Annotated in this window: 112 protein-coding genes and 1 riboswitch (2 of these 113 cut by a window edge); of the genes, 93 read left to right on the forward strand and 19 right to left on the reverse strand. The window is 47.3% G+C overall.

The features are described from left to right. Both MHH57_RS05705 and MHH57_RS05710 read left to right on the forward strand, forming a co-directional pair. Window positions 1-560, forward strand: partial view of a hypothetical protein gene (locus tag MHH57_RS05705; protein ID WP_029516151.1) — the 3' portion only. The gene continues 208 nt to the left of window position 1, outside the view; the window shows 560 of its 768 coding nt (coding positions 209-768); the start codon falls outside the window, past its left edge; it ends in the stop codon at window positions 558-560. Between the two features lie 71 nt (window positions 561-631). Then, window positions 632-1,609, forward strand: coding sequence for a WYL domain-containing protein (locus tag MHH57_RS05710; RefSeq protein WP_029516152.1), 978 nt, complete (start codon window positions 632-634; stop codon window positions 1,607-1,609). 46 nt (window positions 1,610-1,655) lie between these two features. Here the strand turns inward: MHH57_RS05710 and MHH57_RS05715 are convergent, their stop codons facing one another. The 4 genes from MHH57_RS05715 to MHH57_RS05730 all read right to left on the reverse strand — a co-directional run bounded on the left by MHH57_RS05715 (window position 1,656) and on the right by MHH57_RS05730 (window position 5,569). Further along, entirely contained in the window at window positions 1,656-2,327 is a 672-nt protein-coding gene (locus MHH57_RS05715) for a 3'-5' exonuclease (protein WP_029516153.1), read from the reverse strand. Between the two features lie 235 nt (window positions 2,328-2,562). Further along, window positions 2,563-4,464, reverse strand: a complete 1,902-nt coding sequence (locus MHH57_RS05720; protein WP_342434933.1) for a 5'-nucleotidase C-terminal domain-containing protein — start codon at window positions 4,462-4,464, stop codon at window positions 2,563-2,565. 194 nt (window positions 4,465-4,658) lie between these two features. Next, the gene (locus MHH57_RS05725) at window positions 4,659-5,084 is read right to left on the reverse strand and encodes an ImmA/IrrE family metallo-endopeptidase (RefSeq protein ID WP_029516155.1); all 426 of its coding nucleotides are present in this window, start codon (window positions 5,082-5,084) and stop codon (window positions 4,659-4,661) included. An 11-nt stretch (window positions 5,085-5,095) separates the two neighbouring features. Continuing rightward, window positions 5,096-5,569 (reverse strand): helix-turn-helix domain-containing protein, encoded by a 474-nt coding sequence (locus tag MHH57_RS05730; protein ID WP_029516156.1) that lies wholly within the window; start codon window positions 5,567-5,569, stop codon window positions 5,096-5,098. A gap of 299 nt (window positions 5,570-5,868) precedes the next feature. On the opposite strand from MHH57_RS05730, the gene MHH57_RS05735 reads away from it, so the two are divergent. The 29 genes from MHH57_RS05735 to MHH57_RS05875 all read left to right on the forward strand — a co-directional run bounded on the left by MHH57_RS05735 (window position 5,869) and on the right by MHH57_RS05875 (window position 29,753). Beyond that, the gene (locus tag MHH57_RS05735; RefSeq protein ID WP_342434934.1) at window positions 5,869-6,345 is read left to right on the forward strand and encodes an ArpU family phage packaging/lysis transcriptional regulator; all 477 of its coding nucleotides are present in this window, start codon (window positions 5,869-5,871) and stop codon (window positions 6,343-6,345) included. 337 nt (window positions 6,346-6,682) lie between these two features. Beyond that, a complete protein-coding gene (locus tag MHH57_RS05740) occupies window positions 6,683-6,817 on the forward strand; it encodes a hypothetical protein (RefSeq protein WP_256026078.1) in 135 nt (44 codons plus the stop codon). Then, a complete protein-coding gene (locus tag MHH57_RS05745) occupies window positions 6,814-7,674 on the forward strand; it encodes a hypothetical protein (protein ID WP_342434935.1) in 861 nt (286 codons plus the stop codon). Before MHH57_RS05740 ends, MHH57_RS05745 begins: the two co-directional genes overlap by 4 nt. Window positions 7,675-7,684: 10 nt before the next feature. Next, entirely contained in the window at window positions 7,685-7,903 is a 219-nt protein-coding gene (locus tag MHH57_RS05750; RefSeq protein ID WP_340884611.1) for a hypothetical protein, read from the forward strand. A gap of 2 nt (window positions 7,904-7,905) precedes the next feature. Continuing rightward, window positions 7,906-9,372: a phage tail sheath family protein gene (locus tag MHH57_RS05755; protein WP_342434936.1), complete on the forward strand. Its 1,467-nt coding sequence runs from the start codon at window positions 7,906-7,908 to the stop codon at window positions 9,370-9,372. 122 nt (window positions 9,373-9,494) lie between these two features. Beyond that, a complete protein-coding gene (locus MHH57_RS05760) occupies window positions 9,495-9,902 on the forward strand; it encodes a phage tail tube protein (RefSeq protein ID WP_069011551.1) in 408 nt (135 codons plus the stop codon). Between the two features lie 76 nt (window positions 9,903-9,978). Next, window positions 9,979-10,413 (forward strand): hypothetical protein, encoded by a 435-nt coding sequence (locus tag MHH57_RS05765; protein ID WP_007429164.1) that lies wholly within the window; start codon window positions 9,979-9,981, stop codon window positions 10,411-10,413. A 176-nt stretch (window positions 10,414-10,589) separates the two neighbouring features. Further along, window positions 10,590-12,614, forward strand: a complete 2,025-nt coding sequence (locus MHH57_RS05770) for a hypothetical protein (RefSeq protein WP_342434937.1) — start codon at window positions 10,590-10,592, stop codon at window positions 12,612-12,614. Window positions 12,615-12,650: 36 nt separating this feature from the next. Further along, window positions 12,651-13,295 carry a LysM peptidoglycan-binding domain-containing protein gene (locus MHH57_RS05775; RefSeq protein WP_342434938.1) on the forward strand — a complete coding sequence of 215 codons (645 nt, stop codon included), beginning with the start codon at window positions 12,651-12,653 and terminating at the stop codon, window positions 13,293-13,295. Next, complete coding sequence (locus MHH57_RS05780; protein WP_342434939.1) at window positions 13,292-14,272, forward strand: phage portal protein; 981 nt, start codon at window positions 13,292-13,294, stop codon at window positions 14,270-14,272. Before MHH57_RS05775 ends, MHH57_RS05780 begins: the two co-directional genes overlap by 4 nt. Continuing rightward, the gene (locus MHH57_RS05785) at window positions 14,265-14,672 is read left to right on the forward strand and encodes a hypothetical protein (protein WP_318626992.1); all 408 of its coding nucleotides are present in this window, start codon (window positions 14,265-14,267) and stop codon (window positions 14,670-14,672) included. The genes MHH57_RS05780 and MHH57_RS05785 overlap by 8 nt, the downstream gene beginning before the upstream one ends. Beyond that, a complete protein-coding gene (locus MHH57_RS05790) occupies window positions 14,665-15,129 on the forward strand; it encodes a DUF2634 domain-containing protein (RefSeq protein WP_029516165.1) in 465 nt (154 codons plus the stop codon). Before MHH57_RS05785 ends, MHH57_RS05790 begins: the two co-directional genes overlap by 8 nt. Further along, complete coding sequence (locus MHH57_RS05795; RefSeq protein WP_342434940.1) at window positions 15,129-16,280, forward strand: baseplate J/gp47 family protein; 1,152 nt, start codon at window positions 15,129-15,131, stop codon at window positions 16,278-16,280. The genes MHH57_RS05790 and MHH57_RS05795 overlap by 1 nt, the downstream gene beginning before the upstream one ends. Continuing rightward, window positions 16,273-16,947 carry a YmfQ family protein gene (locus tag MHH57_RS05800; RefSeq protein ID WP_342434941.1) on the forward strand — a complete coding sequence of 225 codons (675 nt, stop codon included), beginning with the start codon at window positions 16,273-16,275 and terminating at the stop codon, window positions 16,945-16,947. The genes MHH57_RS05795 and MHH57_RS05800 overlap by 8 nt, the downstream gene beginning before the upstream one ends. Window position 16,948: 1 nt before the next feature. Continuing rightward, complete coding sequence (locus tag MHH57_RS05805; RefSeq protein ID WP_342434942.1) at window positions 16,949-19,540, forward strand: hypothetical protein; 2,592 nt, start codon at window positions 16,949-16,951, stop codon at window positions 19,538-19,540. Window positions 19,541-19,552: 12 nt separating this feature from the next. Then, window positions 19,553-20,164: a hypothetical protein gene (locus tag MHH57_RS05810; RefSeq protein ID WP_342434943.1), complete on the forward strand. Its 612-nt coding sequence runs from the start codon at window positions 19,553-19,555 to the stop codon at window positions 20,162-20,164. A gap of 61 nt (window positions 20,165-20,225) precedes the next feature. After that, a complete protein-coding gene (locus MHH57_RS05815; protein ID WP_342434944.1) occupies window positions 20,226-20,492 on the forward strand; it encodes a hypothetical protein in 267 nt (88 codons plus the stop codon). A gap of 41 nt (window positions 20,493-20,533) precedes the next feature. Next, the gene (locus MHH57_RS05820) at window positions 20,534-20,665 is read left to right on the forward strand and encodes a hypothetical protein (protein WP_342434945.1); all 132 of its coding nucleotides are present in this window, start codon (window positions 20,534-20,536) and stop codon (window positions 20,663-20,665) included. Next, entirely contained in the window at window positions 20,655-21,485 is an 831-nt protein-coding gene (locus MHH57_RS05825; protein WP_342434946.1) for a putative phage tail protein, read from the forward strand. Before MHH57_RS05820 ends, MHH57_RS05825 begins: the two co-directional genes overlap by 11 nt. Before the next feature lie 42 nt (window positions 21,486-21,527). After that, a complete protein-coding gene (locus MHH57_RS05830) occupies window positions 21,528-21,917 on the forward strand; it encodes a phage tail protein (protein ID WP_342434947.1) in 390 nt (129 codons plus the stop codon). A gap of 14 nt (window positions 21,918-21,931) precedes the next feature. Further along, window positions 21,932-22,633 carry a phage tail protein gene (locus MHH57_RS05835; protein ID WP_342434948.1) on the forward strand — a complete coding sequence of 234 codons (702 nt, stop codon included), beginning with the start codon at window positions 21,932-21,934 and terminating at the stop codon, window positions 22,631-22,633. Window positions 22,634-22,644: 11 nt separating this feature from the next. Beyond that, window positions 22,645-22,956, forward strand: a complete 312-nt coding sequence (locus MHH57_RS05840; RefSeq protein WP_342434949.1) for a hypothetical protein — start codon at window positions 22,645-22,647, stop codon at window positions 22,954-22,956. Window positions 22,957-23,257: 301 nt separating this feature from the next. Continuing rightward, window positions 23,258-23,704: a phage holin family protein gene (locus tag MHH57_RS05845; protein ID WP_039269501.1), complete on the forward strand. Its 447-nt coding sequence runs from the start codon at window positions 23,258-23,260 to the stop codon at window positions 23,702-23,704. Window positions 23,705-23,857: 153 nt separating this feature from the next. Next, window positions 23,858-24,823 (forward strand): glycoside hydrolase family 25 protein, encoded by a 966-nt coding sequence (locus tag MHH57_RS05850; protein ID WP_069011560.1) that lies wholly within the window; start codon window positions 23,858-23,860, stop codon window positions 24,821-24,823. Between the two features lie 754 nt (window positions 24,824-25,577). After that, the gene (locus MHH57_RS05855) at window positions 25,578-27,233 is read left to right on the forward strand and encodes an ABC transporter substrate-binding protein (protein WP_069011561.1); all 1,656 of its coding nucleotides are present in this window, start codon (window positions 25,578-25,580) and stop codon (window positions 27,231-27,233) included. Between the two features lie 29 nt (window positions 27,234-27,262). After that, window positions 27,263-28,267 (forward strand): ABC transporter permease, encoded by a 1,005-nt coding sequence (locus MHH57_RS05860; protein ID WP_029516174.1) that lies wholly within the window; start codon window positions 27,263-27,265, stop codon window positions 28,265-28,267. A gap of 35 nt (window positions 28,268-28,302) precedes the next feature. Next, window positions 28,303-29,214: a nickel transporter permease gene (nikC, locus tag MHH57_RS05865; protein ID WP_209949669.1), complete on the forward strand. Its 912-nt coding sequence runs from the start codon at window positions 28,303-28,305 to the stop codon at window positions 29,212-29,214. 172 nt (window positions 29,215-29,386) lie between these two features. Continuing rightward, entirely contained in the window at window positions 29,387-29,575 is a 189-nt protein-coding gene (locus tag MHH57_RS05870) for a hypothetical protein (RefSeq protein WP_342434950.1), read from the forward strand. Window positions 29,576-29,600: 25 nt separating this feature from the next. Beyond that, the gene (locus tag MHH57_RS05875; protein WP_245249064.1) at window positions 29,601-29,753 is read left to right on the forward strand and encodes a transposase; all 153 of its coding nucleotides are present in this window, start codon (window positions 29,601-29,603) and stop codon (window positions 29,751-29,753) included. A gap of 145 nt (window positions 29,754-29,898) precedes the next feature. Here the strand turns inward: MHH57_RS05875 and MHH57_RS05880 are convergent, their stop codons facing one another. The 3 genes from MHH57_RS05880 to MHH57_RS05890 all read right to left on the reverse strand — a co-directional run bounded on the left by MHH57_RS05880 (window position 29,899) and on the right by MHH57_RS05890 (window position 32,680). Continuing rightward, complete coding sequence (locus MHH57_RS05880; RefSeq protein WP_318626983.1) at window positions 29,899-31,584, reverse strand: ABC transporter ATP-binding protein; 1,686 nt, start codon at window positions 31,582-31,584, stop codon at window positions 29,899-29,901. A 32-nt stretch (window positions 31,585-31,616) separates the two neighbouring features. Beyond that, a complete protein-coding gene (locus MHH57_RS05885; protein WP_029516178.1) occupies window positions 31,617-32,180 on the reverse strand; it encodes a GNAT family N-acetyltransferase in 564 nt (187 codons plus the stop codon). 230 nt (window positions 32,181-32,410) lie between these two features. Continuing rightward, window positions 32,411-32,680 (reverse strand): hypothetical protein, encoded by a 270-nt coding sequence (locus MHH57_RS05890; protein ID WP_209949667.1) that lies wholly within the window; start codon window positions 32,678-32,680, stop codon window positions 32,411-32,413. 135 nt (window positions 32,681-32,815) lie between these two features. Between MHH57_RS05890 and MHH57_RS05895 the strand changes: the two genes are divergently transcribed. From MHH57_RS05895 to MHH57_RS05910, 4 genes are all read left to right on the forward strand, one after another. Continuing rightward, window positions 32,816-33,658 carry a MerR family transcriptional regulator gene (locus MHH57_RS05895; protein WP_209949666.1) on the forward strand — a complete coding sequence of 281 codons (843 nt, stop codon included), beginning with the start codon at window positions 32,816-32,818 and terminating at the stop codon, window positions 33,656-33,658. 434 nt (window positions 33,659-34,092) lie between these two features. Further along, window positions 34,093-35,508: a dGTP triphosphohydrolase gene (dgt, locus tag MHH57_RS05900; protein WP_069012216.1), complete on the forward strand. Its 1,416-nt coding sequence runs from the start codon at window positions 34,093-34,095 to the stop codon at window positions 35,506-35,508. Between the two features lie 69 nt (window positions 35,509-35,577). Then, entirely contained in the window at window positions 35,578-36,519 is a 942-nt protein-coding gene (locus tag MHH57_RS05905) for an MsnO8 family LLM class oxidoreductase (RefSeq protein ID WP_029516181.1), read from the forward strand. Window positions 36,520-36,543: 24 nt separating this feature from the next. Further along, complete coding sequence (locus MHH57_RS05910; RefSeq protein ID WP_069012214.1) at window positions 36,544-37,530, forward strand: methyltransferase domain-containing protein; 987 nt, start codon at window positions 36,544-36,546, stop codon at window positions 37,528-37,530. Window positions 37,531-37,534: 4 nt separating this feature from the next. On the opposite strand, the gene MHH57_RS05915 is transcribed toward MHH57_RS05910, so the two are convergent. Beyond that, window positions 37,535-38,491, reverse strand: a complete 957-nt coding sequence (locus tag MHH57_RS05915) for a D-2-hydroxyacid dehydrogenase (protein WP_209949665.1) — start codon at window positions 38,489-38,491, stop codon at window positions 37,535-37,537. Window positions 38,492-38,716: 225 nt separating this feature from the next. On the opposite strand from MHH57_RS05915, the gene thpR reads away from it, so the two are divergent. From thpR to MHH57_RS06040, 25 genes are all read left to right on the forward strand, one after another. Further along, a complete protein-coding gene (gene thpR, locus MHH57_RS05920) occupies window positions 38,717-39,292 on the forward strand; it encodes an RNA 2',3'-cyclic phosphodiesterase (protein WP_029516184.1) in 576 nt (191 codons plus the stop codon). Between the two features lie 101 nt (window positions 39,293-39,393). Beyond that, complete coding sequence (locus tag MHH57_RS05925; RefSeq protein ID WP_029516185.1) at window positions 39,394-40,206, forward strand: cell wall hydrolase; 813 nt, start codon at window positions 39,394-39,396, stop codon at window positions 40,204-40,206. 155 nt (window positions 40,207-40,361) lie between these two features. Next, on the forward strand, window positions 40,362-41,045 hold the full coding sequence (locus MHH57_RS05930; protein WP_029516186.1) for a metal-dependent hydrolase: 684 nt from the start codon (window positions 40,362-40,364) through the stop codon (window positions 41,043-41,045). A 463-nt stretch (window positions 41,046-41,508) separates the two neighbouring features. Beyond that, window positions 41,509-46,107, forward strand: coding sequence for a glutamate synthase large subunit (gene gltB / locus MHH57_RS05935; protein WP_029516187.1), 4,599 nt, complete (start codon window positions 41,509-41,511; stop codon window positions 46,105-46,107). A gap of 315 nt (window positions 46,108-46,422) precedes the next feature. After that, a complete protein-coding gene (locus tag MHH57_RS05940; RefSeq protein WP_029516188.1) occupies window positions 46,423-48,060 on the forward strand; it encodes an ATP-binding protein in 1,638 nt (545 codons plus the stop codon). A 116-nt stretch (window positions 48,061-48,176) separates the two neighbouring features. Beyond that, on the forward strand, window positions 48,177-48,815 hold the full coding sequence (locus tag MHH57_RS05945) for a response regulator transcription factor (protein ID WP_029516189.1): 639 nt from the start codon (window positions 48,177-48,179) through the stop codon (window positions 48,813-48,815). A 281-nt stretch (window positions 48,816-49,096) separates the two neighbouring features. Further along, entirely contained in the window at window positions 49,097-49,840 is a 744-nt protein-coding gene (locus tag MHH57_RS05950; RefSeq protein WP_029516190.1) for a Wzz/FepE/Etk N-terminal domain-containing protein, read from the forward strand. Then, window positions 49,824-50,462 (forward strand): CpsD/CapB family tyrosine-protein kinase, encoded by a 639-nt coding sequence (locus MHH57_RS05955; RefSeq protein ID WP_029516191.1) that lies wholly within the window; start codon window positions 49,824-49,826, stop codon window positions 50,460-50,462. The genes MHH57_RS05950 and MHH57_RS05955 overlap by 17 nt, the downstream gene beginning before the upstream one ends. Window positions 50,463-50,501: 39 nt before the next feature. After that, window positions 50,502-51,395, forward strand: coding sequence for a UTP--glucose-1-phosphate uridylyltransferase GalU (gene galU, locus MHH57_RS05960; protein WP_013309151.1), 894 nt, complete (start codon window positions 50,502-50,504; stop codon window positions 51,393-51,395). Between the two features lie 16 nt (window positions 51,396-51,411). After that, window positions 51,412-52,110 (forward strand): sugar transferase, encoded by a 699-nt coding sequence (locus tag MHH57_RS05965; protein ID WP_013309152.1) that lies wholly within the window; start codon window positions 51,412-51,414, stop codon window positions 52,108-52,110. Continuing rightward, complete coding sequence (locus MHH57_RS05970) at window positions 52,110-53,045, forward strand: glycosyltransferase (RefSeq protein ID WP_029516193.1); 936 nt, start codon at window positions 52,110-52,112, stop codon at window positions 53,043-53,045. The genes MHH57_RS05965 and MHH57_RS05970 overlap by 1 nt, the downstream gene beginning before the upstream one ends. 10 nt (window positions 53,046-53,055) lie before the next feature. After that, on the forward strand, window positions 53,056-54,393 hold the full coding sequence (locus MHH57_RS05975) for an O-antigen ligase family protein (RefSeq protein ID WP_039269528.1): 1,338 nt from the start codon (window positions 53,056-53,058) through the stop codon (window positions 54,391-54,393). Between the two features lie 4 nt (window positions 54,394-54,397). Further along, window positions 54,398-55,168 carry a WecB/TagA/CpsF family glycosyltransferase gene (locus tag MHH57_RS05980; protein ID WP_013309155.1) on the forward strand — a complete coding sequence of 257 codons (771 nt, stop codon included), beginning with the start codon at window positions 54,398-54,400 and terminating at the stop codon, window positions 55,166-55,168. Window positions 55,169-55,173: 5 nt separating this feature from the next. Continuing rightward, a complete protein-coding gene (locus MHH57_RS05985) occupies window positions 55,174-56,616 on the forward strand; it encodes an O-antigen ligase family protein (protein ID WP_209949664.1) in 1,443 nt (480 codons plus the stop codon). Between the two features lie 5 nt (window positions 56,617-56,621). Continuing rightward, window positions 56,622-58,001, forward strand: a complete 1,380-nt coding sequence (locus MHH57_RS05990) for an oligosaccharide flippase family protein (protein WP_029516196.1) — start codon at window positions 56,622-56,624, stop codon at window positions 57,999-58,001. Between the two features lie 22 nt (window positions 58,002-58,023). Beyond that, window positions 58,024-58,863 carry a glycosyltransferase family 2 protein gene (locus MHH57_RS05995; RefSeq protein ID WP_039269533.1) on the forward strand — a complete coding sequence of 280 codons (840 nt, stop codon included), beginning with the start codon at window positions 58,024-58,026 and terminating at the stop codon, window positions 58,861-58,863. After that, window positions 58,850-60,037 carry a glycosyltransferase family 4 protein gene (locus MHH57_RS06000; protein ID WP_029516197.1) on the forward strand — a complete coding sequence of 396 codons (1,188 nt, stop codon included), beginning with the start codon at window positions 58,850-58,852 and terminating at the stop codon, window positions 60,035-60,037. Before MHH57_RS05995 ends, MHH57_RS06000 begins: the two co-directional genes overlap by 14 nt. Next, entirely contained in the window at window positions 60,034-61,182 is a 1,149-nt protein-coding gene (locus MHH57_RS06005; protein ID WP_029516198.1) for a glycosyltransferase family 4 protein, read from the forward strand. The genes MHH57_RS06000 and MHH57_RS06005 overlap by 4 nt, the downstream gene beginning before the upstream one ends. A gap of 28 nt (window positions 61,183-61,210) precedes the next feature. Continuing rightward, window positions 61,211-62,311 carry a glycosyltransferase gene (locus tag MHH57_RS06010; protein WP_029516199.1) on the forward strand — a complete coding sequence of 367 codons (1,101 nt, stop codon included), beginning with the start codon at window positions 61,211-61,213 and terminating at the stop codon, window positions 62,309-62,311. Between the two features lie 5 nt (window positions 62,312-62,316). After that, a complete protein-coding gene (locus MHH57_RS06015; RefSeq protein ID WP_029516200.1) occupies window positions 62,317-63,645 on the forward strand; it encodes a UDP-glucose/GDP-mannose dehydrogenase family protein in 1,329 nt (442 codons plus the stop codon). Between the two features lie 243 nt (window positions 63,646-63,888). After that, window positions 63,889-64,035 (forward strand): hypothetical protein, encoded by a 147-nt coding sequence (locus MHH57_RS06020; protein WP_176715759.1) that lies wholly within the window; start codon window positions 63,889-63,891, stop codon window positions 64,033-64,035. A gap of 254 nt (window positions 64,036-64,289) precedes the next feature. Further along, a complete protein-coding gene (locus MHH57_RS06025; protein ID WP_029516201.1) occupies window positions 64,290-65,666 on the forward strand; it encodes a sugar phosphate nucleotidyltransferase in 1,377 nt (458 codons plus the stop codon). 155 nt (window positions 65,667-65,821) lie between these two features. Next, window positions 65,822-65,902: riboswitch (cyclic di-GMP riboswitch) on the forward strand. A gap of 13 nt (window positions 65,903-65,915) precedes the next feature. Continuing rightward, a complete protein-coding gene (locus tag MHH57_RS06030) occupies window positions 65,916-67,517 on the forward strand; it encodes a glycosyl hydrolase (RefSeq protein WP_029516202.1) in 1,602 nt (533 codons plus the stop codon). 48 nt (window positions 67,518-67,565) lie between these two features. Next, the gene (locus MHH57_RS06035) at window positions 67,566-69,863 is read left to right on the forward strand and encodes a hypothetical protein (protein WP_340931594.1); all 2,298 of its coding nucleotides are present in this window, start codon (window positions 67,566-67,568) and stop codon (window positions 69,861-69,863) included. Window positions 69,864-70,172: 309 nt separating this feature from the next. Next, window positions 70,173-70,355 carry a hypothetical protein gene (locus MHH57_RS06040; protein ID WP_029516204.1) on the forward strand — a complete coding sequence of 61 codons (183 nt, stop codon included), beginning with the start codon at window positions 70,173-70,175 and terminating at the stop codon, window positions 70,353-70,355. Window positions 70,356-70,408: 53 nt separating this feature from the next. Here MHH57_RS06040 and MHH57_RS06045 read toward each other — a convergent pair whose 3' ends face one another. Beyond that, window positions 70,409-70,777 carry a helix-turn-helix transcriptional regulator gene (locus tag MHH57_RS06045; protein WP_025720479.1) on the reverse strand — a complete coding sequence of 123 codons (369 nt, stop codon included), beginning with the start codon at window positions 70,775-70,777 and terminating at the stop codon, window positions 70,409-70,411. A gap of 326 nt (window positions 70,778-71,103) precedes the next feature. Between MHH57_RS06045 and MHH57_RS06050 the strand changes: the two genes are divergently transcribed. The 16 genes from MHH57_RS06050 to MHH57_RS06125 all read left to right on the forward strand — a co-directional run bounded on the left by MHH57_RS06050 (window position 71,104) and on the right by MHH57_RS06125 (window position 88,109). After that, window positions 71,104-71,853: a Wzz/FepE/Etk N-terminal domain-containing protein gene (locus MHH57_RS06050; RefSeq protein ID WP_029516205.1), complete on the forward strand. Its 750-nt coding sequence runs from the start codon at window positions 71,104-71,106 to the stop codon at window positions 71,851-71,853. Further along, complete coding sequence (locus MHH57_RS06055; protein WP_029516206.1) at window positions 71,834-72,520, forward strand: CpsD/CapB family tyrosine-protein kinase; 687 nt, start codon at window positions 71,834-71,836, stop codon at window positions 72,518-72,520. Before MHH57_RS06050 ends, MHH57_RS06055 begins: the two co-directional genes overlap by 20 nt. An 85-nt stretch (window positions 72,521-72,605) precedes the next feature. Next, window positions 72,606-73,304, forward strand: a complete 699-nt coding sequence (locus tag MHH57_RS06060) for a sugar transferase (protein WP_029516207.1) — start codon at window positions 72,606-72,608, stop codon at window positions 73,302-73,304. A gap of 36 nt (window positions 73,305-73,340) precedes the next feature. Beyond that, complete coding sequence (locus MHH57_RS06065) at window positions 73,341-74,279, forward strand: GDP-L-fucose synthase (RefSeq protein WP_029516208.1); 939 nt, start codon at window positions 73,341-73,343, stop codon at window positions 74,277-74,279. A 21-nt stretch (window positions 74,280-74,300) separates the two neighbouring features. Further along, window positions 74,301-75,290, forward strand: coding sequence for a GDP-mannose 4,6-dehydratase (gene gmd / locus MHH57_RS06070; protein WP_029516209.1), 990 nt, complete (start codon window positions 74,301-74,303; stop codon window positions 75,288-75,290). A gap of 78 nt (window positions 75,291-75,368) precedes the next feature. Then, window positions 75,369-76,712 carry a flippase gene (locus MHH57_RS06075; protein ID WP_029516210.1) on the forward strand — a complete coding sequence of 448 codons (1,344 nt, stop codon included), beginning with the start codon at window positions 75,369-75,371 and terminating at the stop codon, window positions 76,710-76,712. Next, window positions 76,699-77,961, forward strand: coding sequence for a hypothetical protein (locus MHH57_RS06080; protein WP_029516211.1), 1,263 nt, complete (start codon window positions 76,699-76,701; stop codon window positions 77,959-77,961). Before MHH57_RS06075 ends, MHH57_RS06080 begins: the two co-directional genes overlap by 14 nt. 752 nt (window positions 77,962-78,713) lie before the next feature. Next, a complete protein-coding gene (locus MHH57_RS06085; RefSeq protein WP_029516212.1) occupies window positions 78,714-79,946 on the forward strand; it encodes a glycosyltransferase family 4 protein in 1,233 nt (410 codons plus the stop codon). Beyond that, a complete protein-coding gene (locus MHH57_RS06090; RefSeq protein WP_069011097.1) occupies window positions 79,943-81,184 on the forward strand; it encodes a glycosyltransferase family 4 protein in 1,242 nt (413 codons plus the stop codon). Before MHH57_RS06085 ends, MHH57_RS06090 begins: the two co-directional genes overlap by 4 nt. Next, a complete protein-coding gene (locus MHH57_RS06095; protein ID WP_069011098.1) occupies window positions 81,162-81,971 on the forward strand; it encodes a WecB/TagA/CpsF family glycosyltransferase in 810 nt (269 codons plus the stop codon). The genes MHH57_RS06090 and MHH57_RS06095 overlap by 23 nt, the downstream gene beginning before the upstream one ends. Window positions 81,972-82,022: 51 nt before the next feature. Continuing rightward, the gene (locus MHH57_RS06100) at window positions 82,023-83,363 is read left to right on the forward strand and encodes a UDP-glucose/GDP-mannose dehydrogenase family protein (protein WP_165144669.1); all 1,341 of its coding nucleotides are present in this window, start codon (window positions 82,023-82,025) and stop codon (window positions 83,361-83,363) included. 14 nt (window positions 83,364-83,377) lie between these two features. Further along, window positions 83,378-84,355 carry an LCP family protein gene (locus MHH57_RS06105; RefSeq protein ID WP_342434951.1) on the forward strand — a complete coding sequence of 326 codons (978 nt, stop codon included), beginning with the start codon at window positions 83,378-83,380 and terminating at the stop codon, window positions 84,353-84,355. A 131-nt stretch (window positions 84,356-84,486) separates the two neighbouring features. Further along, window positions 84,487-84,978: a hypothetical protein gene (locus MHH57_RS06110; RefSeq protein WP_029516217.1), complete on the forward strand. Its 492-nt coding sequence runs from the start codon at window positions 84,487-84,489 to the stop codon at window positions 84,976-84,978. Window positions 84,979-85,086: 108 nt separating this feature from the next. Next, window positions 85,087-86,007: an ABC transporter ATP-binding protein gene (locus MHH57_RS06115; RefSeq protein WP_029516218.1), complete on the forward strand. Its 921-nt coding sequence runs from the start codon at window positions 85,087-85,089 to the stop codon at window positions 86,005-86,007. After that, a complete protein-coding gene (locus MHH57_RS06120) occupies window positions 86,000-86,782 on the forward strand; it encodes an ABC transporter permease subunit (RefSeq protein WP_029516219.1) in 783 nt (260 codons plus the stop codon). Before MHH57_RS06115 ends, MHH57_RS06120 begins: the two co-directional genes overlap by 8 nt. 241 nt (window positions 86,783-87,023) lie before the next feature. Beyond that, window positions 87,024-88,109: an AI-2E family transporter gene (locus tag MHH57_RS06125; RefSeq protein WP_029516220.1), complete on the forward strand. Its 1,086-nt coding sequence runs from the start codon at window positions 87,024-87,026 to the stop codon at window positions 88,107-88,109. A gap of 39 nt (window positions 88,110-88,148) precedes the next feature. Here MHH57_RS06125 and MHH57_RS06130 read toward each other — a convergent pair whose 3' ends face one another. Further along, the gene (locus MHH57_RS06130; protein ID WP_318626969.1) at window positions 88,149-88,610 is read right to left on the reverse strand and encodes a polymer-forming cytoskeletal protein; all 462 of its coding nucleotides are present in this window, start codon (window positions 88,608-88,610) and stop codon (window positions 88,149-88,151) included. Between the two features lie 45 nt (window positions 88,611-88,655). Next, window positions 88,656-89,687, reverse strand: coding sequence for a M23 family metallopeptidase (locus tag MHH57_RS06135; protein WP_029516222.1), 1,032 nt, complete (start codon window positions 89,685-89,687; stop codon window positions 88,656-88,658). Between the two features lie 147 nt (window positions 89,688-89,834). On the opposite strand from MHH57_RS06135, the gene cls reads away from it, so the two are divergent. After that, window positions 89,835-91,265, forward strand: coding sequence for a cardiolipin synthase (gene cls, locus MHH57_RS06140; RefSeq protein ID WP_069011100.1), 1,431 nt, complete (start codon window positions 89,835-89,837; stop codon window positions 91,263-91,265). A 192-nt stretch (window positions 91,266-91,457) separates the two neighbouring features. Continuing rightward, the gene (locus MHH57_RS06145; RefSeq protein WP_029516224.1) at window positions 91,458-92,402 is read left to right on the forward strand and encodes a YitT family protein; all 945 of its coding nucleotides are present in this window, start codon (window positions 91,458-91,460) and stop codon (window positions 92,400-92,402) included. 69 nt (window positions 92,403-92,471) lie between these two features. On the opposite strand, the gene ligD is transcribed toward MHH57_RS06145, so the two are convergent. Continuing rightward, window positions 92,472-93,374, reverse strand: a complete 903-nt coding sequence (ligD, locus tag MHH57_RS06150) for a non-homologous end-joining DNA ligase (RefSeq protein ID WP_029516225.1) — start codon at window positions 93,372-93,374, stop codon at window positions 92,472-92,474. 213 nt (window positions 93,375-93,587) lie between these two features. Between ligD and MHH57_RS06155 the strand changes: the two genes are divergently transcribed. The 8 genes from MHH57_RS06155 to MHH57_RS06190 all read left to right on the forward strand — a co-directional run bounded on the left by MHH57_RS06155 (window position 93,588) and on the right by MHH57_RS06190 (window position 102,502). Next, window positions 93,588-94,856, forward strand: a complete 1,269-nt coding sequence (locus MHH57_RS06155; protein WP_342434952.1) for a sulfotransferase — start codon at window positions 93,588-93,590, stop codon at window positions 94,854-94,856. Continuing rightward, window positions 94,853-96,778 (forward strand): asparagine synthase-related protein, encoded by a 1,926-nt coding sequence (locus tag MHH57_RS06160; protein ID WP_342434953.1) that lies wholly within the window; start codon window positions 94,853-94,855, stop codon window positions 96,776-96,778. The genes MHH57_RS06155 and MHH57_RS06160 overlap by 4 nt, the downstream gene beginning before the upstream one ends. A gap of 52 nt (window positions 96,779-96,830) precedes the next feature. Then, window positions 96,831-96,959 carry a paeninodin family lasso peptide gene (locus MHH57_RS06165; protein ID WP_134902123.1) on the forward strand — a complete coding sequence of 43 codons (129 nt, stop codon included), beginning with the start codon at window positions 96,831-96,833 and terminating at the stop codon, window positions 96,957-96,959. 199 nt (window positions 96,960-97,158) lie between these two features. Beyond that, the gene (locus MHH57_RS06170) at window positions 97,159-98,202 is read left to right on the forward strand and encodes a serine kinase (protein ID WP_342434954.1); all 1,044 of its coding nucleotides are present in this window, start codon (window positions 97,159-97,161) and stop codon (window positions 98,200-98,202) included. Continuing rightward, entirely contained in the window at window positions 98,189-98,491 is a 303-nt protein-coding gene (locus MHH57_RS06175) for a lasso peptide biosynthesis PqqD family chaperone (RefSeq protein ID WP_029516229.1), read from the forward strand. The genes MHH57_RS06170 and MHH57_RS06175 overlap by 14 nt, the downstream gene beginning before the upstream one ends. Window position 98,492: 1 nt before the next feature. Beyond that, entirely contained in the window at window positions 98,493-98,978 is a 486-nt protein-coding gene (locus tag MHH57_RS06180) for a lasso peptide biosynthesis B2 protein (protein WP_029516230.1), read from the forward strand. Between the two features lie 28 nt (window positions 98,979-99,006). Further along, window positions 99,007-100,500: a nucleotidyltransferase family protein gene (locus MHH57_RS06185; RefSeq protein WP_165144699.1), complete on the forward strand. Its 1,494-nt coding sequence runs from the start codon at window positions 99,007-99,009 to the stop codon at window positions 100,498-100,500. 142 nt (window positions 100,501-100,642) lie between these two features. After that, window positions 100,643-102,502 carry an ABC transporter ATP-binding protein gene (locus tag MHH57_RS06190; RefSeq protein ID WP_069011103.1) on the forward strand — a complete coding sequence of 620 codons (1,860 nt, stop codon included), beginning with the start codon at window positions 100,643-100,645 and terminating at the stop codon, window positions 102,500-102,502. Between the two features lie 22 nt (window positions 102,503-102,524). Here MHH57_RS06190 and MHH57_RS06195 read toward each other — a convergent pair whose 3' ends face one another. Further along, entirely contained in the window at window positions 102,525-103,439 is a 915-nt protein-coding gene (locus MHH57_RS06195; protein ID WP_069011104.1) for a Ku protein, read from the reverse strand. 210 nt (window positions 103,440-103,649) lie between these two features. Between MHH57_RS06195 and MHH57_RS06200 the strand changes: the two genes are divergently transcribed. Together MHH57_RS06200 and MHH57_RS06205 are read left to right on the forward strand one after the other, a co-directional pair. Continuing rightward, window positions 103,650-103,889: a hypothetical protein gene (locus MHH57_RS06200; protein WP_029516234.1), complete on the forward strand. Its 240-nt coding sequence runs from the start codon at window positions 103,650-103,652 to the stop codon at window positions 103,887-103,889. A 52-nt stretch (window positions 103,890-103,941) separates the two neighbouring features. Then, window positions 103,942-104,121 (forward strand): H-type small acid-soluble spore protein, encoded by a 180-nt coding sequence (locus MHH57_RS06205; protein WP_069011105.1) that lies wholly within the window; start codon window positions 103,942-103,944, stop codon window positions 104,119-104,121. A gap of 473 nt (window positions 104,122-104,594) precedes the next feature. Here MHH57_RS06205 and MHH57_RS06210 read toward each other — a convergent pair whose 3' ends face one another. The 5 genes from MHH57_RS06210 to MHH57_RS06230 form a co-directional block, all read right to left on the reverse strand. Further along, window positions 104,595-105,251, reverse strand: coding sequence for a 3-oxoacid CoA-transferase subunit B (locus tag MHH57_RS06210; RefSeq protein WP_029516236.1), 657 nt, complete (start codon window positions 105,249-105,251; stop codon window positions 104,595-104,597). Continuing rightward, complete coding sequence (locus tag MHH57_RS06215) at window positions 105,248-105,913, reverse strand: CoA transferase subunit A (RefSeq protein ID WP_029516237.1); 666 nt, start codon at window positions 105,911-105,913, stop codon at window positions 105,248-105,250. The genes MHH57_RS06210 and MHH57_RS06215 overlap by 4 nt, the downstream gene beginning before the upstream one ends. A gap of 41 nt (window positions 105,914-105,954) precedes the next feature. Beyond that, complete coding sequence (locus tag MHH57_RS06220) at window positions 105,955-106,695, reverse strand: acetoacetate decarboxylase (RefSeq protein ID WP_342434955.1); 741 nt, start codon at window positions 106,693-106,695, stop codon at window positions 105,955-105,957. 54 nt (window positions 106,696-106,749) lie between these two features. Beyond that, entirely contained in the window at window positions 106,750-107,934 is a 1,185-nt protein-coding gene (locus tag MHH57_RS06225; RefSeq protein WP_029516239.1) for an acetyl-CoA C-acetyltransferase, read from the reverse strand. 588 nt (window positions 107,935-108,522) lie between these two features. Continuing rightward, the gene (locus tag MHH57_RS06230; RefSeq protein ID WP_342434956.1) at window positions 108,523-109,053 is read right to left on the reverse strand and encodes a cysteine hydrolase family protein; all 531 of its coding nucleotides are present in this window, start codon (window positions 109,051-109,053) and stop codon (window positions 108,523-108,525) included. A gap of 134 nt (window positions 109,054-109,187) precedes the next feature. Here MHH57_RS06230 and tsaE point away from each other — a divergent pair, with 134 nt between their 5' ends. Genes tsaE through tsaD form a run of 4 tightly spaced genes read left to right on the forward strand, consistent with a single transcriptional unit; the run spans window position 109,188 to window position 112,101 of the window. Further along, window positions 109,188-109,667: a tRNA (adenosine(37)-N6)-threonylcarbamoyltransferase complex ATPase subunit type 1 TsaE gene (gene tsaE / locus MHH57_RS06235; protein ID WP_029516241.1), complete on the forward strand. Its 480-nt coding sequence runs from the start codon at window positions 109,188-109,190 to the stop codon at window positions 109,665-109,667. Between the two features lie 3 nt (window positions 109,668-109,670). After that, window positions 109,671-110,507, forward strand: coding sequence for a tRNA (adenosine(37)-N6)-threonylcarbamoyltransferase complex dimerization subunit type 1 TsaB (gene tsaB, locus MHH57_RS06240; RefSeq protein WP_341071779.1), 837 nt, complete (start codon window positions 109,671-109,673; stop codon window positions 110,505-110,507). 17 nt (window positions 110,508-110,524) lie between these two features. After that, on the forward strand, window positions 110,525-111,040 hold the full coding sequence (gene rimI / locus MHH57_RS06245) for a ribosomal protein S18-alanine N-acetyltransferase (protein ID WP_029516243.1): 516 nt from the start codon (window positions 110,525-110,527) through the stop codon (window positions 111,038-111,040). Continuing rightward, a complete protein-coding gene (gene tsaD, locus MHH57_RS06250; protein WP_023987471.1) occupies window positions 111,037-112,101 on the forward strand; it encodes a tRNA (adenosine(37)-N6)-threonylcarbamoyltransferase complex transferase subunit TsaD in 1,065 nt (354 codons plus the stop codon). Before rimI ends, tsaD begins: the two co-directional genes overlap by 4 nt. Window positions 112,102-112,647: 546 nt before the next feature. Here tsaD and MHH57_RS06255 read toward each other — a convergent pair. Continuing rightward, window positions 112,648-114,612: an ATP-binding cassette domain-containing protein gene (locus tag MHH57_RS06255; protein ID WP_209949684.1), complete on the reverse strand. Its 1,965-nt coding sequence runs from the start codon at window positions 114,610-114,612 to the stop codon at window positions 112,648-112,650. A gap of 270 nt (window positions 114,613-114,882) precedes the next feature. Here MHH57_RS06255 and MHH57_RS06260 point away from each other — a divergent pair, with 270 nt between their 5' ends. Beyond that, window positions 114,883-115,343, forward strand: partial view of a 5-formyltetrahydrofolate cyclo-ligase gene (locus tag MHH57_RS06260; protein ID WP_029516246.1) — the 5' portion only. It continues 193 nt past the right edge of the window; only the first 461 of its 654 coding nucleotides appear in the window; its start codon is at window positions 114,883-114,885; its stop codon lies beyond the right edge, outside the window.

The following is a 115,343-nucleotide window of genomic DNA, read 5'->3' on the forward strand; positions in this document are numbered from 1 at the left end:
TAAGGCTCGGTTTTAAACGCTCGGAAAACGGAGATAGCATGTTTGTTCACTGTGGTGATGTACGGCGGGGAAAATATAGACAGGCTATTTTGACGTTTTCTATACCGGCTCACTCGTCCGGAAGACATACGATTGGAATGATGGAGTGGAGCTGGCGCAAGCCATCGCAGGAAAAGCGAACGATGATCCGGACAGACCAGCTCTACATCCATTTTACGCATCATCTTGGTCTGCTGAGCATTCCATCCAACCCGAAGGTGGAAAAATACATAAAGCTGAATGAGACGTCCCCTATTGTAAAAAAGGCATTGCGTATGTACGAGAAAGGGGAATATGAGCAAGGGGCGTTCATCCTTACCAGACAAGCAGATGAATTACTTATACGTGCAGCAAGAAGCGATGATATGGACTACCTGCAGGAAGCCGAGTTGCTTCTGGCTATACGTAATAAATGGAGTGGTACTTTTGTATCATTTACAGCGTATAGTTCTAAAGTCTTTTTCAATAAGGCAATATCGCTAGAAGATGTTCATTTTACTGAAAATGATACTTTGAGATAGGCAATTATGCTAGTTTATTTGTGTAATATAGTGAGTCTAATTTACTATCTTTTTGTAAAGGAGAGACTTCCTTGACTGATCGGTTGATACGTTTAATGCGGATTATTACTATTGTTCAGGCAAATCCAGGGATATTGGCAAGAGAGCTTGCCGAACGTTGTGAAACATCAGAACGTACCATATACCGAGATATGGAGGCGCTAAGCGCTATGCATATACCGATTGCGAATATGGGGCATGGCAAGGGGTACATTTTTATTAGCAATTTCGCTTTGTATCCTCTGAATTGGACGGAAGAAGAGGCAGAGGCTTTTACTAAGCTGGGAGAGATTATGGAAACGGTAAAGCCTCTTTTACCGCCAGCTTTTGAAAGTGCTTATGAGAAAGTGATGGCCTCTAGTCAGAAAAAAAAGATGGAACAGACGAGCTTCGCGCAGGAAATGAAAAATATTGTCCGGCTCGGCTCGACACTTGATCGGGAAAACCAGCCCTATCTGCTCAGGCTGATTGTTTTAGCGAGTCTTACGCAGCAGACCATTGAAGCGGAATACAGTTCGCCTCAAAATGAAGATGTTTCACTCGTTCAGGTGGATCCTTATTGTTTGGTTCCGCAGGATCGGCGATTCTATATGCTTGGTTTTTGTCACAAGCAATCCGCGATGAGAACCTTTCGGATCAGCCGATTTCGGAACATGAGAATTTTGCCGTATACGTTTCAAAAAAATACAACTGAAATGGAAATGTTTTTTAAAGGGACCTGGTCGGTGACCAAAGGAAATCAGAATATCCGGTTTGTGGTACGTTTTTCTGCCGAGTCTGTATATCGGGTCAAAGAAGAGGAACTGTTCATCAAGCCTTTTCTTAAGGATTTGCCGGATGGAAGTTTGTTGTTTGAGGTGACGGTCAATCATGACCGTGAATTTTTGGATTGGCTCACTTCCTATGGAGCTGAGGCCGAGATCCTGGAGCCTTTACGGTACCGCAAACGAATGCAAGAAATGCTGCGGACCTGGGGGGCATTCTATTTCGATAAAAAGGCAGGAAATTAAGAATAACAGGGGGAGATCCCCCGGAACGGGCCGGGGAGCTATCCGCTTAACGGTCCTTAAACAGGTTGGCGAGATTGCCAAAAGGACTGTACTGTTCCTGCTCTTCTTCAGGTGAGGAGTAGACGAGCTTCGATCCACGGCTTTCCTCATCGTCAGCAGCATTATGAACTAATGTAATACGATCAAAATGGTACATGAAAACCTGAGCGGTGTTCACGGCATCATCCAGTGCCCGGTGTTGTTGACCGTCAAAGTCAATGTTGCACAATTCCAGCGCCTGAGACAGGCTCAACTGACGGTACTTTCCATTGGAACCAAGCAGACGGGAAATCTGCTTCTGTATATCATTTGTATTATGAATCCATCCGAGATCTACATGATGGGTACGACAATGGGATACCAGCTTCTGACGGTCATCCGGGCCCCATGCGCATAAATAATAAGGGGAATCCGTACCGAGCCAGGCTATGAACTCCTTCACAGCTTCAGGAAATAGTGGAGCGGCATCAATGTCTCGTTGAGTAATACCCGTGAACTGAACGGTATCAGTAGAGAGTACAGGTCGATTCGAGGGTCTTACAAAACTGTGAAACGTATCCGCAACGTATAGGCCATCGTCTCCCTGAACAACTTTGACGGCACCGATATCAATGATTTCGGAGGAATATCTGGCGTTACGACTAACGGTAAATTCAAGATCGTAAATAATGTATTGCATTTCTGGACTCCTTCCACACATATAACTGATCCCGATGGGGATCGGGACGAATGTTCTTGCCCGAGTGACTCTTCTCCATCATACCTCTCGGTTCACAACTTGTCAGCGGTTAAAAGGTTTGCTTTTTAAAAAAATATGCGATGTCCAAATGAGCTTGGACTATCGCATATCTATAAACGCCTGACCTACGGCAGCATCCGGAACCACTAGGATGCTGCCTTTGCTAGCTATCGAATTAGGCCGGGAGATCTAACTTTTGTCCGGGATAAATACGGTGAGGATTCTTCAACTTATTCAACTGTTGAAGCTGTTGCCAGGTGGTACCATGTTTGCGGGAAATGTCATACAGCGTATCCCCGGATTTCACAACATATACATGGCTATTTGTAACTTGTGCAGAATCGGATGTCTGCTGTGGCTTGGCTGTTTGAGACTTTGCCGGTGCAGGTTTTGCGGGCGCTGGTTTCGCAGCCGGTGTAGAGACGGATTGCGGCTTTTCCTGCACAGGTGCGGGTGTTGCGGTTGAAGCAGATGGCGCAGCTTGTGTGGCAGGGACAGACATTTTACCGTCAGCCTTGGCTTCTTGAATGCGACCGTCTGCTTGTACTTGCAGGCTAGCGGAGCCCACCTTTTGCATGTAGCGGATTAACGCCTCATCAAGCGAGCCGAACATACCTGCCTGTGGATATTTAGCGAACATCGTATATTGGTCACCACCTACGGCAGTAAAATCATTGGTGGCCAGTGTATATGTTGCCTCAGGATCAAGTGTCTTTCCGCCGATCAGAATGGAATGAACACGGCTGCCTTTGGCTGCTGATGTGTCTATTTTGAACGAGATACCTGATACCTGCGGGAAACCTCCGCTTGGCTCTGGATAGGAGGCTGTACCATTTTCCAGTGCGGCCTGAATGTCAGAGCCTTTCACCTTCAAGGTAACGATCTGGTTGCCGAAAGGTAGCACAGTGATGACGTCTCCCTTGGTTACTGTCCCTGTCTTGATGGAAGCCCGGATGCCGCCACCGTTCGTTAAAGCCACATCTGCTCCCGAAACGTCACGCATAGCATCGGTGAGTAGGTCACCGAGATTGGTTTCACTTGCACGTACCTTTTCGCGTGCTCCTTCCAGATCCACACTTGTTTGCGTTACAACCTCTTTTAGAATAGGTTCCTGGTCCTTTTGAATGGAGGCGATCAATGCAGCAATTTCAGCGTTGGGCTGAACGTCCACTGCTTGAGTCGAATCAATCAGCTTGGCTTGCTTTTGCGTAACCTTACCGCCGTCGACCCATAAGTCCACAACACCCAGATACTTGGTGTATTCACCTGCGCTAGCGATCAATGTACCATTGTCACTAACCAAGCCTTTTTCCAGTACAGTATGGCTGTGTCCATCGATGAAAATATCAATGCCAGGCACTTCCTTAACAACTTTGAGGCTGGTGTCCTTACTAGACACATCCTGCCCCAGGTGACCAAGAACAACAACGACATCTACTTTGCTGCGGATTTCATCAACAGCCGCTTTGGCCTCAGCCGCAGGATCGGTGAATTGAATACCCTCCACATTTTTGGGATTCGTCTTATATGCTGTTTCTGGCGTAGTCAGACCGATAATACCGATTTTAACGCCGTCCACTTCTTTAATAACATAGGGTTTGAACAAACGTGTTCCGTCTGTTTGTTTAATATTGGCGCTGAGCACAGGGAACTGAATTTCCTTACTTAGCTCGACAAGATGCTTCCAACCATAATTAAACTCGTGGTTACCCGGAACCATAGCATCATAGCGCAGCTTGTTAATCACTTTCACAATGCTCTCACCTTTAACCAAAGTAGCGAAGGTCGTTCCATGAACGGTATCCCCGTCATCTAGCAGCAGTGTATTGGGATTAGAAGCCCGGTACTGATCAATGATACCCGCCAGCTTGGCGAATCCCATTTCCTTGTCATTCGCGACCACGTGGGCATGGGTATCGTTCGTATGTAGGATGGTGATGTGTTTACCGCTGACTGGAGTCGTTGCCGTTCCCGCTGTTCCCACATGGGTTGCTGGGTCTGCTGCTGCTGTACCGAGACACCCAAGTAAAAGCGCGGCAGTCGTCAGGATCGACGAGAGTTTTTTCCATGAGTTCATGTTGTTCCTTCAACCTCCCATAAAATGAATGAATTAGAGAAACCGCTTACGACCACATTTTATCAGATGATTGTAAAAATAACTTCTATTTTATATCAAAGCACTAAAATTTTTTGATATATCGGTTGTTAAACCCATCGTCTAGTTACCTATATTATAGAGGAAGTAATAAACAGTAACCTACGGGTGGGGAACTAGCGTTCTGTTTTGTGATCAAAAAAAAGGGCAGTCTCTTTGGGCAGCCCGATCCGGGGTAAATAGTGATCCAACGTTTCGTCAGCTAGTGGCGGTTTTCCTTCACTCAACAAAAGCACGGCAAACCGATTGGCCTGCTGTTCAAATTTTCCTGGGGAAAAGTAGGAGTGCTCCTCCATAAAAAAGCGGCTAATGCCTTTATGCAGTCGGTCATGTCCCAATTCATGCGCACAGACGAACCGTTCCCATTCGGGTGTGAGGCCATTGTGGATAACGATAAATCTTCTACGCAACTTGTGGTAATACAGCCCTTTGGTTGTGGGGCCTAGATCGCAGTATCGGATATGGATACCCAGAGCTTTCGCAATATCAAAGGGACAGTTGGTACGGTATTTTCGGACAAGTTTGTGAATAAGCTCGTTCATACGATCACCTGCTATCCCTGATCTTTGCCCGTTCGGGGCTCTTTGGGCTTTTTATGTTTGTTCATCTGCTTGGCTTCCCAGAACAGACCTGTCAGCACGTCCTTGATCCGTTGACGATCTTTTTCATCCAGCGGAATACCATCGAACATTAATTCGTCGTCTTCCTCCAGCATTTTTTTAAAATCCCGGCGGTCTTTGGAGGTTGCCCATTCTGGCACAGTAGAACGATAAAGTTCATGTTGATTTTGCTCCATTGAATCATCGTCTCCCCAATATCCGGCGGCCTTCATCATTTCGGTATAGGATACGCTAAGCGCATCCGCTATTTTGCGGAGAGTGGAAGGTTTGGGGATTCCGCGCAGTCCATTTTCAATGCGGGAAATTTGTGAATTGCTAATACCTGCGGCGTCTGCCAATTGGTTGATGCTCAAGTGTTTGTGCTCGCGCTGCTGTTTTAAGTAAGTTCCGAATGCTGGCTGTTCCACAATGGGGGCTCCTTTCTGCAAGAGAATCATAGATATTGCTTTTATTATACCATTAGGTAAATAGTAAAAGCACGTAATATGCCAAAAGGCATAGGAAAATAAAGCGAATATCCTGTTTTTGGAGCTATACTGCTTTTTTTGAGGATGGATACCTATCCTAAATAATGTTATGTTATACTCAAGATACGAACAAAAGGGGAACACAATGTAAACATGAGCGTTTTCTATTTGAGGATTTTGCAAAATCTTCATTTAAAAATACATCATTGTCAAAAGGCATATAAGGAGTGTTGCTTTACATGAGAAATAACTTACCCGAATTGGACCGTCGCAAAACGCAGAATGCATTGGAGGGTGTGTTTGAGAAATACCGAATTTATAAAACGATTACCTTTATGGATCGGGAGAGCTTTATTACGGCTGGCTATACGGATCGCCCGAGCGGCCCAACAAATGTGACAAGCGATCCAACGGCCCGGACAGCCGTATATAATGTAGATGCTCCTGCCGCCCGCTTGGCCTACTGCGAAATGGTGGATGCCGTAGTGAGCCGCTTGAATGAACGCGAACAGCTGCTTATCCGTGAACGTTATTTAAAGGATGACGATGTGTTCGATTACAAGGTTTACAATTATGTGTTAGACCCGCCAGTCAGCAAGGATACGTATACGAAGCTTCGCACGCGTGCTTTTTACAAAATGGCGCTTGCACTGGCGGACCAAGGCGTTTTAAATTTGGCAGGCTTGCAGAAGGGCGCGGATCGAAAATCGGGGTGATGTAATAATTATCCATTTGTTCTCGTTTATAATTTAATATCATTTCCTAAAGGCTTTGATTTCCTGTAATAACAGGGATCAAGGCCTTTTTTATAATAGGAACACACGTTCTCTAAAAACCTCCCGACATCATCCCTAGTCTCTGCTTTTATCGTCCATTTCCCCGGCAACGCATTCGTTATTAGGGTGTAAGATTATATCATCGGGAATCAAGACAAGAGGACATACAGAAGACACACACAGTCAAACGTTAGCCGGCCATTAGGGCCGGTTTTTTCATGCGGTGATCGTCTCTGTCGGTTCCCGGGAATTCGTTGAATAGAAAGGAGGAGTCGTGTTGCCTAAGCAAGGGATGCTGCAATGCATGAGTATGGAGCTGCGCCGGATGAGAACACGGAAGTGGAAAAAAGCCTGGCTGAATAGCCACAACATGCGAACGCAGGGTACGCAAAGGTGGCATGCCGCAGAATGAGACAAGCCTTTAAGCAAAAGCTTATTGAAATTATTCCAGCGCTGCAAGGGCGTGTATACGATGTTCAGCCACCGTCGCAGACGGCAGAGGAGCCGTATGCTGTTATGGCGCTGGGCGAGGAAATCTGGAAGTCTTCCTGGGCCGGCTATCGGCAGGTTGTCCGCATCATGCTGTACGCAGGACAAGCCGGACTGGCGCAGGCTGACGTATGGGCGAATGCCCTGATTGCCGGGCTGCACCGGGAACCAGTGACAGGTGCAGGTGAGGACACATCGGCTTTTACCGCGCACTATTTGGGCGTGCGGGATGCAGAAAAGCTGGACACTGTTACGGGCAAGGCCTATAGAACGCTGCGTTTTGGCGTGTATGTGCCTGAGTCGGAAGGTGGTTCACCCGCTCCAGCAAACGGTGCTACACAGCCGGAAGAGTGGCTGGCCGCGCTGGTCCGCTGGACGCAGAAGCAACTGGGTGAAACGTGGTCGGTATACGCCGACGCATGGCCCGCACAGCCGGGGCGGCAAGCGGTACTGTGGCGGATGAGCGGCTGCGAAACTAGGATGGCGGGAGCCTCCATGTATGAGCTGCGCAAACGGTTCATCGGGCATATTACCGCCCCGGACACCACTGAAGAAAACCGCGCAGCTTCCGCACTGATCGAGGGCTTTGCCGCTCAAATCCAGCTTCCTCTGGATCAGGACAAAGGCCGTTATATGTCTACAGCTGAAGCTTCAGCCGATTTGCAGGCGGATGCCATTTTAGATGGTCAGCTTCGGCTGATGCTAGTACAGCGGCGTATGCGCCCAGTTGAGGAAGCGGCGTTGATTCGCAGAGTGGAAATTCATCCTATTTTGAAATGAGGTGGTCCGAGTGACCTTGGAAGACCATGAGAAGGCCCCGGTATATGCCGGGCAGGAAGCAAGTGGCCCTCGCTATACGCTGGAGGAGCTAAAGGAGCACGCAGAACAATTGTTTTCCGTGAAAGAAGAAGTGCTGGCAGGCGCCTTTTTTGGCACACAGGACAAGCTGTTTACGGTAGCAGAAGCACACACTAAAATCGAACAATTTATGAAAGCGAAGGTGGACTAATTATGGCAGGCGGAACATGGGAAAACACGAATAAACCGGTATTGCCGGGTTTGTATATGAATTTTCAGGCAGCAGTAGCTTCAGCAATTCAAGGTGGGTCGCGTGGTACGGTCGTTGTGCCCGTTAAGGCGAATTGGGGCCCTGTACGTGAGTTTGTAGAGATCGGCAGTGAAACGGCAATCAGCCAAATCTTTTCGGGTGACAGTCTGGACGGTGCGACCGCGTATTCGACGCTGTATCTGGCTTTGCTGGGCGGTCCGAAAAAGCTCTTAGCCTACCGTTTGGCAGATGATACAGCTGCTGAAGCATCTGTGACGCTGAAAAGCGGCGGTGCGACCCCGGCGGATGTGCTGCGTCTGAAGGCTTTGTACACAGGTAGCCGCGGTAATGGTTTTGCTGTAACTGTACAGCCAACTTTGGGTGATGAGCAAGCTCGTGAGGTGCGCCTCTATGAAGGAACCAAGCTGCTCGGCACGTACAAAGGCAGTGACGGTACGGCTGCCTCTATCGCCAAGGCGATGAACGAGAACAGCGAAAATGTATGGGTGAAGGCCGAAGTTGTCGGCGACGGCGGCATTCCGGTGGATGTCAGCGGCGTACACCTCACTGGCGGCAACAGCGGCAATAGCAAGCTGGTTAATGCCGATTACATCGCGATGCAGGAGGCACTTGAAGGGCAGGAATTTAATGTCTTGGCTCTGGATTATGCAGCCGATCTGGCATTGCTGCAAAGCTTCGCTGCCTGGATCAAGCGTGTCCGGGGCGAAGGTAAAGGCGTAATCGCTGTATTCGGCGGTTCTGCGGCAGATGATGTGTCCAAAACGGCTGTTAGCTTGGCCTCTGCACGTTCCCTGGCGCTGAACCATGAAGGCATCGTGAACGTCGGTACAGGCGTACGTCTGGCAGGTACGGACTACAGTTCTGCCCAAACGGCTGCTTATGTAGCCGGACTGATTGCAGGCCAACGTCTGAATCAATCGGCGACTTATGCGGTTACGCCTTTTGAGGATGTAACCCGCCGCTGGACACGCTCTGAGCAGGAGCAGGCTGTTCGTAATGGTGTCTTCCTGCTGTTCTTCGACGGCCGTCAGGTCAAAGCGCTGCGCGGGATCAACAGCTTGGTGAATCCATCTGCCGGGCAAAACAACGCATGGAAGAAAATTCGTTCCATCCGTGTCATGGACGCTATTAACGCTGACTTGCAGCGTGCAGCTGAAGAGACTTACATTGGCAAAATCAACAATACGGTGGAAGGCCGTCTGGCACTTATCGGTGCAATCAAAGAATACCTGGCACAGCTGTCGCTGAGCAATGTCATCGAAGCAGATGGCTACGATGTCATTCTCGACCCGGCTTACTACGGCGATGCGCCAGTCATCAAACCGGAGCCGGATCAAGTGTTCCTGCAATGGAACGTGAAGCTCACCGACGTGATGGAGCAGTTGTTCGGCACATTTTACGTGCAATAAATAAGCATTTTACGTGTATAAGCATTTCGCAGGCAATCGGCAGAAATGAAGTAGCTTGTTAACAACGAGGATTTTATGAAATCCCGAACTATATTATGGATTATTTTGAGGAGGAAAAAGAAATGTTGGATGCTTCAAGAGTTATTTTAGGTACGTTTGGTCAGGCGCATGTGGACGGGGTGTGGCAGACGAATATCAATAAGCTGGAAGCCAGCGTGGAGATGGAAAAACGCGAGCTGAATCTCGTGGGCAACGAATGGAAGGTGCACAAGCGCGGTATCAAAAAAGGAACGGGAACGATGAGTGGCTACAAGGTCACATCCGATATGATTCGTCGCGGTTTTAACCGTTTTGAGATTATTACTAAATTGGATGATCCAGAAGCCTTCGGACATGAAAGTATTCGTCTTATTCGTTGCACTCCTGACAAAATCCAACTGGCCAACTGGACAGCAGGTGAAGAGGTACAGGAAGAAACGACCTTTACCTTTGAAGGCTATGAGCTGCTGGACCCGATTGTAGCGAACTAAATTGAAAAACGGGGGATGGAATGCTGTCAGGCGTTCCGTTCCCTAAATACAAATAAACAATAAGGGAGAATGACTTATGAGTTTGAATGAGAATATGACAGAAGAACAAATTTTGGACAGCCTGTTTGAAGCCGCTGAAAAACTACCGGAAGAAACGGTTCGTATCAAGCGCCTCGATATGAAAATTGTGCTGCATGGCCTGACCTCCAGTAAAGTGGACAGCATTCGTGAACGTTGCACGATTCGCCGAACCGTGAAGGGGGCTGTAGATGAAAAAGTAGATACTGAAACGTTCAACGCCTTGTTGATCTCAGAAGCTACCGGAAAGCTGGAAGTGAAGGGCTTGTCCCTTAACGGTTGGGGCGATCCTCGGATTACAAGCCGCTTGAAGCTGTCCGGTGGCGAACAGTCCGTCCGCCGTATGCTGCTGGCGGGTGAATTGGATGCAGTAGGAGATAAGGTGCTGGAGCTGTCCGGTTTTGGCGTTGAGATTGCCGACTTAAAAAACTAATCGGCTCCGGGGGAATGACGACGATGCTGTACCACTTGTGGGTCCGGCACCACCTCCGCCCCGGAGACTTTTGGCGGCTTCCCCGCGGTGAGCGCATGCTGCTGCTGGCGTTTGCCGAACAGGAAATGGATAGCATAGCAGCTTCAAAAGCATAAACAAGGAGGTGAACATGATAGATGGCAGAAGCATTAAATTACCGCATGAACCTTGTGATTGATCCTAAAAACGTCATTAAGGCGAACAGAGAATTGCGCGCAATGGAACGTTATTTTGAGCGGATTCAAGGACGTGTGTTGAAAATCGGCCGCACTCGCATGGCCCCGGAAATTGTGCTGAACGATATGGCTTCTAAAGGCTTGGATAATTTGTTGAACAAGATTAACCGAGTCAAATCTCAGATTATTAATGCCTCGGGCAGTGTGAATTTGAAGGTAAGCAGTAGCAGTAGTGTGTCCATCGACGGCATTAGTGGTCTTATAACAGCGTTGGAGAACAACACGAAGGCAGTTAGAGGCAACACTGGTTCAAACATACTAAATAGTACAAAACCTAAAGCAGAAGAGGAAAGTAAACTTCCTGCTTGGGCTGAGGCACTGCAAAAGTATAATGAACCTGCTAAGGTTGTTCAGGAAGTGTACAAAGGGGTTACAGGTGAAGATTTAAGTCTTCAAACGTTTAAAAAGATGCCCGCCGCTTTTATGGAAACCAGACAAACGTGGAAGGAAGGCGGAGCAAAAGGAGTACTTAAAAAATTCTTTTTTCCAGATAAGAAAGAAGATGCTGCAGAAGGAAATGCTGAAGGCGCTTCAGGCAATAAAGACCTTTCGGAGATTAAAGAATTAATTCAGAAATTAATTCAAGTTACCTCAGATAAATCTACTGGCGGGTTTGGCGGTGGCGGCGCAAGTAGCCCGGGAAGAAGGAACAAACGTTCAGGGGGTAGAAGATCTGGTAATAGAGGCGGTAGTCGTCGGTCTTCGAGTAGTCAAAGAGATTTTAATTCAAGAGCCGGAGAGATAGCAAGAATTAATATTAGAGATCGGAACTCGATACAAGGAAACAGAAGCGGACGACAAAACGCTGGAGGTTCAGCAGAATCCAATCCTCGGATTAACCCTGCCCGAAGGGTTCCAAGCCCAAGAAATCATCCGAGAAATCCTGGTAATCGCCGCTCTTCCAAGTCGGGTGGTATTCTTAGCTTTGCAGGCGACTTGCTAACGGGTGGAACAGATATAGATGCTTCTTCTGTCCTAGATATGGTGAGCGATAGCGGATTAGTTGAAAAAGTGAGTAAGGGCCTGGGCGTAAGCAAAAAGTTCATTAGTGGGCCTTTGGGGGTTCTGGCAGATGCAGCAAGCATAGCTACAGCAGCTCCGGGCAAGGAACGCGCACAAGCGATTGGTTCCACCGTAGGTGGGGCGGTTGGGAGTACGGTAGGCGGAGCAATTGGAACATTTTTGCTTCCAGGTGTCGGCACTGCTGTTGGCTCATATGTGGGCGGTTTAGCAGGTGACTTTTTAGGGGGCAAAGTGGGCGGTTGGATTTCAGACCATGGCTCTGAAATAAAGGAAAAGGCATCCAAAGTAACCGGATGGCTTTCTGAGAAGAGCGAAGCCTTTGGTGATAGCATCTCTAACTTCTTCTCTTTTGGTAAAAAAGATGAACCTAAGAAAGCCCCAGCGAAGCCGCCTGAAGTACCTAAACCTGCTATACCACCTCAACCTGCTGTAGCTGTGGCTACCAAACCGTTAACACCTATGCCACCATTTCCGGGGTTACCACCCGGCTCTCAAGTGATGTATGGACCTCAGCAACCAGGTGCAAAAGGTGTCCCTAATCCTTATGGACCGATGGCTATAGCTAACCAGGGAGTCAATCCCAACCCACTACTGAATACTGCGGCTCATGCGAATAATGGAGCCAAAGCTAAAGGCAAAGGTAATGGTAATGGTAATGGTAATCCGACACCTCAAGTAGTACAGATCAGTCCTGAACAAATGGGAACACTGTCTGGCTTTTTGAAGGATTTTAAAACGGAAACCACCAACCAATTCAATCTTCCTGCGGGGGCTGTACAGGTCACTGTACATGAGAACAAGCTGGATGTGGATGGGCTTATTATGCAAATTGGCTACCGTCTCAAAGCTGAAATTCTGCGTGCAACGCAGAACACCAAGCCTGTAGGCGCTGTAGCTAAGTAATACGGTAGATGGGAGTAATGGGGAGGGAGGAAAGAGATGGAATTTAGTTTGACGGATGGTAAAGGAAAAAAGTTTCAGTTTCCGGTAAATCCTGAGGAAGTGACGATCTCACGGCAAAAAGGGTTTGATACAACGACGATTTTATCCTATGGGGAGTTTGACTTCCCGCAAGGGGAGAAGGTGAAGGAAATTTCCTTCTCTTCTTTTTTTCCGAAAGAATACAATCCAGCGTATTGCACATACAAAGATATTCCTGATCCGCAGGAGGCCATGAACACGTTGAATGGCTTTTTGTTATCTAAGAACCCGCTACGTTTTATTATTACGGAGACAGCCTTGAATGTGCCAGTAATTGTGGCATCTCATAATTCGATCTTTCGCGGCGGCGAGTATGGAGATGTGAATTTTGATCTGTCACTGCGGACCTGGAGTGATATGAAAGTTGCCAAAAAAGCTGGTGGCACAGGAAGTAAGGCGGCTACGGTTAACAAAAAGCCCCGCACAGATATGAAAGAAAAGAAAAAAATATATACGGTTAAGTCCGGGGATTCCTTGTCCAAAATTGCCAAGCTCGAATTGGGGGATAGCTCGCAATGGAGTCGTATTTATCAGCTTAACAAAAAGGTTATTGGGCAAAATCCGAATGCAATTAAACCGGGGCAAAAGCTGGTGTTGTCATGAGCTATAAAGTCATTTTACAGGATAAATATGATTTGTCGCCGCTTGTGGAGAACATTAATTTGAGGGACTCGCTGGAACAAATCGCCTATCAGGGAACCGTCAATCTAGTCGTTACGTCGGATATGCCCGCTATTTCCCCTGGGATGTCCATTCGGGTTAGCGGGATTCCTTATGGTAAAAAAGATTATGTTCCCTTGTTGTCCCCTGCCGTGATTTGGGAAGTGGAAACCTCTAACAACGGGCTCAAACGTATGACGCTGACGTTGTATGACCGTACAGTGTATTTGGACAAGTCAGAGGATGAATATTTACTCCCTGCCAAGCAGACGGCTACTCAGCGTTTTCAGAAGTATGCTAGGGACTGGAAGTTGAAAATCGCTTCATTGCCAGATACGAAAAAAACGCTGGGACGCGCCGTATACCGCACACAGTCCATCTATTCTATGATGCTGGGAGATCTGCGCGAAACGGCAAAGGCGGGGGGAAAGCTGTATCATCCGCGGATGATTTCTTCCGGGTTGGAGCTGTACGAGCTAGGAACGAACAAAGACGTGTATGTTTTGGAGAGAGTGACTGATACGACACAGTCCCGCACGCTGGAAGGTGCAGCTACGAGGGTGAAAGTGCTGGCTACGACGGCGGCTAGTGAAACAGGTAATGAGGTTCCTTCCAAGGTGATGGCGCTTGAGGAAAAGGACATTGCCAAATATGGGACACTTCAGGTGATCGTGCAGGATGACGAGGTCAAGTCCGGTGCAGCAGCCCGTGAGCTGGCTAAAAGTAAGCTGAGAGGCATACAGCAAACGATATCGGTAAATGCACCAGATATGAACACGATTCGAGCAGGAGACGCAGTGATGCTAGGTTCCATAAAGCTACTGGTCATTTCAGTGAGCAGGGAATTGGGCAACCCCGGCAGTATGTCGCTGGAGCTCGGAACGTATGACGATGTAAAAAGGAGGTTTTACCTTGAATAAGGACCCCTACGGGCATTTGGCTACTGCGCTGCAATCTTCATTTCATAAGCACACCAAGCAAGCGCTGAGTGGAGTGGGCGCGGTACTAGGCACGATCACCTCCACGGGACTCAAGCTGGACGATTTTAAACATGAGCTTCAGGATTATCTGGTCGCCGAGCTACCGGGGCAGCTATCTATACCACGTCATATGTATAAAGGCACCTCAACCGCAGTGGAACCGGAAAATTGGGAAGGCAAAGAGCTGAAAACTTCCTTTTATATCGGGGAAGACGAGCTGGAGGATGTGAATCTCAGTTTGAACGAAGGACTCAAGCCCGGAGATCGTGTACTTGCGGTTCGGGTGAATAGCGGCAATGATGTGGTGGTCGTGTGCAAGGTGGTGAGTGGACGTGGCTAATTTATTTCCTGAAACAGATGATGTGATCTGGACAGACACGGATATGACCGACCCGGATGTACTGGAGGATAACCGCGCAGTATTTGGGCGAAGCTGGCGGTTTGATTTTGAAGCCGGTGAGTTTGTTATGAGCCCTAGTCGTAAAATCGTGACTACAGGGGAGAAGGAAGCGTGGGTACAGTGGTGTGAAAAAGCGATTCGCACTCCTCGCTACCGGCATGTGATCTATTCACCTGACTATGGGAGTGAGCTGGAGGAGCTCATTGGCAGCAGCTATGGGCACGGTGTGCAGGAAAGTGAAATTAAACGCATGGTCACAGAGGTGCTACTAGCAGATGCACGTACGGCTAGTGTGGATCAGTTCACGTTTCGCTGGGAAGGCGAGGCGTGCCATTTTAGCTGCCAGATTACGAACGTGCGGGATGAAACGGAAATTGTGGAAAGTGTGGTGATCTAATGGCAGACTTGCCGGAATATTTGGTAGACCAGACGGAAGAGGAAATTTTAAATCGAATGCTGGAAAAAGTGCCTTCGGATATTGATAAGTCCGAGGGCTCTTTTATTTGGGATGCGCAGGCGCCGGTGGCATTCATGCTCTCGGAAGCGGCGATCTGGGCGCAGGAGCTGCTGCGTCGGGGCTTTGCCAGCACAGCAGCCAGCGACAACCCGGATTTTCGTTCGCCGGAGCTGGATTTGCGGACAGCAGAGCATGGGGTGACACGGCGAGAAGCGGTTGCGGCCTCAGGTATGGTTACGTTCACGGGCACAGCGGGAACGACTGTCCCGGCGGGGACCTTGGTGGCGACCCCGGCAGATGATGTATCCGGGGAAGCTTCTATTGAGTATGCGACCACGGCTTCGGTCACGCTGGATGAACAAGGTGCCGGGGAAGCGGCTATTCGGGCGGTCAACCCCGGGCGCAGCGGTAATGTACCTGCGGGCGTCATCCAGGTGATGGCCACTCCGATTAGCGGGGTTGCCTCTGTGATCAATACGGAGCAAACCAAAAGCGGTACAGACGTTGAGAGCGACCAGCTGTTGCTGGAGCGTTTTTATGCCAAGGTGCGGAACCAGGGCACAAGCGGCAACAAGGCGCAGTATACCCAGTGGGCGAATGAGATTGCTGGAGTGGGTGGCGTGGAAGTAGTTCCGCTCTGGAAGGGGCCGGGAACAGTGGGGTTATATGTGCTGGATACGGACAAACGAGCAGCCAGCCCAGATATCGTGGCTGCGGTGCAGAAGTATATTGATCCGACTCAGGATGGGCAAGGGGAAGGGCTGGCGCCAGCGGGTCCTGTAGTGACGATCATGCCAGCGGCAGAAGTGGAGATTAACATCTCAGTCAAGGTACAGCGTACCGAAGAGAAGCCGTCCACGCTGGATGAAATCAAAAAGCTGATCGAGAGCGGTGTGCGGACGTATTTGAAGCAGCTTGCCTTTTACAAGGAAGACCCGTTGGTACGGTATACCCGGATTTCTGCTGTTTTGCTCGACATTCCGATTATTATTGATTTCTCTGAACTGAAAATCAATGGACAGAGCAATCAGAATATTGAGATTGGCTCAGGCCAGGTGGCAGTGCTGGGGACGGTGAGCGTCAGTGAGTAACAATGGAACGAACAGTTTTGACGATTTATTGAATAACCCAGACCAGGGAAAACATGCAAACCGTAGTGGCACTTTGGTTAATCGGGTAACGATAGCAGGAGATACAGTAGGCCAAATGAGCAGCGAGCGGGGACGTGAGCTGCTTTCCTATTTGCCTTCCTATTACGAAACCTCACGCGTGATGCGTTCCGATATGGATGCTAAAGGAAGCGAATTGGACGCCTTGTATCTTGCAATGGATGCAACGGTGGGACAGTTTTTCGTGCGTACCGCCACATGGGGGTTGGAACGCTGGGAAAGGGAGCTGGGAATTGAAACCGATCTGGCGAAGCCATTGGACCAACGGCGTGCGGTGGTGGAGTCGAAGCTGCGAGGGGCAGGAACTTTTTCCGGTCGGCTTGTCAAAAATGTAGCAGAGGCGTATGACGGAGGTACGGTAGATGTTATTTTTCATCCTGCCGAATGGGGATTTACGGTCAAATTTATAGATACCATCGGGATTCCACCCAACGTGGATGATCTTAAAGCAGCCATCGAGGAGATCAAGCCCGCTCACATGGCGGTGGAGTACAAATTACGCTACCTGACCATTGCTGAAGTTGAGTCTATGACCCTCTATGAAAATGAACATACAACACAGGATAGATATTTAGGAGGTGGCGCATAGCATGGCAAGCGAAAAAACACCAAATCTTGGCTTAAATCAAATTGACCGCACATCGCCCAAAACCACGTATTTTGATCTGGAGAAGTATTTGGACCAGAACTGGCGCGCTGTAGACGATTTCGCAGGTGATGTGAATGAGGGTGTAAATGGGATCAAGAAGCGTCTGGATACGACAGAGCGTAAGACGGTAACTTTGGAACCTGGGGTGCAAATTGTTCATGCGGAAAAGGCCGCGCCATTTTCGCTGACGGGGCTGAGCGGGCGTACGTTGGTGAATTTGTTGGGAAGATGGGGGAATTTGAGTAGCTTAAGGTGGGTAACACCGTATCAAGCCGATATAGCGCTAGATACTTTGAATAAAGGGACAATGCCTAATTCGTTAAAAGTAACGATCAAGCCTGGATATACCGCTGGAGTGGGGTTTTATAGTAATTTTAAATTTTTAGCTGGAAAATATTATGTTGCAATTGTAAAAGCGAAAGTAGGTAACGCTACAGATGCAGGAATCTCGGCTCCGAATGCTCTGGTAGAATCGAAAGTTATAGTTACGGATAAAACTAAATTTGCTACGGCTTGGTTTAGGCTGGCTCCTACCAGCGATATTATTACTAACATAGATTTGGTAACACAGGGTACTGTAGGACAGTATTCTAATTTTGAGGCTGCGCGTATCTATGAGATTTCTGCAGCAGAATATACAGCATTAGCAATGATGACTGACGATCAAATTGACAACAAATATCCTTATGTGGATAGTGTAATGCCTGTACGTAATCCATATGCAATTCGGTACGGGGAGAATTTGGCCCCATACTCTTTTTATTCTTGGGACGCTACGGTCGGAACACCTCTTATTAAAGATGATCGAAATGTTGTTGTTTCTTCTTCGAATATAATGATAGCTTCCATCTACCCATTAGTTCCGGGTCAGGCTTACACGGTTTCCGCTCAGTCGAGTGGAGCAACGGGTAGAATACATGTAAATATGCAAAACGAGACTGCTGTTATCGGTAATGTAACAGGTAGCGGGATTATATCTTATACATTCACAGTTCCGGCAGGTACTAAAGGTGTAGTGATCCGCTTGCTGGGCACATCCACTGCCGAAGTAACGATTTCTGATTTTATGCTCAACATCGGTAGTATTGCCAAACCGTTCAAGCAGCATGAAGACTCCATGCTGGCACTGCAAACAGACCTGTACGCCGATCCAGTTACAGGGGCTAATGCTGATACAGTGTTTGAACGTAATGGGCAATATTATAAAAGCAAACGTTGGCACAGTATGACGCTTGACGGCTCGCTACCCTGGGGTTACTTCGATTCAGCCGCAGGCTACAAAGTTGTTCGGATACCTGCCACTAATGGAATGGTTGACAGTGAGAGGATAACAAAGTGGAACGGTAAGTTGGTTCAGCATGTTTTCCCGTTAAGCGGGCCGGATCAATCCCACCTTAGTCCAGAATCTGGTGTTGTGGGTCTGTCTATTTCTAGTACAGACAGTGGATGGGGAGACAACTACACACCTACAACAGACGAAATAAAGGCGTATTTCATGGGTTGGAAGATGTATTTGGCTGGTCAAGGAGACGTTAGTAAGCCGTTTAACAATGAGGCAGTAGGGAAGGCGTGGTATCCGCTTGATTCTATCTACGATTCGAACGGGGCCGCAGCAACGCTGTACGTAACTACTTTGCCGACAACAGCGATAACATCCTTGTCGTATGTAAGATATGGAAATTGGTCGGCATACCAACTGGTATACAAACTCGCAACGTCTACAGCAGAGCCTATCATATCCGAAGGGCAACTAACGTTCATTGAGGGAGACAATCAGGTTGAAGTAGGTACGGGAATTGTGTTGCGCGAGCCTGCCGACGTATTTATGGAGACAGGAACTATGTTCGGCAACAGAATGAACATAAATAACGCCAGCTTTAGCGCGCGCTTGCTCAGGAACAGGTCTATACAACCGTTGACGGTATACAAAGATGGGGTCTTAGACACAAGATGGACTAAGGGAGTCGGATGGATCACGAGTGCAGGTACGTTATCGCAACTTTTAAATGCATCGGATAGCGACAGAGTATCGGCTTACAGTGTCACGTACTTTATGGTTGGTCTCTCACCCGTTGTGCCGTTCACAGGAATCTACGCAGCCAACGAAAAGACACTGCTGTTGGATTTGATAGACTGCGTGCAACAAGCAAATTTGCGCCTGTCTGTGGTGGAGAACAAAAAGGCGGACAAGGATAGCCCTTCCTGGATTACACCCACGTTGCTTAATGGCGTTACAGCAGAAATATCCTCAGTGGATATGTGGCCTCAGTACCTTAAAATGTCAGATAATCTTATTAAGATGCACGGGGCAATAAAGGTACCGACTTCTAATGCAACCGTCACATGTTTTAGGTTGCCGGAAGGATACAGGCCAAAAATACTAACGGTATTAACCTGCGCAGCATCTGATTCGGTGTCCGCTGACAAAACTGCCGTAATTGCAATATCCTCTGACGGACGTGTTGAAGTAGTAGGCAGAGGGGGCTATGGTTGGATACGTTTAGATGCCGTTCAATTTATAGCAGAAGTTTAAGGAGGATAATATATGAAAGCAGTACCTAAAGTAAATACAGACGGCCTCTACCTGGAGGACAAGCTAGTGGACGATGCCTTTTCGGGTGTCGTCCCTTTTTATGCTCCATCTTCACTCACGCTATCTGATACAGACCAACAGCAAGACATCTATGTACTTACTGCCGATAAATCGAGTGCTATTGATGAAGCGAATACAAAAACCAGTCTTGCTGGCTATACGGTTAGTATTCCAGTTCCACCGGGCTTATATCATCCTCTTTTTGATATTCAAGGCTGGTTGACCTATGAAGCAGAATATAACGAAATTCTGATTGAGGCCCAAAAGAAGTACGAGAAAATTAGTAAGGAATCTCAGGCGGCATTTCAGAAACTGCATGATGAATGGCGAAACATGCCCGAAAACGAACGTGGAGAAGAACCTATATATTCTGCTCCCACTTTTATGGCTCCAGAACGAAGAGATCCACCGACGTTTTGGAGTGAAGGATTAAGTGCCGAGGCGATTAAGGAACTGACCCAAAAAGCAGAGCAACAGCCAAGTGAGACAGATCAATTGAAGCAGCGTATTGCAGATCTCGAAGTAACGCTGACCCAGCTCATGCTTGGTAACACAGGAAAATAACCATGTACTGACTCCTGTTTAGCCGCAAAATTCTTATTTAAAAAGAGGTGAGGTCATAACTATGACTGCTTTAACAGAGACTCAATTGCGTATTTGTGCTTATGCTTGTGTTACCCGCTATGACCAGGGAGAAGGTAATATAGCAGCTATCATTGGAAGCTACGCTTTAGATGAAAAACAACGTAAACAAGTGAAGGAAATGATTTTATCCCATCGTTCTGATCTGGTATTGGATAACGTAGAGGATCCGTCATCTATGAAGGTTTCCAGTGCACAGCGAGAACCGATTAAATGGTATAGCTCTATTTTTCGTAAAAAAACGGTATAGAACAGAGAGCAAAAATGCCTGTACTCAAAGGAGGAGCGAGCATGTATGAAAGAATGGATCTGATTATAATGGGTTTCTCCAAGCTGAAAATGAACAGACAAAGCAATCCTTTTATAACGATTCAATTCGGCCAGGGGGTAGAACTGGGGATGGTGAGTATGGATGGATATTGACGAAAAAAAAGAATCTGTTATCCAAGATGTAACGGATGATTTTAGTAATCGAATGTTCAGTTCGCGGGGAACGGAGCTATTTTCCTATCTTCCTACCTATTACGAAGCATCCCGTGTAATGCACGTGGATATGGATGCAAAGGGTAGTGAACTAGATGCTCTATATCTCGCGCTGGATGATACGTTAGCCCAGTTTTTTGTTCGCACTGCCACTTGGGGGCTTGAACGCTGGGAAATGGAGTTGGGTATCCCGATCCATTTGGAAAAGCCGCTGGAACAGAGACGATCTGTTGTGGAGTCAAAACTTCGCGGAAGCGGCAAATTTTCAGGGGATTTAATACGGAAAATCATGAGCTCATTTGGTGTCGATGGGGAAGTGGATTTTTATCCGACTGAGTATAAGTTTGGTATAAGCTTTGAAAATAGAATCCCTGAAAATATGGTTGATTTTAAAAAGATCATCGAGGATATTAAGCCTGCTCATCTTGCCTTTTATATGAATAACAAAACTAGGCTTGCATTTCTTCATGAGAATGAAATGGTTTCTCGTATTCGACTACGTTCGAGAGTTCGCTTTTTGGGTGGGAAGCCATGGTATTTAGATGGTGTCGAGTTACTAAACGGAATAGCTTCTTTGTCCGGTTGGACAGAGGTACCTATGCGCTATTTGAACCGTACAAAACTAGTCATCATGCATCGAATCGATCATCATCAGGAAGGCAGAATGAAAATTCGAGACCATTATTGGAAGTTGGATGGAAGTATGAAGCTGGACGGTAGTCAGATGTTAAGCTCAACCGAGAAAGTCATTTCAATCTAAACCAATAAAACTTTTATTTTTAAGATAGAAAGGATGGTAAGTATGGCAGAACAAGTTTTGACAGTCACGACTGCATATGCAAGGGAACAAATGGCACGTGCCCGCGCTGAGGGAGGAACGCTGACAAAAGTAGTAAAAATGGCGTTTGGTAGCGGAGGTGTGGATCAAGCAGAGAAGCCACTGCCTTTGGATGGAACAGAACAGGTGTTGAAAAAGGAGCTGGCTCAAAAGGATATTACGAGCTTTGAATTTATTGCTCCTGCAACAATTCGTTATACCTGCTCACTAGCAGAGAATGAATTGGCGGGTGAGACGATTAATGAGCTGGCTTTGGTAGATTCAGCGGGGAAGCTGACGGCTATCCGTACAATGAGCAATAAGATCAAGGATAGTGATATGGAATTTGTTTTTGAAATTGATGACATCTATTAAGGAGGATATAAAGTATGAGCATACAACAACCACGCAGATTTGTTACTACCGACCAAGGACATGCGGATGTCCTGAATGGACCGATTGATACCCTTTATGCTAACGATCAGGAATTGGCCGCACAGGTTGAAAATATCAAAAAGGACCCGGCTGGGAACGGTGTTTCTTCTAAGGAAGCGTTAGACAACCATGCCAGTAATACAGATCTCCACGTTACGGCAGCCAAACAAGCGGCATGGAGTGCGGCTGAGGGAAATGCCAAAAAGTATACAGAGCAATATGCAGCACCAAAGCAGCATAGTCACCCGGCATCAGATTTGCCTTCTGCATCAACACAGGCTAGGGGAATCGTGCAGCTTAATACCTCTACCGGCAGCACAGCTACAGATCAGGCGGCTACGCCTAGTGCGGTGAAGGCAATGGGCGATGAATTAAGACAACTTATTAACAGTGTAAAGGAGACTGGTTCTGTGAAAAGTGTACAAAGGTTAGTTGTATTTTTAGAAGCAGGTGTTAAAGAACTTGTTGTCAATATTAACCCAGTTAACTCAAGTAAAACCATGCTGTCTCATTTAGGTGCACAAGGTTACTCAACTGATGATGGATTACTTGCCATGTTAAGTTTGATTAGCTCTAATCAAGTTAAGGTTACTCTTACGAATATTTATGATAATGCTAGTCATAATGTTAGTTTCGAAGTGATTGAATTTAATTAGGAGGCTTGATCATGTTATATGCTTATGCGGATTTAAATAATCGCATTTATGCTGTTTTAGAAGCTACAGCCAGCCCAGATCATGAACATACAATACTTGTTTCTTCACGGGATGTTTTAGGAAAAAAATACAATCCAGAAACTCATGGATTTGAAGATATACCAGTACTAAGGGGTCCAGGAAAATTATCAGAACTGGATCAATTGAAGGCACAAATCGAGGAAGTTCAGACCCAAAATACTGCACTGATGCAAGCGGATTTGGACAATAAAAAATCTATAGTAAAACTGATGCAGATGATTATGGGCAAAAGTGATAATTAAGATATAAGTATACGAGCAATTGAAATCCTTTAGAGTCACTGGTACTTATGCAAAGGAGGTAAGTCAAGTGGATGAAAATATAAAAAACCTTTTGTAACTGTATTCTTTCATCTTGCTCAATCTGGTCGTCGTTCAATAGAAGATATACCAGTAATGCTCCAAGACATGGTTAAGACGAATTTAGATTTAGCCAAAACTGAACAAATATAACCAACGCGCCTACACAGAGCGTGTTTTTAAATGCCCTTGGATCAGTCCAAGGGCATTCACTTTACACCTAGGTTCAAAAGGGGGAACAAATATGCATGAAAAGATCGATCAGATTTGGCTGGGGCTTTCCACGGGGACCTTGATCGGTTATTTTTTCGGGGGGTGGACCACAATGTTGACGTTGCTGTGGTGGATGGTCGTGATCGACTTTTTCACCGGATGGGCAGCGGCCTGGATTAATGGGGAGCTAAAAAGCCGCCAGGGGTATTACGGTATTTTTCGCAAGGTTACCGTGTTTTTGCTCATTACGGTAGCTCACCTAATCGACGGTATTCTCGGGGATGCACATTACTTCCGGGATGCCGTCGTTTTCTTTTATTTAGCGAACGAGCTGTTGTCCATTATTGAAAATGTGGGCAGAATGGGAGTGCCGATGCCGGATATTTTACGGAATGCGGTAGCTATTTTTGAGTCCAAGTCAAGTGGAGAAAAAATAAAGTCAACCGACCCTTCCGACAAAGAGAATAAAGTTTCATAAAGTGCCACCAGTGACCACCACCCAAATAGGCTGACTACCTTTTTGCCCTTTTTTCGGTGTAAAAGTGGAAAAGCCCAGACCGTATGGATGGTCCAAGCATATATAACAGAGACAGAGTGCTACAACATTATAATGACAGGGAGGGAGCGCCTTATGCAAAGTCGTAGCCCTAATGCTACCGAAGGCATTGACGTGTCCCGATATCAGGGAACGATTGATTGGAAGCGTGTACGAGCCGATGGTAAATCGTTTGCCTTTATTAAAGCGAGTCAAGGACAGCGTTACGTCGATCCGACATTTATCACGAATGCAAAAGGGATCAAGGCAGCCGGGCTCTTACTGGGAGCGTACCATTTTGTAGATGCGACCGATGTAAATGCAGCAAAAGCAGAAGCCAGGCATTTCGCCGAGGTGTTGGAGCAGGTGGGTGGGGCGAAAGCGCTGGACTTGCCAGCGGTGATGGATTACGAAAATAATCCGGGAGGGCTTAGCTCGGCCACGATTCATGAGGTTGCGTTGGCATTTGTAACGGAATTTGAACGGGTAAGCGGCTGTAAGCCGATGGTATACACAGGGAATGCTTTTGCTGCCCATTTCAAAGCGCCATTGGGCAGTTATAAGCTGTGGATTGCACGTTATAGTACACGGGTGCCCGGCGACACCACAGCATGGAAGAACTGGGACTTTTGGCAATACAGCGATAGTGGACGGGTTGATGGAATTCAAGGGCCGGTTGACCTGAATGTATACGCCGGAACAGAGGCCGAGCTACGCCAAGCATTTGCAGGAGAAGAGGGGGATGAGTCAATGACAGCAGAGGAAAAAGCGGCATTTAAGGCCCTGCAGCAGCAGGTCGCCGCTCTTGAAAACAGCAAAGATGTGCTCAAGCAGACGTTGAATGAACAAAGCGCTTATATTAAAAAAGTGGATCAGCGGGTAGCTGAGCTGGAGGCGCATCAGACTATGCCTGTACCGACCTGGGCGAAGGAAGCAATGGCTGCCGCTGTTGCATTTCATCCAGCAAGCCCGATTGTGGATGCGAAACTGCCAAGCAGTTACGATTTTTATCGCTTACTGGTCGTACTGAACCGTCTGGGTGTGTTTAAAACGACCAAATGATCTTTTATAAATTTTATGCGAAAAAGGGATTATTTTCATGAAAACTAATCCATACGCCTGAAACGTAAATAGACAGGCGGTTCAAAGGCAACCGCCTGCACTTATTGTAAAGTGATGTTCTTCATGATTTCTACATAAGCTGAACTAGAACGTTTTAAAAGTGTGAATCATTGGGTGGAAATGCAGCATGTCTACCAGCCAAATCAAGCGGTAAAAGCTCTTGTATGTTTGTTTATTTCAGAACATACCTGGGAATTAGGATATTAAGGATGTAGGTTTGGTGCTGAATACATTTTTGAGGTAAGATCATGCTCCTGCTTGGAGGTTAAAGACCCCCAGCAGGAATATATGTTTGGTATGATCGTGTAAGTTGGTTTGTAATATTAATTGACATGATGTATAAAAACATATCGTAATGTATGAAAAACCCCCTTGTCGTCTTCCAGATTTTATAGTAAAGTATCCAATAATCAACTTTGTTTGAGCATAATATTCACTGTTTGTGAGTATATGTCACACTTTCACCACGACCTGACATACTCCTCTTTCTCTTTATCACATCACATTTATTTATTACCCTACAGCATCTCTTACACCACTAGATTATGAACACTTCTGTCCTACTACACCTATTTGATGAACTCGGAACCTGGGATTACAGCTTGAGGACAAGCTTGTCATGTCAATTCAAGAATTGACATTCATCCGGTATCAACGAATTAACAATATATAAGGTGTGAAAGGGGTTTGCTGCATGAGCAAAAAGTATGCAAAACACAAAATCTGGACCGTTCTGCTGGTGCTTGCGCTAGGAGCTGTTTTGGCGCTTTCCGGTTGTGGGGGATCAGGTGAAGGAGCAAAGCCAGAGGCAGGGAAAACACCAAGCGGAGCAGGAGAGGGCGTGCAGGACACGCTTATTTATGGACGCGGCGGAGATTCCGTGGCGCTAGATCCTGCCATTGTGACTGAAAGCGAGTCGCTAAAAATTGGAATGCAAGTGTTCGACACACTGCTGGAATATAAGGAAAACACAACGGAGATCCAACCGGGACTTGCAGAGAGCTGGGAAGTATCACCGGATGGACTGGTCTATACGTTCAAGCTGCGCCAGGGTGTAAAATTCCATGATGGAAGTGACTTTAACGCTGAAGCGGTTGTGTTTAACTTTGACCGCTGGGCTGATCCAAAAAGTCCATACAAATTTGAAGGTGACTCGTTTGACTATTATGATTCTATGTTCGGTCCTGAAGGAAGTAGGGTGATTAAGGAGATTAAAGCGGTAGATGCGAACAGTGTCCAGTTTACACTAAACAAGCCGCAGGCGCCGTTTTTACAAAATATCGCTATGCCATCCTTTAGTATTGCAAGTCCCAAGGCAATTCAGGAGAAAAAGGCTGATTTCAAGAGTAATCCGGTCGGCACGGGGCCTTTTGTATTTAAGGAATGGAAACGGAACGATACCATCACGCTGGAGAAGAATCCAAACTATTGGAAAGAGGGCCAGCCGAAGTTGGCAAAGATCATTGTTCGTTCCATACCCGACAATACCGCGCGATTTAATGCTCTGCAAAATGGAGAAATTGACCTGATGGAGGATTTGAATCCGGATGATGCAAAGCAGCTAGACGGTAATAGCGAATTGGTGAAAATTGAACGTCCCTCCTTTAATGTGGCGTACATTGGATTTAATTTAAAGAAAAAAACATTCAATAATCCCAAGGTGCGCCAGGCGCTGAATCACGCAGTGAACAAACAGGCCATTATTGATGCATTGTTTGCAGGGCAGGCTAAGCCTGCGGTCAATCCGATGCCACCTACGTTATGGGGGTACAACGATAGTATTCAGGACTACGCCTATGATCTGGATAAGGCTAAATCTTTACTGGCGGAAGCAGGCTTTCCTAACGGGCTTCCCGAGCCGTTAACCTTCTATGCAATGCCCGTATCTCGTCCTTATATGCCTGACGGCAAAAAGGTGGCCGAGGCCATTCAAGCCGATTTTGAAAAAATAGGCGTCAAAGTCAACATCCAATCTCCAGAATGGGCTACGTATCTGGATGATCTTAAAGCAGGAGAGAAGGATGATCTGTACATGCTGGGATGGAACGGGGACAATGGTGACCCGGATAATTTCCTTTATACATTGCTGGACAAGGATACGATTCCAGGCAATAACCGTAGTTTTTATGTGAATGAGGAACTCCATAAAGTATTGGTGAAGGCGCAGGTTGAGGTCGATCAGGACAAGCGTGGGGAACTGTATAAACAAGCACAAGTGATTATTAAACAGGATGCACCGTGGATTCCCTTGGTTCACAGCACACCGTTGATGGCAGGTAAAGCGAACCTCAAGGGTTTTGTACCTTCTCCGGCAGGTATGGAAGCGTACGGAAATATTTATTTTGAATAGCCCAAACGCAAGCAGGCGGTGAATAGGATATGAACTCATATATTGTAAAAAGACTGGCCATATTGATTCCTGTATTACTAGGCATGACGCTTATCGTATTTTCGATTATTCATGCTATTCCGGGTGATCCGGCGGAAACCATACTAGGAGATAAAGCTACGGAACAGTCCAAGCAGGCGCTACGTGAGCAATTGGGACTGGATAAGCCGTGGTTTCAGCAATATGGAACCTATTTGAGTGAACTGGCACATGGAGACTTGGGTGATTCCATTCGCACCAGACAGCCGATTGCCCGGGAAATGCTTCCTTATCTGGCGGCTACGCTGGAGTTGACAGTAGCGAGCATGTTTTTTGCCATAGTAGTTGGAATGAACGCTGGCATCGTGAGTGCCTGGAAGCGAAATTCCTGGTTTGACTATGTCAGCATGGTCATTGCACTGGTCGGAGTATCGATGCCGATTTTTTGGCTGGGCTTGATGGAGCAATGGATTTTTGCAAATAAGCTGCATTGGCTTCCTTCCATCGGACGCATGAATTCCCGTGATCCGGTGGAAGCTGTGACACATTTAGCCGTGATTGATGCGTTCATAGGTGGACGTATGGATCAGGTGTGGACCGTTATCAAGCATTTGATCCTACCCAGTATCGCACTGGGAACGATTCCAATGGCGGTCATTGCGCGCATTACCCGTTCCAGTATGCTGGAGGTTATGGATGCGGACTATATCCGTACGGCTCGGGCGAAGGGGCTGGCATCTTTTCAAGTCGTGTACAAACATGCGCTTAAAAATGCTGCGATCCCTGTGCTTACTGTCATCGGTCTTCAGACGGGATCACTACTGGGAGGCGCGGTACTGACAGAAACCATTTTTGCCTGGCCCGGCATCGGGCGGTACATTTTTGAAGCGATCAGCTCGCGTGACTATCCGGTTATTCAAAGCGGAATTCTGATCATAGCGTTTCTGTTCGTCATCATTAATCTGATTGTCGATTTGCTGTACGCGGTTCTCGATCGGCGTATCCGTTATCAGTAATCAAGTCGCCAATTGTTCAAGGGGGAGCTTGTCCGATGTCACAATTTTCAATGGAACCCAACAACATACCGACGACACGCAGTACATTGGCGCATTTGCCTGTCGTGACTGGTCCTTGGAGAGACGCATGGAGGGCTTTCCGTCACAATAAAATGGCGCTCGTCGGCCTGAGCATTATTATCTTCTTTGTCATCATTGCTTTGATCGCGCCGTGGATTGCTCCTTTTGACTATAAAGAGCAAAATTTGGTGAGCCGTTTGCAGCCTCCTTCTGCGGAGCATTGGTTCGGTACGGATGATCTCGGTCGAGATTTACTGACTCGTACCCTGTATGGAGCCAGAATCTCGTTGTGGGTCGGTTTCTTGTCCGTTATTGGTTCAATGATTGTAGGAACCGCCTTAGGTTTAATCGCAGGATTTTACGGAAAATGGGCAGATATGGCCATCTCGCGGCTATTCGACATTTTACTGGCATTTCCGGGGATTTTGCTGGCCATTGCTATTGTGGCCATTCTAGGGCCTTCATTGGAAAATGCGTTGTACGCCATTGCCATTGTCAATGTGCCAACGTATGGAAGGTTAGTTCGCTCTAAGGTGCTGAGTGTCAAAACAGAGGAGTATATCACTTCTGCTAGAGCGCTTGGAGCCAATAATACACGAATCATCCTCCGTTATATTTTGCCTAACAGCCTGACACCAATCATCGTACAGGGAACGTTGGGGATCGGAACGGCTATCATTGAAGCGGCAGCGCTTGGATTTCTAGGCTTGGGTGCACAACCTCCTGAGCCAGAGTGGGGTAAAATGTTGTCCGATTCGCGGCAATATATCCAGAACGCGCCGTGGACAGTTATTTTTCCGGGGATATCTATCATGCTGACCGTATTAGGCTTTAATCTGATGGGTGATGGGCTGCGGGATGTATTGGACCCGAGGGCAAAGCGTTAGAGCAAAAGTGGTGAGGGATATAAAGTTGAGTAAAAGGTGTTCTCTGGCCTGTAGCAAATGGCTGGGGGACACCTTTTTACATGAGCATTTTGCATAATTTCGTTTTTGAAAATTAGGCATCAGTATCTTAAGCCTGAGCGAACAGCATGGGAAAACCGTTCAGTCTACGCTATTGCCACGGGCAAGGACTTACCTAAAAGCCCACCATCGCTTACTCAATCCGCCTGCAGAATCGCTGGTAGAGGAGAGCCGTACCCGACTGGAGACGCTACTAACCTTCTCCCCGCTGCTTCGCAGCGTATGTGAATGGAAGGAAGCAATGACTGCTCGCCTAACTTTAGTGCTGCCAAACTGGGATTGAGCGTTGGTGTGAGCAAGGCGAAAAGATGGACCACCCTGCTGTTGGTAGCACCTTAAAAACGATGCGCAATTGGAACATAGAAATCGTAAACTATCATCAATGTCGGTGGACAAACGCAACGGTAGAAGGTCGTCACAATCGCATTAAGGCCTTTCAGCGTCGCCATGTTGTCATTTAGAGGCTGATTGAATATGTAAAATTGTTAATATTTAGGAAGTGGAATTTTGTTCTGTCCCACTTCCATTTCATTAGTTATTTTAATGTCTTTACTTTCAAAGAGAACACGAAAGTAACTTACTAGAAACCTTTTTGCATCCTATAGTCTAATCTTCAGTCAAACGACCATTATGCCAAAGTTGTTGATAATACGGATGTGTTTTTTGTAATGCTTCATGTGTGCCTTGACCTGACAGGCGTCCTTCTTCAAAGACAAGGATTTGGTCTGCACTTGTAATCGTGGATAATCGATGGGCGATGATGATCGTCATCCGGTTTTTCGTTAACGCTTGAAGGGCAAGCTGCACTTCACGCTCTGATTCGTTATCTAAGTTCGATGTCGCCTCATCAAGTAATAAGATTCTCGGACTTCGTAAAATCGCACGAGCAATCGCAATACGCTGTTTTTGACCACCTGAAAGCTTAATACCTCCTTCACCAACCTCTGTATCGAGGCGTTTGTCCAGCTGCATGACAAAATCATAGGCATAGGCTGCTTTTAATGCGGCAAGTACCTCTTGTTCGCTTGCTCCATTCGTCCCGTACATGACGTTGTCACGAATCGTTCCATTTAATAACGGTGCATTTTGACTTACATAGCCAAACAGCCCACGCCACTCTGTTAAGTTAAATTGCTCAATGTTTTCGTTACCATACAGTATCGCACCTGATGTCACGTCATAAAATCGTTCAATAAGGGAGAACATCGTCGTTTTCCCACCACCACTTCGGCTGACAAAGGCGGTCGTTTCATTCGGTTCTAACGTAAATGTCATGTCATTTAATACATACTTTTCATTATATTTAAACGATACGTTTTGGAAGTGGATAGGTAGTGGTGTAGCAGATACTGGTTTCCCGTCTTGTACTTCACGCTTCACATTGAGTGCTTCAACAATACGCTCTGTCGCACCAAGTGTTTTTTGTAAATTGGTAAAGAACGTCGCCATTTGTGTAAATGGCATAATAATTTGCACTAAATAAATCATAATGGCAACAAGCTCGCCTGAAGTGATTGCTCCTGTTGCTACCTGTGAGCCGCCATAGCCGAAAATCGCAATCAATACGACCATCATGAGTAGCGTCATCAGTGGTGAAAGAATCGCAACAATCTTCGCTTCCTTTAAACCGTACTTGTACAGCTGCTGAATTTGCTTTTTACCGCCTGCTAGCTCCTGCTGCTCCGTTTGCGACGCTTTCACAAGACGAATATTCGATAAAATACGTCCTAATCGTCCGCCAAAGCCTGCTAGCTCATCCTGATTTTCTACTGAGATGGCATACATTTTTTCGCCTAATGGATACGTCACAAAAATTGTCAGTGGCACAGCAATCAGGAGTAGCAATGTCATTTTCCAGTCAATCCATAGTAAAACAACAACGGCACCGAGGATCGCAAATAGTCCTGACACAAAGGACACGAGCTGCTCGGTCACAAACTCCTTCACGACATTTGTATCCTGCGTAATGCGGCTCATCGTTTCGCCTGATTCATGCGCATCATAATACGATAAACGTAAATGTAGCATATGTTCCCATACTTCTGTCCTTAAATTCGCGACAACCTTTTCACCTAAACGGCGCATCAGATAAAACGCAATGGCACTTAACATCGCTTGCACAATTAAAATCGCAATGACTGGCAAGAGTGATGTTACGGCAAAACCCGCATCTGAAATTTGATTAATGAGCTTCATCGTTAACAGGGGGACAGCAAGCCCAGCTGCAACCTCCACTAAACTAATGAAAAATAAAAAGACTAATTGCCCCTTCGCCATTTGACTGCGATTCATCAATGCCCAAAGCTGTGAGACCTTTCCTTGCATTACGCTTCACTGCTTTCTTTTGTCATGACCTTTTCAAAACGGAAAAACTCATAATCTGCATCAGATTCAGGCTCTTCTCCTTCAATACTCGGTCCTGGATTGCCTCGGTGATAAAACTCCACAATTTTAAAGCCACATTTATTCACATAAAAATGGATGTTCCGCTTTTCAAAATACGGTGTATGTAGCTCCCAAACCTTCGTCTTTGGGAAAGCTGCTTCTATCGCTTCCCATGCCTTTGTACCAAGACCTTTGCCGTGTGCATTAGCCTTTGTATACAAGAAGTCCACTTCGTTTCGCTGTGTGTCGGGATTAATTTTTAATACGATGCCACCGATTCTTTCGCCATTTAGTACAATTTGACGCACAACCGAATCTTTTGCAGTAAGTGAATGCTCGAAATCCTCATCGGATGGGATTGGTCCCATTTCTGTTGGATCCTCTGCTTCTTGAAAACTATCTTGTAACCCTTTCATAAATGCCTCTTGTAATTCTTCCTTAAATATTGCTAGCTCTTCCTGCGGTACAGGGGCTATCGTAATTTGTTCATTTTGTTTTGTCATCTCTAAAACACCTTTCTCTTAAACTGAGTAAAATATTCGTCCGATTGTTAAAAATAGTAGACTCCAAAGTAAAGCACTCACCCCAGCATATAGCATGTACGATTTTAGAGGCATATGTGAAATGCCACAAAAGTACCCCGTAACATGGTGCATGCCAGGAACAAAATAGCTGACGATAATGGCCGGGGATCCGTATTTTTGAATCCAGCGTTCTGCCTTATTACGCCATTTCAGTGAGAAACCAAACCATTACCAGGCCAAATTAGTAGTGGACTACCGATTCTTTTGCCTATTTCATAACTAACAAGCATGCCTATCAGTGACCCACTAAAAACAGCTAAGAAAGAAAAACTATAATGTAACAGCCCGATTTTCGTGAAATAGCCAACAAATAGTACCATCACTTCATCGGGAATCGGAAGGCTAAATAACCCGAGGGCAAGCACAATAAAAACCGCTGCGTACCCGTAGTTTTCAATTAATTGATCAATATACCCCATGGCACTCTTCCTCATCAACCTAAGTACGTTCAACACCTTAGTAATTGCTTGTCTCATTTATGTTTTCGTGTTATGTTCGCAAGGAATAGTGTAAGGTATGGAGTAACTCCAGAGTAAAGAAAGAAGTGAAAAGAGATGAAAAATACATTCGAAAAAACATATTTGACAGGCGAATTTGCCAAGTTACTTGAAATCAATAAAGATACATTGCTTTATTACGATAAAATCGATTTATTTAAGCCTGCAGGCACCTTTGATAATGGCTATCGCTACTACACATTTGAGCAGTTCGATCAATTTGTAGCGATTCAATCGCTTCGTGCAGTTGAGGTACCGATTAAAGAACTCAAAACGTATTTTGACGCGCCTAACGTACAAGCGTTACAACAATTAGCAATGGAACAGCAAGAAAAAGCGGCAATGGAAATTCAAAAGTTACAAGATATTCAGTTTTTCCTAGAACGAACGGTTGCCCTGACAAAAGAGATGGAAGAAGTATCATTTGGAGAAGTATTGATGAAGCAATTACCAGCCGAACCTGTTGTGTATAGCGACGAGAAAATAGATTGGTCGTCGTTATCAATGGGGGAACTTTACGAGCAAACTACGCCATTTTTAAAAAAGCTTGGGATTAAAAGTACAGCCGCATACGGTACTGTGTATACAAAAGAAGATTTTTTAAATAAGAAGTTTGAAGGCGTAAGCTACCTATTTTGTCGCCTAGATGACCCGTCAGCAAGAATGAAACCAGCTGGACACTACGCGGTCATTTATCATCAAGGACCTTATGATGAAATCTCACAGACTGAGACTTATAATACGCTACTCGCTTATTTAGAACAGGAGCAGTTAGCGTTAGATGGTGATATTTATGAGGAATATTTACTGCACTCGATTGCAGCAAAAGAGGAAAAAGATTATATTACAAAAATTAGTGTGAAAGTAAAAACGCGTGAGGCGAGTTATCAGCCTCTTTAAAGCTTGTTATACTTTACGTCTATCTTGCTAGATAGGCGTTTTTAATTTTTCAAAATCTCTCTCAACAACAAGCCTGATAATTAGGTGCATAATTAAAATGATAGCATTAGGGGACAATTCAACAGGTCTTAGTTAATAAATAATCTTCAACAATCGGGCGCGTTTATGAAGTAACGCTGTAAAAATAATCAAACTCAAAACCATTAAATATAAAGTCTAGTTTTATTTTATTATACTATTTACCCTATATTAAGTTTTTTTGGACTTGTTTTTTTTATTACTCATCGTCTGACCACTGGCTTGGCTTGATAGGCGATAATGCGCTAGGTGGGATAGTTTGATGCTTACATATATAACTGAAAGTCATGTGAGCTTTCATGAAGCGCGAAAAAAATGTATAATCACTCCAATTGAGTACGTAGGGAGTGGGATTTATGACATGGCAGGACAAGAGAGAGCATCGGCAATTTGCGGAACAGACACGAAGCGACGCTTCACGGGCCGCATATGAACGGGATTACTCCCGTTTGATTCATTCACCGACTTTCCGTCGGTTGCAGGGTAAATCACAGGTATTTGGTGCAGGCACGGGCGATTATTATCGCACACGACTGACGCATTCTTTGGAGGTAGCGCAAATTGCGCGTGAAGCATCCCGAAGCTTGCTGCGCCGCCATCCTGAAGTAGAGCTGGAACAGGCAGATAACGCAGGACTGATCATTGACCCTGAGGTGGTAGAATGTGCTTCCATCGCACATGACTTTGGGCATCCCCCGTTCGGGCACAAGGGAGAAGAAGTACTGGACGGGATTTTGGATCAACTGATTGAAACAAAGGTAGAAAAGATATCCTCTGCCGGAGGCTTCACACTGGAGTCCAAGCGTGGACAGGAGGCCTATGCGCGTGAGCGACGAATTTATGAGCATTTTGAAGGGAATGCGCACAATTTCCGGCTGATTATGTTTTTGGAGAAGCGTGAGAACGTGGATGGTTTGAATTTGTCGGACGCTGTGTTACTGGGGATCAACAAATACCCGTACCCAGGGATTCTGAACAAAAAAGGGTTGTATCTGCATGAGTGGGAATATATACGTTCCATCCGCGAGGATTGGGGTATCCCTGATGGTAAAAAAACGCTGGAAGCCCAGCTTATGGACCTGTGCGACGATATCGCTTATTCTGCGCATGATTTGGAGGATGGGATTAAGGCTGGAAAAATCGAGGTACACGAGCACTTCTTGTATGATCCGTATTTAATTCGTCTGATTACGGAGAAAATCACCACGTTGGAGGATAGCTTCTGGCAAGGCTGGCAACTGGCTCAGATTGAGCAGAAGGTAGCGGCTGTGCTGAGTGAATTTTTGAAGGTGTGGAATGGCAAGATGCCGATGTGTGAACACGATTATTCCCGGACCCGCCGTGAAGTGAAGGCATACTGGGTCAGTCTGTTTGTCAGCAGCTTGGGTGTCATTGATGATGGAAATTGGAAAAAAGTGACCTTTGTACGGGATGGAAACGAAGATTTGGATATGCTGCGCACGGTGAGTGTATTGAAAAGCTTTGCTTGGGTTACGATGATCCGCGATCTGCGCGTACAGCGACTGCAAAAACGGAGTGAGTGGATGCTCAAACGACTTTGGTTGGCTTTTCTGGACCCGGAAACATCCAAATCTATTATTCCAAGCGACTGGCTCCAGCGCTATGAGCGCGACCAAGCCAAGACGAAGCCGATCTGGACATGGGAGCATATGGTCATAGACTATATTGCAGGCATGACCGATGCTTTTGCTGAAAAAATCTATAATGAGTTATACGGCCTGAAGGTGGGTTCCATTTATGATCTGGATTAACCTTTAAATTCCCCCTATATAGTAGAAGAAACTGGTTTATAGCTGATAGTAGGAGGGAGGATTGTGTCTATGCCATCTCGGTCTTTATCTATAAAAAGGTTGAATCTCGGTGTGCTCGATATGGTGCCGTTGCTGCCCGGTAACCGTCCGGAGCAGGCGGTTCAACGAGCTGGCGAACTAGCGAGACAGGCAGAAGCGTGGGGATATACACGCTACTGGACCTCGGAGCACCATGATATGGAGGGGCTGGCTTCCTCCAGCCCGGAAGTGCTGCTATCTCATATCGGGGCGGTGACGAAGACAATCAAATTGGGTGCAGGTGCTATTTTGCTCCCGCATTATAGTCCAGTCAAGGTCGCGGAATGGTTTCATCTGCTGGCCGTTCTATATCCTGGCAGAGTTGAATTGGGTCTAGGGAGAGCACCTGGTGGGGGACCTCATGCTTCGATGGCACTGAGCGGCAATTTTCTTCAACATGTGACGGAGCTGCCACAGACGATGGAAGCTCTATTGGCTTTGCTGGAAGGTACTTACGAATATGAGCAGGTGCCTGTGTTTGCTCGGCCGATGCCTGAACAGCCGCCAGCAGTGTGGATGCTGGGCACAAACCGAAAAAGTGCCGAATATGCCGCCCAGTATTCAACAGGCTATGTATTCGGTCAGTTTATGAGTGAACAGCAAACGGAAGAAATGCTCAGCATTTACCGCTCCAGCTTTCAGCCATCCAACCGGATAGACAAGCCACGTACCATGGTTGCTGTAGGCGCAGTATGTGCCTTGACGGATGAGCTGGCGCAGCAATGGACTGCTCAGATTTCATTGGGCGACCCGGCAATGCGAGCCAGTTGGCTGGTGGGAACGCCGTCGGTTATTGCCGAACGGTTACGTGGCTTGCAGATTAAATATGATAACGATGAGTTTCTGTTGGTCACACCGATTCCCGATTATGAGCAGCGGCTTCACTCCTACCGTCTAATAGCGGAGGCCGTAAATTCTAGCCTTGATTCCTAATGAAAAGATGAAAAGAGATCTGACATGAATAAACAGAAAACGAATATCGATGAAATGAAACCAAGCTACGTGTATACCTATGCGTGTCATGAAACAGAGCGTGAGTTATGTCTTTTGGAATTAAAATGTTTGTTCGGTCAGCCGCCCGTGCAGGATTCCATCCTGTTGTCCCATCGACGGCTGGAACCGGGGACCAGCCCGTTTATTCATCTTCGGCTGGATGTAGTGACAGATGCGGGAACACTGGAAGAGCTATGCGAAGCGGCTTCCATGTTACAGCTTGAGGAAGGAAAGACCTTTAAGGTGTTGTGCCTTAAAGAAGGTGACCATGAGGCCGGTTATGACGAGCGGCGCGGGATCGAACGCCGGATTGGTGCGCGTATTCATGGGCAGGCGCAAATGAAGACACCGGATATCACCCTTGGTGTTATTCGGATAGGAGAACGGTGGCTACTGGGCAGGTGTCAGTATAGCGACAGATCGTGGCAGGAGCGTCGTCAGAAGCCGCAAAATTATTCTACTGGACTACCTGTTCTGGTAGCTAGGGCACTTGTGAATTTGGCAGCAACTGATCTAACAGCAGCAAAGGGAGAGTCAGGCTCATTGAAACTGCTGGACCCGTGTTGTGGTATGGGCAATGTAATGATTGAAGCATTAAGTATGGGAAAGGATATTCGCGGTTGTGATATCAATCCGTTGGCGGTGCGTGGAGCACGAGTGAATTTGCGTCATTTTGGATATGAAGAAGATTTAGTGAAACTCGGGGATATGAATAAGCTCGAAGGCACATACGATGCGGCCATATTGGATATGCCCTATAACCTGTGCTCCGTGCTCCCGGCTGATGAACAAAAGAAGATGCTGCGCAGTCTGAGACGCTTGGCCGCGCGGGCGGTGGTCGTGAGCACGGAGCCGATGGAAACATTGTTATCCGAGTCAGGTTGGACCCTTACGGAGCAATGCCGCATACATAAGACAGGTATGAGTCGGGAAATCTCGATCTGTAAGTAGTGTGTTAATACTGAGTTTTATAATTAACCAAATTCAATGGCAGTTCCTGATCAGCGGCATAAGCATTCAAATTAGTAAGAAAAATATCTACCGCCCGTTCGGCGTATCGGTCCGTATCACCTGCAATATGCGGTGTGATCAAAACATGGTCCAGACCCCATAGTGGATGTGACGCAGGTAGTGGTTCTTCCTCGAATACATCCAGGCCGGCAAAGGCAATATGCTTTTGCTCCAAAGAGCGTACAAGCGCATCCGTATGAACGGTTCCACCGCGACCTACATTAATGAAGAAGGCTCCCTTACGCATAGCTGCAAATGCTTTTTCGTCAAAGAAGTGATGAGTCTCCTCGGTGAATGGCAATATATTTACCACGATATCCGCTGCTCCCAATGCATCGTGTAGTTGTTCGTTAGTATACATATGCTCTACATGCGGAGCTTCCTTACCAGAACGCCGGACTCCGATTACCCGCATGCCAAAGGATTCTGCAATCCGCGCTGTTTCACGGCCAATTTCGCCAACGCCTGTAATCAACAGTGTTTTGCCACGTAATTCCGTCAGTTGGCCTTTCGGTGGTTGCCATGTTTTCTGACGCTGCAAGAGAGCTGCTTGCTGTAAATAACGTGTATGCGATAGCAGCATTCCAAAGATCTGCTCTGTAATTGGAATGGCATGCACACCACTCGTATTCGTGAGTAAAATGTTACGCTTCTCCAATTCGGTAAGCGGTAGCTTATCAATCCCAGCCGACCAGGTTTGTATCCACTTCAGCTTGCTGTCTGGATGTAATGCATCTTCGGCAATATGCTTGGACCAGCCCAGAATAATCTCGGCTTCCCGGATTTGTTTAGATTCTAATTCCTGAGCTTTGCCAATAATCAACTCGTAGCCCGAAGCCGCTGCACGAACTTGTTTTTTTTGCTCTTCCGTCAGTTGATGTAAGCTTAAAATGTTTCCCATAGTTCATAGCCTCCTCGATTTTTAATTCCTTGGAGTTTCCAATATATTCTGGCGAACCATCTTTTCAAGAATAACAGATTGCTGAAAAAATTGCATAAGAAGGATAAAAACGAGCTCGCGGTGTCACTATATATAACAACAAATGGCTTTACCCTGATTAGGGACAATCCAAACAGCTGCTTTTGAGATATCCACAAATATCTATAGCAAAGGAGGTAAAGGTTGATGAAAGATGAATCGCAAAGACTTTTTACAGCTATTGCTCTCCCAAATGAGCACAAGAAGAACTTACATCATTGGGTGGAGCAGGATTTGAATGATCTTTCTTTTCGCAAATGGGTTGATTTCAGAGATTACCACGTGACACTTCAGTTTTTGGGTGATGTGGAGACCTCGGTTATCCCGAAACTTGAGCAGGTTTTAGTTCAAGCGGCAGCTGAGCATCACCCGTTCACACTTGGCATTGGAGAAGCAGGTTTTTTTGGCCGTGAAGAATTTCCACGTGTACTCTGGAAAGGAGTGACTGGACAGCGAGAGTCGCTAGAGCAGCTATATCAGTCTATACTTCGTGCTACCAAACCCCTTGGTTTTAAACCTGAGGACAGACCTTATCGGCCTCATATCACCGTAGCACGTTCGTACACAGGGGGACAGCCCGTTCCAGCTTCTGTGTGGCAGCCCAATGACCGAAGCGGCGGGCCTTGGGAAGTGGGAGAATTTGTTTTATATGCAACACGATTGGGTCAAAAACCAATGTACCAAATAATTCAAACATTCCCATTAATGAGGCGAAACCCTTGATCTATCAGCGAATTTAGTGATATAGTGTTTCAGCGTTATTCAAAAAGCGCATTTTGGGTTACATATCTGAGGAATGTGCTTAAGTTAACGGGAGGAACATTATGGAAATTATTAAAGAACATCGTTGGTTTGCACCTCTTTTGAGTGTGCTGCTTGTTTGTATATTGGGGATAGGCCTCTACGCTGAGGTTCAGCAAACACAGAATAATCATAAAAATGCATCCATGCATTCTCTGAGCTGGTCAGGGAACTCTGCAGCTCCTACATATGGCGACAGGATGGGGACCCATAAAGGGTCTAACAGGACAAGCCCCATCTTTGTTGCTGCTCATGGGCAGCCAAGCTGGAAAGAAATCATGCCGACTCCGTTACCCGCTTCCCAGATGAAGCAGGCGGAACAAGCTCGGAATAACGTTGCTACAGGCAAGAAAAAGCCTGAGGTCCAGCATAGCAAGTCCGCAATCCTAACCCCTCCTACAACCATCTACTTTACGAAGACAAAAATGCTCACGCAGGATGACAAGGCGTTGTCTACCTGGAGCTATACTGTCTCCGCTAAAGAACTGCTCCTGCTGCAAAAAATAGTGATGGCAGAAGCAGAAGGCGAACCGTACGAAGGCAAAGTGGCAGTTGCCAACGTTGTCTTAAACCGGCTGCGGTCAGCCCCATTTCCCGATACGATTCAGGCAGTGATTTATCAAAAAGCGCAATTTAGTCCGGTCGCGAACGGGCGTCTTCGTCGTGTTCAGCCCAACCAGGACAGCATTCGTGCGGTTACTGCTGCTTTGAACGGCCATAAAGCCGTGCCTGATAACACCTGTTTTTTCCTGTCGCTTACGTTGGCCCAGGACCTTACGGTTCATCATTCCCGTACCAAGGTGAAAACGATCGGTCATCATACCTTTTATAAATAAAGGCACCCTTCTACAAATAACAGCCCTTTCTAAACAATAGGGTTCAGCTTTGTGAACGGATTTTGTGGTACAGGTGAAGCCAGTATGCAAAAGAGGTATAATAGGTAAAGGAAAGTAACCCAAATAATGAAAGTGACAAAGGAGGCGTAGATGATATGAAAATCACATATTATGGACATTCAGTTGTACTGGTAGAGGCAGAGGGGAAACGGATTATTATTGATCCTTTTTTGACGGGAAATCCTAAAGCAACCGTACAGGCCGAGGATATTCAGGTGGATGCCGTGTTGTTGACACACGGTCATGCCGATCATTTTGGAGATGCTGTTGAAATTGCCAAGCGCAATGATTGTCCAGTAATCGCGGTCGCGGAACTGGCCGAATATTGTTCATCCTTGGGGGCTAAAGCTCACGGTATGAATCTGGGTGGGGGTCACCACTTTGACGGTTTCCATGTGAAATTCACACTTGCGTTTCACAGCTCATCTTTGACGGTGGACGGACAAACCATTTATATGGGAGAGCCGGCAGGGATTTTATTGACCATGGGAGGCCAAACCTTTTTCCATGCAGGGGATACTGGTCTGTTTGGTGACATGCGTCTCATTGGGGAGACTAACTCCATCGATGCTGCGGTATTGCCGATCGGAGATGGTTATACGATGGGACCGGAGGATGCATTGCTGGCAGCAAAATGGCTGCGTGCAAGCCGCGTAATACCGGTGCATTACAATACGTTCCCGGGTATTGAGCAGGACGGAGATGGCTTCTGTGATCGTCTGCACAAAGAAGGTATTGAAGGGAAAGCATTGAAGCCCGGCGAAAGTCTCGAATTTTAATACGGATATCTGATTTGCGTGAATACACTAGATGGTCTATTAACTTATCGTATCTCCTTTGTCAGCCTTTTCTGTTCCTTAGAGGAATAGGAAAGGTTGTTTTTTAAAAGTGAATATTTATACATAAAAATGAGATAAATTTGCATTGATACGTTGAAGCTGTAATGTAAAAGATTTATTATCACAATCATAAAAACTTTGAATTGCTAACATGATAGGTCAATGATAAAATGATAGAACTAATTAGATTCATCAGTGGAATCGACGTATTTTTCAAGTCAAGCCATTGCATAATTATTGAAAAACATACGCATTCGGTGGACCGTACCGCCTTGAATACGTCACATGTTTTGTCCCCCATTCCTCGTAGTTGTTCTTTGAGTTACCTCTTGTTGCCACTGTCTTCTATTCGGCCGCCTGTATTTCAGGCCAGCATGACTTTATAACAGAAAGGTTGCGTTCCATGAGACAGACAGGTTTACCACCCAAACAGGGACTATATGATCCCCAATTCGAAAAAGACGCCTGCGGCATGGGCTTTGTTGCCCACATCAAGGGAAAACCATCGCACGATATTGTAAGTCAGGCTTTGACCATGCTCGTGAATATGGAGCATCGGGGCGGTCAGGGAAGTGAACCTAACTCCGGTGACGGAGCAGGGATTATGATTCAGGTCCCTCATCTGTTTTTTCAAGAGGAAGCGGAGCGATTGGGCTTCAAATTGCCAAAGGCCGGACATTATGGCGTGGGTATGCTTTTTGTATCCAATGATCCAAAAGTTCGTGAGGTGCATGAGCAGAAGCTAAGAGATATCATCGTGGACGAAGGTCAAAATTGTTTGGGTTTTCGCGATGTTCCAACTTATGACGAAATGCTGGGTAAATCGGCAAAAGCAGCTAAACCGGGTGTGCGTCAGGTATTCATCGGTCGCAGTAGCGATTTGAAGGAAGAGTTGGACTTCGAACGGAAACTGTATGTCATTCGCAAACGTGCAGAGCTTGCTATTCGCTATAACCAAGAGGATGAGAACGGTGAGTCGTTCTATATTCCAAGTTTGTCCTGTCGCAAGGTTGTATACAAAGGAATGCTGACAACCGAGCAGGTAGGTAAATTTTATCTGGATTTGCAGGATGAGCGGGTGACATCAGCGATCGCGCTGGTCCATTCCCGTTTTAGTACGAATACGTTCCCGAGCTGGGATCGTGCGCATCCTTATCGTTTTATGATTCACAACGGTGAAATTAATACGATGCGCGGCAATGTGAACTGGATGCATGCGCGTCAGGCGCAGTTTGAAAGCGAAGCGTTTGGCGGAGACATTAAGAAGGTAAAACCCGTCATTAACCCAGATGGCTCGGATACAGCCATGTTTGATAATACGCTGGAGTTTCTGTATCTGAGCGGACGATCCCTTCCTCATGTAGCCATGATGATGGTGCCGGAGCCTTGGAACAAGCATGAAACCATGGACCCGAAGAAGCGGGCATTTTATGAATATCACAGCACTATGATGGAGCCGTGGGACGGACCTGCTGCAATGGCGTTTACAGACGGTATCCAAATCGGGGCGATTCTCGACCGCAACGGTCTGCGTCCTGCACGTTACTATGTGACCAAGGACGATCTGATCGCACTGTCTTCAGAGGCGGGTGTATTGGATATTGATCCTGAAAATGTGCTCTATAAGGATCGTCTCCGTCCGGGTCGTATGCTGTTGGTTGATACCCAAGAAGGCCGTATCGTTTCTGACGAAGAGTTAAAGGAACGTATTGCTTCCGAGGAACCTTATCAGCAATGGCTGGATGAGCACTTGGTTGATTTGGATGAGCTGCCGGAAGCACTAGAACAGCCGGAGCCTAAACATGAAAATGTAAATCAGCTTCAGCTCGCTTTTGGATATACGTTTGAAGAACTGCGCAAAATTCTGGAGCCGATGGCACTTACAGGTGCAGAACCGATTGGCTCAATGGGATACGACGCACCATTGGCGGTGCTGTCTGATCGTCCGCAACGTTTGTACAATTACTTTAAACAAATGTTCGCCCAAGTCACAAACCCGCCGATTGACGCCATTCGTGAAGAGATTGTAACGTCAACCGCAACTACGATTGGACCAGAGCGCAATTTACTGCATCCAGAACCGGAAAGCTGTCGCCAGATTCGTTTGGATTCGCCGGTGCTATCGAATGAGGAGTTTGCCAAAATTCGCCACGTGCACCGTCCAGGCTTCAAATCGATGACGATCCCGATCTTCTTTGAAGCGAAGGAAGGTGCTGAGGGCTTACGCAAGGCGCTGGAAGGATTGTTTGAGGCGGCTGACCGTGTCATTGACAAAGGTCATAACATCCTGATTTTGTCCGACCGTGGAGTGGATGCGGAGAATGCAGCCATTCCGGCGTTGCTAGCTGTTTCCAGCCTGCATCACCATTTGATTAAACAGGGTACCCGCACACGTGTAAGTATTTTGCTGGAGTCCGGCGAGCCAAGGGATGTTCACCATTATGCGGTGCTGCTTGGCTACGGTGTGAGTGCGGTTAATCCGTATCTGGCTTTTGAAACGCTGGATGTCATGATTCAGCAGGGTTTGCTGCGCGGCATCTCGCACGAAAAGGCAGTTAAAAATTATATTAAAGCGGCAACGAAGGGTGTCGTTAAAATATTGTCCAAAATGGGTATTTCCACGATTCAGTCGTACCGTGGGGCGCAAATTTTTGAGGCCGTAGGTTTAAAACAGGATTTTGTTGACCGTTATTTCACCTGGACACCTTCCCGCATTGGCGGTATTGGTCTGGAGGAAGTGACTATAGAAGCGCTGGTTCATCATAATCGTGCTTTCACCGACAAGGACGGCAACGACAAAGTGCTGGATTCGGGCGGCGAATATCAATGGCGTAACGATGGGGAAGAGCATTTGTTTAACCCGCAAACGGTGCATTTGCTCCAGCAGTCGGTTCGCTCGGGAGACTACAAGCTTTACAAGAAATACGCCAAGCTGGTACAGGGTGAATCTGAACAGTATTTGACGATTCGCTCCATGCTTCAATTGAAGCCTGCTGGTGAGCCTGTGCCGCTGGATGAAGTGGAATCCGCTGCATCCATTATGCGTCGCTTCAAGACAGGAGCCATGTCCTTTGGCTCGATCAGTCAGGAAGCGCATGAAGATATGGCGATTGCGATGAATCGGATCGGTGGCAAGAGCAATACGGGTGAAGGTGGGGAGAACCCTGCACGTTTCATACCGGATGCCAATGGTGATTCTCGTCGCAGTTCGATTAAGCAGGTAGCATCGGGCCGATTCGGTGTAACATCGAATTACTTGGTGAATGCCGACGAAATTCAGATCAAAATGGCGCAAGGCGCGAAGCCGGGCGAAGGTGGACAACTGCCAGGACGTAAGGTGTACCCTTGGGTCGCTGAGGTCCGTGGCTCTACGCCAGGAGTAGGTTTGATTTCACCGCCGCCGCATCACGATATTTATTCTATCGAGGATTTGGCAGAGCTCATCTATGATCTCAAAAACGCCAATCCGCGTGCTGACATTAACGTGAAACTGGTGTCAGAGGTAGGCGTAGGTACGATTGCTACAGGGGTAGCTAAAGGCCGTGCTGACATTATTCTAGTCAGCGGTTACGACGGTGGTACAGGCGCTTCTCCGCAAGGCTCCATTCGTCATGCGGGTATGCCTTGGGAGCTGGGTCTGGCGGAGACGCATCAGACGCTGATGCTAAACAACCTGCGCGACCGCGTAGTATTGGAGACAGACGGCAAGATGCTGTCTGGCCGCGATTTGGTAGTAGCTGCCCTGTTGGGCGCGGAAGAATACGGCTTCTCTACAGCGCCGCTCGTGGCGTTGGGCTGTATTATGATGCGGGTATGCCAAATGGATACATGTCCGGTTGGTGTGGCTACGCAGAATCCGGAGCTGCGCAAAAATTATATGGGCGATCCTGCCCATGTGGTGAATTTTATGCGTTTTATTGCAGAAGATGTCCGTGAAATTATGGCGGAATTGGGCTTCCGTACGATTCAGGAAATGATTGGACGTACGGATTGCCTGGATACCGTGAACGCCGATTCGCACTGGAAGAAGAAGGGCGTAGACCTGAGCTTGCTGTTGCATGTTCCTGAGTTGGAAGAAGGTAGTGTACGTTACCGTGTACAACGCCAAAACCACGGTCTGGAAGAAACACTCGACATGCAGCAGCTCGTACCGATGGCTGCGAAAGCGTTGGAGAACGGAACGCCTGTTGAGGGTACCTTACCTATTACAAACGTGAATCGGGCGGTAGGGACGATTCTGGGCAGCGAGGTCACCCGTAAGTATGGAGCGGCGGGTCTGCCTGAGGATACGATTCGCTTTAACTTTATTGGATCGGCAGGTCAGAGCTTCGGAGCATTTATTCCGAAAGGCATCACGTTGAGCGTGGAAGGCGATAGCAATGACTATGTCGGTAAAGGGCTATCTGGCGGTAAGGTTATTGTGAAAAAGTCTCACAAAGCGACCTTTAAGGCAGAAGAGAACATTATTATCGGAAATACAGCCTTGTATGGAGCGACCAGCGGTGAAGCTTACATTAGCGGAATCGCAGGCGAGCGCTTTGCCGTTCGGAACTCCGGCGCACGTATTGTTGTTGAGGGCGTTGGAGATCATGGTTGCGAATATATGACAGGCGGACGTGTAGCTGTATTGGGTGGAACCGGACGGAATTTTGGAGCCGGAATGTCCGGAGGTATTGCATATGTCTATGACCCTGAGGGGACGTTCCTGAGCCGTTGTAATCTGGAAATGGTGTTGCTGGAAGGTGTGGAAGAACCTACAGAAGCAGCGGAGTTGCGCGGCTTGATTCAACGCCATGTCACTTACACGGGTAGTGAAGCGGGACAACGTATTTTGGATGATTGGCAGACTGCGATTCAGCAGTTTGTACGAGTAATTCCAAAGGATTACAAGCGTATGGTTGAACAGATTCAAAAAGAAGAGGCAACTGGTTTGAGCGGAGATGAAGCTCTATTGGCAGCATTTGAAGCCAATATGCGTGAATTAGCACGTGCCGGGGGCTAAAATGTAGACTACCAGGTTCACTAAAAAAGGACTCGCTGAATACCGCTGTGATAATCACAGTGGTACCAGCAAGTCTTTTTTAGGTCGCTAAAATGTGATTTATTTCCTTGACAAACGTCATAAATTCTGACATTACCCCCAAAATGTTTTCCTGAAACGGTAAATATGTTATAAAAAGTACCAAATTTTTTGGAATGTAACCGTTTACGTAAGAGTTTATGTCTTGTTATTTATTTTTGGATTGGTTATGATTTTTTAGAGTACACAAACCTAATATGCCCATCGTCCCTTCAAAACACAGAATAGGGTGACAGGATGAAGTTGAGGAAGTCAGCAGAAGACAAAATGATTTTTCTATACCGTTATGTATCACTATCTTTAACGTCACTTGTTTTTCTGTTCGAATCATCTAGATTAATCGTGTGGCAGAAGCTGTTACTGATTGGTTTTCTATTTTTATCCGTTACAGCATTTACTTGGATTTACCGTAAATACAGACTTCATGATATGGTATTGAAATGTAGCATTGCACTAGAAACAGCAGGGATCATTTTGTTGTTATTCCCGACCGGAGGGATAAATAGCCCGTTCAAATGGTATGTGATTACTCCCATGCTGGTAGCTTGTGCTCATCTATCTATGAGGTACAGCTGGACGCTCCTACTTTCTTATATCGGTTTGGTGCTTACATTTTGTTATATCTTTTTTACACCAGGTCAATATTTTTTGTGGGATCTTATATTGCAGAACATTAATTTGTTTCTGGTATTGATCGTAACCACGATGGCAATGCAGGTTATCGGCGTCATGAAGGACGAACTGAAGGTGGCTAAAGAACAAGCCAATGAGACGATGGATCATATCAAGTCGATTTACCACATCATGGAGACGACCAGCCATAATGAGGCATTAAATCTGGGTCAGGTCATCTCGGATTACACTGTCAAGCTTACCAAGCAGAGCCGTGCATTTTTCTGGCTGGATAGTCAGGAGGAGGATGCACCGGCAAGCAGCCAGACAGGCTGGACGGTGGAGGAGGAAGAGCAGCTATTCGAGGAACTGGAGAATTACCGGGAGGAGTTCAGGGAAGAACGCGAACCATTTTTCAGACATCTGCCAGAATGGGGCGACTTTCTCATGATCACCGTACCGATGACGACCCGCTTTGTAGCGACGATTGGCCTCAAGCTGGGACCGGATCAAAGTCTGACAGGAAGACGCTGGCTCGTGCAACAACTGATATTCTTGGCTGAGCTGAGTGCTGTGTTTTTGGAGCGCTATGAGCTGGAGCGTATTGAGAATCAATTGATTGTGACGAATGAGCAGAACCGGATTGCAAATGAAATGCATGACAATGTTTCTCAGAGCCTTTTTGGTATTGTGTACGCAACGCATTCTCTCCGGCAAACCTGGTGTCATCAGCCAAAGGAGCAGGTGGAGGAGCAAATTGATCTAATTCAGCAATCTGCCAACCAAGCGGTTAGAGAGCTGAAAGGGGCGATTCATAGTCTAAGCTCGAAAAAAAGTGGAGGCTCAACTTGGTTAGGGACGGTGAAAAGTCATCTGCATACACTATCCAAGCTGAATCATGTACAAATTGATTTTGACATTCATGGTGATCATTATTCACTTCCGTATTTGTACCAAAAGGCTTTGTTCCGCATCATTTCCGAAGCGGCGGGGAACGCAATCCGTCATGGATTGGCCAAGCGAATTGATGTGAAGTTAAAATTGACGCCCCAAGTGATTAGACTGTCTATTCATGACGACGGAGTAGGGTTTGAGACGGCGAGAATGGTAGCAGGAGGTGAGGCGGTCAGTGCAGGCGGGGGCCTGGGCATGATGAATATGGAATATTTAGCTCAATCGATGGGAGGCGAATTTGATATTTCAAGTCGAATCGGAGAAGGAACACAGATCCGATTGTCCATTCCGGTAAATGCTTATGAATGAGGATTTTGCAAAATTCTCGAATAAAATGTGTGAACATTCTGCAATACAAAATCTGCGGTAACAATCGGATACATAGGGATTATGCAAATCCTGAACTGTAGACAGGAGGCCGAATCATGAAAATTGTCATTGTCGATGATCATCCTTTAGTACGGAAAGGACTCGCTGCGGTTATATCCATGCAGCCCAATGTTCAGTTTGCGGGAGAGGCCCAGAATCAACAGGAAGCACTTGTGGTGATTGAGGAAACGGATCCGGATCTGGTGCTGCTGGATTTGAAACTAGCTGATGAATCAGGGCTGGATATTATCAAGATAGCGCGCGGACGTGGTTTCAGAAGTAAATTTATTTTGCTGACCTCTTCCGCAACACGTGAAGATTTTCTGAAAGCAGAGGAAGCTTCCGTGGACGGTTATGTGCTTAAGGAAGCGTTGCCTGAGGAACTAATTTACGCGATTCATCTTGTCAACAAAGGACGCAAATATTATGATCCGGCTATTCTCGAAAACAAGCTGCGTGAAGATGCGGGCAATCTGACGGACGACCTGACGCCAAAGGAAAAGGAAGTGCTGGTCGAGTTGGGACAAGGAGCTTGCAATCGTGAAATTGCATCCCGATTATTTATCAGTGAGTTTACAGTCAAAAAGCATGTCAGTCAGATCTTGGCCAAGCTGCGGCTGGCGGATCGCACGCAGGCAGCATTGTATGCCAATGCCATTGGTCTGGCGAAGTACGAGCCAACAAACATGGTATGATGCGCTGACTCTATAAGCTGCATTGCACTTTCATATGCGAGTGAAATGAAAAGCCTCAAAATCACCAATTTTTGTGATTTTGAGGCTTTTTTCGATTTCTTTTTCCATAATCAACAATGTATGGTACAAAAGTATACCATGCCGTATCCGAAAGTATACATTCCCCTCCCCCTGTAGTGAGGGAGAAAGTGCCATTCGGTTCCATGTCGTTCACAGAGCCAATTGTTACAATAAAGTCATACTTAAATATGAAGAGAAATTGTATAGGAGGGAGGATTTTTGTGGAGAAAACCATTTTGGATTATCTAGTCCTGATTAAAAGAAGATTGTGGCTGATTGCGATTTTTGTCATTCTCTCATGTGTAACAACATACTTTGTGAGCGACAATGTCGTGAAGCCAGTCTACTCCGCTTCAAGCCAACTGCTGGTTAATCATATTTCCGCCAAGCAGGGGAGCAACAATCTGAACGACGTCAACACAAGTCTTAATTTGGTGGAAAGCTACAAGCAAATTCTCACTTCACCTAAAATTATGGACGCTGTTGTAGCGACTCATCCCGAATTCGGTTTGACACAGCAGAAGTTGGCAGAAAAGCTGCAGATTAAATCCTCGGATAAAAGTCAGGTTATCGGTTTGACGTTTGAGGCAGGGAGCTATCCACAGGCCGCAGCGGTTGTAAACGCGGTTACCCAGAAATTCGTACAGACGGTTCCGGGATTGATGGAATTGAATAATGTGAAAATTTTAAATGAAGCGGATCCTCAGGCCAATCCTGACCCGATTAATGGGAACCCGCTCATGAATATTGCGATTAGTTTTCTCGTATCGCTGATGATTGCATTGGGCACGATTGTGTTCCTGGAAAGCATTAACGGCACGCTGCGCTCGGAAAAAGAGGCAGACGCAGACATCGGTATTCCGGTAATTGCATCGATTCCAGTCATTCGCAAGAAGGACATCGATGGAGCAGCTGGAAATTCCAAAGAACGGGTAGGGGAGCGTAAATATGCTGCGATTGAATGACATGTTGATTACAGAAAGTAATCCATCATCGTATATCTCGGAATCATTTCGATCCCTCCGTACATACATTCGGCAGCAGGTGATTGGACAAAAGGACCGTGGGACGGTTCTATTGTTGACCTCGCCGGAAAGCGGAGCGGGTAAAACAACACTGCTCGCCAACATCGGAGTTTCTTTTGCACAAGAAGGCAAGAAGGTGGCTCTGGTGGATTGCAATCTGCATAAGCCAGCGCTGCACGAGATATTCGGAATGGAGAATACCGGAGGTCTATCGGCTTATTTGCGCGGTGGGGCTTCTTCCAAGTCTATCGTTAGGCATGGTGGCCTGGAGCTATCGGTTGTTCCCGGTGGAGACACCCTGTACAACGCAGCGGATCTGCTCGGTAGCGAACGTATGGCTGAGCTGCTGGAAGAGCTCAAACGTGAATATGACATCATCTTACTCGATTCAGCTCCGGCGCTGAATTATACGGATGCCCGCCTGATTGCAGGCTTGACAGATGGTGTGATTCTCGTTGCTAAACATGGTCGTACCAAACGGGAAGATCTGCGCAAAACAAAGCAACTCATGGAGCAGGCCAGTGCGACGCTGGTTGGAATTGTGATGAATCAGGTGAAGTAAGCAACACCAAAATTCGATGAAGCAAGGAGAATGAGTGCGATGACGAAAAGAGTGAAAAAGGCCATTATTCCAGCAGCAGGGTTAGGTACGCGCTTCCTCCCTGCCACCAAAGCGATGCCTAAGGAAATGCTTCCAATTATCAACAAGCCTACGATTCAATATATCGTGGAAGAAGCGATTGCTTCTGGTATTGAGGACATTATTATCGTTACGGGTAAAGGCAAACGTGCCATTGAGGACCACTTTGACAACGCATTTGAGCTGGAATCCAAACTGCTCGAGGACGGTAAGCTGAAGCTTCTGGAGGAAGTACAGCGTTCTTCGGGAGTGGAAATTCACTACATTCGCCAAAAAGAACCCAAAGGTCTTGGACATGCGGTATGGTGCGCAAGACGCTTTATCGGGGACGAGCCGTTTGGTGTGCTGCTGGGTGATGATATCGTAACAGGTCAGAAGCCTTGCCTGCGCCAGCTGATGGATCAGTATGAGGAAACTCAAAATTCGGTTATCGGTGTGCAGCGGGTACCGCAGGAATTTACGAACCGGTATGGCATCATTGAACCGGATCAGCAGGACGGACGCTTGTACCGAGTGAATAATTTTATAGAAAAACCGGCTCCAGGCACAGCGCCATCCGATTTGGCTATTATGGGTCGCTACGTGTTCTCACCGAAAATTTTCAAATATCTTGATCTTCAGGAAAAAGGAGCTGGCGGCGAAATTCAGTTGACGGATGCGATCCAAAAGCTGAATCAGAGTGAGCGTGTGTACGCCTATGATTTTGAAGGCACACGTTATGACGTAGGTGAGCGTCTTGGATATATTTTAACCACACTTGAATTTGCACTTGCCAGCGATGATTTGAAGTATCCGGTTATGGAGGCCATGAATGAATGGTTGAAAAAGACCGAGAAAGCAACCACGGCAGGTTGAGAGGGGGTACGTCAGCATGAGCATGGAAAATTTACCGGAGGACGGCGAGGCTGTCATGTCAGGTAAAGCGTTTTACATGCCATACGGAAATACACAAATTCAGGATAAAACGTCCTACCTGGTCACAAAACGCCTCCTTGATATGCTGCTGTCGTTCGTGGGCTTGATCGTCTTGCTTCCGCTTTTTGTAGTGGTAGGCGTTCTGATTAAGCTCGAAGACCCAAAGGGAAGCGTGTTTTTCAAGCAAACTCGGGTGGGCAAGAATGAGAAGTTATTCGATATGTATAAATTCCGTTCAATGGTGTCCAATGCTGAGGAACTGAAAAAGGACTTGATGGAGCTGAATGAAGTGAGCGGCGCCATGTTCAAAATTAAAAACGATCCTCGGATCACGAAAATTGGTAGTTTTCTGCGCAAGACGAGTATTGATGAGATTCCGCAGCTGTGGAACGTGTTGGTCGGCGACATGACTTTAGTCGGTCCGCGTCCGCCGTTGCCCAGCGAGGTCGAGCAATATTCCGATTATGATAAGCAACGCCTGATTGTAACACCAGGATGTACGGGTTACTGGCAGGTGAGCGCACGTAACAGTGTAGGCTTCGAAGAAATGGTGCAAATGGATTTGAAGTATATTCATGTACGCAATACGTGGCTCGATTTGAAAATCATCATGAAAACAGGCGTTAAAATGCTGTTCTCCAAGGATGCTTATTGATGGATGCATTCAAGCGATGTCCCGCAGTATCCGTCGTTATTTGCACCTATAACCGGGCGGATCTGCTGGAGAAAACGTTAATGTCCCTGCTGGAGCTGGAAGACCTCGCACTGGCTGAGATCATTGTGGTCGATAATCGGTCCACCGATCATACAGCGGCGACGATCAAAAGGTTCACTGTCGCACATGGTCAGAATATCCATCTCCGATATCATTATGAGCGAGAGCAAGGACTGTCTGCAGCTCGTAATGCAGGTATTACGTTATCAAGAGCGGAAGTCATTGCTTTTCTCGATGATGATGCAATTCCGTGTGTTACATGGTTGCAAACGATTATGTCAGCATTCGGGAACAATCCTGAGCTGACGGCTATGGGTGGGAAAATTGACCCTATGTTTGAGACGGAACGACCGGGTTGGCTGACAGGCCCGCTTGAACTGCCTTACACGATTATTGATCTGGGCAAAGCCATTCGTGAATATCCGTCGGGACTGAATCCATTTGGAGCGAATATGGCGATGCGTAAAACGGCTTTTGCCGCTGTTATGTTCCCGCTTCATCTAGGCAGAAAGGGAGATATCCTTCTATCTGGTGAAGAATCGTGGGTATTCGAGCAAATCCGTAAAAATGGTGGAACGATTATGTATCATCCACACATGTCTGTGGAACATTTTGTGCCGGCTTCACGGTTAACAAAAGAATGGATCATGAACCGCTACTATTGTCAGGGCATGTCTAACGCTGCTCAGGCCGTAGGTCTGCGCGGCAACGCGATGCTGATGGCGAAGACGGCAGCCAAAGTGTTATACATCACTTTGGATTCCCTGCTGGCGCGTAGTGAGGGCAGGAAGCTGTTGAACCGGTGCAGGCTTGAAAGTATCCGTGGGACGCTGGATACACTGCGCAACCGGAAAAGCGAGTCAGCTGCGGGGTGAAAGATGGAACATGAGTAACTATCCTTGGACTACTAGAATAAACACCATACAGCATGTTTTTATTTTTCTACTGGGCGCTCTTGCTGTAGGAATTGCGGCTACCTATCAGCCGGTGGTCAGTATTGCGGCGGTATGTTTACTGCTCTTGCTGGCTGTTTCTATCCATCATCCGGAGCGCATCAGCTATGCTGTTTTGCTAAGTACAGCAGTCTCAGTCGATTCTCTGTATCAGGGCGGCGTGTTCGGTATTGAGATTTTGTCATTGTACAAATTGGGCATTTTGGCTCTGCTGGTGCCGTGCATGCTCGTGTATGGCATACGTCTCAAGTTCAGCTATCCGGTCTGGGCATTGGTGATCATGCTGGGGATCACATTTGGATTTTCAGCATGGATGCCTTTGTTAACGACCTCGATTGCCGTCAAGGCGTTCGTCGGTTTATCACTCCCTTTCTTTTTTTTACTGATCCAGTGGAAAAAGGATGTGGCAGAAAAGCATATCCGACTGATCAGTCTGTTGCCAATTATTAGTGTGGTCATTGGGCTGGGTTTGCAGGTTCTAGGGCTGCATTCGTTTACGGATGTGGAATTTACGGGCGCAGTCAGAGTACAAGGAGCGAATATACCGCCGCATCTGGCAATGCTCTCCTTTCTCGGAATTGCCGTCTCTCTAATTGAGGTCAAGCGCAAACCCAAGCAAGCCGCTTTTTATTACACAGTGTTGGCACTGAACTTTTTGATTCTGATCGCCACCGGTACACGTGGACCGATTCTGGCATTGTTATTAATGTTTGCTGTGTATCTGTTTGATATTGCCCGTCAGTACCTCAAGGGGAAAGTCAATTATTTGCTACCGCTGGCCGGATCGTTTTTGGTTGCTCTGGGGGCGGTGGCCCTGCAATGGAACAATTTAAAAAAACGCTCCTTCGAACGGGAGACCGATACAGGCATTGACCTGTCGGGACGCTCGGAGGCATGGGAATATTTTTTGAACAGAGTACATGATTACCCTTGGTCAGGTAGAGGTCTTGGCGCGGTAACGGTTGCGAACGACGGGACGTTATTCAATGGTTTCGTTGTACCGCATAATGAGTATATTCGCTTTTATTTTGACACGGGATATATCGGTTGCGGGCTATTAATGCTTTCATTGCTGATCGTGTTCGCTCTCATTTACCGGTCGCTTGCCAAGTCTATCAAACCTTATTTTGCAAGCTTAATTGCAGGCTTTCTGATCTACTCGTTTTCAGATAATACGTTGTCGACGGTTCAGATGATTATTCCATTTTGCTGGTATTTAAACGCGTTATACCAGACATCTACTCAAACCGATTTTCGCAAAGAGAAGTGATACCATGAGCAGAGTGAACATGTTCGATGTCAACTTTGATAATTACGATTTTAATGATCTACTCGAATTTATAGATACTTCTATTGAACATCAGCGTCATTCCTACATTTTGACCTGTAATGTCGATCATGTGATCAAGCTTCGCAAGGATGATGAATTCCGCAAGGTGTATTCAGATGCCGGAGCTGTAGTGGCCGATGGGATGCCTATCATATGGGCGTCCAAGTTACTGAAAAAGCCCCTCAAACAAAAAGTGTCCGGGTCAGATTTGTTCACTCGGTTGGGGGAGGCTTTTGAGGATCGAGGCTATCGTTTATTTTTTCTGGGTGCAGCTGACGGTATTCCTGAGAAGGCTATGCTCAATCTCCAGGAATCTTATCCGAACATGAACGTGGTGGGCTGTTACTCTCCTTCTTATGGATTTGAGAAAAACGAAGAGGAGAACAGACACATTGTCCAATTGCTGCAAGAGGCTCGCCCGGACATCGTTTTTGTTGGTGTAGGCGCACCTAAACAGGAAAAATGGATTTACAGATATTATGAGACTTACCGCGCTCCGATTTCGATTGGGGTGGGAGCGACCTTTGATTTCCTGTCGGGAAATGTGAAAAGAGCACCGGAGCTGATGCAGAAGACGGGATTTGAATGGTTCTGGAGATTGTCTCAGGAGCCTAAACGATTGTGGAAAAGATATTTGATTGAGGATTCCCAATTTCTCGTTCTGCTGTTTAAGGAGATGTTCAAGCGGAAGCGGATGAAGGGAGGTCAGGGGTGAGAAACATGAGTCGGTTGGCAGATCAGCAGATTTCCGTTTGGCTAGGAAATCGGCGTGGAATCGGCATGATCGGCATGGGGTTGCTGGCTTGTATGCTGCCACTCGCCATCGGATTTGCCAGCGCCAAGATGAATCCCACCATGAGCCAGCAGGGAGCCATATTGCTGGCGCTCGTTTTTCCGGCCTTCCTGCTGGCGATCTTGCAATCCCGGCTACTGATTCCTTACACGCTGGTAGTGTGGGCAGTAGGCCCGGAAATCCGCCGTATTGCGGATTGGTTGGAGGGAACCTACCACTCGGTTTCCTTGTTGAGTGTGGCACCGCTGCTGGTAAGCAGCATGTTGATTATTCCTGTGCTGCGGGGTATTCATCTGGCGGAAAAGCCATTAACCCGAATTGCTGTATTTTTCGGCATGGAATTGGCCTACGGAAGTGTCGTCGGGTTATTCAAAAATGGTATTGTTTTTGCTTATGATTTAGCCAATTATGTGGTTCCTTTGATCCTGTTGCCTTATCTTGCGATTAAGCCCATGAAGGCGAAGGAGCTGGACCGACTGCTGTATTCATATGCCAACATTGCTGTTCTTGTGGCAATTTACGGCATTATCCAGTACTTGACGGTGCCTCCGTGGGATGCATTTTGGATGAATCATGTAGAAATGAATTCCATTGGTGTTCCAGAACCACTTCAAATCAGAGTATTTTCTTCCATGAACTCGCCCGGTCCGTGCGCTATTTTCCTGGCAATGGCACTTGTACCCATGCTAATGGAAAAACGTTGGCGTGGCACTTTGGGATGGATCGGAATCCTGCTGACGGTCGTTTGTCTCTTAATCACGCTGGTACGTTCAGCCTGGCTAATTGCATTCGTCATGTTGCTGGCTTATATTCTCAGTTCATCTTCCAAGGGGAAGTGGAAGACCTTGGTTCAACTAGCTGTCGTCGGTCTTCTTCTCTACATTATTGTTCCAAAACTTCCAGGGGCAGAGGGTTTGGTGGCTCGTATGCAGACGTTGACGGATATTCAACAGGATCATTCGTACAACGAGCGTTTGGATTTACTGCATACGATGCTTCCGGCGATTACTAGCAATCCAGTCGGGCAGGGGATCGGGAGTGTAGGAATCGGAACCAAGCTTGATAACGGCGGCGATCTCGGTGAACTTGGGATTATGGATAATGGGTATATTGCCATTTTCCTCACCTTCGGTATTTTCGGAGCATTCTTTTTCTTCGGTGGTCTGTTCGTTATCATCAAGCGCCTTCTCGTCCGTATTGCCGAACGAGATTCCAGTCAGCCTTATATCAGACTGGCGTTGGCTACGTGGGCTGGAGCTGTAGCCAGTCTCATATCGGATAATGGTTTCCCGGGTATGCGCGGCTATCTGATCTGGATGATGATCGGAATAGGACTATGGGCAAAAGATGTCATCGCGGAAAGAAGGTAAAGGCTGTGCAAAACTTACAAGCATTATCCGCACCTGTCCGGACACTATGGTCCACAGTGATTCGGTTTGCCAAAAGCAAGGATAACAGCTCTGCAGCAGTAAAAACGATGATATTCAGTATGCTGATTCTCGTCGTGAACATGCTGACTGGTGTGCTAACGGCACGATTCCTGGGTCCTACTGGACGCGGGGAACAGACAGCGATGGTGAACTGGTCTCAATTTCTCGCCTTCTGCATGAGCTTCGGTGTCCCTTCTGCATTGATTTACAATGCGAAAAGGAAACCGGAGGAAACGGGCAAGCTGTATGGTTTGGCCTTGTTGCTGGCTACCATGTTCGGGGGCTTGGCGACACTCGTCGGAGTATTTCTAATTCCTTATTGGCTGCGCTCTTTTTCTTCATCGGTCATCCTTTTCGCGCAGTGTTCCATGATGATGTGTCCGCTCATAGCGATTTCACAGATCAATAATGCATTGCTTCAAGTTCGCTCGGAATATAAGCAGTACAATTTATTCCGGTATCTGGTACCGCTAAGTACGTTGCTGGGTCTGGCGATTCTGATCCTAACCGGAAATATGAATCCGTACACCTCGGCATTGGCTTATTTACTACCAGGCTTGCCGATTTATATCGGTGTCACGATACGAATGATTCGGCTGTACAAACCCAAGGTAAAGAACAGCTGGACGCAATTTAAAAATCTCTTTACCTACGGTATGGGTTCATACGGAAATGATCTCATGGGGCAGGTTTCCACTTATATTGATCAGATTTTGATTGCGGGTCTGCTCAGACCCGCTGATCTCGGTTTATATGCAGTAGCGGTCAGCTTGGCCAGGATGGTGAATGTATTTTCTACCTCGATCATTGTCGTGCTGTTTCCCAAAGCCTCTGGTCTGAATAAGGAAGAGGCGGTGGACATAACATTTCGGGCATTTCGAGTGACATCAACAGCAACCTTTCTGGCTGCGATGATGCTGATGCTGATTGCTCCGTTCGTATTTACATTGTTATATGGTCAAGAGTTTAAACAAGCGCTTACGGTATTCCGGTTCCTTGTGCTTGAGGTTGCTATCAGTGGAGGGACCATGGTGCTGGCACAACAATTTATGGCGTTGGGTAAGCCCAAACTGGTTACCATTCTACAGGGTGTCGGATTGGCGCTCGTCATTCCATTGCTGTCCATACTCGTGCCGAGATATGGATTGACGGGTGCAGGGATAGCAATGCTGTCTTCGGGGATTCTACGGTTCATTTTCATTTTATGTAATGTTAAATTCGTTCTAAAAATGAAGATTCCAAGACTGCTTATTTCCAAACAAGATTTTCAATGGCTCCGATCAACGATGTCACACTACATCCGGAAAAAGCCAGTTAACGGTTAGATAAAGAAGGAGGCACCCGCTAATGAACCACATGTCTAGCGTTCCCGCGGACAACCGGATATCCGTAGTTATTATCGCTCAGGATGATGGCACTCGAATCACAGCCGCCATTAAATCCTGCAAGCCCTTTGCGGACGATATCGTCGTCATTGACGGAGGGAGCAAGGACAATACGATTCAGGTAGCTGAATCCTTGGGCTGTCGGGTGTTTTCTAACCCGTGGCCCGGTTATGCCAAGCAGCGCATGTTTGGTGTTGAAAAAGCGGAATTTGATTGGATATTCCTGATTGATACGGACGAAGTAGTGGATGCAGAGTTGCTTGGAGATTTGTTGAAAGTAAAAGAAACGCTCCACGATCCGGCCAAAGCATATTCCGTATTTCGGATTGGTGATTTTCTCGGCAAATGGATGAATAAAGGCGAATATCTGGTTCGTTTGTACAATCGTCGTATTTATGGCATTACGAATAGTCTTGTTCATGAAATGCCGGATGTAGCCTCTTCCCAGATTGTCAATCTGGAGGGTGTGTTATGGCACTACGGCTTCCGCAGCATCAGTGATCATATGACCCGTTTTAATAAATATACAGATCTGGAAGCAGAGACGGCGTTTAACAAAGGAAGATCCTTTCGGATGACCAGACTGTTGTGGCGGCCTCCTGCCCGCTTTGTGCAGAAGTATTTTGTCCAAGGCTTATACCGCAAGGGATTGGCGGGTTTTGCCGTAGCCGTTTTCTGGGTGATGTATGAGTTTCTCGTCTGCTTCAAGCATTATGAGCTAACCAAGCGGCGAAAAAAGATAGAAATCGTGGATGACGGACATACCGAGCAGAAAGGAGAAACCAGCTATGTCGTACAATAACGGATTTCGTATTGCGGCAACGGGGTTGAGCTGGCCGTCTTTGCAGCCAGGAGGCCTCAACACATATTTCCAATCGATCTGTGAGCAGCTTACGTTAGAGCGCAATACGTTGGATGCTCTAATCTGTAGTGACGAGCAGCCGCAAGCACCCGACCGTATTCGGATTCATACGATTGGCAGCAAGCAGCAATCCATCTGGAAGCGCCGGGAGCTAATGCAAAAATATGCAGCAGAGTTGTTCGACAAGCAACCGATGGATATATTGTATTCCCATTTTGCTCCCTATAGTGTCGGGCCAGCGCTGGAGGCGAAAAAAAGAGGAATCCCGGTAGTTACCACCTTTCACGGACCGTGGACGGAGGAAATGAAGATTGAAGGACAGGGTATCAAGCATTTTCTAAAAACGACGTTGGCTAAATCCATTGAAATGAAGGCCTACGGTCTGTCGGATAAATTTATAGTGCTAAGCGAGACTTTTCGGGATATTTTGCATGAGCACTATAAGGTTCCACTCAGCAAAATTCACATTATTCCCGGAGCGGCGAATGTAGAAAGGTTCCACCCAGCAGAGGATCGGGGAGCAGTACGAGAGCGTCTGAATTTGCCGCAAAACGCGACGATTGTGCTAACCGTTCGTCGTCTTGTTAATCGAATGGGACTGCTACAGCTACTCGAAGCATGGCGACGAGTAACCGAGCGTCATCCTGATCATCTGCTGCTGATTGGAGGGAAGGGCCCCTTGATGGAGGAATTGGCTTCCAAGGTAGCGGAATACAATCTTCATAACCATGTAAGGCTGCTCGGTTATGTGTCGGATGAGGAGCTTCCACTGTACCACCAAGCATCGAATTTGTTCGTCGTACCTACACAGGCGCTGGAAGGTTTCGGTCTGATCACGGTGGAGGCAATGGCTTCGGGACTGCCAGTGCTGGCCACTCCTGTGGGCGGTAGCAAGGAAATTTTAAGGGGATTCCGTCCCGAGCTATTGTTCCAGGGAACGGACAGTGAAGCCATTGCTGAAGGGTTGCTGCGTGTGCTGGATCATCGTGAACTTCTACCGAATGCAAGGGAATGCCGGGACCATGTCCTGAGCAGATATACATGGGGACATGTAGCGGAGCAGGTGGAAGAGGTGTTCCGACAGGTCCTTGACAGAAAGGCGGCGGCGAAATGATGAGAGTAGCTTATATTGACCATACGGCAAGATGGAGCGGCGGCGAAGTCGCTTTGTATAACATACTGACGAATATCGGGGAACATATCGACCCGCTCGTTATTTTGGCAGAGGAGGGCGATTTGGCAGATCGGCTTCGGCAGCGTGATATTGATGTGCGCATCGTTCCATTGGACGATTCGATTCGCAATCGGGGACGGAACGCCGTGAATCTAGGTGCGCCTGCAGCAGCTTTTCGTTTGCTGGCATACGGTAGAAAACTTGCGCCCTTGCTGCGTGAGGAAAAGGTCGTGTGCGTTCACACGAACTCGCTCAAGTCTGCACTGTATGGTACAGTAGCTGCCAAATCGGCGAAGCTGCCCTTGATCTGGCATATCCGTGATCACATCGGTCCGCCGTATCTGAAGCCGATTGTAGCCAAAGGGATTCGGCTGATGTCCCGCTTTTTGCCCAACGGAGTGATTGCCAATTCCAAGTCCACGCTGAGTGCATTGGAGTTACCCCCGGACAAAAAGACGCTCGTCGTTTATTCCGCTTTTGCCAAAGCAATTACAGCACGTGACACGGCTGCGCATTCACGTGGTGATGACTCGTTTAACGTCGTATTGGTCGGCAGATTGGCGGAATGGAAGGGACAACATATTTTACTGGAAGCGGCACGTTCCTTTTTACCAGATCAGCGCGTGAAATTCTGGCTGGCTGGAGATGCATTGTTCGGAGAAGAGGAATACAAGCAACGATTAGAGTCCACGATGCGCGAATACGGGTTGGCTAATGTCAATCTGCTGGGGCACGTCGATGACATTCAAGGCCTGATGCAGCGTTGTGATTTACTGATTCATACCTCTATTACACCAGAACCATTCGGTCAGGTCATTATTGAAGGCATGGCTGCTGGTCTCCCAGTGATTGCTTCCAATGAGGGTGGACCCAAGGAAACGGTGGTACCCCATGAAACCGGGCTACTTATTGAACCGGGTGACCCGGCTAAGCTGGAAGAAGCCATCCGCTGGATGTTGGAGCATCCACAGGAACGTCAGCAGATGGGTGAGAGAGGGATGGAACGGGTCAAGAAGCATTTTGTCATCGAGAACACAGTTAAGGATATAGTTCATTACTATAAGGGTTTGTTGGCAGGAGTCTGACCGACATTCGCGTTAAAGGATGATTTAGATGAAAATAGCGATAGCACACGATTACTTAATCCAAATGGGCGGAGCGGAAAGGGTAGTAGAGGTATTCCACGATATGTATCCGGAGGCTCCTATCTTCACAACGGTGTTCAGCGACGACCGCCTGTCGCGTAACTTGAAAGATGCGGATATTAGAGCCACTTGGCTACAAAAAGTCCCAGGAGTGAAGGCCAACTTCAAAGGAGTGCTGCCGCTATATCCCATCGCTATCCGTGATTTTGATTTTAGGGATTTCGATATTGTTTTAAGCTCCAGCAGTGCATTTATGAAAAGCATCCAGGTACCCAAACATACGTTTCACATTTGTTATTGTCACACACCGATGCGGTTTGCCTGGGATTACGATACATATATGGCCCGGCAGTCCAAATCCAACCTGCTCAAAAACATGCTAAAGCTGTACATGAACCGGTTGAAAACATGGGATGCCAAAACTTCGCGCAACGTAGACCAGTTTGTCGCCAACTCTTCGGTTGTTAAAAGAAGAATTTTGCACTATTACCAAAGGGATTCGGATGTCATTTTCCCACCTATTAATACATCCCGTTTTAAACGCGCTACAAACATCGGTGACTATTACCTGATCGTATCCCGATTGGTGTCCTACAAGCGCATCGATCTCGCGATCGAAGCATTCAAACGTAACGGTCTCAAGCTGCGCATTGTGGGTGAAGGACCAGATCGTAAACGACTCGAAGGTATGGCTGCCCCGAACATTGAGTTCCTCGGCAGGCTTGAGGACGAAGAGGTTAACAAGCTGATGGCAGAATGCCGAGCGCTCGTTTTTCCGGGCGAAGAGGACTTCGGTATTACGCCTTTGGAGGCGAATGCGGCCGGACGGCCTGTCATCGCTTTTCAGGGTGGGGGAGCGCTGGATACGATTGTTCCTCATGTGAACGGCGTATTTTTCCGCAAGCATCAAGTAGAGGATGTGCTAGAGGCCGTCGCAAAGGTCGAGCAGCATGCATGGAATGTGGACGATATCATTACCCATGCCCGCAAATTTGATGAAGATAACTTCAAGGATCAACTGAAAAAGTATGTAGAACAAGCCTATGTGAACTTTCTAAAAGGAGGATGAACGGAATGAAGCTGGCTGTAATTGGTACTGGATACGTTGGGCTCGTCTCGGGTGTATGTTTTGCGCAAAAAGGTAATGAGGTGATTTGTGTCGATCTGGAGCAGTACAAAATCGACATGTTGAACCGGGCAGAATCTCCGATTTATGAACCGGGTATTGAGGAATTGATCGCGCTGAATCTGGAAGCAGGTCGATTGGAGTTTACTTCGGATTTGGCTGATGCGGTACGCCGCTCGGATATCGTCATTTTGGCGGTAGGTACGCCTTCTCTGGCTAACGGCGAGGCGAACTTGTCCTACATTGAACAGGCGGCTGCTGATGTTGGGAAAGCCATGAACGGGTATAAGATTATTATGACCAAGAGTACTGTACCTGTCGGAACGAACGAAAAGATTAAGGACGTATTGGCTCGTCACACGAGTTTGTCTTTCGATATCGTATCTGCGCCGGAGTTTCTGAGAGAAGGCTCAGCCATCAATGATACGCTTCATCCGGATCGCATCATTATTGGTTTGGACAATACTGGATTGCGTGAAACAATGGTCACTCTGCATCAGGTGTTCACGGATAAAATCTATGTGACGGATATCCGTAGTGCTGAAATGATCAAATACGCGTCAAATGCGTTCCTGGCAACTAAAATTTCGTTCATTAACGAAATCGCTAATATTTGCGAAAAGGTTGGCGCCGATGTAACCTGTGTGGCTGATGGCATGGGTATGGACAAACGGATCGGCTCCTCTTTCCTACAAGCAGGGATCGGGTATGGTGGCTCTTGCTTTCCAAAAGACACAAATGCGCTTATCCAAATTGCGGGTAATGTAGACTATGAATTTAAGTTGTTGAAATCGGTGGTCGAGGTGAATACCGACCAGCGCTTTATGATTGTATCCAAGCTGCGTGAATCGCTGGGTCAACTGAACGGTGTGTCGATTGGCATTTGGGGCCTCGCCTTCAAGCCAAATACAGACGACATCCGCGAAGCTCCAGCACTGGAAATCGTAGAAACACTCATTCAGGCAGGCGCAATTGTCAAACTGTATGATCCCATTGCGATGGATAAATTCAAGGAGCACGTGGATCACCCGAATATTGTGTGGTGCTCATCCCCACAGCAAGCCGCCGAAGGTAGCGACGCTGTGTGCCTGTTGACCGATTGGGAAGAGTTCAAAAAGGTCGATCTCGTACAACTGGCCTCCCTTCTGCGCAAACCGGTTCTAATTGACGGTCGTAACGTATTCGCCGAGGAACAGATTCAAGGCTCCGGGCTGGAATACTATTCCGTGGGTCGTCCGCGGATGAGTGGGTGGAACAGAGATAAAGTGGAAGTTTAAAAAGTGACTGTGGTGGTGGGGGAGGCGCTGCGCGTGCAGATTGTTCTTCCGATTGCTGTTACCTCCGTATTTTCTTGATTGTATAAAACATTCAAAGGTTAAAATCCGGGGGTAAAGGCAAACGCTGACGCTTCTTCAGAACAATTCTGCCCGCTCCGCTGCTTTCCGCCGTGGAGTCACAGTTTTTAAACTCCCACCTTATGGGATGGGAGTAGGAAGGGCGTATCGGAAGGAGCGGCACCGTTGAGGCCGCTCCTTCCGGTCAAGCGCCGCTGCGCCGCCCCTGTGGAGCAAGCACTACCATGCGGATACGCTATGCTGCTCCTGCGACGCAAAGACGCCATTGCTGTTGCCGAAGGCGTGAGATTTTTACAGGCTGACCGGACTTAATAATGTCCGGTCGCGCCTTTTGCAATAAACGATATGATCGGCATGATGCATTTTTGAGTAGCGCAGGGGTGGATTTGAATCTGGAGAAGCGATAGCGTTCGCCTTTGTACCGGGATTCAAACCTATATACGATTTTATATAATCGAATGAATCCCGGTCCAACAGCGATCGTAAGATCAAATCCAGCCCGTAGCGGACTACTCAACCCTGCCCCATCCGATCACCCATACATTATAGAGAGGAAGTGGAGAGTTATGAAGCTCGTACTTTTGTCTGGTGGTTCCGGTAAAAGATTATGGCCTTTGTCCAACGATTCCCGTTCCAAACAATTTTTGAAGGTACTGGAGAGCCCGGAGGGGACTTCGGAATCCATGGTACAGCGGGTATGGAGACAATTGGGAGACAACGGATTATCAGAATCCTCGTTTATTGCGACAGGGAGAGCACAGGTCGAAATGATCCAGAGTCAGGTTGGGCCGAATACGCGTATCATTGTTGAGCCAGAACGCAGAGACACCTTTCCTGCGATTGCGCTGACAGCGACTTATTTATATTCCATTGCAGGTGTTTCACCTGATGAAATTGTAGCTATATTGCCTGTAGATCCTTATGTTGAGGATGCTTTCTTCGCCTCCGTAGCCCAACTGGAACATACGCTTCAGGAGAGTGAAGGCAAGCTTGCATTAATCGGGGTTGTCCCTTCCTATCCTTCAGAGAAATATGGTTACATTATTCCGAAAAACGATGCCACCCAAGGTAGCACTGGCTACCGCGAAGTGAGCCATTTTCAAGAGAAACCCGACCGGGAGCAGGCGGAGCGTCTGATTGAACGCAATGCTCTATGGAACTGCGGGGTTTTTGCGTTCAAATTAAGTTATTTGCTGGATATCTTGGCATCCAAGGGATTGCCGCTGAATTATGAAGAAATGCAAAAGCAATACGCATCTCTGGAAAAAATCAGTTTTGACTATGAAGTAGTCGAGAAGGAAAAGGACATTGTAGTTCTTCCGTATGATGGTTTTTGGAAGGATTTAGGTACTTGGAATACGCTCACAGAAGAAATGTCTAATCAACAAGTGGGCAGAGGTGTAGTAACGGAGGATTGCGTCAATACGAGTCTTATTAACGAGTTGGACATTCCTGTGGCGATCATTGGAACGAATGATCTGATTGTAGCCGCTAGCCCGGATGGCATTCTTGTGACCAATAAGGCAGAAAGTCCTCGTATTAAAGAAGTGCTCAAGGCTCATGATCAGCGTCCAATGTATGAAGAACGTCGTTGGGGGCAGTATCGGGTTGTGGATTATGTCAAATATGACGAGGGTAACGAGGTATTGACCAAACGAATCCGCGTACGAAAAGGCAAAAATATCAGCTACCAGCTTCATTTCAAACGGAGTGAAATCTGGACCATTATTAGCGGTGAAGCGGAAATTATTTTGAATGAGAAGCTACACAAAGTAAAGGCTGGTGATGTAGTCCGCATTCCTGAAGGGACGAAGCATAGCATTTTGGCTGTGACCGATGTGGATTTTATTGAGGTGCAGACTGGCTCTGAATTGGTTGAAGAGGATATTGTCCGCTTTTGTATGGATTGGAATGAAATTTCCCGTCACCAATTTATCTCATAATTATTTTCGTGAAAACGAAAAAAAGACAAATTCATGAAAATTCATGGCCCAAACTGTCGAATTTGGGCGAAAACCTGTAAATTCATGAACATGACCTATTAAATTTTGGTAAAATAAAGTCGATACTTAGGGTAAGAAGGAATCCAAACTCCTTCCAACGATAAACGCAGCCCTGTCGAAAGGCAGGTACGCAAAGCTAAAGGGCCTTCCACAAGGATGGCAGCCTGGCTACCGAAAGGAAGAGCGAAAGTGAGATTCAATTTTATTCCTCTGTATCGACTGATACGTCATGTACTCCCCGTTGTTATACTTTTTTCATTGTTGCCCGTCGGTTTTGGTGATTCTCTGTCTGTGGCGAATGCCGCTTCATTACAACCTGTTAATTCGGACGCTTCTATTCAGGCCCGTGAACTATACAATTATTTACTCAACATCTCAGGGAAAAAAATAGTCACCGGTCAGCATGATTATTTGGAAAGTCCGGATGAATTAAGTAACAAGGTCCAAAAAATCAGTCAGGCATATGTAGGTGTACACGGCTATGAGATGGGAGCTATCTCTGGTCAATCTGACGCTACAGAAGCAGCGCAACGTAAAAATGTCGTCGATAGTGCTATCCGTTGGGACAGATCCGGTGGTATTGTGACGATGACTTTTCATGAAGCGCTACCAGGTAGGCCACTGACTTGGGCCAATGTACAGGCGAAAGTAAGTCAGACAGAGTTCAACAAATACGTGACCCCAGGTACTACGCAGTATAACCTCCTCATTGCCGATCTGGATAAGGTCGCTGTATCGTTAAAGCAGCTTCGTGATGCAGGGGTTCCGGTTTTGTGGAGACCTTACCACGAGATGAATGGCGACTGGTTCTGGTGGGGAAACAAAAATAATTTCAATCAGCTATGGAATATCATGTACGACCGTTTTACCAACACACATCAATTGAACAATCTGCTGTGGGTATGGAGTCCGAATGCGCCCAATTCGTATACTGTCCCGTACACCCCGAAATACCCGGGGGATGACAGAGTGGACATCTTGGCAGTAGATATTTACAACAATGATTTTAAGCAAAGTCATTACGAAGGTCTGCTTGGGCTGGCACGGAATAAGCCGATTGCCATTGGGGAGCACGGTGAGATGCCTAGTTCTGAGGTGTTGCAGGCTCAACCTAAATGGGTATATTCCATGACTTGGGGCAAGATGCTGACTGAGAATAACACAACAAATCAAATTCAGGATTATATGAATGATTCGAGGAGTTTGACGCGGGATGATGTGAAGAATGGATTGGAAACGATTCAACCACCTGGGACAGATATACCGACCTTACCGGACGAGGGACAAAGTGAGCCTATCCCGGCTCCGCCAGTAGTGATCGTTCCCCCAGCTCCGACTCCTCCTTCTGTTCCTGATGTGGTATATGTGAACGGGTTGCGTGGCGAATATTTTAACAATATGAATTTGAATGGAAGTCCTGTTTTGATCCGTACAGATAGCAAGCTGGACTACAACTGGCGTGCCAATGCAGCTGACCCTAAGGTGAATGCCGATCAGTTCTCGGTTCGCTGGACGGGTAAAATCAAACCGCAATATAGCGAGACCTATACGTTCACCACGATATCCGATGATGGTATCCGTGTATGGGTAGACGGCAAGTTGGTGATTGACAGCTGGTTCAAACAAAGCTGGACAGAGCGTAAAGGCAGTATGACTTTGGAAGCAGGCAAAATGGTAGATTTAAAAGTAGAATACTATGATGAAAAAGGCGACGCGATGGCACGTCTAATGTGGGAAAGTCAGCATGAAGCGAAAGCGGTGATTCCCGGAAACGCTTTGTTTCTTCCTTGATTAATACTCTTTCCCGGTCCAAAAATTTGAGGAGAGAGGGTCGATCATATGATAAAAAAATGGTTATCCCATAGGTATACAGGAGTTTTATCTGGACTACTAGCGATCGTAGCTATAGCGATGATCGCTTGGTTTATATACACGCCTTCAAGAAGCGCAGAATTGCAGACGGATAAAGTAGCAGCTGCCAGTCCAGTATGGAAGCTGGGGCAGAGGGATGACTCTTCAGCGGAATTCAAAGGTGTGGTCGGCAGGGATAATATCGACATTTCTACAGCAGCTGCCTCTACCGAATCATCTGCTAAAGGAGCAATGTCAGCGTTGTCGGTAGCAGAAGAGAGTACAACAGTTCCGGTATTGCTCAGCAGTGGAGATATTCCTCCCGGTTTGAATGCGTCCACGAACCCTGAACTGACACTCCAGTATAAGCTGAATCAGATTCCTCCCAATGGTATGATATTCCGTGTTCGGATTTTAGATGCGGGCAAAGCAGTCCCACAAATGGCTGTATTTTCAAATCAACAGCTGTCCGGTATTATTCAGATTGCCGGAGTATCCGGTACTGGGAGTGCTTATAATTTCAAAAACAACTACGAGCTGTATATACCCAAAGAGCAATTGCAAAGCGGTGTTAACGTACTCAAGCTAAAGACAGCGCGCTGCCTATACTGCTCCTCTGCAGAAGATAAAAATGTGTGGTGGACTTGGGATGACTTGAGCTTGGAGACGTTAGCTTCACCTGCGACCGAACCGGTACACGGTAAATATATACTGACCGGAACAAATGTGAACAATAAAGAATTTTATTATGATCAGGGTGCAGTTAAGCATTTACCATACGTTCTCAAATGGCTGGGAATTGCTTATAGTGGCAATGTCATGAGGGTCACCTGTGCCAGCAATGTGGGCAAGGCATGTACAGACGTGGATGATTACTATCAAACGTTAAAGCAGTATAATATGCAATCGTCTGCTTTGTATTTATATACAGGTGATATCAAGCTGCAAAAAGATGGTTCTCTGCCAGAAACGGCCAAGCAAAAGTTGCGCGATTATGTAAAAAAATACGGTTCTTATCTTCAATATTATGAAGTAGATAACGAACCTGGATTATTTAATCGCTCCAAGGCGGTAAATCTGGCTGTAGCTAAGTGGTTGAATACGGAAGGGAAGCAATTGGCACCGCATCTCAAAACGGTAGCGCCGGGTTGGGCCTACTGGCCGACGTACTCTACCAAGGCGTGCAAAAATCAAACCGGAGGTACGAAAAAATGCGGTGATCCGGATGGATGGGAGCGAGACCCGGCGCAGCGTAAACAGCTGGAGGAAGTCACTGATCTGACCAACGGACACGCCTACGGTGAATCGTATAATGAAGAGGGCGGGGGCAGCTTCATTCAAAATTTGAAAACCTTCGGCGGTTCGAGCGACGGACTGGCGAAGAAGATGCTGAACACGGAGTTCGGTACCAATGATACGCATCGAGATAATCCAGATTATGGGGCTAGTCAGCCACAAGCAGCCGCATTCGACCGGATTATGCGTTCACAAATTGGGTTTGCCGATATGTTTATCCAGCACGCTGCTTTTTATAAAGATTATACGCTGTTTAAAACAGGCTTCGATCTGCAAAGTCATAACCCGGCCAACACAGAAATTTATCCGTTCGGGCAGGGACAGGACACTCGTGTTAAGATCATGAGACGCTTGAGTCTAGCCTATGCCACCCATGGAAAACCTCTGACTTATACAGTGCTGAATCCAGAGGATACCAAGGATAAAATGGTGTATGTGCGTGCGGTGGATACGTCCAAGCTTAAACCGCTGGCAGGTAGCGGCGCTACTTCAAACAAATTGCTGGTGAATCTAGTGAATTTCGAATCCACCACGCAGACCGTTCGTGTCCGGGTGACAATGCCGAATGCCGGTTTGTACACGGGTGAACGTTTTGGAGCGGGTTCCACTTACAGTCAGGCACAGCGTTCCATATCAGGGCTCAAGGCTTCTCCTGCCCTTGATTTTGAAGAAAAGCTGGGTCCTGGCGAAGCGGTACAATATATTTTGGAATTAAAAAGTACAGATCAGACCGCAGCTTCAGCTCCAACAGGGGTGAAGGCTGCCTCTGTTCAGGATGGGGCGGTAGAGATTAATTGGCTTCAGGCAGAAGGCGTATCTTCCTATGATGTGCTGCGTGCTGACGGAACCGACGGGGCCTATCAGGTGATTGCCTCGCAAGTAGCGGGAAGCACGTATACAGACCGCACGGTAAAAGCCGGAGGCCACTATGTCTACAAAGTCCGAGCGACCGGAGGTACTCAGGTTTCCCAGGCAGCCGAGGCCGCTTAATCAGATCGGAATGCATATAGGACCTTAGAGTTCGAATACCTAACATCATTTCGAAATAAAACAAAAAAGAACCTATCAGGAGAAAATAGGACCTGACAGGTTCTTTTTTGTTGGAAAATCGTTCTGATTTGCCAATACTTTACGTATAATGAAGAAAAAAATAAGAAAATCCTTTTTTATTCTCGTCATAAGACGACAACATTGCAGGTGTGTATTCATATATAATAGTTTTGTTCGTGACTATACATACAAGGTTTGTGGGAAATTTCTTTCCGGTGACCAAGAATAATAAAGTGAGGTTAGTGCTGAATGAACAAGGAGACAGAATTAGGGGGGAACAACCCTCTTTTTCAAAACAACGTACAGAAAGCAGACAAAGCTGCCATCCACTTGGACATCCGGGACATTTTGCTCCAATGTGGGTTCACGATGCCAGAATGGCTAGAAAGCGACGCGGATGGAACCACATACCGGAAGGACAAGCGCGTGTAAATTCCAACGGCTGGTCTTACTTGAGCGAGACGTGAAGCAGTCGGCCGCTTTCTTTATTCCATCATTCGTTCCATTCGGACAAATGCAATAAAACGTTTGGCTTCTTCCTCAGACAAGGTGCGTCCATCAATGGTCAGGTTGAAACGTTGCAGAATATCCTCATCGGACAGTTCAAGCTGGTCCACAAATTCCCTCACATCTGAATCCAATATTGCCGCCGGATGGCTCGTACGTCCCACCAAGTAGTCAATCGTTACCCCGAAAATATCAGCGAGCTTGGTCAGGATCTCGAAATCTGGCTTGCGCCTATTTTTTTCATAGTGAGAAAGAGCTGCCCGCGTAATTCCGAGGGATTGTGCTAGTTCCTCTTGTTTTAATCCCTTATGTTCTCGTAATTCAGCGATGCGGGTGCCATAATTCATCCGTTTTTCCTCCTGAAGGCAAGGTTAAGAAAGGTAAAAAAGCAAGTTTACGCTTGACAAGATACGTTTTGTATCATAAATTAGTTATGTAAGTTACATAACGTATCTTTATTTAATAGTTTTCACTGATGTCTTCGTTTATATACCCTAAGAGGCCACCGATGATGAGCATTTTGTGCTTATTCGCTGGCTAGACCTTCTATGCGCTATTATACAACATTTTACTATAGATTAGAGGGTCATGCACCGTTCTTTTCCCCGTTATGCAGAGGATCAGTACAAGCGTTATTGCATCGAAAACAAGTCAATCAGGGAGGACTGGTCTTGTGCAGTTGAAAGAGTACATCCGTTTGATCCGTAAAAGAATGTGGTTGATTGGTAGCATCGTACTGCTAGTATGTACTGTAGTGGGCATAAAAAATATGTATTTTACCCCGCAGATTTATGAAGCTACCGCAAAGCTCATTATCAACCAGACGCCACGACCGGATCGTGCAGGTGTCGTCGATTACAGTGTAGTTCAAACGAATATAGCTTTAACGAACTCCTATAAGCAAATTATGATCTCCTCGGCGATTATGGATCAGGTGGTCGCCAGCTTCCCCGATCTTAAGGTCACTCCGTCAGCATTGGCGCAAAAATTAAGAGTGAACACCGCAGGTGATTCACAGGTCATGGATGTAACAATCCGCGATTTATCGTATACGAAGGCTGTGAAAACCGTCAATGCGGTAGCCAAAGTATTCAAACGGCAAATCCCCTCTATCATGAAAATGGACAATGTCACCATCCTAAGCGAAGCCAGTCTGAATGATCCAGCAGTTCCCGTGAACAGTAATGCCACTATACAGATATTTATTGCTTTTGCCACCTCTTTATTGTTGGGAATAGGCTTGGCGTTTCTGCTGGAGGTACTGGATGATACATTTAAGAATGAAGAGGATATTGAAATAGAACTCGGTCTGCCTACCCTAGCCCTGATTACGAAAATGAAAAAAGAAGATAAACGCTCTGACAGCTCCACTACAACTCCTAAACAGGTAGGTGAAGGGCAATATGCCGCGATTAATCAATAATCAGCTCGTTACATCCCTACATGCTCAGTCTTCCGTTTCGGAGGAGTACCGCATGCTTCGCACTAACATCCAGTTTTCTTCTATAGACGAGCCGATTGAGGTTATGATGGTGGCGTCCGCTCAGGCGGGTGAAGGCAGAACGGTCACAATTAGCAATTTGGCTGTAACCTATGCGCAAGAGGGGAAAAAGGTGCTGATTATGGATATGGATCTGCGCCGTTCCTCCTTGCACCATATGTTTGGTTTGCGTAATCATACAGGGCTGACACGGGTGCTTGCCAATCAACAGGCATGGCAGGATGTGGTTCAAGAAACCGGGATTGACCATCTGCATGCAATTACAGCCGGACCGAACCCGCCCAATCCGTCCGAGATGCTCAGTTCCCGCAGAATGAATGCTCTGCTGGTTGAGCTGAAAGAACATTATGACGTGATCCTAATGGATACACCGCCGTTGCTGTCCTTTCCGGATGGCTTCATTATAAGCGCCATGTGTGACGGAGTCATTCTGGTGGTGCAGGCAGGGAAGGTCAAAAAGGATGTCGTCAAGAAAGCAAAAGCGAATTTGGAAAGAGTAAAGGCGCGCATTCTGGGCGTAGTACTTAATAATGTGAAGCGTTCGAATACCCGTGTCGAGCGGGGGATGGAGGAACGCAATCTGACATGAATAAAAAGGAGGAAAATGAGAGTATATAAAATTCTTTTAACAGTGTATAAATAATACTTATTAATAAGGAGCGAGGTGATGAGACGTGTCTTCTTCCCGCTCGAATGAGGTCGAAGTGCGGGGTGCGTCAGTGGATGTTTATTCGGTCGCTCATGGGCTTGAACGGCGGCAAGGATGGAACGTATACCCGTTCGTGAAGCGAAGCATGGACATTATATTGTCTTTCATTGGAATCATCGTGCTATGCCCGGTATTTCTGCTTGTCATTTTGCTGATTAAGCTGGAGGACCCCAAAGGAAGTGCAATATTTTATCAAGTACGTATTGGAAAAAATGAGCGGCCGTTTCGCATGATCAAATTTCGTTCCATGGTGTCTGATGCCGAAGCCAGATTATCTGCACTGCTGGTGGAAAATGAAATTGAGGGTGCGATGTTCAAAATGCGGGACGATCCCCGAATTACCCGTGTGGGTCGCTTTCTTCGCAGAACGAGCATCGACGAGTTGCCACAACTGTTCAATGTACTGCGTGGGCAGATGAGTCTGGTAGGACCCAGACCCCCATTGCCAAGAGAGGTCCATGATTACACAGTGAGGGATAAGCTGCGTCTGACGGTTACACCGGGCTGCACTGGTTTATGGCAGATCAGCGGCCGTAATCATCTAAGCTTTAACCAGATGGTAGAACTGGATTTGGAGTACATATCCAGACGCAGTTTCCGCACAGATATGATTATTATGCTGAAAACATTTCGTGTGCTGCTAGGCTCCAAGGATGCGTATTAAAGTCTTTCATTTTCACGAAGAAGGTAGGGGATAAGTATGGATCTTCATTCCAACATATATGTAGCAGGGCATCACGGACTGGTGGGTTCCGCTATTGTCCGAGCGCTTCAGGAAGAGGGTTACCGTCATATTATTACTCGCACAAGCCGTGAGCTGGATCTACGTAATAAAGAGGCAGTAGATCATTTTTTTGAAACAGAGCCTGTGGATTATGTATTTTTGGCAGCGGCCAAGGTTGGTGGGATTTTGGCGAATAACGAATATCCGGCTGATTTTATCCGTGACAATCTGCTTATACAAACAAATGTGATTGATGCGGCATACCGGGCAAATGTAAGTAAGCTATTATTCCTAGGTTCTACCTGTATCTATCCTAAATTTGCTCCGCAGCCGTTACGGGAAGAATATCTGCTCACGGGTGAACTGGAGCCTACTAATGAGGCCTATGCGATTGCTAAAATTGCCGGGATTAAAATGTGTCAGTCTTACAACCGTCAGTATGGAACCCGGTTTATTTCTGTGATGCCGACGAATTTATACGGTCCGGGCGACAATTTTGATCTCCAGACTTCTCATGTGTTGCCTGCGCTCATCCGCAAGTTTCATGAAGCCAAGCTGAATCAATCTCCGACTGTAGAAGTATGGGGTTCTGGTACGCCGCGGCGAGAATTTCTTCATTCTGATGATTTGGCTGAAGCCTGTCTATTCCTAATGAACAATTATGAGGGAAATGAAATTGTAAATATCGGCGTAGGTGAGGATATCTCCATTCGTGAGCTGGCTGAGCGAGTGAAGAATGTAGTCGGCTATGAGGGAGAAATTACCTTTAACACCTCCGCTCCTGATGGAACGCCGCGTAAGTTGGTAGATGTATCCCGAATTTCCGGGCTGGGCTGGTCGGCGCGTATTTCACTAGAAGAGGGATTAAAGTCTGTGTATCAGGCATTTCAAGGTCTGGATCTGGTTGAACAATAAAAAAACGGTGGGGGAATTGGAATGAAAAAAGCGCTGATCACAGGAATTACCGGGCAAGACGGGTCCTATCTGGCTGAATTGCTGCTATCCAAAGATTATGAGGTGTACGGGATGCGCAGACGAACCAGCACACCGAACTTTGAAAATGTAGCGCATATCCAGAATGACATCCACTGGCTTTCCGGTGATATGACCGATCTGGCTTCATTGATTGAAGCCGTTCGGCAGTCCGACCCGGATGAGGTCTACAACTTGGCTGCTCAATCCTTCGTAGCGGCCTCATGGCCGCAGCCGTTGGCTACAGGGCAGATTACAGCATTATCTGTCACCAATATGCTGGAGGCGGTTCGAATTGCCAAACCGGAAGCGCGCTTTTACCAAGCGTCAAGCAGCGAGATGTTTGGTAAGGTGCTGGAGACACCGCAGACAGAAACGACCCCGTTCTACCCACGTAGTCCCTACGGTGTTGCCAAAGTGTACGGCCATTGGATTACAGTGAACTATCGTGAAAGCTTTGATATGTTTGCTTGCTCTGGCATTCTGTTCAATCACGAATCCCCACGTCGAGGATTGGAATTTGTAACGCGTAAAGTGTCGGATGCGGTAGCTCGTATCAAGCTGGGGTTGCAGCAAGAGCTGCGCATGGGAAATTTGGATTCACTGCGAGACTGGGGTTTTGCAGGGGATTATGTAAAGGCGATGTGGCTGATGCTTCAGCAGGATCAACCGGATGATTACGTCATTTCCACGGGAGAAATGCATTCTGTGCGTGAACTGCTGCAAATTGCCTTTTCCCATGTAGGTTTAAATTATGAGGATTACGTCGTGATCGATCCTCAATTTGTCCGTCCGGCAGAGGTAGATCTATTACTCGGCGATTGTGCCAAGGCGAAAGAAAAGCTGGGCTGGCGATTGGAAGTAGGCTTCGAGCAGCTCATTCGTATGATGGTGGATACAGACTTGGAGCGGGTAAAAAGGCAGGCTGCAGTTGAAGCTTCTGTCGTCGTGTAAGAGATGGAGAGGCCATCCGCCTGAGCGGGGGGTCTCTTCGCTGTACGCAAGGTCATTTTTCAAGATGGAGTAAAACCTATGACATTAGTCGAAAAACGCGCCAAACCGCGCAGAAGTTTGCTGGTGAATACATCCTGGCTGTTCGGTGACAAAATGATTCGCATGGTGTTCGGCCTGGCAGTCAGCATCATCATGGCGAGAGTGTTGGGACCAGAGGAACTGGGAAAGTGGAATTATGCGGAATCCTTTTTCGGGATGTTTCTGATTTTTACGACCCTTGGCTTTGATTCTATATTAGTACGCGATCTTGTCAAAGACCCCAAGGATGAGCATGAGCTATTGGGTACGGCGGTTCTGTTGAAATTGTTAGGTACTCTGATAGCCATTGTACTGTCCTATTCCTTCATTTCACTACTCAGACCGGAAGACAGTTCGGTGCGGTTGATCAATCTGATCTTGGCTACGGCCTCGGTATTTCAATTGTTTGATATCATCGACTACTGGTTTCGTGCGCAGATGCTGTCCAAATACACGGTTGTTGCCAAGAATACCGCTTTTGTTCTCGGCTCCACTGTCAAAATCATTCTGTTGTTATCGGGTGTTCCGATATGGATGGTGGCGTTGTGTGCTCATGGAGAGTTTCTGTTGGGAAGCCTACTGCTGCTGTATTTCTTCCGTAAGGAAGGACGACGCGTGAACCAATGGACGTTCCGTTTAGCCACAGCTCGGCGAATCATGAATCACAGCTGGCCGCTTATACTGTCATCCTCCGCTGTATATGTACAGGCACGGATCGACCAAGTCATTATCGGTGAACTGCTGGGAAACGCTGCGGTTGGGCAATACTCCGTTGCACTCCGACTCATCGAAGTGTTGGGCTTCATTCCGGTCGTTCTGACAACGGCTTATGCTCCGGTGGTGACGCGTTCCAAGCAGAAAGGAAGCGACGAGTACAGACAGACATTGTCCAAGGTGTATCGGCTGATGTTTATATGCTTTCTTGTGACCTCGATACCTTTATTTTTTCTATCCCAATGGGTAGTGGTTGTGCTGTATGGGAGAGAATTTACCGAAGCAGGTTCGCTGTTGTCTCTATTCGCGATTCGTCTGTTTTTCACCAACTTCAGTGTTGCTAAAAGCTTGTTTATTACCAATGAAAATTTGTTCAGATACACGCTGCTGACCTCGGTGGTGGGGGCGGTCACGAATATCGCTTTCAATTACGCGCTAATCCCGTTGCTTGGTGTCCGAGGGTCGTTAGTGGCGACGATTTTGTCCTTTACGATATCTGTATTTCTATTAGATTTGTTGTTTAAGGAAGTTAAATCTAATTTGGGTTGGATGATGAAGTCCATCCTGACCTTCTGGCGTGTTCATATTACAGTACCGAAAGTTGGAGAGAACAATCATGATACCCATTAAACCGTTTGTTCGGCATGAGGAACAGTGCCCGCATTGTGGAGGTAAGGTACGTGGTGGAGAGGTGCTGTGGCAGGGAATCCATGTATGTGTCAGCACTGTGTGTGAGGGGTGCGGACGCGAGTATCTTGAGGACATGAGGGTCGGTCATGCCACGTATTCACCTTATCGTGTAGAAATGCCTGACTATATTCTGACCGGTGATGCGAAGTCGAGAAAATGGCTCGGAGAACCTTTGCGACAATCGTTGATGAATCCTTCCTATGACTTAGCAGTCGGCATGACCGTGCATAAAATGAAAGCTTCTACACGTGTAATCATCGTCAACACAATGGATTATTTGTATGGTCATGCTTTGCTCAAGCTGCTCAATGTGCAACGCGAATACGAGCAATCGCCGGACCTGGGCATCATCGTCATTGTGCAAAAGTCGCTGGAGTGGATGGTGCCAGCATATGTGTCTGAAATTTGGACGGTTGATGTGCCGTTCAGCAGGGCACGAAACTTTTATCCTGTACTACATCATCGGATGATTGAGGAACTGATGCGTTTTGATGAGGTGTATGTCAGCCCGGCGTATTCACATCCCAATCAGTTTGATATTGAGCAGTTTACAGGTGTCTCCCGTTATAACGAGGATCGTGAACCGGAGCCGCGCATTACCTTCGTATGGAGGGAAGACCGCTTGTGGAGCGGCAGCCATCATATCGCAAGAGCGGTACAGAAATTTCCGCAGCTCAAACGTGGGCTAAAACCGCTAATTTATCATCAGCGCAGTAAAATCATACGGCTGTTCCGCAGGCTGAGAGAAAGCTTCCCGGATCATCGCTTTACAGTCGCTGGACTTGGGCGTACCGGGAGCTTCCCGGCATGGATTTCTGATGAGCGTGTCACACGCTTCGACCGGGAAAGTGAGCTGCGGGTCTGCAAGGTATATGCAGCCAGCCGATTAGTGATCGGCATCCACGGCTCTAATATGCTGCTGCCCTCTGCGCATGCCGGTATGACCATTGATTTGATGCCCAAGGACCGATGGGGGAATTACGCTCAGGATATTTTATTTCACGAAACCGACCATCGGCTTACAGCCTACAAATACCGCTTTGTGCCGATGGAATCGAGTGTAACTCTAGTGGCAGATATGGCAGCTGCCCAGCTCAAAGGGGCAGATCATTTTAATATGCAGATGACGGAGGAGAGGCAACGGGAACATTCAAGTTGGAGGGGGGAGGCCGCTTCGGGACGGATTTGATCCTGGAGCGACTTTTGTGGATGGAAGTCCGCTGCGGGACGGATTTGATCTTCCGATCGCTGTTGACGAGGGATTCCCTAGATTGAATAGGCCCTGTAAAAGGGCGGAATCCCTCGTCAAAGGCGAACGCTGCCGCTTCTCCAGATTCAAATCCTTACCCTCCGCTACCCACCGCCGCCAAAAAGAATTTCCCCCAGCCTATTGGGTGGGGAAGGTAAAAGCCGCCTGGTGATAGCTTCGCCCTATCGCCTAGAACTTCTATGCCGGGCATGCATCCCGGCGTAATTAATGCTCTGTACAGTTCTCTGTCAGGGTGACAGGGTCCGGTGGATAACAATCTGGACAGGCGACAGTCTAGCCATAGTTAAGGCATCTTGGTCAGCTAGCGGTAGTAGTTCCATGTTGTTTTGTGAGCTTGCCATAACCGTACCAAGCTCACAAGCTGTTCGACGAGGTCAGCGCCCTGCATGCATTTGCTCGCGTATCCACGCAGCGAGGGCACTTCATACCCAGCATTCCCTTTTTTTAAATGGGGTGACTTTATGGACACGGTGGTCAGCAGCGGAGCGGTCCATTTGAATCTGAAGAAGCGCTAGCGTTCGCCTTTGCAGTGGGATTCCTACCTCGGAATGTTTTATATATCCAGGAATCCCACTGCAACAGCGATCGGAAGATCAAATGGAACGCGCAGCGTTCTCTGAACCCTCCGTGCTCCATAACTCACTCAATATGAAATGGCAGGAGCCCTGATGATGATTCGAAAAATATTGTATCTCCGCAATTTTGCCAGCAAGGTGAACGGGGACTCATACAATTTACAGGAAGTCGGTTTGGGCAAAGCACTCGTTCGAAAAGGCTATGATTGCGACATTGTTTACTACAACGATCGTAAGGAAACCCATCTGGAACAGGTCTACCGTCACGAAGGATGCACCTTGCGTATTATCTGGCTCCACGGGTTTAAGTTCCTAAGCAACAGCATCTACAGAGATGTTCTCAAAGATTCTTTTCTGGATGCTTATAGTCTGGTCATTACTACAGAATACAACCAGATCATGACCTATCTGCTTTCCCGTAAATGTCCTGATAAGCTGGCGTTGTATCACGGCCCATACCGAGATAACACGCACGCGCTGATCCGCAAACTGTACGATATTATGCTGCTGCCGAAGGTAGCAAAATCTCTACGCCGTACCTATGTCAAATCCGATCTTGCCAAGCGCTATTTGGAGAATAAAGGTTTTGACAACGTGGTTACGATTGGAGTCGGATTGGATCGCAGTAAAGTAGAGAGAGCATCCGACAGTGACACCAGTAATAAAAGTGACAACATAAGCGGAGAGCGTGAGGAAAACCGTGAGGTCGCGAATGAGCTACGTCGAATCGGAGATCGTCCGGTGCTTTTGTATGTTGGTGTACTGGAGGAACGGAGAAATATACGTTTTATGCTGAGTACGTTCAAAAGGGTACTCCAAAAGCATCCTAGCTGTCTTTTGTTAATGGTCGGGGATGGACGGAAGACGGACACAGACCGCTATTGGACATATGCTCATGAACTGGGAATAACGGACAGTATTATACATTTTTCAAGAGTGGAGCAACGTCATCTGTGGCAAGTTTACGGAGCGGCGGATGTGATGCTGTTTCCGACCCAATACGATATTTTTGGTATGGTGCTGCTGGAAAGCATGCTGTTTCGCGTTCCGATTATCTCTTCGGTAAACGGGGGCTCGGTTACCTTGATTGAGGACGGAGTGAGCGGAGTGATGCTGAGAAGCTTTTCAGAAGAGGAATGGTCTGGTCGAATAGACGATTTGCTGGATAATGCTGAGCTGAGACGAAGTATGGCGGAGAAGGCCTTCCTTACGGTCGAGCGTATGTCGTGGGATCGCATTGCGGATGAAATCGTAAGCCATCAAGGGATCAAGCCCAGAAGTTCGAACCACGCTATGCAATCAACGCAGGAAAGAGGGGCAACCACGTGAGCCAACAGGTCAGCAGACAGATGAGCCCTCCTGTGAGCAAGGTGCTGATCATCCATAACTTTTATCAGCAAAGCGGGGGAGAAGACAAGGTTGTCGAGCAAGAATCAGCTATGCTGCGTTCCAGAGGAATAGAGACAGAGCATTACTATGTGCACAACGACAGCATTCAAAGCAGAGGGCTAGCGAACATGGCAAAGCTGGCGGTAGAGGCGGCATGGTCTCTGCCGGAATTCAAAAGAATCAAGAAGCTGCTTTTACAGGTGAAGCCAGATGTGGTACATGTGCATAATTTTTTTCCGGTTATATCCCCTTCGGTCTATCATGCTTGTGAACGGCTGGGGATTCCGGTTGTCCAGACACTGCATAATTACAGGCTGATTTGTCCGGCGGCAACCTTTATGCGAGGGAATAAGGTTTGTGAAAAATGTCTGCACGGCACGCTGCTGCATTCCATCCGTCATGGATGCTATCGAGGTTCACAGCTTCAGACGATTCCGGTAGCGGCGATGATTAAGTTCAACGATCTGATCGGCACATGGCAGCACAAGGTAAGTCGCTATATCGCGCTGACAGAGTTTGCACGGGACAAATTTGCCGAAAGCGGTATTCCACTGGATCGTATCGCGGTAAAGCCAAATTTTGTCCATCATAAAACAGTGAAAACCCAATATGACCCGAATGATCGTTATTTATTGTTCGTGGGACGGATTTCAGCTGAAAAAGGGGTTCGCAATCTGCTGCAAGCTTGGTCACAGTTGGAAGATCGGGGGGGATTGAGACTGGTCATCATTGGAGATGGTCCGGAAAAGGCTGAATTGACCGCTGCTTATCCACAGGAAGATGTTCGGTTTCTCGGTAAGCAGGATGGAGACACGGTACTGGATTGCATGAGCCGGGCCATGTATGTCATGGTGCCTTCCATTTGGTATGAAGGATTTCCCATGACCATTGTAGAGTCTTTTTCTGTTGGAACTCCGGTATTATGCAGCCGGCTCGGCGCACTGGAGGAAGTCGTGGAGGACGGGGTGACGGGTTTCCATTTTCAACATGATGATTTGGAAAATATAAAGACCGTGATTCACCGCGCAGTAGCCTATGAAAACTATGCAGCTATGAGACAGAAGGTGTCGGAAAACTACGCTGCACGCTATACGGAAGAAGTGAATGTGAAGCAGCTGATGGCGATATATAGCGAGGCGATGGAGGAGCGTGATTATGAAGCAGCTGCCCCAATATAGAGTTGGAAGGATTGCGGATGCAGATATTGCAGCACTTACGTTTCAGGAGACGGTACACACGCTGGAACAATGGGCAGCCGAACGAAAGGACGGCTATGTATGTATTTGCAACACGCATTCCATTGTCACAGCCGGGAATCATGCTGAGTTCCACAAAGCGCTCACTCAAGCCGATTTGTGTACTCCGGATGGTATGCCGTTGGTATGGGCGCTTAAGCTATACGGATTTGAGCGTCAGGATCGGGTAGATGGTCCCAGCCTGATGCTCAAGTTGTGCGAACGTGCGCCACAGACGAAGGTGAGTATATATTTTTACGGCAGTACGCCGGATACGCTGGATAGCTTAAAAGAGAGAGTAGAACAAGATTACCCTGGAATCTGCATCGCGGGCAGCTTTTCACCGCCATTTCGTGAGCTTCACCCAGATGAGGAGGAGCGGATCATTGATGAAATCAATGCGTCCGGCGCGCATATCATATTCGTCAGCTTAGGCTGCCCGAAGCAGGAAATATGGATGCATCGAAACAAAGACCGCATCCGTGGCGTGATGATTGGAGTAGGGGCGGCCTTTGACTATATCACTGGAAAGGTTCGCAGACCGCCGCTAGCGGTACAAAAGCTGGGGCTGGAGTGGCTGTATCGTCTGATCTGCGAACCGAAGCGATTATGGAAGAGGTATGCCTACAACAATCCGATATATGTATACCGTTTTCTAAAATCTTATCGGCAAAACAAACGGCTTACGCTTTATCAAAATCGGCTTGCAGGAAGAGATATAGAGAAGTGAAGTCGGTAATAGCAGGATGCAATGAGACAGCATGTAAAAGGGGGAGTTGCTTTGAAGCTATGTGTAATAGGTGCGGGGTATGTGGGGCTGGTGTCGGGGGTCTGTTTTGCCGCACTCGGGAATACCGTCGTCTGTGTAGATCAGAATGAGGACAAAATTCTTCAGCTGCGTGCAGGTGGGGTGCCGATTTATGAACCGGGATTAAAGGCTCTAATTAAAGATAATGTAGAACAAGGCCGACTAAGCTTTACAACAGATACGGCAGCTTCGGTAGAGGCGGCTGAAATTGTTATTTTGGCGGTCGGCACGCCTTCACTGCCGGGCGGGGAAGCGAACCTGTCCTATATTGAAGAAGCAGCCTGCGAGGTGGCAGACGCCATGAATGGCTACAAAGTCATTGTCACCAAAAGCACGGTGCCTGTCGGAACGAACGAACGCATTCAAAATTGGATTGCGAGCCGCACAAACTATTCTTTTGGTGTGGCTTCGGTTCCTGAATTTTTGCGCGAAGGTTCAGCAGTCATAGACACCCTACAGCCAGATCGAATCATCATCGGAGCTTCCGATCCGCATGTGTCCGCTGTGCTGACTACACTGCACGAGCCGTTGACGACAAATATCGTAACCACAGATATCCGTTCGGCGGAGATGATCAAGTATGCGTCGAATGCTTTTTTGGCGACCAAAATTTCGTTTATTAATGAGATTGCAAATATTTGCGAAAAGGTGGGCGCAGACGTTACACGTGTGGCACACGGTATGGGGCTGGATCAGCGGATCGGCTCCTCCTTTTTGTCTGCAGGTATCGGCTATGGGGGTTCCTGTTTCCCAAAGGATACACAAGCTCTAATCCAAATTGCAGGCAACGTGGACTATGAATTCAAGCTGCTGAAATCTGTGGTGGAAGTGAATCAGGGTCAACGCTTTAACGTGATTCGTAAGCTGAAAGAGGCGCTGGGTGATCTGGAAGGAGCAACGATTGGTATATGGGGACTGGCCTTTAAACCGAATACAGATGACGTAAGAGATGCCCCGGCGCTGGATATTATGCAGTCGCTGCTGGAGGCAGGGGCGCAAATCCGTGCATATGACCCGATCGCTACCGCTAACTTCCGCAGACTGCTGGACAGCTCGGAAGTAACGTGGGCAGATAGCGCACGGGAAGCAGCAGAGGGATGCGACGCACTGTGTCTATTGACGGAATGGGAGGAGTTTGGTGAAATCGGGCTGGGTGAGCTGAATGAGCTTATGAAGTATCCTATTATGATCGATGGACGCAATGTGTATAGCGAGGAGCAAATCAGACAATCCGTCTTTGCATACTATTCTGTCGGTAGGCCACAGATGAACAATCTGGATGTAGATCGTCATCAGTCTGTAGTAAATCCGTAAAGGGGAGGCTGCATATGAAACGGTGGCTGAAGATAACATTGGGGGCTGCGGCGTTATTGGTCATAGGGGCTACTGCCTACACCGCTTATGTGTATCATTCTTTTAAAACAGCGGCGAATGCGATGTATCATCCGCGCAGCATCGTGCAGCCTGGGGCGGTTTCTACCCTTGCAACGGGCGGAGCAGGGCGATCCGTAGATACAGACTCTGGATCAATTACACCCAATCCGGCAGCCATCTCCCAGTTCAAGCCGTTCACCGTGCTGGTGCTGGGCGTAGATCGGCGGTCTCACGATCCAGGACGATCGGATACGATGATCGTCTTGTCTGTTAACCCTGCCGAAGGCTCTATGTTGATGTTCAACATTCCGCGTGATACGCGAACAGAGTTGATCGGTAGGGGGCGTGAGGACAAAATCAATCACGCTTTTGCTTTTGGGGGCGTGGATATGTCGATCCGTACGGTAGAACATTTTTTGAACTATCCGATAGATTACTATGTACAGATGAACATGGAAGGGTTTGCGAAAATGGTGGACCTTGTGGGGGGAGTCGAGGTTCATAATCCACTTGATTTTCAATATGAGGGTCATCATTTTGCACAGGGTAATTTGAACTTGAGCGGGGCTGAGGCGTTGGCCTACGCCCGTATGCGTTTCGATGATCCACGTGGGGATCTCGGAAGAAATGCTCGCCAGCGGGAGCTACTCAAGCAAATTCTTGCCCAGTCCATCAGCAAGGAAGGGCTGTTGAGGGTAAAACCGATACTGGAGGCAGCGGGGGAGCAGATTCGCACAGACATTACCTTTGACGATATGACCACCTTCCTGACCCGGATTGGTCCGTCCCTCAAGCAGACGGATACCGTTGAACTGAAGGGACATGGGCGTAAAATCAACGGCGTGTATTATTACATAGTGGATGAACAGGAACGCCAGCGTATCCATGGAGTGCTGGAGAAGCATAGGCTTACCACTGCCGTATCGCCTTAGGTAAGCCTTATGTAGGCGGGTGCCCTGTTGGGAGGTCACCCGTTATTTTCTTCTAAAGTCTTCTAAAAAAGGCTTGTCCCACATACATCTGTAGAGAATTCGGTATAGTCCAACAGAGGGAGGGGCAATGTGTGCTGTTTAGAAGGAGAGCGGCTTCGGCGTTCGTTCGTAAGCTATTATATTTTGCCATCATAGGTGGATTGTTATGGCTGCTGTGGCTGGGTCTGCGTGGGGTGATGTCTACAGGCGAGGGCGATCAAGCGGTAGAAGCACTAAACGAGTTCTACACGATGGAGCAATCGGGAAATTTCGGAGGTTCATGGGAGCTTTTTCATTCGCAAATAAAAAAGAAATTCGAGAAATCTACGTATGTACAGCAGCGTGCGCACGTTTTTATGCAGGATATGGGGACGGATACGTTCACGTTTGAACTGGGGGAGCCGCAGACTGAATATGACATTCGTACGGATCAGAATGGAGAAGAGTTAGGGAAAGTTTACCGTATTACGGTCACTCAGCATTACAAGACCCGATTCGGTAATTTTGATATCGTACAGCCTTGTTATGTGACGCAGGAAGATGAGAAATGGCGGGTGCTTTGGATATACAAGGACAAGGAATAGAGGTTGCGAGGTGTTTCTAAAAGGTTAAATATGGTACAATACTTCCAAAACCGGAAATGTACAGTAAATGGATAACAGCTTCACACCGGATGGAAGGAGTTTCATAGCATGCAGCAAGCGACAGGACAGGTTCCCGTCATACGTATGGAGGGTGTGAGTAAAATCATTTCCTCCAAAGCGATCGTGGATGATCTGACGCTGGAGGTTCCGGCGGGGCAGGTATTTGGTTTCCTTGGACCCAATGGTGCGGGAAAAACGACAACCATCCGTATGATGGTTGGCCTGATTTCGATCAGCAAGGGCGATATTCATATTTGTGGAGACAGCATTAATACTGATTTTGAAAAGGCCGTTTCCCATGTCGGCGCGATTGTTGAGAACCCGGAGATGTACAAGTTTTTGACAGGCTATCAAAATTTGCAGCATTTTGCGCGAATGTCTCCTGGGGTGACCCAAGAACGCGTGGATGAAGCGATTCGTTTGGTGGGACTCGGAAACCGGATTCACGATAAAGTAAAAACCTATTCGCTCGGGATGCGACAGCGACTTGGAGTAGCTCAGGCGATTTTGCATCGACCGAAGCTGCTTGTGCTGGACGAGCCGACCAATGGTTTGGACCCGCAGGGTATTCGTGAACTGCGGGATTATTTGCGTCAATTGACCCGTACGGAGGGAATTACCGTATTCGTATCAAGTCATTTGTTGTCCGAGATGGAGCTGATGTGCGACCGTGTAGCCATTATTCAGAGCGGACGGCTGGTTGATATCAAGCAACTGAAGAACACAGGGGAGGAAGTGCAGACGGCGGAAATTGCTTTTGAGGTAAATGATGCCGAACAAGCCTATGCGCTTGCTGGAGCAGGACGCGTTGAAGGTAATCAATTGCTGCTTCACCTGGAGCGGGAACAGATCGCAGAGATGAACAGCCTGCTGGCTGCAAACGGAATTAAAGTATATGCGATTCGCCCGGTTGCCCGTACGCTGGAAGATCAATTTTTGGAAGTGACGGGAGGCGGGTTCATTGGGTGATTTCTTCAAGCTGGTACATAACGAAAATCTGAAAATTTACCTGCGTGTGCGCACATGGATTATGCTGGGGTTGCTGGCGGTCATCACTGCTGCGATTCCGATGCTGATCTCCCTGGTTTCCGATCAGGTCAGTGTGTGGGATGGGATTGCGTTGACGACGTTGTTTACGTTTTTCCTCAATACGACGTTTACGGTCATTGTAGCTGCTGATTCGGTGGCTGGTGAATTTACTTGGGGAACGATTAAGCTGCTGCTCATCCGACCTTGGACTCGCAGCAAAATATTGTTGTCCAAGTATATATCCGTGATTTTGTTCAGTTTGCTCGGAACGATCATTTTGATCTTGATGGTTACGCTGTCCTCATGGCTGATGTTATCCAAGGATGCACCAGCGGGTTCTGTTCCGCTGTTCAGTGATCCGATATCTTACGTAACGTTGAACTTCTTGTATAGCTATATTGCCTTGTTCGTGACGATGGCCTTTGCTTTTATGCTGTCCGCTGTTTTCCGTTCCAGTGCCTTGGCGATTGGGCTGTCGCTGTTCATGATGTTCACCAAAACAATCTATAACTCTATTGGCTTGTTCAGCACAGATCGTTTTGAATGGACCAAATACGTACTATTTACGCATATGGATCTGAAAAAATATCTAGATATGCCGCCGGGTACGGTAAGTTCCAGTCTAACCTTTTCGCTCACCGTGCTGGCCGCTTATTATGTGATTTTTATCGCCATTGCCTGGGTGGTTTTCGTAAAACGGGATGTTTCAACCTAAATCGCAGTGTCTTAGAGTTACACAAAGGACGTTCAAATGCTCAGCATTTGGACGTCCTTTTATTATTTCAGGATTTTGCAAAATCCTCATTTAACACTGTTTTATCCAGTATCTATGTCATTTTTGTTACATATTCTGCGTGCAGGGGTATATTGTAATCTATTTTCAGCAAGAATCAATCAATAGGGTCATTTTGCGTTTAAAGAGGTAGAGAGAAATAGAACAGAGGGGGCCGCATGGTATGCTGCAAAATAATCGTTTTTTTCGTGTAACTACAGGTATCGTCATGCTATTACTCATCATTTACTTGGGCACCAAAGTAAGTTTTATATTTAGTCCTCTCGTATCCTTGGTCAGCTTGCTGGTGGTACCGTTAATGCTATCTTTTTTCCTCTATTATTTATTAAGGCCGATTGTGGATGTAATGGAACGGAGAAAAATCAAACGATCGATCTCCATCTTGCTGATTTATTTGGTCATTGGAGTGTTATTGTTTGTTTTCTCATGGGGTGTGTGGCCTACGCTGCGTGATCAAGTAACCAATTTATTTGAAAATGCGCCGAAGCTCATTAAAAGTCTGGTTGATCAATTGAGCCAATGGCGGCATAATCAATCCTTGAGACAAGTGCTGCCTCCGGGTGAAGACCCGCTGTCACAACTGTCAGATACGTTGAACGAAGCCTTTTCGACGCTATCTGATTATTCGGTAAAGCTGGTATCGTTCGTGTCCTACTTTTTTATCGTATTGGCTACCTTTCCCATATTGCTCTATTACATGCTGAAGGAAGGGAGCAAGTTTGGCCCTAAAATGCTAAACTTCTTTCCTAAAAAATATCACAAGGACGCATTGGAGGTTATGGAAGATATCGATAGTGCACTCAGCAGCTTTATCGTCAGTCGGGTGCTGATCAATGTCGCGTTGGGTGTGATGATGTTCCTTGGATTTTTGATTATTGGTTTGCCTTATGCCTTGCTGCTCGCCGTTATTTCGATTTTCCTTAATTTTATTCCCTATGTGGGGGCAGTGGCTGCTTCTATACCCGTGGTTATTATTGGATTTCTCGAATCACCTTCGATGGCGCTCTGGTCGCTGGTCGTGGTGATTGCTGCACAGCAAATTCAGGATAATTGGCTGTCACCTATAGTTTTTGGTAAACAGCTGGATATTCATCCGTTGACTGTCGTTATTTTACTGTTAGTTGGTGGCGACCTGCTCGGGATTCTGGGTATCATTTTGGTGATTCCATTGTATATGTGCGGAAAAATCGTCATACGCAAGGTATACCAATTATTTTTGGAACGCAGAGTGGAGGATATTATGGAATGAATGGAGAATGCACTGGATTTAAAGGAGTATATACTGACTTTACCCTGCTTCGGATTGCAGAGCGGCTTGGCTGTCCTCCCTGTCTTTGCTGAAACTAGATTGGGTTTCGTCGTTTGGCTCATCCGTAGAAGTTGACAACTCTACATCCTTTGTTCGGTTCATTTGACTTGTGCCGTCCAGTACACCGCCTTCAGAAATGACCAATGCAGCGGTCGCGGTATTTCCGTACAGCTCACCTGTCGGCGTAATGGTCAGTCGTCCTTCTGTAGTAATGCTGCCGAACACCTTACCGGCAAGAATGACGTCTTGTGCGAAGATGTCCGAACGTACAACAGCAGATTCTCCAATGACGACAGTACGAGTGCTACGGATATCGCCCTGAAAATGACCGTCAATCCGAATATTGGCCTCTGCTTCAACTGTACCTTCAAAGCTGGTGCCATTAGCGAGCAGTGTATCCATAGCTGGGGTGGAGAGCTTTTTTTTGGATTCCTTAAACATGATGGTTTTCCCCCAATCTTTTATTGTGAAAATTTTGCAAAATCCTCATTGTACATACAGTAATGGATCGACAGGTTGGTTATGCTTGACGATCTGAAAATGAAGATGAGGTCCTGTGCTTCTCCCGGTACTTCCCAGCAGACCGATGGTCTGTCCTTTGTGGACACGATCTCCTGGAGCCACCTGCATGCCGCTCAGGTGCATATACCAGCTCTGGAGTCCGTCAGGATGCTGGATGATGATGCACTTGCCGCGGGCTCCACTAGAAGCAGCCTCCAAGACGGTGCCTGCTCCTGCTGCATAGACAGGATCACCGGTTTGTCCGGCAATGTCCACGCCTGAATGAAAGGCAGATCTACCCGTAAAAGGGTCGCTGCGATAGCCGAAGCTGGAGGTCATTCGCCGTGAACCTACAGGCCAAACGGAGGGTTTCCCTTGCACGGCAAGAGCCAGCCTACGAGTCTGGAGTAACTGTGCGGCTTGTTTGCGCTCCAGATTTTGCTGGACGGCATTTGCTTGCTGAATAGAGCGAGGAACCGTACGTTCCACCGTGTCCAACAGAGATTCGATCTCCTGAAAATCATCCATTGCCTGGCGAGTTAGGAAGGCAGTATTTTCATGTACTGCGATCAGCTCACCCCCAATATGGCCGGAAGCATCCCAGGAGAGCGGAGTCATGGTCTTTTTATGGTTACTTGTGGCAGATGAGTTTCCGTGTTTACGAATGAATTGTTGCATTTGCTGTTCCAGCTCTGTTACGCGCTGAAGGCGTTCACGAATATGGGTGGCTTGATTTGTCAGCTCCATGACTTCCTGCCGTAGTCGCCCAATGGCTGCATCCTTGTCCGCTACCGTGACCTCCATCTGCAAACTCTGGACAGCAAGATTCGTTTCCATTTGGGAAATAATATGGGAAGAACGGATTTGCAGCCCGATCACGAGCGTAGAGATAGACGCGATCACAAGAGTCGGGACGAGAATGACAGCGGCTGTAGAGCATTGTAGCTGCTTGGGCGGTTGCTGTGCATCCCGAATAACAAGCAGGGTCATCCGGCGATTTAGGCTTCCTTTTTTCATAATCGCTCCTTTCCGGACATCGCTCCTATAGTGCTTGGTTACTATCTATTCAGCTTAAGAGGCAAACATGTCAAAAAAAATTGGAGCTTAGTATAAAACGTAGATGAGGATTTTGCAAAATCCTGAGATATATAAGGAGGCTTAGACATGCTGTGGTTGCTGTTGGTTTTAATTGTTTTTATTTTTCAGACCGGGACGATTCTGCTCTTTGAATTTCGCAAGCCGTCCAAAGCGGTAGCCTGGCTTTTTATTTTGTTTTGCTTCCCGCTCATTGGCTTTGTCGTGTACTACTTTGTTGCACAGGATTATCAGAAGCGTAAAGTGGTTCGAAAAGGGGGATCGCAGCTGTTTCGTGAATTCCGCGAGCGTCTATGGGCGCAATCCAAGGTCATTGAACATGTGGAGCAAATGCATAATCCTCATTTCAAACATCAGGAGCGCCTGTTTAACCAGTTAATTCGTATGTCGGAAAACCCGTTGACTGGATGTAACCGCACACGTGTGCTGACGAACGGTGAAGAAGCCTTCGAGGCCATGCTGGCAGCGATGGAACATGCGCAACATCATATCCATGTGGAGTTTTACATATTTCGGGCCGACGAAATCGGAAGAAAGTTTCAAGAGGTCATGATCCGCAAGGCACGTGAGGGAGTAAAAGTACGATTCGTTGTAGACGGTGTGGGGAGCTACAATTTACCCTATTCCTTTATTCGCACCTGTAGTGAGGCGGGAGTGGAATTCCATTATTTTCTACCTCCGTTTTTCGCCACACTGGACCGCCGGATTAACTATCGCAATCACAGGAAGATCGTGGTGGTAGATGGCATGGTTGGATTTGTAGGAGGGATTAATGTAGGCGACGATTATCTCGGAAAATACCCCAAAGTAGGATTTTGGAGGGATACGCATTTGCAGATTGAAGGAGATAGCGTCTATTTTCTACAAAATGCGTTTCTTAGTGACTGGAAGCTGGCCTCAGGGGAGAGACTGATGGATGTGAATTTATTTCCTCCACATACCTGTACCGGGGATGAGGAAGTACAGATTTTGAGCAGCGGTCCCGATCAGGTATGGGATACGATTCAGGAAATGTGCTTTGGGGCGCTCACAGTTGCCAAAAAGCGGATTTGGATTACGACGCCGTATTTTATTCCCGATCCGGGCATTTATGAGGCGCTCAAGCTGGCGGCAGTCAGTGGCGTAGATGTGAAAATTATTATTCCCTATCAGTCCGATTCGAAGTTAGTTCATTTGGCGTCTCTGTCCTATGTACAGGAACTGCTGGAGGCAGGGGTGGAGTTCTACCAATATCGAAAAGGATTTATTCATGCCAAAGTGGTGATTGTCGATGATTTACTCGGCTCGGTCGGGACCGCCAATATGGACATGCGCAGCTTTTTCTATAATTTTGAGTTGACCGCTGTAGTTTTTGCTAATTCAGCGCTGGAACGGCTTTCGGCAGATTTTGTAGAGGACATTTCCAACTCCTCACGCATAGATTTAAACGTGTTCCGCAGACGGCCTAGATCTCAGAAAACAGCTGAAATTCTAACTCGCATGCTCTCTCCACTCCTATAAAGGCGATTTTCGCCGTTTTTATCGCTATAATCCCGCTTTATTGTGATTTATGTGCTCTTTGCTAACTTTTTTGCGCGAAATCACAGTTTTGTGATATACTATTTATATAAATAGCGCGGTAAAGAATAGGGGACTGCGGATAGCAGCCCCTTTTTTGTCCAATATATCATACTGTAACGGGGGGATTTATATATGAGTGTAGTGAGCAAGGAAGTCCAAAGTTTATCTGAGATTACAGATGTGACCGGAGAGTTGACCAAGATCAGCAAAATTCCAGCTAATCCGAAGAACAAAGTAAAACGCCTGTTTCAGCGTGCAGCCATGATTGTAGTTGGTGCAGCTCTGATGGCAGTGGGATTGGAAATATTTCTGGTTCCTAACGGCGTTATTGACGGAGGCGTTACAGGTATTTCCATTATGGCCTCCAAGATTACTGGCTATCCGCTCGGTATTTTCCTGACCCTGTTGAACCTTCCATTTTTACTTATCGGCTACAAACAAATTGGTAAAACCTTCGCTTTATCCACATTATTCGGTATCGTCGTTATGTCCATTGGAACCGCGTTACTTCACAATGTAAGTGCGTTGACTCCTGGTGAACCGCTGCTCGGCGCTATTTTTGGGGGCGTCATTCTCGGTGTTGGGGTGGGTCTTGTGATTCGGTCTGGCGGTTCGCTGGATGGAACAGAGATCGTAGCTATTCTCGTCAGTGAAAAAACTCCTTTTTCGGTCGGTGAGATCGTACTGTTCGTTAACATATTCATTCTGGGAAGTGCAGGTTTTGTGTTCGGTTGGCCAAATGCCCTGTATTCCATGATTGCTTATTATATCGCCATGAAAATGATTGATATTACGATTGAAGGTCTGGATCAGTCCAAATCGGTCTGGATTATTAGTGACAAATACCGTGATATCGGGGATGCCCTGACGGATCGTCTTGGACGGGGCGTAACTTATTTGGAAGGTGAAGGTGGCTTTACGGGCGAAAGCAAGAAAGTGATTTTCGTCGTCATCACCCGACTGGAGGAAGCGAAGCTGAAGAGCATCGTTGAAGATTGGGACCCGCACGCTTTCGTTGCGATCGGTAACATTCACGATGTGAAGGGCGGACGCTTTAAGAAAAAAGGAATACACTAGCGCAAGGGGACAATTTCTCAGCCTAATGGCTGCGGGGTTCGTCCCCTTTTTTATTCTTCCAAGCATGGATCAGGTTCGGTGTGCCTTGGTGCGCATATGCTTGAGGACGTCTTCTACGGGCTGGGGAGGAACCTTGTCGATCAAGTCGCCTACCTGGTTTAGTCGTTCCTCAATATTCAGCAAATGGTAGTCAAGTGGTGATACATCTTGCCGTACCTCTTCCCATGTTAGCGGAGTGGAGACCGTAGCGCCGGGGCGTGCCCGCGGGGTATAAGGAGCGGCCAGAGTTTTCCCCTGATAATGCTGCAAATAATCAAAATAGATGGCTGTTCCACGATCCTTCTTTAACCTTTCGAGTGTGAACAGATGCGGGTGCTTTTCTGTCACAAACTGTCCGACTAATAGCCCGATGCTGCGAAGTTCGTCGAAGGTTATGCCTGTACGGATCGGAACGATAATTTGTACACCTGTGGCCCCGGATGTTTTGGGGACGGAGTCCAAACCAAGCGAAGCCAGTACTTCACCGACAATAGAGGCTGCCTCCATAATACGTGGCTCCACCTCTCTGGATGGATCAAGGTCAATCATCCATTCACAGGGCAGCTTGTTTCCCGCTTCGTGCAGAGAGGGGTGGAATTCCAACGCAGCTTGATTACCAAGCCAGAGGAGTTGTGGCAATTTGCCGAGCACGATATATTCAATGCCATCATGCAGGGCGGTTTCAATATAGTCCGGCCGAGGACGTGGGGCATTTTTCTGATAAAAAAAATCACCGTGAATCCCATGTGGCCAGCGGATGACGGTCAGCAGACGATGATGACAATATTTGAGCAGGAAGGGAGCCAGTACCGCGAGCTTGCGAAGATACAGCGCCTTAGTCACGCCTGCTTCAGGCCACAGCGGTTTATCCGGGTTGGTGATAGGAATTTCCTGACCTTCAATGGTAATAGTACCTTTAACAGCTTGTCCCATTGTGCTATCCTCCTTTGGCTAATATGCAGCAAAATCTTTATTTACAGGCTGATTGTTAAGCTTTTAGATCTACATAGGGTTTAACATGAACGTGAAGTGCTGAATTTATCCATCAAAAGGATTGACAAGATACATTATGTATCATAAATTTATAATAAAAATACGATATGTATCTATTAAAGTGTCTTGAGCAGAGGTAGAGGAGGAGTTTGCTTGATTGAAAAGCAAGGCGGAGGGCTGGTATTCCTGTTAAGTGTCCCTCGGAGTGGAAGCTCGTTGCTTACCGCCATTTTGCAAAACCATTCCCGCCTGTTTGCCACGCAGGAAATGTGGTTTCTGCTCAGTTTATATGATCTTCCGCAGTCACATACACGCCCATATGGAGGAACAGGGATACTCCGGCAATTTTTTAAAGGTATGGTCCCCTCCGACGTATTGGAGCAGGCCTCCCGTTCGTATGCACTTGAAATATATAATGGTTTGCTTCAAGGTACAACAGCAGATATGCTTATCGACAAATCCCCGCGTTACTATACGGTGCTGGAATTTATAGACCGTTTATTCCCTGCTGCCCGCAGGTTGTGGCTTATCCGAAACCCTTTGGCCATTGTGGCCTCATTCAAAAAGGTCAATCAGCTACGGAACGGACGTTTTCAACTACTGGAGGAACTGGGGAGTCCGCATTTTAATATGAAAATGACGGATATTACGGTTGGTTTGTTCCGTTATACTCATTATTTTGCTACACCTCATCCACTTGCATACCCGCTTAGATATGAACAGCTCGTATCCAATCCAACGATGGAGATCGAGAAACTGTGCAGTTTTTTGGGAATCCATTATGAAGCGGGGATGGAAAAGTACGGAGATTTCGCGGATACGCCCAAATCCAGTCTTTTTTATAGTATGGGAGCGGGCGATCCATTCGTAGGAGAGCATGAACAGGCGCATCAGGATTCGGTACATAGCTGGCAACATGTGTTGAGTAAAAGGGAAATTGAGCTGTATTGCAGAAGCATTGGGTCCCGCATGTTTAAGCAACTTGGTTACGCGGAAGCGCTGGAGCAGGCTGAACAGATGACTGGAGTTCGCTTTGAAGATGAGCCAGATATGGAGCTGCTGAGTCGACGTACACAACAATTCCTCCAGCAAAGCGGCTTTGAATGGAAGGCAGCTTATCGGATGCTGGAAGAACAGGATACAGATAACAGAGAACTCGTGACAAATGCAACCCGTCATACTGCACCTCAAGATCCCGCAAGGATGCATGTGGACCAGAGCGTGAACGATCGACGGATCCAATCACTGGAAAACAGATTGGCACATAGCTATGAGGAGCGGAACCGTCTTATCGCTCAGCTTCAAAGCTATCAACGCCCACATCAAGGTCTCCGATCTCGCAGCCTCTTGGCCCGTAAACTCAGGTACTTGGCGTCTGTAGCATTATCAAGTATAGGAAAAGAAAAAGGGGGAAGAACGTGAGTGCGATTGCCGGAATCTATAGCTTTGGGCATGAGTCTGTATGCACCGAAGAAGGCGGGAAAATGATGCAGGCCCTGCGGAAATATCCCGCTGACCGCGTATGCGCTTGGTGTGAAGGCTCTATTTTTTTGGGTTGTCATGCCCAGTATGTGACCCCGGAATCTGTTCATGAGCGTCTTCCCTTTTATGATGAGCTAAGAGATTTGGCAATCACGGCGGATGCGATTATTGACAATCGTTCCGAGCTGTTTGAACGGCTGGGAGTTGAGCAGGAACGGCGGCAAGATATCACGGACAGCGAGCTGATTTTGCTGGCATATGACAAATGGGGAGTGGAGGCAGCCAGTTATCTTATAGGTGATTTTGCCTTTGTCATTTGGGATGCCAAGGAATATCGATTATATGGTGCTCGAGATATGACAGGCCATCGTACGCTGTACATCTACCAACATGACCGAGGATTCGCGTTTAGCACGGTAGTCGCTCCGTTTTTGGCCCTGTCCTCTCTGCGAAAAGAACTGCATGAACCGTGGCTGGCCGAATTTTTGTCCATCCGCACCATGCAGGAATCCGTCGATATCGGGACGACCGCCTACAAGCATATCAACCAGCTTCCTCCTGCACATTGGTTCACTATGGAGGAGGGGAAGCGAACCCTTCATAAATATGCATGCCTGGATGAGGTAGAGCCACTGCGGCTCAAAACAGGAGGTGAGTACATAGAAGCTTTCCACGAGGTGTTCACACAGGCGGTCACTGCCCGATTACGGACGCATCGCGCTGTAGGGGCTGCCTTGAGCGGAGGGCTGGATTCCGGAGCGGTTGCCAGCTTTGCCGCGCCAGCGCTGCACTTGCAACAAAAGCCGCTACATGCCTACAGCTATGTGCCTGTTCAAGATTTTACAGACTGGACACCGCCTACATTGCTGGCGAACGAACGAAGCTACATTCATTCTACGGCTCGCTATGTGGGCAACATTCACGAGAACTATATGGATTTTGAGGGAAAAAGTCCGTTTTCAGAAATTGATATTTGGCTGGATTTGATGGAGGCTCCCTACAAATATTTTGAAAACTCCTTCTGGATCAGAGGTTTTTATGAAAAAGCGCAGGAACACAATGTCGGTGTACTGTTGACCGGGGCACGAGGCAATTTTTCCGTATCGTGGGGCCCTGCACTGGACTATTATGCCCGTCAGTTTCGTCATTTGCACTGGTTGCAATCCTTTCAGGGATTGAGGCGGTACAGCAAGCTTACGGGCAGGCGTATGTCTCATCTACTCCCCGTGATGTTGAAGAAAGCGACTTCACTTGAACCTCGTTTATGGCTGCGGCGTGGCCATAGCAGTCCCGTTCCTTCACTGATTCACCCAGAGTTTGCCCAACGGATGAATGTAGAAGATATTCCTGTATTGAGCGGAACAGGTTGGATGAAAAATGCCGATCAGACGAGAAAAGAGAAGTTCTCAAATTTGGCGATTGCCAACAAAAATGGTGTGGTCGCGACCAAACTTTCACTACGTTACGGCCTATGGGAACGTGATCCGACCGGGGACAGCCGGGTAATTCGCTTTTGCTTATCGGTGCCTTTTGAGCAGTATGTACAAAACGGTCGGGACCGTGCCCTCATTCGTACGGCCATGCGTGATCATCTACCTGATGATGTTCGGTTGAACCAGCGGGTACGCGGCGTGCAGCCTGCAGATTGGCTACATCGTATGCTTCCTTGTTGGGATACGTTTATGGGGGAGCTTCAACTGATGTGTCATGATTTACGAGCCGCCGAATATCTCAATATTGAGTTTATTAAGACGGCTATGGCAAAACTTCACCACCCCGGCCCTGAGCAGGCGTCTGATCCGAATATAAGACTACTCATGCATAGCCTGATTGTGTACCGTTTTCTCTGTAGATTCAACTGATCGAATCTGTTCGGTCAGACAGTTCGCCATTCGTTGGAGGGGAGGTGATGAAATGAGTAAAAAAGAATGGCAGGAACCGACGATAGAGGTGCTGGATATTAGCCAGACTATGGCGGGTAAAGGCTGGAGACAGATTGATTGGGTGTCCGACCACGATGCCGATATCTATAATCCAAGCTAATAGATGGTTATACATGTTATACATGCAGCCAATGTTGGACTGGAAGCCAGACAACTGGGCCGATAACGATTGAATGAACGAAAATAGCATGATCCATTGGACTCGTATTCAATATACAGCCGTCTTTATTTCTTTCGGGTTAGAGGTGTTGCCCAAGAAATAAAGACGGGATTTTTAAAGACAGAGGAGTGAGTCCTACGTGCATGACAGGAGTGCAAATGTCAGTTGGACGAAATATACGGCCTTTGGACTCAGGATTGCGAGTGAGCTGAATCTGCCTGAGCTGATGCTGGCAGCACCAGGAGTGGTAGAGGATGTAGTCATTCGACAGGCTGATTTGACTGCATGGAGTGGTCAGCTGGAGCAGGCCAATTTTGTGATGCTGGATGAGCGATTTATGTTCCGAATACCGGGCACGGCCATTTATGCCGTCAGGGAAGGCAAGGAGATCGAGGTAAGTATATTCTCTGGGGCTGATCCTGACACCGTGCGGCTGTTTGTGCTGGGTACATGCATGGGTGTTCTGCTGATGCAAAGACGAATATTACCTATTCACGGAAGTGCGGTCGTCATCGGGGGGAGGGCCTACGCATTTGTGGGTGAATCGGGTACGGGGAAATCGACATTGGCTGCTGTTTTTAGGCAGGCAGGTTATCAGATGGTTAGTGATGACGTGATTGCTATAAAAGCTACGGGTTCCTCTGCCATTGTGTATCCAGCTTATCCGCAGCAAAAGCTGGGGCTTGAAAGCTTGCTCCAACTGGAGGCTTTACGGGAGAACAAGCATGTACGCAAAAGAAAGCACATACAGTCCCTAACTGACGACAATTCTGTAATGCCACAATACACAGATCTGCGTACGCTTGCAGGTGAGCTGAATAAATATGCCGTACCCGCTGTAGATGATTTTTATAACGATCCGCTGCCCTTAGGGGGCGTATTCGAGCTGGTGGCAGATTCTCCAACCCGTGCGTTGATGCGCGAAGGGGAGCTAGTGTCGGTTACGGAACAGCCCTTGAACGTTCTGGAGTGCTTGCATACATTACTACAACATACATATCGCAGGGTGATTATTCCGCGAATGGGTTTGAGTGAATGGTCGTTTGATACAGCGGCTAGGATGGCTCGGAAAGTGGAGGGCTGGCGCTTGCTGAGGGATAGTTCCGTCTTTACTGCGTCCGAGGTTGTACAACGGGTACTTGAACTCATTCGTAAGGAGGAAAAGAGTTATGGCAGCCACTAATCCAGCTAAGGATCATTATCGCGTCATTTACAATGAAGAGGTCTACGTCAGTGATATGGACGGAGAAAAAGTGATGATGAGCATTAACACTGGTAAATATTACAATTTAGGCTACACAGGAGGACGAATCTGGGAACTGGCAGAATCCGGTCCTTCACTTGGCGATATCGTAACTGTCCTGACGAACGAATATGAGGTGGACGAGGAACAGTGCAGACAGCAGGTACATACCTTTGTGGCTGAGTTGGAGCGGGAAGGACTGTTAAAGCTTCTACGGGAGCCGGTATAACATGCGGATACAACGGCTTCTTCTCCTGTCTCCAGAAGTCAGAAGATTGTTGCCGGAAGCCTGGCTGGAGCTGGGATGGGCGAGGCTGCGCCAGCGTCGTTCTTTTTGGGATTACTCAAGGGCTTGGGGCATACGTATGGAAGAAACCCCATGGCAGTGTGACGTTGGGCAAGAGAAGTCCATTCAGCAGATTTCACACGCTGTAGAGCTGGCAAGCAGTTATACTCCTTGGCGTAGTAGTTGTCTTGTACAAGCCGCTGCGGCGATGACGTTGCTGGGGCGCAGGAAACTGGACTGCACGCTGTATCTGGGTACAGCCAAAAATGCCGCTGGACGCTTGGCTGCACATGCATGGGTACGTAGCGGACCGATTTATGTTACGGGGAAACGGGAGATGGAAGCATTTACGGTGGTGGGGATATTCGGAAGACGTGCTGTGATGGATACAAATAAGAATATGGAAGATAAAAGTAGTTCTTTACTTTAATGCGATGAGACACGAAGGAGAAGAATGCATGCCCACCAAGTCTGTTTTGGAACTTGCGAATTGGAATGAGGATCAAGAATTAACGTTGTTACTCTCTCTATTGGGGAAGGACGTTATTCATTGGCAGGATACGACTGCTGCTACCCAGCTGCGTGAGATGGATTGGGTCCGCTTTTTACGTCTGACCGAGCACCATCGAGTGGTACCTACGGTGTATCTCCAGCTAAAAACATTGAATCATCCATTCATTCCCGCAGAATTGTTGCGAAACCTTCAGGCGCAATATCATCGAAACACGCTTCGCATGCTCCATCTTCAAGCAGAAGCCGAGCGTCTGACCAGGCTGCTCATAGCTCATGGAATTCGTGTGCTTATGTTGAAGGGGCCTGCTCTGGCGCAGCAATTATACGGGGATGTTTCTCTGCGTACTTCCAAGGACATAGACTTACTCATTGCCCCTGACGATATGGATGAGGCTGAGCATTGGATGCAGGAAGCTGGATATTCGTCCAAGAGCGGAGAAGTGCGTGTCCTTGGCAGTTGGAAATGGAAGGACCATCATGCATCCTATTTACATCCGCAAAAACGGGTAGAGATAGAGTTGCATTGGCGGCTTCACCCGGATGGGGGTGGGGAACCCTCTTTTAACGAGCTGTGGAACTGCCGGAAAAAGGGCAAAGCTGCAGGAGCCATTCGGCAGGTACCGTTGGGATCTGCCGACAACAGGACTGTGATGACGTCCTGTATGTATACGCTTGGCAGCGAGCATCAATTTCTGTACTTGAGTGCGCATGGTGCGCGTCACGGTTGGTTCAGGCTGCGCTGGCTGGTTGACATCGACAGGCTTGCGATATGTGCTGTCGATTGGGAGGCGCTACTGCCGATGATGCGCCGCTACGGGGGCCTGCCTGCTGGCGGGCAGGCTTGGGCACTCGCCGCTGCGCTGTTGGGTACGCCGATACCGGAGCCGATGCGTCCGGTATCGGCTACCCGGCAGGCGCATAGGCTCGCGCTGAGCGCGCTGGCCTTCATGCAGGCCAGCGTACCCGCACTGTACCCGATCACCCACGGGTCGGGTACAGGTAGGCTTGCTCCATCAGAGCTGCTGCACAGCAGAGCCTTGGCGGAGCAAGCGGAGGCCGCCCCTCCAGGTGGCGGTCCTTCAGTATGCAGTACCTCTGGCGAAGCAGCCATGCTTGCCACCCGTGGCGTTACTAGCATCACGGAAGATGCCAGTAACGACGATCATAGCCCGATGAGCACCGCTACCAGTTGTGCCCCGATGACTCCAGCTGCTGCCTCCAGCCAAGTCATGACCAAAAACAGGGCTGTCTATCAGCCGGTCAGCCGCACTTACTTGCTTTCCTTAAAAGAGCCAAGACACAGACTATGGTATCTCATCAGCCGTTTGTTTCCTTCTACGGGCGATTCGAGCGTTTTTCCATTGCCTCGTCAGCTGCATTTTTTGTATATCCCTTTACGTCCATTTCTCTGGCTGAAGCGGCGATTTTCAAAGCACTGACTCGATAGAGGATTTTGTGAAAATCCAATAAGCGGCTTTTAATGAACAATATATAGATCGAAATGGTCTAGTTCGTCTATATATTGCACTTTGGAGCGATTGGGATCGAATTTTGCAAAGTCCTGAATAAGGAGTGTGCATTATGGTTCACCTGCGATTATATATGACAAAGCTGTATAGCGTGAACGGCGGTGCGTTATTTCTCAATATTGGGTGTATGATCATTGTCAGTCTACTGGAGGGTTTTGGCATTTATATGCTTGTTCCTATGCTGGCGGCCATCGGCGTATTTGTCGGTCATTCAGGGATGCCATTTCTGTCTGATGGATTGGATCATTTTTTGCCGTTCGTTCCTAAAAGCTGGCTATTGCCGGGGATGTTGATGGTTTTTGTAGTGCTGCTTACAGGGCAGGCTTTGCTTCAGCGTTACCAATCCATCCTGAATTCGCGGATTCAGCAGCGTTTTATGCGTTCTCTTCGAATAGACGTGTACACTTCCTTTATGAAGGCGCAGTGGGCCTTTTATTTGCGTCAGCGTAAATCTGATTTTAGCCATGTGATGACGACCGAGCTGGCGCGTGTCAGTCAGGGAACAAATTTGCTTCTTCAACTGACTACAGCCGTCATGTTTACGCTGATCCAGATTGCGCTGGCTTTTTGGTTATCCCCCTCTTTAACCGGACTGGTATTTCTGAGTGGATTGGGGCTGTTTGTTGTGTTTCGCCGCTCCATTCGAAATGCCAAACAATTAGGTGATCGTACGACTGAACTGTCACAGGTTTATTTTGCTGGAATTACGGATCACATGAACGGTATGAAAGATATAAAAAGCAATCTGTTGGAAGCGGCGAATATCCATTGGTTTCGCTCCCTGACGCAACGCATGGAGGATAATACGACTCAATTTGTCCGGCAAAATGCGACCACACAGTTTTTTCATCGTGCAATGGCAGCTGTTTTTGTCGCTTGTGTCATATTTATATCGCTGCAGTGGCTGCATGTTACACCTGAAAAACTGATTGTGCTGATTCTTATATTTTCCCGCTTATGGCCTCGATTTGCTCTTATTCAAGCGAGTCTGGAATACATCATGTCTATGATCTCCGCTTTTGAAAGTGTCACCAAGGTGCAACAGGAGTGCGAAGCTTTCACAGATCCGTCATTGATTGCACTTGCATCCTCTGAGACTCGCGTTCCATCTGATCCATCGGTAGTCAATCTATCATCTGCATCTGAACGGCAACCCCTGTCCCTTCGTCATGGGATTGAATGCAGCCATCTGGATTATCGCTACGAGGGTGCAGCAGAGCCTGCACTGCGTCATATTAATTTGTTCATACCCGCCCGGGAAATGACAGCCATTGTAGGGAAATCAGGAGCAGGTAAAAGTACAATGGTCGATGTCCTGATGGGTTTTTTACGTCCAACTGGGGGGCAGATTATAATAGACGGGCTTGTTCTGGGCGACGAATTATTGCCCCAGTGGCGGCAGTCGTTTGGCTACGTGTCACAAGATCCATTTTTATTTCATGCGACTGTCCGCGAAAATTTGATGCTAGCGGATAAGGATGCTAGTGAGCAGCAGCTATGGGAGGCGTTACATTTTGCAGCAGCAGACAACTTTGTATCCAGACTGCCCGAAGGGCTGGACACGATCATTGGAGATCGCGGGATTCGTCTGTCTGGAGGAGAACGTCAACGGCTAGTATTAGCACGGGCTATCTTGCATCATCCTCCGATACTTATACTAGATGAAGCGACAAGTGCGCTGGATGGTGAACATGAAGCCGCAATTCAGGCAGCACTGGAACGGATGAAAGGTCAAATGACGCTGATCGTCATCGCTCACCGTCTGTCAACCATCAGACATGCGGATCAAATTGTCGTACTGGATCAAGGCGAGGTCATACAGCAGGGGAACTACCGCCAACTGGAACAAGAGGAGCGGGGGGCGTTCAGTCAGCTACTATCGTATCAAAGCAGTGTCACCGCCACCCCTTAACCAGACCTTTCTGTAACTCAGCTTAAGTTTCTTTACGTTTGGCAGTGCTTCTTTTCTTTTTGACTGGAGTCGGAGTGAGGTTGTCGCCTGCCACCGCCTGCTGTGCTGTTGGGGCTGCTGGTTTACGCGCAGGGCGTTTTTTCGCAGCAGGGCCGGGATCGGTAACGACAGGTTGCACTGCCTCGATGCTGGCCTGAAGGGCGGCCATTAAATCTACTACATTGGTCTGAGGCTGTGTTGGGGCGATTCGCACCTCTTCACCAGCAACTTTATGCTGAATGAGATCCAGCAGACGCTCGCGGTACTGATCCGTATACTTGGCTGCATCAAAAGGTGTAGATAGCTGCTCAATCAGCATTTTGGCCATGGTCAGCTCCTTCTCTTTAACCTCTTCCTGTCCGGGTAAGTTGGGAACTTGAGCAATGGGGCGGATTTCGTCCGGGTAAAACATCGTCTCCACCGCCAAACATTCATCCAACACCCGAATCGCCGCCAAGCTGCTTTTAGAGCGGATGGAGATTTGGGCAATCCCGATTTTCCCGGTATCCTTCATTGCATTCATGAGCAGCTTATACGCATTGGAGCCGGCCTGATCCGGGGACAAATAATACGTTTTCTGAAAGTAAATCGGATCAATTTCCTGCAAATCAACAAAATCCAAAATCACGATATTTTTATCCGCTTGTCCGCTAACTTGCTCCAGTTCCTCCTTGTCGAACATGACAAATTTTCCTTTTTCATATTCGTAGCCTTTTCCAATTTCCTCCCATTCGACCTCCTTGTCACAAACGGGACACTTTCGTACATAGCTAAGTGGGCTTCCACACTCCTTGTGAATGTAACGCATGGAAATGTCCTTATCCTCCGTAGCTGAAAACATTTTAACGGGCACATGAACCAGCCCGAAGCTGATCGCGCCTTTCCAGACCGTATGCATACCGCCAGTCCTCCTTCTCTTTAATCCGCATTTTGCATCCTTCGATTCCGGGCACCCCGGGATATGAGCATATGATTTTCACTTAGTATGCTTCGTATAAGTGATTGTATGAGGTGTAGATGAAGACTGCGAATTGCTGCCGCTTGCGCATGGTTACAGCAATTTTGGTACATAGTAAGGCATATCCGATTCAAAGGGGGTACACAATTTATGTCCGGAAAATCCTATCCTCGGCAGATCAGTCATCGTGTGGGTCAAAGCCATATCGCCTTTCGGGGTCCCGCCGCAGGCGAACAAGATGCATTGCCGCCCGAGTTTGCCCTTTCACATGGAACTCAGCCGCCTTTTCCCGTTGCTGTGGCTCATGTGGATTTGGAGGCTGTAGTTTCAACCTCGCCTTCCCATAGCTTTCCTTCATTGGACGTTGAACGACTTATAGATGAAGACTAGGTGACCTACATTTCTAAATTAATGCACCAACAATCAGCAGGAGGAGAACAGCATGAACGTGGAACGAGCAAAAGCCATTTATGATTCATCCGAAAATATTGCCGTACAATTGGATGGCAAACCGATTTGGATTGAGCATGTAGACGAAGCAAACGGTATGGCTACCGTACAGGTGGGCAGCAACCCCGGCAATACTCAAACTGTCCGTGTGGATCGTCTGGAAGAGCAGTAGGAGATGGGAACCAAACATCTGGTCATTATCCATGGCCGTGACAAAAAGCCCAGATGCGACGAAATGCTTCGTCTTATTAAAAAAGCACTGATCGCAGGATTGCGTTGAGTGAACGAGGAAGCGGCACAAAAACTGGAGCAAGAGCAGATTTTACTGACATTTAACGGTTGAAAATGATTTCCATCTGATGCTGAATCGAAATTTAATAGAAAGTATTGATGATCAGCCGCTTATTCAGACATTCTGGAAAGATAGTCACACTGGGCGTGCCAATCCCCACAACTTCTTTGCTTATCTTAACCATACGAAGGTGGCTGAGCATGTAGCGGATTGGATTTTACGCTCAAAAAGGCTCGCAATTGCTCGATGAGCAATTAGCGAACCTTTTTTTGTAATAACAAGTGCAGTCGTAGGGACGAATTAAATGCCAGACAAGTTAATTTGAAGATGCAGCTGGTTCCTTTCTATGACCTTCACACTGCAATGGCCCTCAAATGTGGTGAAACTATCAGTTTAGCCTCTGTTGCTAATTGAACGTCTTCCACCGTCAAACCCGGAGCAATTTCTTTTAGCATCAGCCCTTTACCCGGAATAACATCAATGACAGCCTTTTCGGTTACTATGGTCTTTACAACATTTACAGCAGTCAAGGGCAGCTTGCATTGTTCCAGTATTTTCGGCGCGCCATTTTTGTTCACATGCTCCATGGCTACAATCACTCTCTTGGCTCCAACTACCAAATCCATGGCTCCCCCCATACCCGGCACCTTTTTCCCAGGGATCATCCAGCTTGCAAGGTTGCCTTTCTCGTCGACCTCCAGGGCGCCCAGCACGGTGATATCCACATGCCCTCCGCGGATGATGGAAAATGAAAGTGCACTGTCAAAAAAGCATGCTCCTTCCATGGTTGTAACGTAGTTTCCGCCTGAATCGATACAATCGAGCCTTTCTTTTCCCTGAGCCGCTTTGGGGCCTACACCGAGGATTCCGTTCTCAGCCTGCAGCATAATATGAATGTCCTCGGGGATATAGTCCACTACCATTGTAGGCAATCCGACACCAAGGTTGACAACTTCACCACTTTTGAATTCCTGGGCTATTCTTCGAGCAATGAATTCTCTGTTATTCATGCGTTTTCACCCACCTTTACAATTGCGTCGACAAATATTCCGGGAACGTTGACATGATTGGGGTCAATTTCACCCGTCTTTACGTATTCGTCTACCTGAGCAACTACATACTCTGCCGCTGTAGCCATAACCATATTGAAGTTACGTGAAGAGCCGTTGATGACAAGATTCCCCGCTTCATCAGCCTTATGGGCTCTGATTAACGCTACATCCGCTTTGAGCGGGAGTTCGAGCAAATATTCCCTTTCATCAATTTTGATTTTCTTTTTTCCTTCCTCTACAACGGTGCCTACACCTACAGGTGTTAAAACCCCGCCCAAACCGGCTCCTCCCGCGCGTATTTTTTCAGCGAGCGTGCCTTGCGGGAAGAGTTGGACCTCAGCTTCTTTCGTCATCAGGAGCCTTCCCGTTTCCGGATTGGAGCCGATATAGGATGCAAAAATTCGCTTTACTCTGCCGCTTTTTACAAGCTTATAGATAGATAATTCTGGTGTGCCTGTGTCGTTGGAAACAATCGCAAGATTGCTGGCGGGATTGGTGTCGACAAGCGCACGAACCAGCTCCTCCGGAAAGCCTCCTGCCAGAAAACCTCCGACCATCACCGTGTCTCCGTCTTTGACCTTCTTAACTGCTTCTTCAGCGGAGATTACTTTGTTATTCATGGTTCCTTCTCCTTATATATATATTTTTAGGAAAGCAAACTTTATTGAAGATAATCGTAGAGGACTCTTCCATATGGAAGCGTTAAATCAGCAATAAAATATTTCCCGCCAATATAAGATTTAACCGGCAAATCTGCCACAGGAGCGTTGACATGGGGGATCAGGCTTAATCTGGCAGGCCCTGACCAGGCTCCTTTTACAGTAATGTTCTCAAGATTATACGCTACTAACTGAGCGATTTTGGGGGTACCGTCAACATCAGGAATTAACTTTAAATTAACTTGTGTTTTTGCGATGGCTTTTGCCGTTTCCTTTTCATCAAGAATGTTATATTTGAAAGGCATAGTTCCCGTGGCCACCAGGACGTTGTTATAATGCAATGTACCCGTCAGCGTCTCCGTCTCCTCAACGATCAAGCGAGGCTTTGCCCATTTTTTCGGAAATCCCCAGACTTCGCGTCCCCCCAGAATAGCAGGTGCGTTATCCAAATACATTTGGGCGACAAAATTGCAGGGTTCTCCTTGAAAAGTACACGGAATGACAATACCGCTTTCCTCATAACTTCCTAACCCGGATGAATCGGGCATCTTGATCCATTCATAGGAAACCGTATTGCTTCCATCCGGCTGAAGAGGTTCCGGGACCGCCTGTCTAATCGCAGCGGGATCGGTCTCATAGGTAATGATAAAAAATTCCCGGTTGATGAATCGGTATGGCGGGCGCCCGTAGCTGCCGCTAGCCGCAGGCATGGATTGGAGTGAAAGTACATCTTTTTGATTCATAACGGTCTCCCTTCCTTTTAAGAGATATTCTAAAATTCATCTTGAATACGCACTTTAAATGAGCGCATTTTCAACCAGCATCGCTATGCCCATTCCTGTTCCGATGCATAACGAGGCGATGCCGTAACGTGAAGATCTTCGCACCATTTCATGAACCAACGTAGCCAATATCCTAGCACCGCTGGCCCCGACAGGATGCCCGATCGCGATCGCGCCGCCATTGACATTCACTTTGTCCAGACTGACCCCTAGCTCTTTCACTACCGCTAATGCTTGTGAGGCAAACGCTTCATTAATTTCAAAAAGATCAATGGCATCGATGGATACACCTTGCTGCTTCAGAAGTGTCGAAATGGCTTTCACTGGCCCCATTCCCATATATGCAGGGTCAACGCCAACAAGGGAATAACCCTTGATATATGCCAATGGCTTTAATGCATGTTCTTTGCATTTGTCTTCCGACACCACAAGTACGGCCGCCGCGCCATCATTGATTCCCGAAGCATTCCCGGCGGTAACCGTTCCGTTCTCCTTAAACGCAGGTTTTAATTGAGAAAGTTTTTCTTTCGTTGTATTTCCTCTTATGTGTTCATCCTCTGTGAAAGAAATAGTTTCTTTTTTGTTTTTGATCATGACTGGAACAATCTGCTCTTCAAAAAGCTTCTTGTTTTTTGCTTCTACGGCCTTTATCTGGCTTTGATAGGCAAATTCGTCCTGCTCCATTCTTGAAATTCCATATTTATCGGCAACATTTTCTGCGGTAATTCCCATATGGTAATGGTTGATCGGGCATGTAAGGCCGTCGGCCACCAGGGAGTCTACCAACTCACCGTTACCAAGTTTGTAGCCGTTTCTTGCATTTCTTAGCAGGTAAGGGGCATTCGACATGCTCTCCATGCCTCCGGCCAAGACGATGTTGCCTTGTTCAGCCAATATTGAATTGTAAGCTAAAGCAACGGCATGAAGTCCAGAACCGCAAACCGTGTTTATCGTTGTTTCGGGTACATCAATAGGGATACCGGCTTTTAATGCCGCCTGTCTGGCAGGATTTTGTCCATTGCCCGCCTGAAGAACATTTCCCAAATAAATCTGATCAATCAAAGAAGGCTCTAATTTACTTTGCTGAAGGCATGCTGTCATCACGGTTGCTCCCAGTTCGGAAGCGCTTAGAGGCGCAAGGGTTTTGTTAAAAGAGCCGACCGCTGTTCTTAACGGGCTTACTAAAGCTACTTTTTTCATTAAAAACTCACATTCCTTTCGCTGTGTTAAAACACAATACATCCATGATTGCACTTCAATTGGTAATTTCCGCTCTTAACCTACGAGACGCAGCGATTGCAAGATATATTTGCATGCGGGCATATCATGGTGCCTAAGACAGTAAATGTGACGGTTCGATCGCCTTCTCCCATTGGAAATTAAAACCAGTTTTATCATAGTTCTAATGCAGATTTTGCTCAATGTCCAAATATTTACACATATCTATGTACAGATGTTTATAGGGTCATATAGGCCACAATAATTAGGCCATTCTAACGTTTTCTGTTATTTTCTTGTTTTTTCTGAAAATCATGATCATAAATTGAATTTTATGTTAAAAATGAAAGTTGCAATCCATACGTAAAAAAGTTTTCCTCGCAAATATCATCTAACTCAGCTGGAAAATAAAAAAAGCCTCCAGAATTTTCTGAAGGCGGCTTTGTTTCTGACCAATCTGGTCTTGAAAAAGCTAGGCAGGTTGCCAATCCAATTGAATACATTTGGAATTCCAATAAAAATGATGACGTCTTTGCGAGATAGTGAAAACTTGTGAATTGGATCAATAGCTCACGAAAAATGTACATCTGCTGTCGCGAGTAAACGCACAAAACGATTGCCAAGCAGCTCATTATGATGAGCTACAATTTGTTCACTGCTCAGCACCTTGCTATCAAATGTACTATGCGCATCCAATACGAGCACGTTGTTCTGGTATCCCAGACTATAGGCGCTTCGGCAAGTCGTGTCTAGGCAAAACTCGGTCTGCATCCCCGCGATTACGAGCTGATCGGCCCCCAGTTCCTTCAGCACATGGCCCAATTCGGTTTGGTAGAAGCTGTCCCAGGATGATTTACGGACAATTCGTTCATGAGGAAGAGGGCGCACCACATCGGCGATGGCCCAGCCTACACTGTTTTCCCGGAAATCCCCATCCGCTTCATCGGTATGCTGTACAAAAATCACCGGTGTACCTGTAGCTCTGGCTTTGTCCAAAAGCTGCTGCAAATGCGATACAACTTCCTGCTCGCGATACAGCTTCTCATCATACATGAACATCGCCTGCTGAACATCAATCAAGAGTAAAACGGTTTGTCCCATCGTTTCGTTCCCTCCCTGTGTGTATCATCTAACTTACAATAGCATGTCTTCATGCCTTGCGGCGACATAAGGTGAACTATATAATAAAGAACAAGTTGGAACGGTCCGATTCGGACGAAAGGTGATTAAAATATATGACAATTTCGCAGGAGCAGTTTACGTTCCGTTCTGTCTCAGAGGCACAGACCGGGTCATTGGCAGGTTTTTTGGCAGCCAAAGCGGTTCCCGGAACGGTGATTGTGCTGGATGGAGATCTGGGAGCGGGCAAAACTGCTTTTTCCAAGGCTTTTGCCAGCCATTTAGGTGTACCGGGTATTGTAAATAGTCCAACCTTTACTCTCATTAAGGAGTACGAGGGCCGATTGCCTTTGTATCATATGGATGTGTACCGGATTTCCCAGGACGAGGCGGAGGATCTCGGGCTGGACGAATATTTTTACGGGACAGGAGTATGTCTGGTGGAATGGGGTAGTATTATACCGGATATATTGCCGGAGCAGCGGCTTCATATGTATATAGAAACAACGGATGTGGGGGAGCGCTTGATTCACCTGACCGGGTACGGCGAGCCTTATGAACAATGGTGCCGCAGTTTGCGGGAGAATGGAGTTTGAACCATGCAAAGAGAGCATACAGATGTGAATGTAAAGCCGCGTGAGCGGTTTTTGACGTTAGATACAGCGACGACCGTGATGGCGGCCGCTCTGATGAACGGAAGAGAATTGCTGGGAGAAAGCAACGTCTATGGCGAACGTAATCACTCTGTGCATGTGATTACCGAGCTGGAACGACTGCTGAATGAAGAAGGGCTGACACGAGATGATGTAGATGGTATTGCAGTTGGTGTTGGACCGGGGTCTTATACCGGTATCCGGATTGCGGTGACTGCAGCCAAAACACTCGCTTGGGCCTGGGGTATCCCGGTGACGTCCATATCGACTTTGCACGCTTTGGCGTGGGGTGGTTGGAATCGCGGCATCGAGATGAAGGGACAAGAAGATAAAAATGAGTCTGTGAATAACGGTTCGTCCGGAGCGCAGGCAGCAGACTGGATTGTGCCTGTGCTGGATGCGCGCCGTGGTCAGGTTTACACGGGGCTGTTCGCCGTGAATACAGTTGACGACGTCGAGAGTCCGCAACGGCTGGAGCCAGATGCAATTCGCTTAATGATTGCTTGGACCGATGACCTGCTGCAACGGCTGGAGGCTTTGCCCTCTGAAGAGCGTCCTCCAGTCATTTGGCTAGTCGGTGAAACGACGGTTCACGCCGAAACAGCTGAGCGTCTGCGTGCTTGGAGCGAGCTTCGTATTGTACCTTATGAGCTGGAAGGAAGATGGGTTGGCCGCCTTGGGGCGGATAAGCTGCTTCGTCAGGAACATGACGAGCTACATACGCTGGTTCCTAATTATACCCAGCTGGCGGAGGCGGAAGCCAATCTGCTTCGTCAGCGCTGAAGAGAGCGGTGAACAACATGGCAAAGAACATACAGCGGGAAGAGAAACTTGAGTTTCGCTTGATGCAACTGGATGATATTCCCGATGTGCTGGAGATTGAGCATGAAGCGTTCACGCTACCGTGGACGGAGGAAGCATTCCGCAATGAGCTGACGATGAATCATTTCGCTAAATATATGATTATGGAACTAGACGGACAAGCCATTGGTTACGCAGGTATGTGGACGATTATGGATGAGGCCCATATTACGAATATTGCGATTCGCGAGGCTTATCGCGGACGCAAGCTTGGAGACAAGCTGTTGAATGAGCTGATGCAGACCGCCTCTTATTTAGGGATGGAACGTATGACGCTAGAGGTGCGGGTAACGAACCGGATCGCTCAGGGCTTGTATGAGAAAAAAGGCTTTAAGCCCGCGGGTGTGCGCAAAGGCTATTATTCGGATAATAACGAGGATGCCGTGATCATGTGGGCGGATCTTCCCGCGCATGGGGCATCCGGTGAACAGGAAGGAAGCGTGCAGAAGCAATGACGCAAGAGGAAAAAGCAGGTACAGGCTCCGCCTCCGGCGAGCCTTGCTATATACTGGCAGTGGAAACGAGCTGTGATGAAACGGCTGTTTCTGTCGTGAAAAATGGCACAGAGGTGCTCTCGAATCTGATTTCCAGTCAGATTGAAACACACAAAGCCTTTGGTGGTGTTGTGCCAGAGGTGGCTTCACGCAAACATGTGGAGAGCATCACCTATATGCTGGACGAGGCCATGCAAACATCGGGAATTACCCCTCGTGAGATTTCGGCGGTTGCCGTGACACAAGGACCAGGACTGGTTGGCGCATTGCTGGTTGGTATTGTCGCCGCTAAGAGTGCTGCTTTGGCATTCGGCAAACCGTTAATCGGGACGCATCATATCGCGGGACATATTTATGCCAATCAGTTGGAGCATGATATCGTATATCCGTGCATTGCTCTCGTTGTGTCAGGAGGACATACAGAGCTAGTGCTGATGGAGTCCGAAGGTCATTTTCAACTCATTGGTCGTACAAGGGATGATGCGGTTGGGGAAGCCTACGACAAAGTAGCGAGAGCCATTGGATTTCCGTATCCCGGCGGTCCGCATGTGGATCGTGTGGCTCATGAATCGGAGGAAGTGGTTACTTTGCCGCGTGCATGGCTGGAGCCAGATTCTTATGACTTTAGCTTTAGTGGTTTGAAATCGGCGGTGCTGAATGTAATTAACCAGACGAAAATGCGCGGAGAAACCGTTCATGTCGGAGCGATCGCAAGAGGTTTTCAAGAGTCGGTCGTCGAGGTGCTGGTGGAAAAGGCGATTCGTGCCATGCGTGAATACGGTGCGAAGCAGCTCCTGCTTTGTGGCGGTGTGGCTGCTAATCGCGGACTGCGTACAGCATTGCGGGAGCGCTGTGAGCGCGAAGGAATCGAGTTGCTTGTACCATCGATGAAATATTGCACAGATAATGCAGCGATGATCGGCGCTGCGGCCTACGCCAAATGGAAGCGCGGGGAATTTACCTCATTGGATATGAAGGCTGATCCAGGGCTGTCTCTGGAAGAATGGTCTGTCCAAACTTAATTGAAGAAGAATGAGCAAGACATGGCACAGTTGAGCCGTGTCTTTTTTGTTCCGCACCATAACTATCATAAAAATATAAATTCAAGAGGATAAAATACAGGAGTTTGAGCAAAAGAATGGCAGCATCTCATTCCCTCGCATGATTCGTCACAATGGTTCACGATTTTTCATAATCCATCAAAAAAATCTGGAATTTTGATATTGCCCGAATAATGATGTGATTTGTCAAGTTGTGAACAAAGTTATCCACATATACCGTTTCGAATGTGGATAACCCAGCCCGAAGCAAGCAGGCTAAGACTTTTTGGAGATAGCAAGTTGGGGGATATGTAACACCTTTAGTTCTTGTAAAATCTGTGGATAATGTGGATAAAAGGGTGGATAAATTTGGTTTTCATTTGAAAATGGCTCTTTATCAATAAAAAAATGGCCTAAAAGGCCATTTTTCAATCTCATTCATACACATAAGCTGTGGATAATCTTGTGTACAAAAATATAGAAGAGGAAAATGTGAAATTTTTAAGGCTAAGATTTTATGCAGTATGTTTATTCTTCTAACAGCTCTTCCCAAGAGGTATAGGTTTCAGTCAATTCCTGTTTACGGGTGTCGAGCTGTGCCTGAATATTCTGAAGCGCTGTGTAATCCTGATAAATCTCAGGTAGGGTCATTTGTTCCTCCAGCCCTAAAATTTGTTCTTCCAGCGTTTTGATCTGGTTTTCCAATGCCTCCAGCTTGCGTTGACGGCTACGTTCCTCGCTTTTGGCTTGTTTGTCTGCAGCATAGGTGGCGGCGCGTGATTTGGATGTGGTCTCGTCTGTCACGGATGCAGAGGTAGCCGATGTTTTGCCGCGTGCGGCCTGATTTGCCTCCAAAGCTTCCTGCGCAATTTCCTCCAATTCCTGCTTTTTAGCTACATAGTCATCATAATTCCCCAGGAAATGTTCTATCCCTCCAGGATGAAGCTCGATGACACGTTCCGCCATTTTGTTCAGGAAATAACGGTCATGGGAAATGAACAACAGTGTACCGTCATAGTCCATCAAAGCCGCTTCCAGCACTTCCTTGCTAAACAGATCCAGATGGTTGGTAGGCTCATCTAGAATTAACACGTTGGCTTCGCGCAGCATGAGCTTGGCCAGAGAAACGCGGGCTTTTTCCCCTCCGCTTAATGCAGCTACTTTTTTTAGTACATCGTCACCGCTAAACAGGAAATTACCCAGCACTGTACGAATACGTGCTTCTTCCATATGAGGATACTCGCTCCACAACTCCTCCAGTACGGTGTTGGCAGGGTTCAGGTTCGTCTGCTCCTGGTCATACAGACCGATTTTGATTTTCGTGCCCCAGTGGATGGAGCCCGCAGCAGGTTTAAGTGATCCGGTCAGACATTTGAGCAACGTCGATTTTCCGATCCCGTTCGGACCAATCAGTGCCACGGTATCTCCACGTTTTAAGTCGAACGATGCGTGCTGGAATAAAGGCTTTTTCCCTTCATATCCCACAGAGAGGTCACGGACCTCCAGTACTTCCTTACCTGACATATGGGCTGTTTCAAAGGAAAAATGAGCCTTTTTCAAGTCTCCCATCGGTCGATCCATACGCTCCATTTTATCTAACTGCTTGCGCCGACTTTGAGCGCGTTTGGTCGTAGAAGCCCGCACAATATTACGTTGTACGAATGCTTCTAAACGGGCAATTTCTCCTTGCTGCTTTTCGTAATGCTTCAGATTCGTTTCGTACTCGGCAGCTTTCAACTCCATGTAGCGGCTGTAGTTGCCTGTATATCGGGTAGAACGATGGCGTTCGATTTCAATAATCGTCGTTACCAGTCGGTCCAGAAAATAACGGTCATGTGATACAACCAGCAGAGAACCGGAGTAGCCGCGCAAATAGTCCTCCAACCAGGTTAGTGTTTGAATATCCAGATAGTTGGTAGGCTCATCAAGCATGAGGACATCTGGGGCGAGCAGTAGGATGCGCGCTAGCGCAAGCCGAGTTTTCTGTCCTCCGCTCAAGGTAGCTACAGGCGTTTCAGGTGCAAATGAGCCAAAGCCCATGCCGTGCAGCACGCTGCGAATACGCGTCTCCATTTCATAACCACCGTGATCCTTGAACCAGTCTGAACGACGTGCATAGCGTTCCAGCAGATCTGCGTAGCGTTTTTCGTTTTGAGCATTGGCCAGGTCAGCGATGTCCTGTTCCATTTGCCGCAGTTCCCGTTCCGCTTCAATCAGGGGAGTGAACACCAGCATCATTTCCCCCCAGATAGAACGGTCAGAATTCAAGCCGCTGTTTTGCGCCAGATAACCGATGCTGGTCTCCTTTGCCTTGAAAATTTGTCCACTGTCATAGGATATTTCACCAGCAATGATTTTGAGCAGGGTCGATTTGCCTGCACCGTTCACACCTACGAGTCCAATACGTTCACGTTCCAATATTTGAAGGTTAATCCCGTCCAGAACGGGCTCAATTCCATAAGATTTAGTAATTCCGGTTACTTGCAATAGCATAGCGTATCGTTCCTCCATTACATTTTGCACAGTTCTACCTGCTTTTTTCGCAGGTACCTTCCTTCCAGTTTACATGAAATTACCCACTATTGCACTGCTTTCACCCTGTAAACCCTTGAGCCGCGTGTAGTCAATTTGTATAAACAATGATAAACTTAAGCGAGAAGTGAAAAAGAATGAAAAAAACTTGCAACGTACAGCACTTACTGACAAATGGGACAATAGCAACGTATTAAAGATTATTGACGATTGTGCGGGAGGGCGGATGTGATGGATGTCTGTAATGTGAAGAACGCGCTGCGTTTGCAGCAACGGGAGGCGCGTGACTCCATGGACCCGCTGACAAGGCAGAAGGCATCGGCTGTGGCCTGTCGGCATGCAATCGAGGCATGGGAGCAGCTTAGAATAGACAGAAACGGAGATAAGCTAACCTTATTTAGTTATCTCTCTTTTGGCAGCGAGATTTCGACGACTCCCCTCATTGAGCATTGCTGGTCACAGGGAGATCGTGTCCTGGCTCCAAGAGTGGATTCGGTAACTCGGACGATGGAGCTGAGGGAGATGGATCAGAACGGAGATATTGTACCCGGCGTCTGGAACATCCCTGAGCCTGCTTTGACATGCAAGGAATGGTCGCCTGAAATGTGGACGGGAATTGACTGGGTTGTTGTGCCTGGCTTGGCCTTTGATCGTCGAGGGGGCAGGATTGGCTACGGCGGAGGCTATTATGA

It is taken from the genome of Paenibacillus sp. FSL H7-0442, assembly GCF_038593105.1.
In the GTDB taxonomy this organism is placed as follows: domain Bacteria; phylum Bacillota; class Bacilli; order Paenibacillales; family Paenibacillaceae; genus Paenibacillus; species Paenibacillus polymyxa_D.

Excerpts from the sequence above, each read along its gene's own strand:
- MHH57_RS05760 (WP_069011551.1), top strand. The coding sequence starts at position 9,495 with ATGTTGGATGCTTCAAGAGTTATTTTAGGTACGTTTGGTCAGGCGCAT.
- galU (WP_013309151.1), top strand. The coding sequence starts at position 50,502 with ATGACGAAAAGAGTGAAAAAGGCCATTATTCCAGCAGCAGGGTTAGGT.
- MHH57_RS06000 (WP_029516197.1), top strand. The coding sequence starts at position 58,850 with ATGTCGTACAATAACGGATTTCGTATTGCGGCAACGGGGTTGAGCTGG.
- MHH57_RS05725 (WP_029516155.1), bottom strand. The coding sequence starts at position 5,084 with ATGAACGAGCTTATTCACAAACTTGTCCGAAAATACCGTACCAACTGT.
- MHH57_RS06185 (WP_165144699.1), top strand. The coding sequence starts at position 99,007 with ATGCCCACCAAGTCTGTTTTGGAACTTGCGAATTGGAATGAGGATCAA.
- tsaD (WP_023987471.1), top strand. The coding sequence starts at position 111,037 with ATGACGCAAGAGGAAAAAGCAGGTACAGGCTCCGCCTCCGGCGAGCCT.
- MHH57_RS05995 (WP_039269533.1), top strand. The coding sequence starts at position 58,024 with ATGAACCACATGTCTAGCGTTCCCGCGGACAACCGGATATCCGTAGTT.
- MHH57_RS06065 (WP_029516208.1), top strand. The coding sequence starts at position 73,341 with ATGGATCTTCATTCCAACATATATGTAGCAGGGCATCACGGACTGGTG.
- MHH57_RS06115 (WP_029516218.1), top strand. The coding sequence starts at position 85,087 with ATGCAGCAAGCGACAGGACAGGTTCCCGTCATACGTATGGAGGGTGTG.
- MHH57_RS05755 (WP_342434936.1), top strand. The coding sequence starts at position 7,906 with ATGGCAGGCGGAACATGGGAAAACACGAATAAACCGGTATTGCCGGGT.
- MHH57_RS06010 (WP_029516199.1), top strand. The coding sequence starts at position 61,211 with ATGAAAATAGCGATAGCACACGATTACTTAATCCAAATGGGCGGAGCG.
- MHH57_RS06095 (WP_069011098.1), top strand. The coding sequence starts at position 81,162 with ATGAAGCAGCTGCCCCAATATAGAGTTGGAAGGATTGCGGATGCAGAT.
- MHH57_RS05910 (WP_069012214.1), top strand. The coding sequence starts at position 36,544 with ATGAATAAACAGAAAACGAATATCGATGAAATGAAACCAAGCTACGTG.
- MHH57_RS05780 (WP_342434939.1), top strand. The coding sequence starts at position 13,292 with ATGAGCTATAAAGTCATTTTACAGGATAAATATGATTTGTCGCCGCTT.
- MHH57_RS06220 (WP_342434955.1), bottom strand. The coding sequence starts at position 106,695 with ATGAATCAAAAAGATGTACTTTCACTCCAATCCATGCCTGCGGCTAGC.
- nikC (WP_209949669.1), top strand. The coding sequence starts at position 28,303 with ATGTCACAATTTTCAATGGAACCCAACAACATACCGACGACACGCAGT.
- MHH57_RS05840 (WP_342434949.1), top strand. The coding sequence starts at position 22,645 with ATGTTATATGCTTATGCGGATTTAAATAATCGCATTTATGCTGTTTTA.
- MHH57_RS06075 (WP_029516210.1), top strand. The coding sequence starts at position 75,369 with ATGACATTAGTCGAAAAACGCGCCAAACCGCGCAGAAGTTTGCTGGTG.
- cls (WP_069011100.1), top strand. The coding sequence starts at position 89,835 with ATGCTGTGGTTGCTGTTGGTTTTAATTGTTTTTATTTTTCAGACCGGG.
- MHH57_RS05925 (WP_029516185.1), top strand. The coding sequence starts at position 39,394 with ATGGAAATTATTAAAGAACATCGTTGGTTTGCACCTCTTTTGAGTGTG.
- MHH57_RS05930 (WP_029516186.1), top strand. The coding sequence starts at position 40,362 with ATGAAAATCACATATTATGGACATTCAGTTGTACTGGTAGAGGCAGAG.
- MHH57_RS05845 (WP_039269501.1), top strand. The coding sequence starts at position 23,258 with ATGCATGAAAAGATCGATCAGATTTGGCTGGGGCTTTCCACGGGGACC.
- MHH57_RS05855 (WP_069011561.1), top strand. The coding sequence starts at position 25,578 with ATGAGCAAAAAGTATGCAAAACACAAAATCTGGACCGTTCTGCTGGTG.
- MHH57_RS06175 (WP_029516229.1), top strand. The coding sequence starts at position 98,189 with ATGGCAGCCACTAATCCAGCTAAGGATCATTATCGCGTCATTTACAAT.
- MHH57_RS05975 (WP_039269528.1), top strand. The coding sequence starts at position 53,056 with ATGAGTAACTATCCTTGGACTACTAGAATAAACACCATACAGCATGTT.
- MHH57_RS05795 (WP_342434940.1), top strand. The coding sequence starts at position 15,129 with ATGGCAGACTTGCCGGAATATTTGGTAGACCAGACGGAAGAGGAAATT.
- MHH57_RS05825 (WP_342434946.1), top strand. The coding sequence starts at position 20,655 with ATGGATATTGACGAAAAAAAAGAATCTGTTATCCAAGATGTAACGGAT.
- MHH57_RS05880 (WP_318626983.1), bottom strand. The coding sequence starts at position 31,584 with ATGAATCGCAGTCAAATGGCGAAGGGGCAATTAGTCTTTTTATTTTTC.
- MHH57_RS05915 (WP_209949665.1), bottom strand. The coding sequence starts at position 38,491 with ATGGGAAACATTTTAAGCTTACATCAACTGACGGAAGAGCAAAAAAAA.
- MHH57_RS05830 (WP_342434947.1), top strand. The coding sequence starts at position 21,528 with ATGGCAGAACAAGTTTTGACAGTCACGACTGCATATGCAAGGGAACAA.
- MHH57_RS05985 (WP_209949664.1), top strand. The coding sequence starts at position 55,174 with ATGAGTCGGTTGGCAGATCAGCAGATTTCCGTTTGGCTAGGAAATCGG.
- MHH57_RS06205 (WP_069011105.1), top strand. The coding sequence starts at position 103,942 with ATGAACGTGGAACGAGCAAAAGCCATTTATGATTCATCCGAAAATATT.
- MHH57_RS05965 (WP_013309152.1), top strand. The coding sequence starts at position 51,412 with ATGAGCATGGAAAATTTACCGGAGGACGGCGAGGCTGTCATGTCAGGT.
- MHH57_RS05980 (WP_013309155.1), top strand. The coding sequence starts at position 54,398 with ATGAGCAGAGTGAACATGTTCGATGTCAACTTTGATAATTACGATTTT.
- MHH57_RS05715 (WP_029516153.1), bottom strand. The coding sequence starts at position 2,327 with ATGCAATACATTATTTACGATCTTGAATTTACCGTTAGTCGTAACGCC.
- MHH57_RS05895 (WP_209949666.1), top strand. The coding sequence starts at position 32,816 with ATGAAAAATACATTCGAAAAAACATATTTGACAGGCGAATTTGCCAAG.
- MHH57_RS06210 (WP_029516236.1), bottom strand. The coding sequence starts at position 105,251 with ATGAATAACAGAGAATTCATTGCTCGAAGAATAGCCCAGGAATTCAAA.
- MHH57_RS05905 (WP_029516181.1), top strand. The coding sequence starts at position 35,578 with ATGCCATCTCGGTCTTTATCTATAAAAAGGTTGAATCTCGGTGTGCTC.
- MHH57_RS06190 (WP_069011103.1), top strand. The coding sequence starts at position 100,643 with ATGGTTCACCTGCGATTATATATGACAAAGCTGTATAGCGTGAACGGC.
- MHH57_RS06085 (WP_029516212.1), top strand. The coding sequence starts at position 78,714 with ATGATTCGAAAAATATTGTATCTCCGCAATTTTGCCAGCAAGGTGAAC.
- gltB (WP_029516187.1), top strand. The coding sequence starts at position 41,509 with ATGAGACAGACAGGTTTACCACCCAAACAGGGACTATATGATCCCCAA.
- MHH57_RS05850 (WP_069011560.1), top strand. The coding sequence starts at position 23,858 with ATGCAAAGTCGTAGCCCTAATGCTACCGAAGGCATTGACGTGTCCCGA.
- dgt (WP_069012216.1), top strand. The coding sequence starts at position 34,093 with ATGACATGGCAGGACAAGAGAGAGCATCGGCAATTTGCGGAACAGACA.
- MHH57_RS06025 (WP_029516201.1), top strand. The coding sequence starts at position 64,290 with ATGAAGCTCGTACTTTTGTCTGGTGGTTCCGGTAAAAGATTATGGCCT.
- MHH57_RS05770 (WP_342434937.1), top strand. The coding sequence starts at position 10,590 with ATGGCAGAAGCATTAAATTACCGCATGAACCTTGTGATTGATCCTAAA.
- MHH57_RS06135 (WP_029516222.1), bottom strand. The coding sequence starts at position 89,687 with ATGAAAAAAGGAAGCCTAAATCGCCGGATGACCCTGCTTGTTATTCGG.
- MHH57_RS06195 (WP_069011104.1), bottom strand. The coding sequence starts at position 103,439 with ATGCATACGGTCTGGAAAGGCGCGATCAGCTTCGGGCTGGTTCATGTG.
- MHH57_RS05775 (WP_342434938.1), top strand. The coding sequence starts at position 12,651 with ATGGAATTTAGTTTGACGGATGGTAAAGGAAAAAAGTTTCAGTTTCCG.
- MHH57_RS05810 (WP_342434943.1), top strand. The coding sequence starts at position 19,553 with ATGAAAGCAGTACCTAAAGTAAATACAGACGGCCTCTACCTGGAGGAC.
- MHH57_RS06005 (WP_029516198.1), top strand. The coding sequence starts at position 60,034 with ATGATGAGAGTAGCTTATATTGACCATACGGCAAGATGGAGCGGCGGC.
- thpR (WP_029516184.1), top strand. The coding sequence starts at position 38,717 with ATGAAAGATGAATCGCAAAGACTTTTTACAGCTATTGCTCTCCCAAAT.
- MHH57_RS05805 (WP_342434942.1), top strand. The coding sequence starts at position 16,949 with ATGGCAAGCGAAAAAACACCAAATCTTGGCTTAAATCAAATTGACCGC.
- MHH57_RS06215 (WP_029516237.1), bottom strand. The coding sequence starts at position 105,913 with ATGAATAACAAAGTAATCTCCGCTGAAGAAGCAGTTAAGAAGGTCAAA.
- MHH57_RS06130 (WP_318626969.1), bottom strand. The coding sequence starts at position 88,610 with ATGTTTAAGGAATCCAAAAAAAAGCTCTCCACCCCAGCTATGGATACA.
- MHH57_RS05945 (WP_029516189.1), top strand. The coding sequence starts at position 48,177 with ATGAAAATTGTCATTGTCGATGATCATCCTTTAGTACGGAAAGGACTC.
- MHH57_RS06230 (WP_342434956.1), bottom strand. The coding sequence starts at position 109,053 with ATGGGACAAACCGTTTTACTCTTGATTGATGTTCAGCAGGCGATGTTC.
- MHH57_RS06055 (WP_029516206.1), top strand. The coding sequence starts at position 71,834 with ATGCCGCGATTAATCAATAATCAGCTCGTTACATCCCTACATGCTCAG.
- MHH57_RS06145 (WP_029516224.1), top strand. The coding sequence starts at position 91,458 with ATGAGTGTAGTGAGCAAGGAAGTCCAAAGTTTATCTGAGATTACAGAT.
- MHH57_RS05815 (WP_342434944.1), top strand. The coding sequence starts at position 20,226 with ATGACTGCTTTAACAGAGACTCAATTGCGTATTTGTGCTTATGCTTGT.
- MHH57_RS06180 (WP_029516230.1), top strand. The coding sequence starts at position 98,493 with ATGCGGATACAACGGCTTCTTCTCCTGTCTCCAGAAGTCAGAAGATTG.
- MHH57_RS05955 (WP_029516191.1), top strand. The coding sequence starts at position 49,824 with ATGCTGCGATTGAATGACATGTTGATTACAGAAAGTAATCCATCATCG.
- MHH57_RS05890 (WP_209949667.1), bottom strand. The coding sequence starts at position 32,680 with ATGGGGTATATTGATCAATTAATTGAAAACTACGGGTACGCAGCGGTT.
- MHH57_RS05835 (WP_342434948.1), top strand. The coding sequence starts at position 21,932 with ATGAGCATACAACAACCACGCAGATTTGTTACTACCGACCAAGGACAT.
- MHH57_RS05860 (WP_029516174.1), top strand. The coding sequence starts at position 27,263 with ATGAACTCATATATTGTAAAAAGACTGGCCATATTGATTCCTGTATTA.
- MHH57_RS05875 (WP_245249064.1), top strand. The coding sequence starts at position 29,601 with ATGGACCACCCTGCTGTTGGTAGCACCTTAAAAACGATGCGCAATTGG.
- MHH57_RS06080 (WP_029516211.1), top strand. The coding sequence starts at position 76,699 with ATGATACCCATTAAACCGTTTGTTCGGCATGAGGAACAGTGCCCGCAT.
- MHH57_RS06045 (WP_025720479.1), bottom strand. The coding sequence starts at position 70,777 with ATGAATTATGGCACCCGCATCGCTGAATTACGAGAACATAAGGGATTA.
- MHH57_RS06040 (WP_029516204.1), top strand. The coding sequence starts at position 70,173 with ATGAACAAGGAGACAGAATTAGGGGGGAACAACCCTCTTTTTCAAAAC.
- MHH57_RS05735 (WP_342434934.1), top strand. The coding sequence starts at position 5,869 with ATGAGAAATAACTTACCCGAATTGGACCGTCGCAAAACGCAGAATGCA.
- tsaB (WP_341071779.1), top strand. The coding sequence starts at position 109,671 with ATGCAAAGAGAGCATACAGATGTGAATGTAAAGCCGCGTGAGCGGTTT.
- gmd (WP_029516209.1), top strand. The coding sequence starts at position 74,301 with ATGAAAAAAGCGCTGATCACAGGAATTACCGGGCAAGACGGGTCCTAT.
- MHH57_RS06105 (WP_342434951.1), top strand. The coding sequence starts at position 83,378 with ATGAAACGGTGGCTGAAGATAACATTGGGGGCTGCGGCGTTATTGGTC.
- MHH57_RS05940 (WP_029516188.1), top strand. The coding sequence starts at position 46,423 with ATGAAGTTGAGGAAGTCAGCAGAAGACAAAATGATTTTTCTATACCGT.
- tsaE (WP_029516241.1), top strand. The coding sequence starts at position 109,188 with ATGACAATTTCGCAGGAGCAGTTTACGTTCCGTTCTGTCTCAGAGGCA.
- MHH57_RS05820 (WP_342434945.1), top strand. The coding sequence starts at position 20,534 with ATGTATGAAAGAATGGATCTGATTATAATGGGTTTCTCCAAGCTGAAA.
- MHH57_RS06200 (WP_029516234.1), top strand. The coding sequence starts at position 103,650 with ATGTCCGGAAAATCCTATCCTCGGCAGATCAGTCATCGTGTGGGTCAA.
- MHH57_RS06125 (WP_029516220.1), top strand. The coding sequence starts at position 87,024 with ATGCTGCAAAATAATCGTTTTTTTCGTGTAACTACAGGTATCGTCATG.
- MHH57_RS06225 (WP_029516239.1), bottom strand. The coding sequence starts at position 107,934 with ATGAAAAAAGTAGCTTTAGTAAGCCCGTTAAGAACAGCGGTCGGCTCT.
- rimI (WP_029516243.1), top strand. The coding sequence starts at position 110,525 with ATGGCAAAGAACATACAGCGGGAAGAGAAACTTGAGTTTCGCTTGATG.
- MHH57_RS05745 (WP_342434935.1), top strand. The coding sequence starts at position 6,814 with ATGAGACAAGCCTTTAAGCAAAAGCTTATTGAAATTATTCCAGCGCTG.
- MHH57_RS05765 (WP_007429164.1), top strand. The coding sequence starts at position 9,979 with ATGAGTTTGAATGAGAATATGACAGAAGAACAAATTTTGGACAGCCTG.
- MHH57_RS06035 (WP_340931594.1), top strand. The coding sequence starts at position 67,566 with ATGATAAAAAAATGGTTATCCCATAGGTATACAGGAGTTTTATCTGGA.
- MHH57_RS06015 (WP_029516200.1), top strand. The coding sequence starts at position 62,317 with ATGAAGCTGGCTGTAATTGGTACTGGATACGTTGGGCTCGTCTCGGGT.
- MHH57_RS05970 (WP_029516193.1), top strand. The coding sequence starts at position 52,110 with ATGGATGCATTCAAGCGATGTCCCGCAGTATCCGTCGTTATTTGCACC.
- MHH57_RS06165 (WP_134902123.1), top strand. The coding sequence starts at position 96,831 with ATGAGTAAAAAAGAATGGCAGGAACCGACGATAGAGGTGCTGGATATT.
- MHH57_RS05720 (WP_342434933.1), bottom strand. The coding sequence starts at position 4,464 with ATGAACTCATGGAAAAAACTCTCGTCGATCCTGACGACTGCCGCGCTT.
- MHH57_RS05885 (WP_029516178.1), bottom strand. The coding sequence starts at position 32,180 with ATGACAAAACAAAATGAACAAATTACGATAGCCCCTGTACCGCAGGAA.
- ligD (WP_029516225.1), bottom strand. The coding sequence starts at position 93,374 with ATGGGACAAGCTGTTAAAGGTACTATTACCATTGAAGGTCAGGAAATT.
- MHH57_RS06255 (WP_209949684.1), bottom strand. The coding sequence starts at position 114,612 with ATGCTATTGCAAGTAACCGGAATTACTAAATCTTATGGAATTGAGCCC.